A 113,853-nucleotide genomic window follows, 5' to 3' on the forward strand; every position below is an offset into this window, starting at 1 on the left:
CGGGTAGCGCTGGCGCAGCGTCTGGGCGCCTGCTGCCTGGCTTGTGGGTAGGCGCTGATAATGGTGCTGGAAGTCGCGTTGAAGTTGCTCGGGTCCGAGCTGCGCTGTGGATTGCGCGAGACGTTGGTACAGCTCGAAGCGGGCAAAGGTATCGTCCAGCTGGCCAGGTAGTCGCTGGTTGTCGCAAAGCACCTTGCGCAGCACATCCTCATCGATATTGCTTACCCGTAGGATGCGCCGTGCGGTGTTTTCGTCGAACCGCGCCTGACGGTTTCCTGAGCGGCGCAGCAGTTGGCTTTGCGGCCATAGCTCGGGTCTGTCCAGGGGGTGCAGCCAGATGTCGGCGCCGTTGTGACGCAATGGGGGCTGGTAGGCATTGGCCCGGGTCGGGTGTTCGATGTGGTAACCCTCGCCTTGCCCTGAACGGCCGACCGAGTAGCGCTGGCCGTCCAGTTCCAGCCAGGTCCTGCCTTGGTGGTGAAGCAGCCCCCGGTTGTCTGGCGCGAGGGTGTCGGGGATATCGATGACCTGCGCGTAGGGCCTCAGGTCAGCTTGCCAGAGCCGGGTCTGGCCCTGCGCCAGTTCCACCTCGTCGAGCTCCTCGATGAAAGAGGGTGTTTCCACTGGCATTGGCCTGGATGGAGGCGTTTGATCGGACGAGCCACCGACAGCAGCACCCAGGCCGCCCTCGAACGCTTTCATGGCCACGGTGAACGCGGCCATCTCCGCCATGTTCTGCACCACGTCCAGCACATACTGGTAAGCCAGCTGCTGGTCGTCATGGGCCCAGCTTTCGATACCTTCGTAGACTTCGTAAGCCAGTTGCAGTGCACAGACACCCAGCATGACCTCGCCGACCGCAGGTATGAAGAAACCGGCGATATTGAGTGTGGTCAGTGCCTTTTGCAGCAAGTGTTCGCGGTAACGTACCGCCGTGATGGTATCGATGAGGGTTGTCGGTATCGCGTGGAAGGCGGCGTCTTCCTCATGGCGGAAGACGTTCTCCGTGACCAGCCCTTGCAACAGGGAACCACTGAGCTGCCGTGCCTGCAGGTGCACTTTGGCGTGGGGATCTGCGCGGCGTTCATGAGTGCCTTTCACCGTCAGCGTCAATGGCGTCAGCCGGTCGAGCAACTTGGCCTGAAGATGGGCCTTGTCGCGTTCTTTCATGCAGTGATCGAGGTAGCCGATGTCACCCAGCAAGCGATCACGAATCCATTGCTCGCATGCTGACTGCGATTCGAATTCCCTGAGCGGCGTCTCGGCGTCGCCGGGGAGGTAGAGCGCTACCGATGGTTTCCCGTCGCGTGGGCTGTAATCGAACAGGCGGATGCGGGTCAGTTGCACATCCCAGAGCGAAATGACGCTGAACGTCAGGGTCGGGGATTGCGCCGGGACATCCAGTGGCAGCGCGATGGCAGCCTCATAGAGGCGCTGGCTGATGTCGTGCTGCAGCCGGGCAAGGTGCAAGCTTTGCATGAAGGTGCAGCGTTCGAGCTCGGCGATGTGCGCGTAGGTCGTCTGGTTGCTGGTAGCGGTCTGGATGTCGCTGTAATGGATAGCCTGCAGTCTTGCCTGGTACTGGCCGCCAATATCCAGCTTGCGGCACATTTCGGCAAAACGTTCAGGGGCTATGTCCAGCGTATTGGGTATCGGTACGGTGCCCATGAAGCCTCGGTGGTCGAGGATGACCGATTTCTGCAGCAGGGCATTGGCGTTATCCATGCCACCAGGCTGGGCTGCGCTGGCGTCGAAGTTGCGCAGCGCGCTTTCGAGCAGTGAACGGGTGGCGAGCTTGTAGGCCGGCAGGTCCTGCCCGGGTTGCTGATCGAGGGGGCGCACGTCCAGCAGGTAAGTGCCGTTGACATCCACCTCCAAACCGAAAGTTGCCTTGATGGCGGCACCCAGCTGTTGCTTGGCGAAGGATTGCAGGTCCGGCAGCTGCTGATACAGGGCCCGTACCTGGGCCATGGCGGCCTGCAGGCGCGCATGCTCGGTTGCCAGCGCCCTGGCGATCGCAGGTTGGGCCTGGCATGCCTGCTGCAACTCAGCTGCTCGCACGTTCATCACCCGGTTCATCGAGGCATGGGTCGAGGGCGGTGCGTTTTTCATCCAGTCGGGGGTTTTTCCGGCGATCAGCGCATAGGCGATGCCGTTGTCTTGTTCCATGGTCATGGTGAGCCCTATGTAAAGTGAATGGCTCAGCGACTATGTCCATGCGCCCGGCTCGCAGGTGGTAGATATTTTCGTCCGGCAGTTCGGCGAACTTTGACGTTCCTCGGTAGGAGGACATGCTCAAAGCGCAATTCAGGTTTATGATGCCCAACGGCAGTCAATATCCTCACACGGAGTGCGCAATGCAGACCCTCTACCCGCAGATCAAACCCTACGCCCGGCACGATCTGGCCGTGGAAGCGCCGCATGTGCTGTATGTCGACGAGAGCGGTTCGCCCGAAGGTCTGCCGGTGGTGTTCATCCACGGTGGCCCAGGCGCGGGCTGTGATGCCCAGAGCCGTTGCTACTTCGACCCCAACCTGTACCGCATCATCACCTTCGACCAGCGCGGCTGTGGCCGCTCCACGCCCCATGCGAGCCTGGAGAACAACACCACCTGGCACCTGGTCGAGGACATGGAACGCATCCGCAAGCACCTGGGGATCGACAAGTGGGTGCTGTTCGGCGGCTCGTGGGGTTCGACCCTGGCCCTGGCCTACGCCCAGACCCACCCCGAGCGGGTGCATGGCCTGATCCTGCGCGGCATCTTCCTGTGCCGGCCGCAGGAGATTCAGTGGTTCTACCAGGAGGGCGCCAGCCGCCTGTTCCCCGACTACTGGCAAGACTACATCGCACCGATTCCGCCAGAAGAGCGCTGTGACCTGGTCAAGGCCTTCCACAAGCGCCTGACCGGCAACGACCAGATCGCCCAGATGCATGCCGCCAAAGCCTGGTCTACCTGGGAAGGCCGTACCGCCACCCTGCGTCCCAACCCGCTGGTGGTCGACCGCTTCTCCGAGCCGCAGCGGGCCTTGTCGATCGCGCGCATCGAATGCCACTACTTTATGAACGATGCCTTCCTCGAGCCGGACCAGTTGATCCGCGACATGCCCAAGATCGCCCACCTGCCGGCGGTGATCGTGCATGGCCGCTACGACGTGATCTGCCCGCTGGAAAACGCCTGGGCGTTGCACCAGGCCTGGCCGAACAGCGAACTGAAGGTGATCCGTGACGCCGGGCACGCGGCCTCCGAGCCGGGTATCACCGATGCCCTGGTACGCGCCGCCGACCAGATGGCCCGGCGCTTGCTCGACCTGCCCCTGGAAGAAGCATGAAGGGGCTGTTGCAGCGCGTGCGCGGCGCGCGGGTAGAGGTGGCGGGGGACATCGTCGGCGCCATCGACCAGGGCCTGCTGGTGCTGGTGGCAGTCGAGCCTGAAGATACGCGCGAGCATGCCGATAAGCTGTTGCACAAGTTGCTCAACTATCGTGTGTTCAGTGACGAGCAGGGCAAGATGAACCTGTCGCTCAAGGAGGTCGGCGGCGGCTTGCTGCTGGTGTCCCAGTTCACCCTGGCTGCCGATACCCGCAGCGGCATGCGCCCGGGCTTCTCGACAGCCGCGCCGCCGGCACTGGGCGCCGAGCTTTTCGACTATCTGTTGCAGCAAGCCCAGGGCCAGCACCCCGCTGTGGCAAGCGGGCAATTCGGTGCGGACATGCAGGTGCACCTGGTCAATGATGGCCCGGTGACATTCCTGTTACAAATATGAGGTAAAAAAACCCCTTGTTTATAGGAAAACAAGGGGTTTTGTACGATAAATAGTTGGTGCTGCCTGATGCGTTGTAACGCGACGTGCTGGATAATCGCGCGCTGCATGAACCTGCGTTCGCAGGTTCGTTTCACTCTGACTCGAGCATTGTCTGGATCCGTTTGGGGAATCATTACGCCCTCACGGGGTCCGAACAGTGCTCGCCAACCCGGCATTTGTCGCTGGCCGTTGGTTTCATGATCTGTTTTCGGCGAGGGTTGCTCGTGATTGTAAGTCCCCAAAAAGCATCAAGTATCCCCGGCACTCGGCTGCGCAAGGCCCTGATGGCCAGTGTCGCACTGGTTGGCCTGATGAGCGCGGGCCAGCTGTGGGCATTCAATCTTGACGATGTTGCAGCCAAGGCAAAGGATCTGGCCGGCCAGAAGTACGAAGCACCGAAAAGCAATCTGCCGGCAGTCTTCCGCGACATGAAGTTCGCCGACTACCAGAAGATTCACTTCCTGCAGGAAAAGGCCGAGTGGGCGAAGGACAAGACCCCGTTCAAGCTGTCCTTCTACCATCAGGGCATGCACTTCGACACGCCGGTGAAGATCAACGAAGTCACTGCCTCCACGGTCGAGGAAATCAAGTACGACCCGAGCCGCTTCGAGTTCGGTGACGTGCCGCACGACCCGGAAACCACCAAGAACCTGGGTTACGCCGGTTTCCGCGTGCTCTACCCGATCAACAAGGCCGACAAGCAGGACGAGATCATGACCCTGCTGGGGGCCAGCTACTTCCGCGTGGTCGGCAAGGGCCACGTGTACGGCCTGTCGGCCCGTGGCCTGGCGATCGACACCGCACTGCCGTCCGGCGAGGAATTCCCACGCTTCACCGAATTCTGGGTAGAGAAGCCCAAGCCTGCCGACAAGCACCTGGTGATCTACGCCCTGCTGGACTCGCCACGCTCCACCGGCGCCTACAAGCTGATCCTGCGTCCGGGCAGCGACACCGTGGTCGACGTGCAGTCCCGCGTGTTCCTGCGTGACCACGTCAGCCGCCTGGGCATCGCCCCGCTGACCAGCATGTACCTGTTTGGCCCGAACCAACCGTCGAAAGTCCTGAACTACCGTCCGGCCCTGCACGATTCCGAAGGCCTGTCGATCCACGCCGCCAACGGCGAGTGGCTGTGGCGCCCGCTGAACAACCCGAAACACCTGGCCGTGAGCAACTTCAGCGTCGAGAACCCGCGTGGTTTCGGCCTGATGCAGCGTCAGCGCGCCTTCAGCGACTACGAAGACCTCGACGACAACTACCAGAAACGCCCGAGCGCCTGGATCGAGCCTAAGGGCGATTGGGGCAAAGGCACCGTCGACCTGGTCGAGATCCCGACCGCCGACGAGACCAACGACAACATCGTTGCCTTCTGGAGCCCGGAAACACTGCCGGAGCCAGGCAAGCCGGTGGAGTACGCCTACCGCCTGCACTGGACCCTCGACGAGCCGAAGTTCCAGGCACCGGACCTGGGCTGGGTCAAGCAGACCCTGCGTTCCACCGGTGACGTCAAGCAGTCCAACCTGATCCGCCAGCCAGACGGCAGCGTTGCCTTCCTGGTCGACTTCGCAGGCCCGGCATTGGCCGCACTGCCGGAAGACACCGCCGTGCGCAGCCAGGTCAGCGTGGGTGACAACGCCGAGGTGGTCGAGAACAATCTGCGCTATAACCCGGAGACCAAAGGCTGGCGCTTGACCCTGCGATTGAAGGTCAAGGAAGCCAACAAGGCCACCGAGATGCGCGCCGCGCTGGTACGTGACGTACCGGTCGAGCCGGCCAAGCCTGCCCAGGACAGCAAGCAGGACAAGGCCGCTGCCAAGCACGCCAAGCACGAGAAAACTGCCAAGGCGCAGGAGCCAGCCAAGGCCGAACAACCAGCCGCCGATGCGGCGTCCACCAACGGGACACCGGCCACCACGGAAAAAGTGCTGACCGAGACCTGGAGCTATCAGTTGCCTGCCGATGAGTAACTCAAGCGCAAGGCCGGAATCGCTTGGCGAGTACCTGGCCCACCTCCCACTGAGCGACGAGCAGCGTGCGGAACTCGCCAGCTGCACGTCCTTCGGTGAGCTGCACCAACGCCTGGCGGCCAAACCGGCCGCCGATTCCACCGAGGCCGTACAGGCCTCGGTGGGCTCGCGCCTGACCGTTGGCAGCGCCGCCGAACTGGAAGATGCCGAAATGCTCGGCGTCGACGGCAGCGGCCGCCTGTGCCTGAAGATCGCCCCGCCGATCAAGCGTACCAAGGTCGTTCCCGAGCCGTGGCGCACCAACGTGCTGATCCGCATGTGGCGGCGCATGACAGGCCGCCCCAACGCCCCGCAGCCGGCCCAGCGCGAGCTGCCCAAGGCGCGCTGGCGCACGGTCGGCTCGATCCGCCGCTATATCCTGCTGGCCCTGATGATCGGTCAGACCATCGTCGCCGGCTGGTACATGAAGGGCATCCTGCCATACCAGGGCTGGTCGTTCGTCGACCTCGCCGAGGTGGTCAACCAGCCGCTCTGGGACACCGTGGTGCAGGTCTGGCCGTATGCCTTGCAGACGTCCATCCTGATCCTCTTCGGTATCCTCTTCTGCTGGGTGTCGGCGGGCTTCTGGACCGCGCTGATGGGCTTCCTGGAGCTGCTCACCGGGCGTGACAAGTACAAGATTTCGGGCAGCAGCGCTGGCAACGAGCCGATTGCCCCCGAGGCGCGCACCGCGCTGGTGATGCCGATCTGCAACGAAGACGTGCCGCGGGTGTTCGCAGGTTTGCGTGCCACCTTCGAGTCGGTGGCCGCCAGCGGCAACCTCGACCGCTTCGACTTCTTCGTGCTCAGCGACACCAACGACACCGACATCGCCGTGGCCGAGCAACAGGCCTGGCTGGACGTGTGCCGCGAGACCAAGGGCTTCGGCCGCATCTTCTACCGCCGCCGCCGCCGCCGCGTGAAGCGCAAGAGCGGCAACCTCGACGACTTCTGCCGTCGCTGGGGGGGCGAGTACAAGTACATGGTCGTGCTCGACGCCGACAGCGTGATGAGTGGCGAGTGCCTGAGCAGCCTGGTGCGCCTGATGGAGGCCAACCCGGACGCCGGCATTATCCAGACCGGGCCGAAGGCCTCGGGCATGGACACCCTGTATGCGCGCATGCAGCAGTTCGCTACCCGCGTGTACGGCCCGCTGTTCACCGCCGGCCTGCACTTCTGGCAGCTGGGCGAGTCGCATTACTGGGGCCACAACGCGATCATTCGCATGAAGCCGTTCATCGAGCACTGCGCCCTGGCGCCGTTGCCGGGCAAGGGCGCGTTCGCCGGGGCCATCCTCTCCCACGACTTCGTCGAAGCCGCGCTGATGCGCCGTGCTGGCTGGGGCGTGTGGATCGCCTACGACCTGCCGGGAAGCTACGAAGAGCTGCCGCCGAACCTGCTCGACGAGCTCAAGCGCGACCGCCGCTGGTGCCACGGCAACCTGATGAACTTCCGCCTGTTCCTGGTCAAGGGCATGCACCCGGTGCACCGTGCGGTGTTCCTCACCGGGGTCATGTCGTACCTGTCGGCGCCGCTGTGGTTCCTGTTCCTGGTGCTGTCGACCGCGCTGCTGGCGACCAACACGCTGATGGAGCCGCAGTACTTCATCGAGCCGTACCAGCTCTACCCGCTGTGGCCGCAGTGGCACCCGGAGAAGGCCGTGGCGCTGTTCTCCACCACCATCGTGCTGCTGTTCCTGCCCAAGCTGCTCAGTATCGTGCTGATCTGGGCCAAGGGCGCGGTCGAGTACGGCGGACGCATCAAGGTCACCTTGTCGATGCTGATGGAGATGCTGTTCTCCATGTTGCTGGCGCCGGTGCGGATGATTTTCCACACCCGCTTCGTGCTGGCTGCGTTCCTCGGCTGGGCCGCGACCTGGAATTCGCCGCAGCGTGACGACGACTCCACCCCGTGGAGCGAGGCGGTGCGTCGCCATGGCCCGCAGACCCTGCTGGGCTTTGCCTGGGCCGGGTTGGTCGCATGGCTGAACCCGAGCTTCCTGTGGTGGCTGGCGCCGATTGTCGGTTCGCTGGTGCTGTCGATCCCGGTTTCGGTGATTTCCAGCCGCACCCGCCTGGGTCTGGCGGCCAAGGACGAGAAGCTGTTCCTGATTCCCGAGGAATACGCCACGCCGCAGGAACTGCTGGCAACCGACCAGTACACCCATGAAAACCGTTGGCATGCCCTGCACGACGGCTTCGTGCGGGCCGTGGTCGACCCGCGGCAGAACGCCCTGGCTTGCGCCATGGCCACAGCTCGTCATGGTCAGGCAGCAGCGATCGAAGCGCTGCGCGCCGAGCGTGTGGCCAAGGCGCTGGAGGTTGGTCCCAAGGGGCTGGACCTCAATACCCGCCTGGCCCTGCTGAGCGATCCGGTGGCCCTGGCACGCCTGCACGAGCAGGTCTGGGCGGGGCACCATTCTGCCTGGATCGACGTGTGGCGCGCTTCGATCGACAACGACCCGCATTCGCCGTTGTTGCCGCTGCATCCGGAGAATGAAGGCCAACCGGCACTCGTCGGCGCCTGATCGATCGCATTCGCGGGACAAGCCCGCTCCCACAGGTTGAGCGTCACTCCTGTGGGAGCGGGCTTGTCCCGCGAAGCTTTTCAGGGGCCATACAGTCGATTTTTGGCCAACAAAGTCCCCCCCGGCTCTAGGTCCCAGGGCCGCCATGCGTTAGCATCCTTCTCCGATAAAACACGCCGGCCGGTACGGCCGTGCCAACGATAAGATTCGCTACTTTTCTTGCTAGGGGACTTGGTGATGATGAAGAAATACCTTTCGCGCCTGCTGGTGGGCGTCACCGCGCTGGTCGCGGTCGCTTCCGCCCAGGCCGGCGCCATCGACGACGCGGTCAAGCGTGGCACCCTGCGGGTGGGCATGGACCCCACCTACATGCCGTTCCAGATGACCAACAAGCGCGGCGAGATCATCGGCTTCGAGGTCGATATCCTCAAGGCCATGGCCAAGTCCATGGGCGTCAAGTTCGAGGCCGTTTCCACTGCCTACGACGGCATCATCCCGGCCCTGCTGACCGACAAGTTCGACATCATCGGCAGCGGCATGACCCTGACCCAGGAACGCAACCTGCGCCTGAACTTCAGCGAACCCTTCATCGTGGTCGGCCAGACCCTGCTGATCCGCAAGGAGCTGGCGGGCGAGATCAAGTCGTACAAAGACCTGAACAACGAGAAGTACCGCGTCACCTCCAAGCTCGGCACCACCGGCGAGATGGTTTCCAAGAAGCTGATCGCCAAGGCCCAGTACCACGGCTACGACAACGAGCAGGAAGCGGTGATGGACGTGGTCAACGGCAAGGCTGACGCCTTCGTCTACGACGCACCGTACAACGTGGTGGCAGTGGACAAGGCCGGCGCTGGCAAGCTGCTGTTCCTCGAAGAACCCTTCACCTACGAGCCGCTGGCCTTCGGCCTGAAGAAGGGCGACTACGACAGCATCAACTTCATCAACAACTTCCTGCACCAGATCAAGCATGACGGGACCTACGATCGTATCCACGACAAGTGGTTCAAGAACAAGGACTGGCTGAAGGACATGGAATAAGGCCCAGGCCACCAGCCCAGGCTTTGACCCCGACGCGCAGGCAAACCCTGCGCGTTCGCATTTACGGAAGTACCCACGTGATCAAACACAAGAAAGCCCAGTGGCCCTGGCACGCGCTGACCGCGCTGGTTCTGGTGGGCCTGGCATTCAGCCTGTACATGGCCACTTCGATGATTTCCTACGAGTGGCGCTGGAACCGCGTGCCGCAATACTTCGCCTACAAGGCCGAGGAAGCGCAGCGTGCGGCCGGTTACGGCACCGTGCAGGACATCGTCGTTTCCGGTGACAACGCGCGTGTCACGCTGAAGGACGAAAACGGCGATGAGCAAGTACTCGACGTTGCCAAGGACAGCCTGCAGCTGAGCCGCGGCGACGACGTCTCCGAAGGCGACCAGGTCGGCGTGACCCGCCACTGGGCTGCCGGGCCGCTGGCGTGGGGCCTGTGGACGACCTTGTGGATCTCGGTGGTTTCCGGGGCGCTGGGCCTGGTGATCGGGCTGTTCGCCGGGTTGTGCCGGCTGTCCAACAACCCGACACTGCGCGACCTGTCGACGGTGTATGTCGAGCTGGTGCGTGGCACGCCGTTGCTGGTGCAGATCTTCATCTTCTACTTCTTCATCGGCACCGTGCTCAACCTCTCCCGCGAGTTTGCCGGCGTGGCGGCGCTGGCGCTGTTCACCGGTGCCTACGTGGCGGAAATCGTGCGTGCCGGTGTGCAGTCGATTGCCAAGGGCCAGAACGAGGCTGCTCGTTCCCTGGGCCTGAATGCCGGTCAGTCGATGCGCCATGTGATCCTGCCCCAGGCGTTCAAGCGTGTGCTGCCGCCGCTGGCCGGGCAGTTCATCAGCCTGGTCAAGGACACTTCGCTGGTGTCGGTGATCGCCATTACCGAACTGACCAAGAGTGGCCGCGAGGCCATCACCACCTCGTTCTCGACCTTCGAGATCTGGTTCTGCGTGGCAGGCCTGTACCTGCTGATCAACCTGCCGCTGTCGCACATGGCCAGCCGGCTCGAGCGGAGGCTTGCGCAAAGTGATTGAAGTCCGTGACCTGCTGAAAGTCTTCGACACCCGTGGCCATGTGGTGCGCGCGGTGGATAACGTCACCACGCAGGTGGCCAAGGGCGAAGTGGTGGTGGTGCTCGGCCCGTCCGGTTCGGGCAAGTCGACCTTCCTGCGCTGCCTCAACGGTCTGGAGCATTTCGACGAGGGCCATGTGGCCATCGACGGCCTGCGCCTGGACGACCCGAAGACCGACATCAACGCCTACCGCCGTGAAGTCGGCATGGTGTTCCAGCACTTCAACCTGTTCCCGCACATGACCGTGCTGGAGAACCTGTGCCTGGCGCAGAAGGTCGTGCGCAAGCGCAGCAAGGCCGACCGCGAGGCCAAGGCCCGTGCGTTGCTGGAGAAGGTGGGTATTTCGCAGAAGGCCAATGAATACCCGTCGCGCCTGTCCGGCGGCCAGCAGCAGCGGGTGGCGATCGCCCGTGCCCTGGCCATGGACCCGAAGGTGATGCTGTTCGACGAGCCGACCTCGGCGCTCGACCCGGAGATGGTCGGCGAGGTGCTGGATGTGATGAAGACCCTGGCCCAGGAAGGCATGACCATGGTCTGCGTGACCCACGAAATGGGCTTTGCCCGGGAAGTGGCGGACCGTGTGCTGTTCTTCGATCACGGCAAGCTGCTGGAAGATTCGGCGCCGGTGGCGTTCTTCGATTCGCCTAGAGATCCGCGGGCCCAGGCTTTCCTGCGTCAGGTGCTGTAACCGCGCCAGCCTTGTCGCGGATGAATCCGCTCCTACATGAACCCTGTAGGAGCGGATTCATCCGCGATGGGCCGCAAAGCGGCCCCAAAATCTCAGAGCCTGAACCGCCCCACCAGCCCCTGCAAATGCGTCCCCAGCCGCGCCAGCTCGATGCTGGAGCTGGCCGTCTCCTCGCTCGCCGCCGACGTCTGGTCGGAGATATCCCGCACATTCATCACACTACGGTTGATCTCCTCAGCCGTGGCGCTCTGCTGCTCCGCCGCCGTGGCGATCTGCTGGTTCATCGCCTGGATCGACGACACCGTGCGGGTAATGGTATCCAGCGAAGTCCCTGCGCGGCGGGTCAGCTCGACGCTGCTGTCGGTGAGCTGGCGGCTGGCGTCCATCACGCTGGCCACGCGCTGGGTACCGCTCTGCAGGCCGGCAATCAGCTCCTCGATTTCTTCGGTGGACTGCTGGGTGCGCTGGGCCAGGCTGCGCACCTCATCGGCCACGACGGCGAAGCCGCGGCCTGCCTCGCCGGCACGGGCCGCCTCGATAGCGGCATTGAGGGCCAGCAGGTTGGTTTGCTGAGCCACCGACTTGATCACATCGAGCACACTGCCGATCTTGTCGCTCTCGGCCTTGAGCTGGTTCATCGCTTCGCTGGAGTTGACCACCTCGTTGGCCAGGCGCTCGATCTGCGCCACCGCCTCGCCGACCACGCGATCACCTTCACGGGCCTGCTGGTCGGCCATCAGCGCCGCCTCGGAGGCCTGTTCGGCGTTGCGCGCCACCTCATGCACGGTGGCGGCCATTTCGTTCATCGCCGTGGCCACCTGGTCGGTCTCGACCTTCTGGTTGTTGACCCCGGCACTGGTCTGCTCGGTGACCGCCGACAGTTCTTCGGCAGCGCTGGCGATCTGGGTGACGCCGTCGCCGATGCCGCCGATCAGCTCGCGCAGGCCCTGGGTCATGCGTTGCATGCTTGCCTGCAGCTGGCCCAGCTCGTCGCGGCGGGTGGTCGGCAGGTCCTGGCGCAGGTCGCCGTTGGCCACACGCTCGGCAGCGGCCAGGATCTGGCGCAGGGGAATGATGATCTGCCGGGTGATAGCCCAGGCCGCGAGCAGGCCGAGGAACATGGCCAGTGCCGTGGCGCCGGCGAGCATGGCCTTGGCCTGGCGGGCACCTTCGTCACGCACCTGGGTTTGCGAAGCGGTCATGGCCTGGCTGGTCTGCAGCAGCACGGTACCTTGCTCGGCCATACCCTGCAGCGCGGCTTCGATGCGGCCCTGCTTCAGCTCGCTGAAGGCTTGACGGTAGAGGCGCACGGCTTCGAGCTGCTGTTGCAGGCGTTGATGATCGGCGGGCTGCTCGATCTGGCCGAGCATCAGTTGCACTTGCCGTTCGAGGTTGCCCAGGACCTGCTCCAACTCGCTGATCGAGGCGGGGTCCTGCTTGCGCTCATAGTGCTGCCGGGCGATGCGCAGGTCCTGGGTGTATTGCTGGATGACCGAGATGTTGCCCAGCTTGTCACCGCGGTTGATGATGCTGTCCATGCCCATCCACCCGGTCAAGGTGATGGCCAGGGTCAGCAGTAGCACCAGGCCGAAACCCAGCCCCAGTTTGCGATTGACGCTCACATTACCCAGCGATTGGGATACCCATTGGTACATTGTCGACTCCCCGGCAACTTGGCAGCACGGAATTTTGCTGTGTTGCCAAGGCCATCGGCTCGGGCCGGGGAAACTTGATGGGGGAAAGTTGACCCGTCTGTCAGAAAATCCGCGAGAGCAACGCGGTGACTGCGGTTTCCACCCGCAGGATGCGATCGCCCAACTGCACAGGCGCAAGACCTGCCTTGCCCAGCAGCTCGACTTCGTAGGGGATCCAGCCGCCTTCAGGGCCGATGGCCAGCGTTACCGGGCCATCGACGGCACGCGGGCAGGCGGGGTAGGGGCCTGGGTGAGCGACCAGGCCGAGGCTGTCTTCGGCGATAGCCGGTAGGCGGTCTTCGACGAACGGTTTGAAGCGCTTCTCGATGATCACCTCGGGCAGCACCGTGTCACGGGCCTGTTCGAGGCCGAGGATGAGGTTTTCGCGAATCGCTTCCGGCTGCAGGAACGGGGTCTGCCAGAAGCTCTTCTCGACCTTGTAGCTGTTGACCAGGATCAGCCGTGGCACGCCCAGGGTGGCTACGGTCTGGAACAGCCGGCGCAACATCTTCGGGCGCGGCACGGCCAGCACCAGGGTCAGCGGCAGCTTGGCCGGTGGCTGTTGGTCGAAGGCGACTGCAAGCTCGGCTTCGTGCTGTTCCAGGCGCACCACGGTGGCGCTGCCCATCAGGCCATTGATGCGGCCCACCCGCAACGTGTCACCCACCGCCACGCGGTGGATTTCCTGCATGTGGGTAAAGCGCCGATCAGCGAGGACGACGCGGTCGGCCGACACGAAGTCGGCCTCTTCGAGGAGCAACAGGTTCACGGTTGGGTCGCAGGTGGCTGGTCGTTGTGGTCGTCGGTGGCTTCATCGGCGTCATGGCTGCGCTTGCGGATCAGGCCGCCACACAGCACGCCGACCTCGAACAGCAGCCACATGGGCACGGCGAGCAAGGTCTGGGAGAAGATGTCCGGCGGGGTAAGGATCATGCCGACCACGAAGCAGCCGATGATCACGTAGGGGCGCATCTTCCTCAGGTACTGCACATCGACCACGCCGATCCACACCAGCAGCACCACCGCCACCGGGATTTCGAAGGCGACGCCGAAGGCGAAGAACAGGGTCATGACGAAGTCGAGGTAGCTGGCGATGTCGGTCATCATCGACACGCCTTCCGGGGTGGCGGCGGCGAAGAAGCTGAACATCAGCGGGAACACCAGGAAATAGGCGAACGCCATGCCGGCGTAGAACAACAGGATGCTCGACACCAGCAGCGGGATGGCGATGCGCTTTTCGTGGCGGTACAGCCCCGGCGCGATGAAACCCCAGATCTGCTGCAGGATGAACGGGATGGCCAGGAACAGCGAAACGATCATGGTCAGCTTGAACGGCGTCAGGAACGGCGAGGCCACGTCGGTGGCGATCATCGTCGCGTTGGCCGGCAAGTGCGCGCGCAGGGGGGCCGAGACCAGGGTGTAGATCTGCTGGGCGAAGGAGAACAGCCCGGCGAAGATCAGGAAGATGGCAGCCACGCAGCGCAGCAGGCGGGTGCGCAGTTCGGTCAGGTGCGAGACCAGCGGCATGGGCTGGTCGTCTTGCGGAATTTCGCTCATGGGGCTCGCGGCGGTTGAGGCTGATCGGGCTGTTCAGGCGTCGCCGCAGGCGCTGCGGTTGCTGACGTGGGCGCGGTGGCAGGCGGCTGGGCAGGCGGCGTCAGCGGGTTGAGGATGCGCTTGGCTTCCTGCTCCATCTGCAGGATGTGCTCGTTGTGGAGCTGGCGGCGGATGTCGTCGGCGCCGATTTCGCGCTCGACCTCCGTCTTGATCGCATTGAAGCTGCGTTTCAACCGGCCGATCCACAGCCCCGCGGTACGCGCGGCGCCAGGCAGGCGCTCGGGGCCGAGCACCAGCAGGGCTACCAGGCCGACGAGCAGCAGTTCGCTGAAGCTGATGCCGAACATGGCTCAGTCTTTCCGCTGCGGCTCTTGGACCGGCTGGGCCTGGCCCTCGATGGTCTGGCCTTGCGCTTGCGGCGCTGCGGCTTGCTGCTGGGTGGTCTGTACCGGCGGAATCGGCTGCGCAGGCGGCGGGGTCTGCTCGGCCGGCTTGGTTTCTTCGTCGTTCATGGCCTTGCGGAAGCCCTTGATCGATTCGCCCAGGTCGCCGCCGAGGTTCTTCAGTTTCTTGGTGCCGAAGACCAGGACCACGACAACCAGCAGGACGATCCAGTGTTTCCAGTCAAAAATACCCATGGTGCTCTCCTAGAATGCTATTCGGTCAGGCCGACGGCTGACGGGCGGCCTTTTCATCATGCCCGGAGAGGCCGAAACGGCGCTCCAGTTCATCGAGTACGGCTTGTGGATGCTGGCCCAGCGCGCTGAGCATGACCAGGCTATGAAACCACAGGTCGGCGGTTTCGTAGATGACATCGCTGTAATCCTGGCTGACCGCGGCATCCTTGGCGGCGATGATGGTCTCGACCGACTCTTCGCCGAGCTTCTCGAGGATCTTGTTCAAGCCCTTGTGGTGCAGGCTGGCCACGTAGGAGCTGTCGGGCGCTGCGTGCTTGCGCGCTTCGAGTACTTCGGCCAGGCGGTTGAGGGTGTCGCTCATGTCAGTGTCCTGCGCTATAGATGGCATCCGGGTCTTTCAACACCGGGTCGACGGTTTTCCACTGGCCGTCTTCGAAGACGCGGTAGAAACAGCTTTCACGGCCGGTATGGCAGGCGATATGGCCGAGTTGCTCGACGCAGAGGATGATCACATCGGCATCGCAGTCCAGGCGCATTTCGTGCAGTTTCTGCACATGCCCCGATTCCTCGCCCTTGCGCCACAGCTTGCCACGCGAACGCGACCAGTAGATGGCGCGTTGCTCGGCGGCGGTCAACGCCAGCGACTCGCGGTTCATCCAGGCCATCATCAGTACGCGTCCGGTCTTGTGGTCCTGGGCGATCGCCGGCACCAGGCCGTCGCTGTTCCACTTGATCTCGTCCAGCCAGTCTTTCATCGTCGACTCCAAAACCGGGCCCGCTTCTGTGTCGGGCCCTTTGCGCTAGTGTGCCAGCCAGCAGCGCGGCTGGCTATTGGCGCACGATCAGGTACAGGCCGGCGGCCAGCATCAGCCACGCCGGCCAAGCGGCGGGGGCGGCCAGGCTGGCGGCTTCGGCGGCCCCCGCGGCCAGCACCGCACCGCCACCGAGCAGGCCGGCGCCGAGCAGGCGCAGCGCCCAACGGTCGCCCTGGTTGCGACGCCGCTCCGGCAGTGGCAGGTCTTGCAGGTGCGGTTGCGACAGGCGTTCGAGCAGGTCGCGGGTCATGCCGGCCAGGTGCGGCAACTGTTCGGCCTGGCTGTAGATGTTGCCGAGCACGGCCTTGGGGCTCATGCGATCGCGCATCCAGCGTTCCAGGAAGGGCTTGGCGGTGCTCCACAGGTCGAGGTCGGGGTACAGCTGACGGCCCAGGCCTTCGATGTTGAGCAGGGTCTTCTGCAGCAGCACCAACTGCGGCTGAACCTCCATGTTGAAGCGCCGAGCGGTCTGGAACAGGCGCATCAGCACCTGGCCGAAGGAGATGTCCTTCAACGGTTTTTCGAAGATCGGCTCGCACACGGTGCGGATCGCCGCTTCGAACTCGTTGACCTTGGTATGCGCCGGTACCCAGCCCGAGTCGATGTGCAACTGGGCGACGCGGCGGTAGTCACGTTTGAAGAAGGCAATCAGGTTGCGCGCCAGGTAGTCCTGGTCTTCGGCGGTGAGGCTGCCGACGATGCCGCAGTCGATGGCGATGTACTGCGGGCTCCACGGCTTGACGGTGCTGACGAAGATGTTGCCGGGGTGCATGTCGGCGTGGAAGAAGCTGTCGCGGAACACCTGGGTGAAGAACACTTCCACACCGCGCTCGGCCAGCAGCTTCATGTCGGTGCGCTGGTCGGCCAGGGTCGCCATGTCGGTGACCGGCACGCCGTAGATGCGCTCCATCACCAGCACCTTGGGACGGCAGTGGTCCCAGTACACTTGCGGCACGTACATCAGCTCCGAACCTTCGAAATTGCGTCGCAGCTGGCTGGCGTTGGCCGCCTCGCGGAGCAGGTCGAGTTCGTCGTAGATGGTCTTTTCGTAGTCGCCGACGATTTCCACCGGGTGCAGGCGGCGGGCATCGGCCGAGGCCCGTTCGGCGGCCTTGGCGATCAGGAACAACCAGGCCAGGTCCTGGGCGATCACCGGCTTCAAGCCCGGGCGCACCACCTTGACCACCACCTCTTCGCCGCTCTTGAGGCGCGCGGCATGCACCTGGGCCACCGAGGCCGAGGCCAGAGGCTCGACGTCGAAGCGGCTGAACACTTCGCCGACCTTGGCGCCAAGCTGCGACTCGATCAGCGCCACGGCCTTTTGCGGGTCGAACGGTGGCACGCGGTCCTGCAGCCGCATCAGCTCGTCGGCGATGTCGGTGGGCAGCAGGTCGCGGCGGGTCGACAGCAACTGGCCGAACTTGATGAAGATCGGCCCCAGATCCTGCAGGGCCAGGCGCAGGCGCTCACCCCGGCTGAGCTCGGAGGGCTTGCGCGGCAGCCAGCGCCAGGGCATGAGCAGGCGCAGGCTCATCAGCCACCAGGGCAGCGGCAGTTCGAATAGCAGGTCATCGAGACGGTAGCGGATCACCACGCGCTGGATGCGGAAAAGACGGCGGACGGCGAGCAGCTTCATGCGTTATCGCTGGTATCAAGGGATCGGGAGAGGCGCTGCAGGCGCGCCTCGAGGCGTTCTATATCGACCTTCAGGCTGTCGAGTTCGCTGAAGGCGGCTTCGGCTTCGCGCTTGCCCACCAGGGTGCGCGATTCTTCGGCCAGGTATTCGGACAGGTTCTGCTGAAAGCGCGCCAGGCCCTGGCGGGTCCAGCGTGCACGCAGGCGCACGTGGCCGGCGAGCAGCGCCGTGGCGACCGGGCCGAGCCAGCGCTGCAGCTCGTGCTCCCAATCCAGCTCCAGGTCCTGCAGCACGCCGAACAGGTCGAGCAGCACCGCGCTGTCGCCATGCAGCTCGACCTGCGGGGTGTGCAGTACACCGGTCTTGTCCTTGGCCACAGCCAGTTGCAGCAAGCTGCCGGCAGGGGCGCGCAGGCTGCAGTCGACTTCACCCTGCCAGTGGGCGGCGAGCATCAGGCCCTCTTCATCGGGCAGGATGAATACCTGCAGGGCCGGCTGGCGGCAATCGATCTCGATGACCTTGCCTTCCAGCGCAGCCAGACGCGGCAGCGCCGTGCTGTCCATGCGCAGGACGCGGTTCAGGCCATGTTCGACGCTGGCGAGCAGCCCTGCCAGCAGCATCAGGGCTTGATTCCCCGGTGCACGGCGACGATGCCGCTGGTCATGTTGTGGTAGGTGACGCGGTCGAAGCCGGCATCGACCATCATGGCCTTGAGGGTTTCCTGGTCAGGGTGCATGCGGATCGACTCGGCGAGGTAACGGTAGCTTTCCGAGTCGTTGGTGATCAGCTTGCCGGCCAGTGGCATGAAGGCGAACGAGTAGGCGTCGTAGGCCTTGGACATCAGCTTGTTGGTCGGCTTGGAGAACTCCAGCACCAGCAGGCGGCCGCCCGGCTTGAGCACGCGCAGCATCGAACGGATGGCTTCGTCCTTGTGGGTGACGTTGCGCAGGCCGAAGGCGATGGTCACGCAGTCGAAGTGGTTGTCGGGGAACGGCAGCTTCTCGGCATCGGCCTGGACGAACTCGATGTTGCCGGCCACGCCACGGTCGAGCAGGCGGTCACGGCCGACCTTGAGCATCGATTCGTTGATGTCGGCCAGCACCACTTGCCCGGTCGGGCCGACCAGGCGCGAGAACTTGGCGGCCAGGTCGCCTGTGCCGCCGGCGATGTCCAGTACCCGATTGCCGGCGCGCACGCCCGACAGCTCGATGGTGAAGCGCTTCCACAGGCGGTGCATGCCGCCGGAAAGCACGTCATTCATCAGGTCATACTTGGCGGCCACCGAGTGGAAGACTTCGGCGACTTTCTTCGCCTTCTGGCTCTCGGGTACGTCCTTGTAGCCAAAATGCGTGGTGGGTTCGGCGTGGTCGCCTTTGCGCTGGTCGTTCATATCGCTTCACCGGAAAAAATTACCGCCATTCTAGGGCGAACGGGCGGATTTGTCTTGGCGGGGTGTGCCGTAGGGCAGGGGCGGGCATAATGCCAATTATGTCTACATACCCAGGATTGCCCGCATGACCCAGATCAGCGTCGAACGCAAACACACCCTCGGCCGCGAAGCCGCCCGTGCCAAGGCCGAGGCGCTGGTGGACAAACTGACCCGCGAATACGACCTCAAGGCCACCTGGAGCGGTGACCGCGTCGACGTGACGCGCAGTGGCGCCAATGGCAGCGTGCAGATCTTCGATGACAGCATTCGCGTCGAACTGAAGCTGGGCATGATGCTGTCGATGATGAGCGGCACCATCAAGGGCGAAATCGAACGTGCCCTGGACAAAGCCCTGGCCTGAGCCGTCACCTTAGGGTGAAGATTCTAATTTGCCTCTCTACCTTATGCTCTAAGCCCAACCTCCATGGGCGGTCCCTCCCTCCACTCATGAGCATGAGGTACAGAGCATGGCCAAAGTGAATGTGAAGAAAAAGGATGATGCCCAGAGTACGTTGGGCGAAGTGCGCGGTTATGCGCGCAAGATCTGGCTGGCCGGTATTGGCGCGTATGCTCGCGTCGGCCACGAAGGCTCCGAGTATTTCCAGGAGCTGGTAAAAGCCGGTGAAGGTGTCGAGAAGCGCGGCAAGAAGCGCATCGAACAGGACCTCGATGCCGCCAACAACCAGATCGACGAAGCCACCGAGGAAGTCACCCAGGAAGTCAGCCGTGTACGTGGCAAGGTCGAGATCCAACTCGACAAGATCGAAAAGGCTTTCGACGCACGGGTCGGTCGCGCCTTGAATCGCCTCGGCATTCCGTCTAAACATGACGTTGAAGCGTTGTCCATCAAGCTTGAACAGCTGCATGAGCTGCTTGAGCGTGTCGCGCACAAACCATAAGGAGAGCAGGATGGCTGGCAAGAAGAATTCCGACAAAGAAAGCAGCTCCTGGATCGGCGGGATCGAGAAGTACTCGCGCAAGATCTGGCTGGCGGGGCTGGGTATCTATTCCAAGGTCGACCAGGACGGCCCGAAGCTGTTCGACTCGTTGGTGAAGGACGGCGAGAAGGCCGAGAAGCAAGCGAAGAAAACGGCTGAAGACGTGGCGGAAAATGCCAAGTCCTCGACCACTTCGCGTGTGTCCGGCGTGAAGGACCGTGCCCTGGGCAAGTGGAGCGAGCTCGAAGAAGCCTTCGACAAGCGCCTGAACAGCGCCATCTCGCGCCTTGGCGTGCCAAGCCGCAACGAGATCAAGGCCCTGCACCAGCAGGTCGACAGCCTGACCAAGCAGATCGAGAAGCTGACCGGCGCTTCGGTTACGCCGGTTTCTTCGCGCGCTGCCGCGGCCAAGCCTGCAGCCAGCAAAGCGGCAGCCAAGCCACTGGCCAAGGCAGCCGCCAAGCCTGCGGCTAAAACCGCTGCGGCGAAACCGGCAGCCAAGCCTGCCGCTGCCAAGCCTGCTGCAGCGAAGAAGCCTGCGGTGAAGAAAGCTCCGGCCAAGCCTGCTGCAGCCAAACCTGCAGCGGCCAAACCGGCAGCGCCTGCCGCCAGCGCCGCCCCGGCTGCTACCGCAGCACCGGCGCCAAGCGCGGCTCCGGTCAGCAGCGCACCTTCGGCACCGGTTACGGCCACGCTGATCTGATACCGCGTCGCGCCCATCGCCGCGGTTCGTCGCCACGACAAGCCGGCTCCCACAAGTACTGCGCTGGCTTCAATGTCAGCGCAGTACCTGTGGGAGCAACTGTCTTGCTCAATTTCTAAACGTTGACGCGATTCCTGTGGGAGCCGGCTTGCCGGCGATGGGGCCGGCCGCAGCCCCCCTGAAACTTGAATACCTAACCCTCCAGATACCGCTGCGCCAACGCCTGCGCCGCCTCCCTCGGCTTTTCCTGCAGATGCGGCGCCACCAGCATCATCACCTGATACACCACGACCCCCACATCGGCCTCACGCCCCAGCACGCGTTGATAGTCCAGCGAGAACATCAGCGTCAGGGTGATCTGTTCCACAAGCTGTCCCAATGCCTGCGTTTCGCTGACCACCTGCCCCTGGGCCTTGAGGCTGGCCAGCAACGCCGCCAAGGTACGCTTGAGCCCATTGATCAGGCTGCGCATGCCTCGGGCCAGCTTGGGCAAGCGCCCGGTGAGGTTCGACAAGTCCTGGAACAGGAAGCGGTACTGCGCCATGTGCTCGACGATCAGGTGCAGGAACAGCCAGTAATCTTCGGCACTCAGGCGCACCCCCAGGGGCGGGTCGAGCAATGGCATGAGCGATTCTTCGAAACGCTCGAACAGGCCGTTTACCAGCGGCTCCTTGCCGTGGAAGTGGTAGTAGAGGTTGCCAGGGCTGATCCCCAGTTCGTTGGCAATCTCAAGGGTCGAGACATTGGGTTCGCCCTGCTGGTTGAACAACTGCAGGGCACATTCAAGGATACGGTCGCGGGTTTTCATCCGGGCGTGGTGCTCATCGAGTCAGGACGTAGGTGCCTGGCGCGGGGCCCAGCGGTGGATAGGTTGCGTTGCCCAGCTCCAGGCGCGGCGCCTTGAGCGGGCCGGAGCGCGGCGTGATCCACTCCAGCCACAAGGGCCACCAGCTGCCGTCGCTGCGCTTGGCATCGTAGAACCAGGCACGGGGGTCGCCCGACAGCTTGGGGTTGTCCAGGTAATAGGACTTGGGGTTGCCGGGCGGGTTGATGATGCTCTGGATGTGGCCGCTGTTGGACAGCACGAAACGCCGCTCGCCGCCCAGCAGCAAGGCCGAGCGGTACACCGCATCCCACGGCGTGATGTGGTCGTTGCTGCCGGCCACGGTGAAGCTGTCCAGGTCGACCTGCTTGAGGTCGATGGGCGTGCCGCACACTTCCAGTCCGGTCGGGTGGGCCAGCGGGTTGTGCTTGAAGAAATCCAGCAGATCGCCATGCAGGGCGGCCGGCAGGCGTGTGCTGTCGGCATTCCAGTAGAGGATGTCGAACGCCGGTGGCGTCTTGCCCAGCAGGTAGTTGTTGACCCAGTAGTTCCAGATCAGGTCGTTGGGCCGCATCCAGGCGAAGATCCGCGCCACCTCGGCGCCATCGAGCACCCCGCGCTGATAGGAGCGGCGCTTGGCGGCTTCGATGGTCTGCTCGTCGGCGAACAGGCTGGCAGGGCTTTCGAACTGACTGTCGAGCAGGCTCACCAGGTAGGTGGCACTGCGCACCCGGCGCAGCTGGTGCTTGGCCTGCAGGTGTCCTTGCAGCGCGGCCATGGTCAGGCCGCCCGCACAGGCGCCCATCAGGTTGGGGTCGCGGTTGCCGCTGATGCTGCGGCAGGCGTTGAGTGCCTCTTCCAGGGCCTCCACATAGCTCGACAAACCCCATTCGCGGTGGCGTGGGTCCGGGTTGCGCCAGCTGACCATGAACACCTGCAAGCCGTTCTTGAGCATGTACTGGACGAAGCTGTTGGTCGGCTGCATGTCGAAGATATAGAACTTGTTGATTTGCGGCGGCACCACCAGCAAGGGCCGGGCGTGCTGCTTTTCGCTCATCGGCTTGTACTGGATCAGTTCCAGCAGCTCGTTGCGAAACACCACAGCGCCAGGGGTGGCTGCCAGATTGCCGCCAACCTCGAAGGCGCCTTCATCGACTTGACGCGGCAGGCCGTCGTTGTGTCGCAAATCGTCGAGCAGGTGGGCCACCCCACGCACCAGGCTCTGCCCTCCGGTGTTGAACAGCTCCTTGACTGCCAGCGGGTTGAGCAGCGAGTTGCTGGGCGCCAAGGCATCGTTGATCAGGTTGAACAGGAAGTGCGCGCGTGCCCGGTCGTCATCCTTCAGGTGGCTGTCCTCGATCCACAGGCGGGTCTGCTTCTGCCAGGCCATGTACGCCTGCAGGCTGCGCCGGTAGAACGGGTTCTGGCTCCACGTAGGGTCGTCGAAGCGGCTGTCACGTGGGTTCGGTTGATAGGGTGTGTCACCCAGCATCACGCGACCGAGCTGACCACTCAGGGCCAGCAGATGCCGCGCCGTGAGCAGCGGATTGCGCAGGCTCTGGCGGCCGACACTGCGCAGTGTCGATATCAGGTCGCGGCCGCGCAGGCCGAGAATGGCGTTCTGCACGTTCATGCTGGTGGCGGGAAGCGTTGTCGTTCCTCGGTCCGGTTTTTCTTTCATGGCAACACTCCCTCGTCTTACCAGATTCGCGGGCAGCGACTATCAACCGCCGGAGGCGGGGCGCGGATGCATGACCGCGCGCTGACGTTCTTCCTGGAGAAACTTCATGATGATCGGCGCGACGGCCTCGGCCCGGGTGATCAGGAACAGGTGGCCGTCGTCGATAATGTGTAGCTGGGCATTGGGAATTCGCCAGGCCAGCAGGCGCATGTTGATCAGCGGGATCAGCGGGTCGTCGTCGCCGGCCAGCACCAGCGTGGGCTGCTGGATCCTGTGCAGCCAGTGGATGCTGGTCCAGCCCAGGCCCGCGAACAGTTGCCAGTAGTAGCCCAGCTTGCCGCCGGAGCGCACCTTGGCCGCGTGGTGCATGGCAAGCTCCGGGTCGCGGCGAAAGCCACCGCCATAGATCAGCGGAGCGATGCGGATGACATGGGACGGCTGGATATAGCGCCTGGGGCTGGCCATCAGCCACAGCACCTTGGGCTTGCCCGGCACCATCACCGCGCCGGCCGCCGTGGCCGCCAGCACCAGCTTCTTGCAGCGCTCGGGGTAGTCATGGGCGAACTGCTGGGCCAGGGCGCCGCCCCAGGAAACACCGATGACGTTGACCTGGCCGTAGTCCAGGTAGTCGAGCATGCGCGCGGTCAGCTTGGCCAGACCGGGGAAGCGATAGGGGTGGCGCGGGGTCGAAGAGCCGCCCACGCCTGGTACATCGAAGGCAATCACTTCCAGGTCCGGGTCCAGCGCTTCGATGAACGGAAACACCAGCTCCAGGTTGGCGCCGATGCCGTTGAAGATCAGCAAGGGTGTCAGGTGCGGCTTGCCCGGCCGCACGGCGGTGCGGATGGATTGATCACCCAGCTCGACGGTCCTGAATTTGTAGGGTTGCGGCATGCGCGTGGCTCTGTGATGTCCATAAGCACCGTGGCGCGCCGTTGGGCGGCCACGGCGTTACAACTCAACGTTCGTGAACGTAGGTTCCCGGCGCGGCCTCGCCTGCGGCGTAGGCGCGGTTGCCCAGGCGGGTCGGCGCTTTTTTCAAGTCGCCAGCACGTTCGCCCAGCCAGTTTTGCCAGTGCAGCCACCAGGAATCGGCGTGCTTGTCGGCGTTTTCCTGCCAGGCGACGGGATCGCCCGGGCGGTCGGCACCGGTCATGTAACGTGCCTTGGGGTTGCCGGGTGGGTTGAGGATGCTCTGGATGTGGCCGCTGTTGGACAGCACGAATTCGATCTTGCCACCGAACAGGTGCGCCGAGCGGTAGCACGATTGCCAGGGGGTGATGTGGTCGGTGGTGCCGGCCACGCTGAAGATGTCGCACTTGACGTTCTGCAGGTCGATGGCGGTGCCGCACACTTCCAGGGCATTGGCGCGGGTCAGTGGGTTGTTCTTGAACAGCTCGATCAGGTCGCCGTGGAAGGCGGCTGGCAAGCGCGTGGTGTCGTTGTTCCAGAACAGGATATCGAACACCGGTGGCTCATTGCCAAGCAGGTAGTTGTTGACCCAGTAGTTCCAGATCAGGTCGTTGGGGCGCATCCAGGCGAATACCCTGGCCATGTCGCTGCCTTCGAGCACGCCGGCCTGGTAGGAGTGGCGCTTGGCCGACTCGAGGGTCTGCTCGTCGACGAACAGAGAGACATCGGTGTTCATGGTGGTGTCGAGCACGCTGACCAGCAGGGTCAGGGTGTTGACCTTGTTTTCGCCCAGGGCGGCGTAGTGGCCGGCCAGCGCTGTGCAGGTGATGCCGCCGGAGCAGGCGCCGAGGATGTTCAGGTCTTTGCTGCCGGTGATCGCCAGCACTGCGTCGACCGCTTCCTTGAGCGCATCGATGTAGGTCGACAGGCCCCATTCGCGCTGGGCCTTGGTCGGGTTGCGCCAGCTGATGATGAAAGTCTGCTGCTGCGAGCGCAGGGCGAAGCGCGCCAGGCTTTTCTCCGGGCTCAGGTCGAAGACGTAGAACTTGTTGATCTGGGGTGGAACCACCAGCAGCGGGCGGGCATGCACCTGTTCGGTGATGGGGCTGTACTGGATCAGTTCCAGCACATCGTTGCGGTACACCACGGCACCTTCCGTGGTGCCGAGGTTCTTGCCCACTTCGAAGGCTTCCATGTTGACCTGGCTGGGCATGCCGCCGTTGTTGACCAGGTCCTTGGCCAGGTTGGACAGGCCGTCGAGCAGGCTCTTGCCGCCGGTTTCGAAGAAGCGCTTGACCGCTGCCGGGTTGGACAGGGTGTTGGTCGGTGCCATGGCTTCGGTGAGCAGGTTGATGACGAACTGGCCGCGGCTGATGTCCTGTGGCGACAGGTCGCTGTTGCCGATCCAGTCCTGCAGCTCATGGCGCCAGGCCAGGTAGGTCTGCAGGTAGCGGCGGTAAAGCGGGTTCTTGCTCCAGGCTGGGTCGTTGAAGCGACGATCCTCGCTTGCGGGGGCCAGGGTGGATTTGCCCAGCAGCACGTTCTTCAGCTCCAGGCCGAAGTGCGCCACGTGCTTGGCACTGTGCAGCGGCTGGCGCATGGCCTGTCGCAGTACGGTCCGCGCTGAGCTCAGCAGGTCCTTGCGGCGAATGCCGATGACTGGGTTAAGCCCCAAGGTGTTATCCGAGGCTTGCCGCTGCAACTCATCGTTGTTCTTGCTACTCATCTACGACGCTCCGTTGTCCTGAGACGAGTACCGGTTTGCTGTGGCACATGCACAGTCGACAGCCCGGTACTGCTACTCGGGTGACCAGTGATAAGAAACAGCGGTGCTGCGGGCCGGATGCATTCGGCGATGAGCTGCGGGGGAATCTGCGTGTGAAGACTGCCTGCTTTCGCTCGCGACTTGTACAAACCGGCCATGCCCTGATTGCCTTGATAACGATGCAGGGAACTTGCCAGCACCATTGGTTACCCGACTTTCAAGTAATGCGCAAGACAGCCCATTTTCGAGCTGTCTATAGGGCATTCAAACAGATGAGATTAGAAAATGCGCTCTAAACGCTGAGAGGCCCGAGCTAGAGCATCAGCTTTACGACGGCTTCGGCGGGGTCGCGGGATTTGCCGGCCTTGTGCAGCTCGTCGAGATACTCGTCCCAGAGCTGTTGCTGTCGCAGGCACAGCTGTTCCAGGTACTCCCAGGTGAACAAACCACTGTCATGGCCGTCGTCGAAGATCAGTTTTAGTGCGTATTGGCCGGCAGGTTCCAGGCCGGCAAGGCCGACGTTGATCTTGCCGAATTGCAGGATGGGATTGCCGTGGCCCTGGACCTCGGCGGAGGGGGAGTGCACGCGGAGGAATTCGGCGGGCAGGTGGTAGACCTCGCCGGGGGCGTAGGTGAGGCTGAGGGTTTTAGAAGCTTTGTGCAAATTGATGGCGGTGGGCAGGCGGGCCATGGTCTGAATCTCTCGGGAGCTGATTGTGCAAGCTTCGAGCGATTCGGGTTAATGCGCAAGGGGCTGCTGCGCAGCCCAATCGCCGGCAAGCCGGCTCCCACAGGGTTCTGCAGCGCAGCAGCCAATGTGGGAGCCGGCTTGCCGGCGATTGGGCCGCAAAGCGGCCCCCTACGGTCTTACAGGATGTAACGCGACAGGTCTTCGTTCTGCGCCAGCTCACCGAGGTGGCCGTTCACATAAGCCGCATCGATCTGAATCGGCGTTTCATCATGGGCACTGGCCAGGTCACCGGCACTGAACGACACCTCTTCGAGCAGTCGCTCCAGCAGGGTGTGCAGGCGGCGGGCACCAATGTTCTCGGTCTTCTCGTTGACCTGGTAGGCGATTTCGGCCAGGCGCTTGATACCGTCGGCCTGGAACTCGATGTTCAGCCCTTCGGTCTTGAGCAGCTCGCGGTACTGTTCGGTCAGCGAAGCATGCGGCTCCTGCAGAATGCGCTCGAAGTCTTCCGGGGTCAGCGCCTTGAGTTCGACGCGGATCGGCAGACGGCCCTGCAGCTCAGGCACCAGGTCGCTTGGCTTGCTCAGGTGGAATGCACCGGAGGCGATGAACAGGATGTGGTCGGTCTTGACCATGCCCAGCTTGGTGTTGACGGTGCAGCCTTCGATCAGCGGCAGCAGGTCGCGCTGCACGCCTTCGCGGGACACATCGGCACCGCCAACGTTGCCACGCTTGGCCACCTTGTCGATTTCGTCGATGAACACGATGCCGTGTTGCTCGACAGCTTCCAGGGCCTTGGCCTTGAGCTCTTCCTCATTGACCAGACGGCTCGCTTCTTCGTCGCGAACCATCTTCAGCGCGTCCTTGACCTTGAGCTTGCGGGCCTTGCGCTTGCCCTTGCCCATGTTGGCGAACAGGCTCTGCAGCTGGTTGGTCATCTCTTCCATGCCGGGTGGCGCGGCGATTTCGACGCCCATGTTCTCGGCGACTTCGATCTCGATTTCCTTGTCATCCAGCTGGCCTTCACGCAGGCGCTTGCGGAACAGCTGGCGGGTGTTGGAGTCGCTGCTGGTCTGCGCGGCTTCCTCGCTGAAGCTGGTCACCCGCGCCTGCGGCAGCAGGGCGTCGAGAATACGGTCTTCGGCGGCATCTTCGGCGCGGTGGCGCACGCGGACGATTTCCTGCTCACGCAGCATCTTCATCGCGGCATCGGCCAGGTCGCGGATGATCGATTCGACATCGCGGCCGACATAGCCCACTTCGGTGAACTTGGTCGCTTCGACCTTGATGAACGGCGCATTGGCCAGCTTGGCCAGGCGACGGGCGATTTCGGTCTTGCCGACGCCGGTGGGGCCGATCATCAGAATGTTTTTCGGGGTTACCTCGACACGCAGCTCGGCAGGCAGCTGCATGCGCCGCCAGCGGTTGCGCAGGGCAATGGCCACGGCGCGCTTGGCGTCGTCCTGGCCGATGATGTGGCGGTTGAGTTCGTGGACGATCTCGCGGGGGGTCATGGACATGATCAAAAATGGTCCTTGGACGGAGTGGTGTCAGCGTGGAAAAGTCCCGCCGCGGGCGGGACGCCAAAACAGCTGGTCACTCGGCCAGGTCCTGCTCCTCGATGGTCAGGTTGTGGTTGGTGAACACGCAGATATCGCCCGCGATGTTCAGGGCAGTCTCGGCGATTTCACGCGCCGACAGATCAGTCTTGTTCAGCAGGGCGCGGGCTGCGGCCTGGGCGTAGGCACCACCGGAACCCATGGCGATCAGGCCGTCTTCTGGCTCGACCACATCGCCGTTGCCGGTGATGATCAAGGAGGCGTCCTTGTTGGCGACTGCCAGCATGGCTTCCAGGCGGCTCAGGGAACGGTCGGTACGCCACTCCTTGGCCAGCTCGACGGCGGCGCGCACCAGGTGGCCGGAGTGTTTCTGCAGTTGCGCTTCGAAGCGCTCGAACAGGGTGAACGCGTCGGCAGTGGCGCCGGCGAAACCGGCAATGACTTCACCGTTGTACAGGCGACGGACCTTCTTGGCGTTGCCTTTCATGACGGTGTTGCCGAGGGATACCTGGCCGTCGCCGCCCATGACGACTTTGCCGTGACGGCGGACAGAAACGATGGTGGTCAAGGGGAGAGTCTCCACGCAGCGGGGCGAAAATGCCTGATGCAGACTCATATGGGGGTGGGGGGAAGGATTTCAACCGGGAGGGATGAATGGTTGATTGTTACTTGAGGTCGAGCACAACCGTTGTAGGAGCGGCCTTGCGTCGCGAAAGGGCCGCAAAGCGGCCCCAGCAATCTGTGCGGGAGGCGCAGATCCCGGGGCCGCTTCGCAGCCCTTTCGCGACACAAGGCCGCTCCTACATAACGAGAAGCGTGTCTACTCAGCCCTCGTGGCAAACATGCCCATCGACCAAGGTATAACGCACCGCACCCGGCAGGCAGTGGCCGATGAACGGGCAGTTGTCGCCGCGCGACAACCACTGCTCGCCCGCCACCGTCGAGGCCTTGGCATCGAACAGCACCAGGTCAGCCGCGCCACCTACCTTCAGCTCACCCGCCGGCAGGCGCAGGGCCGCGGCCGGGCCACTGGTCAAACGAGCCAGCAGCGTCGGCAAGTCGAGCAGGCCATCATCGACCAGGGTCATGGCCAGCGGCAGCAGCAGCTCGACACTGCTGATGCCGGGTTCCGTGGCGCCGAACGGGGCCAGCTTGGCATCGCGCTCGTGGGGCTGGTGATGGCTGGAGATCGCCTGGATCACGCCCGACTTGACCGCCTCGCGCAGGCCGTCGCGGTCGGCGGCGGTACGCAGTGGCGGCTGCACGTGGTAGAGGCTCGAGAACTCTCGCAACGACTCGTCGGTGAGGATCAGCTGGTACAGGGCCACATCGGCGGTCACCGGCAGCCCCAGTTCCTGGGCCTGGGCAATCATCCGTGCGCCTCGGGCGCTGGTGATCTGGCTGAAGTGGGCGCGCACGCCGCTCTGTTCGACCAGCAGCAGGTTGCGCGCCAGGGCCACGGTTTCGGCGGTCTCGGGGATGCCAGGCAGGCCGAGGAAGCTGGCCATGGCTCCCTCGTGGGCCAGGCCGCCCTGGGACAGGTCGCGGTCCTGGGAGTGGAACACCACGGTCAGATCGAACGTGGCGGCGTATTCCAGGGCGCGTGCCAGGGTACGGTTGTTGGGAATTTCCTTCAGGCCATTGCCGAAGGCCACGCAGCCGGTATCGCGCAGGGCCACCAGTTCAGCCAGCTGCTCGCCTTCCAGGCCCTTGGTCAGGGCGCCGATCGGGTAGACCTTGCTGTTGCCGGCTTCACGGGCGCGGTCGAGGATCAGTTCGGCCACGGCCGAGGTGTCCAGCACCGGTTTGGTCTGCGGTGGGCAGCACAGGCTGGTGACGCCACCGGCCACGGCCGCACGGGTTTCGCTGGCAATGGTGCCCTTGCGGCTGTAGCCCGGCTCGCGCAGGGATACGCCAACGTCGACCAGGCCCGGCGCGGCGATCAGCCCGTCGGCCTGGATCGTGCGGTTGGCACTGAAACCCGCCGGGGCCGCGCCGATGGCGGCAATGCGACCGCCATCCAGGTGCAGGTCGGTAATCTGGTCCAGGCCGGTCTTGGGGTCGATGACCCGGGCGCCAAGAATGCTGAGGGTCACTGGGCGTTCTCCTGGTCGAATTGACGTTGCGCGTTCTGTCCGCTCATGGCCATGGACAGCACGGCCATGCGCACGGCGATGCCGTAGGTGACCTGGTTGAGGATCACCGAGTGTTTGCCGTCGGCCACGGCCGACTCGATCTCCACGCCGCGGTTGATCGGCCCAGGGTGCATGACGATGGCGTCGGGCTTGGCGCCGGCCAGGCGCGCGGTGGTCAGGCCGAACAGGCGGTAGAACTCGCCTTCGCTCGGCAGCAGGCCACCGGCCATGCGCTCACGCTGCAGGCGCAGCATGATCACAACGTCGACGTCCTTCAGGCCTTCGGCGAGGTCGGTGTAGACCTTCACGCCGTATTGCTCGATACCGATCGGAATCAGGGTTTTCGGGCCGATCACGCGGATGTCCGGGCAACCCAGCGCCTTGAGCGCCAGCATGTCGGAACGGGCCACGCGCGAATGCAGGATATCGCCGACGATCGCGACCGACAGGTTTTCGAAGCTGCCTTTGTGGCGGCGGATGGTCAGCATGTCCAGCATGCCTTGGGTCGGGTGCGCATGGCGGCCGTCACCGCCGTTGATCACCGCGACGTCCGGGCACACATGCTCGGCGATGAAGTGCGCAGCACCGGAGTCGGAGTGGCGCACGACGAACATGTCGGCGGCCATGGCTTCCAGGTTGCGCAGGGTGTCGAACAGGGTCTCGCCCTTGCTGGTCGAGGACGTCGACACGTTCAGGCTGATCACGTCGGCCGACAGGCGCTGGGCGGCCAGTTCGAAGGTGGTGCGGGTACGGGTCGAGTTCTCGAAGAACACGTTGCACACGGTCTTGCCGCGCAGCAACGGGACTTTCTTCACGGCCCGGGCGCCGACTTCGAGGAACGAGTCGGCGGTGTCGAGGATCTCGGTGAGCAGTTCGCGGGGCAAACCGTCGAGCGAGAGGAAATGGCGCAGCTGGCCCTGGTCATTGAGCTGCAGCGGGCGCTTGGCGTCGATTGGCGTCATCGCGAGGGGACTCTTAAAGGGCGGAAGCGGTGGCGAGGTCCTGGCGCTCGAGGGCGAGCGGTGCGGGTCCGGTCAATTTTACCCGTTCATGGGCGGCCAGCGACAGCGTGGCGCCCAGCACGTTGGGGCGGATCGGCAGTTCGCCGGCATCCAGGTCGAGCAGGCAGACCAGCGTTACGCTGGCCGGGCGCCCGTAGTCGAACAGTTCGTTGAGCGCGGCGCGGATGGTGCGACCGCTCATCAGCACGTCATCGATCAGCACCAGGTGCTGGCCTTCGACTTCGAATGGCAGCTCCGAGGGGCGTACTTGCGGGTGCAGGCCGTTCTGGCTGAAGTCGTCGCGGTAGAAGGAGACGTCAAGGGTGCCCAGCGGGCTGCTATCGGCCATTTCCGCCTGCAGGGCCTGGGCTACCCAGACACCGCCGGTGCGGATGCCGATGAAGCGTGGCTCGGTGATGCCGCGGCGGGCCAGATGGGCGCGAAGGTCGACAGCCATCTGCCGGATCAGGTCGGCGGGATTGGGTAGGCTCATTGCGTGTCTCCTGAGGGCGCCGGGTTGGCCCGACGGTGATGCGGAACGTTTAGGTGTTGGCCTCCAGCCAGCCTTGCAGCAGCAGGGCGGCGGCGATGGCATCGACCGGGTTGTCACGGTAGCTGCCGCGCTGGCCGCCACGGGCCAGGCGTTCGCCCTTGGCCTCGAAGGTGGTCAGGCGCTCGTCGTGGGTGTGCACCGGCAGGTTGAAGCGGCCATTGAGGCGGCGGGCGAACTTCTCGGCGCGGGCGCTCATCTCGCTGGGCGTGCCGTCCATGTTCAGGGGCAGGCCGACGACGATGGCATCGGGTTTCCATTCGGCGATCAGTTTTTCCACCTGGGCCCAGTCCGGTACACCGTTCTGTGCCTTCAGCGTACACAGCTCGCGAGCCTGGCCGGTGATCACCTGGCCGACGGCCACACCGATCTGTTTGCTGCCGTAGTCGAAGCCCAGCAGTAGGCGCAGCTCGGCCATCAGGCGTGGCCCGCCTGGCTGGTCAGCAGGCTGAGGTTGATACCCAGGCTGGCGGCCGCCGCTTCCAGGCGTTGATCGCTGGCCAGGCCAAAGATGATTTCCGGGTCGAACGGGCAGTTGAGCCAGGCGTTGTCGGCCAGCTCTGCTTCAAGTTGGCCCGCTTCCCAGCCGGCGTAGCCCAGGGTGATCAGGCTTTTCTGCGGGCCTGCGCCTTCGGCGATGGCGAACAGCACGTCCTGGGAGGTCGACAGCGACAGGCCCTGCAGCTCGACGGTGGCCTGGTAGCTGCATTCGCTGGTGTGCAGCACGAAGCCGCGGTCGGTCTGCACCGGGCCACCCAGATAGATCGGCACCTGCAGGGTGCTGGCGGGTGGTTCCTCGTCCGGGCGCAACTGCTCCAGAATGTCGGCCAGGTTCAGCTCCTGGGGCCGATTGACCACCAGGCCCATGGCGCCATTGGCGTTGTGCTCGACGATGTACGTGAGGGTCTGGGCGAAGTTCGGATCGGCCATGTGCGGCATGGCGATCAGGAACTGATGCTTGAGATAGCTCGGGGCGAGGATTTTCATGGGGGATAGTGTGGCGCCAGGTGGCGAGGCTGACAAGGTGCTGTGGGGGTAGTTTGGGGGCCGCTTCGCGCCCCATCGCCGGCAAGCCGGCTCCCACACCCAGCTCAAGGGCAGCGCCGTCCCTGTGGGAGCCGGCTTGCCGGCGATGGGCTGCAAAGCAGCCCCGTCAGTTACTGGACAACCGATCCCCACGCGCAAACCGCCAGGTACGAATGATCTCCAGCCGGTCGAACTCCGCCAGATCCCCGGTAAACGGCGCAAACGGCGCCGCCAGCCGCACGATGCGCTGCGCCGCCTGGTCGAGCACCGGCTGCCCGGACGATTCCAGCACCAGCACCTCGTACAGCGAGCCATCGCGGTTGATCGACACCATCATCCGCAAGTTGCCGTAGATCTGCTGGCGCCGCGCGTCATCGGGGTAGTTGAGGTTACCCACCCGCTCGACCTTCTTGCGCCACTCCTCCTTGTACCAGGCACCCTTGTCGCGCATGGTCGAGGCGGCATTGAGGCGGTGAATGCGCGGGCGCTTGGCGTACATCTGCTGTTCGTTGGACAGCTCGGCTTCAAGGCTGGCGATCTGGCTCGACAGCTGCGAGCTGTCGAAGTCCGGCGTGGCGGCCGCAGGCTTGGGCTGCGCCTTGCTTTCCTTGGGCTTGGGCTCGACCTTCTGCGGCTTGGGGGCCTTGGTGGCCACGGCGGACTTCGCCGGTGCCGGCGGCGGCACTACCTCGGGCTTGGCGGCCGGCGGCGGCGTGACCTTGTTGATCTTGCTGTCCTGGAAGGGCGCCACTTCGGTGGTCTTGGGCACCGCCTTCTTCTCCAGGGTACCGCTGCCCTGCTGGTTTTCCTGGGCCTGGAAGTCGGCCTTCTCGGGCGCTTTCTCGCTCTTGAAGGTGGCCAGGGTAATGTCCATGGTCTGGCGGATTTCAGCCGGTTTGACCACGGTAAAACCCACGCCAAGGATCAGCGCCAGGTGCACCAGGGCAGCCAGGAACAGGGTAAAGCCAAGCCGGTCCACCGGGCGAATGCGGGGTGGCTGAAAGTCGGCGGGGATGTCGGCGGGCAGCGTCATCAGGTATCCAGCAACCGCGGGGCGGGGCAGCAGCTCAGTCGAATAGGACCGGCATCATACCCCACTCCGCGTCATTGCTCCGCGTTGGCGGTCAGCGCGCCTTGAGCTGGCGATCAATGGCATCCATCAGCTTGCCACCGATATCGGTGTTGTAGGCCGCGTCGATCTCGCGGATGCAGGTGGGGCTGGTGACGTTGATTTCGGTGAGGTAGTCGCCGATCACATCCAGGCCCACGAACAGCAGGCCCTTTTCGCGCAAGGTCGGGCCGACCTGGGCGGCGATCCAGCGGTCGCGCTCGCTCAGTGGGCGGGCTTCGCCGCGGCCACCGGCGGCCAGGTTGCCGCGGGTCTCGCCGCTGGCCGGGATGCGTGCCAGGCAGTAATCCACCGGTTCGCCGTCGATCATCAGGATGCGCTTGTCGCCGTCCTTGATCGCCGGCAGGTACGCCTGCGCCATGATCTGCTGGGCACCCAGCGCGGTCAGGGTTTCCAGAATCACCGACAGGTTGGGGTCGCCCACCCGGTGACGGAAGATCGAGGTACCGCCCATGCCGTCCAGCGGCTTGAGGATCACGTCGCCGTGCTCGGCGGCGAACTGGCGAATGATGTCCGGGCGGCGGCTGACCAGGGTCGGCGGCGTGCACTGCGGGAACAGCGTGGCGAACAGTTTTTCGTTGCAGTCGCGCAGGCTCTGCGGGCGGTTGACCACCAGCACGCCTTCAGCCTCGGCCTGTTCCAGCAGGTAGGTGCTGTAGACGAACTCCATGTCGAACGGCGGGTCCTTGCGCATCAGGATCACGTCCAGTTCGGCCAGGGGGCTGTCCTGCTCCTCACCCAGCTCGAACCAACGCGCCGGGTCGGCGAACACGTTGAGCGGGCGCATGCGCGCGCGGGCCTTGCCTTGGGCCTGGTACAGGTCGCGCTGCTCCATGTAGAACAGGCTCCAGCCGCGGGCCTGGGCGGCCAGCAGCATGGCCAGCGAGCTGTCCTTCTTGTAGGAGATGGACGCGATGGGGTCCATGACAATGCCGAGGCGAACGCTCATGGGGGTGGTTCCTCTTGGCGGCCGGTGGCCGCGACGAATCGAAAGAAAAGTGGCTCAGGGTGGCGCCGCGAACGCCGCGGGTCAAGGGGGCGGCAGATGGAATGGGCTCCGGGAGTGTGCTAAAAATGCCTTCAGCTTCAAGCTCCAAGCCATCCGCGGCTTGCAGCCCACAATGTGCAGCGATGGTAGCAACTTATGGAACAACCCCTGAAGGTGATGGTGATCGACGATTCACGCACGATCCGCCGCACCGCGCAGATGTTGCTCGGCGAAGCGGGCTGTGAGGTGATCACCGCCAGTGACGGCTTCGATGCCCTGGCCAAGATCGTCGACCACCAGCCGCAGATCATTTTCGTCGATGTGCTGATGCCGCGCCTGGATGGCTACCAGACCTGCGCCGTGATCAAGCACAACAGTGCCTTCAAGGACATTCCGGTGATTCTCCTGTCGTCACGCGATGGCCTGTTCGACAAGGCCCGCGGCCGGGTGGTCGGCTCCGACCAGTTCCTGACCAAGCCCTTTGGCAAGGACGAACTGCTCGACGCGATCCGGGCCCATGTGCCCGGTTTCGCCGCGCAGGAACAACACGCACCCTGACCGTGCCCGAGGTGGCGCGGCCTCTCTATTTCCTGATGGGGAAACAGCATGGCCCGAGTTCTGATTGTCGACGACTCGCCGACTGAGATGTACAAACTGACCGCCTGGCTGGAAAAACACGGGCACCAGGTGCTCAAGGCCAACAACGGCGCCGACGCGGTGGCCCTGGCCCGCCAGGAGAAACCCGATGCGGTGCTGATGGATATCGTCATGCCCGGCATGAACGGTTTTCAGGCCACCCGCCAATTGAGCAAGGACCCGGAAACCAGCGCGATTCCAGTGCTGATCGTGACCACCAAGGACCAGGAAACCGACCGTATCTGGGCGCAGCGCCAAGGCGCGCGTGGTTTCGTCACCAAGCCGGTGGAAGAAGACGCCCTGATCGCCAAGCTCAACGAAGTGCTCGGCGCTTGACCACCCGCCCCCAGGGCGCGTCGCTGACCGCCTTCGAGCTGTTGCTGGACATCGACCGGCGCTGCCGCCTGCTGGTGGCCGACCAGCCCCCGCAGGACACCCGCCTGCAGCAATGGAGCGGCATCGGTTTTCGCATCGCCGGGCAGTGGTTCGTGGCACCCATGGGCGAAGTCGCCGAAGTGTTGCGCGAGCCGCGCAGCAGCCGCGTACCGGGCGTGCAGCCGTGGGTCTGCGGGGTGGCCAACCTGCGTGGCCGTTTGTTGCCGGTGATGGACCTGAGCCGTTTCTTCGGCCTCGGCCCGGCGGCCCCGGGCAAGCAGCGACGGGTGCTGGTGCTGGACCACGAGGACCTGTTCGTCGGCCTGCTGGTGGACGAAGTCCTGGGTCTGCAGCATTTCGCCTTGAGCAGCCTGGAACTGTCGCCGCCGCAGCCGCTGCTGCGCGCCGCCGCCCGTTTCGTGCAGGGGCACTTCCCGCGTGAACGCAACTGGGCGATCTTCAGCCCCTTCGCCCTGGCCCAGGCGCCGGGGTTTCTCGATGTGGCGCTATAGGACTTTCGAACGTGAACAAGCCGGCCACCAGCGTCGCCCCCAACAGCATGACCCCGCGCACGCGCAGCATCGTGCAGATCACCGTGCTGTTCGTGGTACTGATCCTGTCGATCATCCTGCTGTTCGCCAATTTCGCCTACCTCAACACCCAGTCCAACCACGACAAGCAGTACATCGGCCATGCCGGCGAGTTGCGCGTGCTGTCCCAGCGCATCGCCAAGAACGCCACCGAGGCGGCGGCGGGCAAGGCCCTGGCCTTCAAGCTGCTGTCGGATGCGCGCAACGATTTCGAGCGGCGCTGGAGCTACCTGCGCGAAGGTGACAAGTCCACCGGCCTGCCGGCGGCACCGGTCACCGTGCGCGATGAAATGGAGGCGGTGCGCCAGGATTGGGAAAACCTGCGCAAGAACACCGACACCATCCTCGCCAGCGAACAGACCGTGCTGTCGCTGCACCAGGTGGCGGCGACCCTCGCCGAAACCGTGCCGCAACTGCAGGTGGAGTACGAAAAAGTCGTCGAGATCCTGCTGCAGAGCGGCGCGCCGGCCAACCAGGTGGTGGTGGCCCAGCGCCAATTGCTGCTTGCCGAACGTATCCTCGGCTCGGTCAATACGGTGTTGGCCGGCGACGACACCGCCGCCCAGGCGGCCGATGCCTTCGGCCGCGATGCCAGCCGTTTCGGCCAGGTGCTTGAAGGCATGCTCGCGGGCAACCCGGCCATTCAGGTCACCCGTGTCGAGGACGCCGACGCCCGTGCACGGTTGGCGGAAATCGCCGAGCTGTTCCAGTTCGTCGCAGGCTCGGTGGATGAAATCCTCGAAACCTCGCCCGAGCTGTTCCGCGTGCGCGAGGCCGCGGGCAATATATTCAGCCTGTCGCAGACCCTGCTCGAAGAGGCCTCGCACCTGGCCAACGGCTTCGAGAACCTGGCCGGTGGCCGTACCCTGGATACGGTTGGCGGCTACGTCCTGGGCCTGCTGGCGCTGGCCTCGATCATCCTGATCGGCCTGGTGATGGTGCGTACCACTAACCGCCAGCTGCGCGAGACCGCCGAAAAGAACGAACGCAACCAGCAGGCGATCATGCGCCTGCTCGATGAAATCGAGGAACTGGCCGACGGCGACCTGACCGTCACCGTATCGGTTACCGAGGATTTCACCGGCGCCATCGCCGACTCGATCAACTATTCGGTCGACCAGCTGCGCGACCTGGTGGCGACCATCAACCACAGTGCCGAGCAGGTGGCAGCGGCCGTGCAGGACACGCAGAACACTGCCCGCCAGCTGGCCAAGGCCTCGGAGCACCAGGCCGACCAGATCAGCGAGGCGTCGGAGGCGGTGGGCGACATGGTCGAATCGATCGACCGGGTTTCGGCCCATGCCTACGAGTCGGCCAAGGTGGCTGAACGTTCGGTGGCCATCGCCAACAAGGGCAACGAAGTGGTGCACAACACCATCAACGGCATGGACAACATCCGCGAGCAGATCCAGGACACTGCCAAGCGCATCAAGCGTCTGGGCGAGTCTTCACAGGAGATCGGCGACATCGTCAACCTCATCGACGACATTGCCGACCAGACCAACATCCTGGCGCTCAACGCGGCGATCCAGGCATCCCTGGCCGGCGAGGCCGGCCGTGGCTTTGCCGTGGTGGCCGACGAAGTCCAGCGGCTGGCCGAGCGTTCGTCCTCGGCCACGCGGCAGATCGAGGCGCTGGTGCGGACCATTCAGGCCGACACCAACGAGGCGGTGATCTCCATGGAGCAGACCACCGCCGAAGTGGTACGTGGCGCGCGCCTGGCCCAGGACGCCGGGGTGGCGCTGGCGGAAATCGAAGGGGTGTCGCAGAACCTGGCCGAACTTATCCACAGCATCTCCGACGCCGCCCAATTGCAAACCTCCTCGGCGGGGCAGATTTCCCACACCATGGCGGTCATCCAGCAGATTACCGCGCAGACCTCCGCTGGCTCCGGCGCCACCGCCGACAGCATCCGGCACCTGGCGCGCATGGCCAGTGAGATGCGTCGTTCAGTGTCTGGCTTTACCTTGCCGACCCCGGCTGAACGGCGTTGAGGGACATACCCATGGCTTCTGCAGCAGTGAGCCCCGAGCGCCACGACACGGTCGCCCTGGCCTGGACCCGGGCGGCGATCCTCGACTGCCTGGGCCAGGCGCGCCAAGCCCTGGAACGCTTTGCCGGCGAGACTGACGACCGCTCCATCCTGGCCTTTGTGGTGGACAACCTGCACCAGGTGCATGGTTGCCTGCGCATGCTCGAACTGCGCGGCGCCACGCGCCTGGCCGAAGAGCTGGAGCTGCTGGCCAAGGCCTTGGCCGATGGCCAGGTGAGCCCGCGCGGCGACTGTCTGGGCCCGTTGTTTCGCGGGCTCGAGCAACTGCCCTCGTACCTGGAGCGACTGCGCGGGGCACGCCATGACCTGCCGTTGGTGATGCTGCCGCTGCTCAACCAGCTGCGTGCCTGCCGTGGCGTCGAGCCGTTGGCCCAGGGCAGCCTGATCAGTGGCGCGGCGCAACGCTTCGCAGGGTCCGATGACCTGGCCAACCTCGACCTGTCGCTGGGTAACTGGCGTGAGCAGGTGCAGGCCGGGTCAGGCCGTGATGCCTTGCGTTCGGTGGTGACGGCCCTGTGCGACGACCTGGTGCGGATCAAGGAGCGCCTGGACCAGTTCGTGCGGGGTGATCGCCAGCACATCGAACAGCTTGACGCTTTGCTGGCACCGTTGCGGCATGTTGCCGACACCTTGGCGGTGCTGGGTTTCCAGCAACCTCGGCGCGTCATCATCGACCAGGTCCTGGCGCTGCAGGCCCTGGCCCAGGGCGAGCGCGCCGTGGATGACCCGGTGCTGATGGATGTGGCGGGCGCCCTGCTGTACGTGGAGGCCAGCCTCAATGGCATGGTCGGCCCTCTGGAGGAGGGCGGGCAAAACGGGCTGCCGGGTTCGGACCTGGCAGAAATCCGCCAGCTGGTGCTGAACGAATCGCTGGCCGTGTTGCAGCAGGCCAAGGACCTGATAGGCGATTGCCTGGAGTCCGGCTGGCCGCGGCAACGCCTGCAGCCGTTGCCGGGCTTGTTGCAGCAGGTGCGCGGGGCGCTGGCGATGCTGATGCTGCCGGCCGCTGCGCAGGTGTTTGGCGCAAGCGCCGCGTATGTACAGGGCTGGTTGCAGCACCTGGACGTGGAGCCGCCAGCGGATGAGCTGGATCATCTGGCGCAGGCGCTCAGTGCCGGCGAGTGCTACCTGCAATGGCGCGTCGCCGACCCGCTGGCCGATGGCCAACCGTTCCTCGACATGGCCCGCGCCAGCCTGGCGGCGCTGGGCGTGCAGTGCAGCCATGGCGACGCGCAGCCAAGCCATGACGGCGACAGCGATGGCATCGATGACGAGTTGCGCGAGGTGTTTCTCGAAGAGGCCGGCGAGCTGCTGCCGGAAATCGAGCGGCACTGGTTGCGCTGGCGCGCCGACAACAGCCTGTACGAAGCCCTGGTGGCGCTGCGCCGCGATTTGCACACGCTCAAGGGCAGCGGTCGCATGGTGCATGCCCAGGCCGTCGCCGAGCTGGCCTGGGGGGGCGAACACCTGCTCAATCGCGTGCTCGAACGGCGTATCGCCCTTGCGCCAGAGGGGGCCGTGGCGCTGCAGCAGGTGGTTGTGCACCTGCCGGACCTGCTGGCTGACTTCGCCGCCGGGCAGATGCCACAAGTGACCGAGATCGAGCAGTTGGCCAGCCATCTGCATGCGCTTGCCGAGAGCGACACACCCGTCAGTGCCGAAATCGAGGGCCTCGATCCTCAGCTGCTGGACATCTTCCGCAATGAGGCTCAGGGCCATCTGGCCAGCCTGAGTGACTACCTGCAGGCGGCCAAGGGCCAGGACACCCCCGTTAGCGATGAACTGCAGCGCGCCCTGCACACGCTCAAGGGCAGTGCCGCCATGGCCGGCGTGATGCCGATCGCCGAACTGGCCACGGCTTTCGATCGCCTGGTTCGCGAATACCGCAGTCACCAATTGCCCTTGCAGAGCGCTGAAATCGCCTGGCTGGACGCGGCGCGTGCCTTGTTCCAGCAAGGCCTGGCGCAATTGGGCAGCACCCCGCTGGCCGCTATCGCGGGCGCGGCGCAGTTGATCGAACAGGTCGGCGAGGCGGTGGACGAGCGCCTGGCAACCCTGCATGACGAGCAGTCCCATGCGCGGCGCAACGCGCGCGACCCACAGCGCACCGCCAGCTTCCTGGCCCAGGCCATGGACATCCTGCTGGATGCCGAGTCGCTGCTGTCGCGCTGGCAAGAGCAACCGGGCCAGCGCCAGTCGCTGGACAGCCTGCTCGATGAATTGACCACGCTGTGCCATTCGGCCCACCTGGCCGACCTCTGGCAGATGGACGATGTCTGCGAAGCACTGCTGGACGTGTATGGCGCAGTGGAAGAGGGCAGCCTGGGGGCCGATGCGCACTTTTTCGCCCAGGCCCACCAGGCCCATGAAGCGCTCCTCGATATGCTTGACCAGGTCGCCGCCGGCCAGGAGCTGACGCCCCGCGCCGATTGCGTCGACAGCCTGCGTGGCTTGCTGGCCGGTGCCCTGGCGCCGGATGCCACGGGCCTGGTGGCGCCGGGGTCGGTGACGCCACTGCCGGCATCCGTGGAACTGACCGAGGAGGTCGACAGCCCGGGCGACAAGGAGCTGCTGGAAGTCTTCCTCGAAGAAAGCTCGGACATCGTCGAAAGCGCTGCTGCCGCGCTGGCACGCTGGCAGGCAGAGCCGCGCAACAGCGTCGAGGTGGATAACCTGCTGCGTGACCTGCATACCCTCAAGGGGGGGGCACGCATGGTCGAGATCGCCGCCATCGGCGATCTTGCCCACGAACTTGAGTTCCTTTACGAGTTGCTGGCTGCCGGGCGCTTGCCGCCCAGCGCGCCGCTGTTCGCACTCTTGCAGAACTGCCACGACCGCCTGGCGCACATGCTCGATGCCGCGCGCCTGGGTCAGCCGCTGCATGCGGCCACCGCACTGATCGACTACATCCGCAACTTCAGCAGCGCCGCACTGACCGACAGTGTCGCCGGGCAGGCCCCGGCCGAAGCGGCGCCCGCCGAGTTGCCCAGCGCTGCGCCGGAGCGCGCGGCTGGTGATATGGTCAAGGTCGACGCCGAGCTGCTCGACGACCTGGGCAACCTGGCCGGCGAGCATTCGGTCATCCGCGGGCGCATCGAGCAGCAGGTCAACGACGCCCAGTTCGCCCTGAACGAGATGGAAACCACACTGGAGCGCATGCGCGACCAGCTGTTGCGCCTGGACAACGAGACCCAGGGGCGTATGACCAGCCGGCAACCCTTCGAAGGCGATGCCTACGAAGACTTCGACCCGCTGGAGATGGACCGCCATTCCCAGTTGCAGCAGTTGTCGCGGGCCTTGTTCGAATCGGCCTCCGACTTGCTCGACCTGAAAGAGACACTGACCCAGCGCGCCCAGGAGGCCTACAGCCTGCTGCAGCAGCAGGCGCGGGTGAACAGCCAGTTGCAGGAAGGCCTGACGGCGACCTTGATGGTGCCGTTCGAGCGCCTGGTGCCGCGCCTGCAGCGGGTCGTACGGCAAGTGGCGAGCGAGCTGGGCAAGCAGGTCGAACTGGTGGTCGGCAACGCCGAAGGCGAGCTGGACCGCAGCGTACTCGAACGCATGGTCGCGCCGCTCGAACACATGCTGCGCAATGCCGTCGACCATGGCCTGGAGGCCCGCGAAGTGCGCCTGGCCGCCGGCAAGCCGGAGCAGGGTACGATCGCGTTGAACTTGCTGCATGAAGGCGCCGATATCGTCATCGAAATGACTGACGATGGCGCTGGCGTTCCACTGGACGCGGTGCGACGCAAAGCTATCAAGCGGGGCCTGCTGGACCCGCAGGCCAACTTGAACGATCACGAAATCCTTCAGTTCATCCTGCGCCCCGGTTTTTCCACAGCCGAGAAGATCACCCAGATTTCCGGGCGTGGCCTGGGCATGGACGTGGTGCACGAAGAGGTCAAGCAGCTTGGCGGCTCGATGACGATCGAATCGGCCCAGGGCAAGGGGGCGCGCTTCCTGATTCGCCTGCCGTTCACGGTGTCGATCAACCGCGCCCTGATGGTGCACATGGGCGAGGAGCAGTACGCCATCCCGCTCAACACCATCGAGGGCATCGTCCGCGTGCCACCGGCCGAGCTGGCTGCCTGCTACCAGCTGGAGGTGCCGCGCTACGTGTATGCCGGCCATGAATACGAGCTGCGTTACCTGGGCGAACTGCTGCAAGGGCTGCCACGGCCTGGCCTGTTGGGGCAGAGCGTGCCGCTGCCGGTGCTGCTGGTGCATTCCCAGGAGCAATCGTTCGCGATTCAGGTCGACACCCTGTCGCCGAGCCGCGAGATCGTGGTGAAGAGCCTCGGGCCACAGTTCGCCGCCGTGGCGGGGCTGTCGGGCGCAACCCTGCTGGGCGATGGTCGGGTGGTGCTGATTCTCGATCTGCTCGGCCAGCTGCGCGGCCAGCAACGCCGCCTGGCGCGCCTGCCGGGCGGCAGCGGGGTGCAGAGTACCCTGTTCGGGCCGGCACCGCGGCGCGCCTTGCTGGTGATGGTGGTGGACGACTCGGTGACGGTGCGCAAGGTCACCAGCCGCTTGCTCGAACGCCATGGCATGAGCGTGCTGACGGCCAAGGACGGGGTCGACGCCATGGCCCTGTTGGAAGAGCACCGCCCCGACGTGCTGCTGCTGGATATCGAGATGCCGCGCATGGATGGATTCGAAGTGGCCACCCGCATTCGCCGCGATGAGCGGCTCAAGGACCTGCCGATCATCATGATCACCTCACGCACCGGGCAGAAGCACCGCGACCGGGCCATGGCGATTGGCGTCAACGACTACCTGGGCAAGCCGTACCAGGAATCGGTGTTGCTGCAGAGCATCGCCCACTGGAGCCAGCACCATGCTTGAACTGATCGCCGGCCAGCGTAGCAGCCTGACGGGCCTGTTGTTGCCGTTGGGCGACCGAATCCTGGTGCTGCCGAATGTGGCCGTGGCCGAACTGATTGGCCAGCGCAACCTGTTCTGCCAGCCGGGCGAGCCCGCGTGGCACCTGGGCTGGATCGACTGGCGTCAGCAACACCTGCCGCTGATCGGTTTCGAGGCCGCCTGTGGGGGCGAGACGCCGTGTGGCGAGCGAGCGCGCATCGTGGTGCTCAATGCCCTGGGCGATACCGGCTTGCGTTATCTGGCGGTGCTGCTGCAGGACATTCCACGGTCGTGCAAGCTCGACAGCCAGCTCAACTATGTGGACGTGGCGCTGGGCAGCCTGGAGCTGGCGGCGGTGCAGGTGGGTGATCAGGTGGCGCGGGTGCCGGACCTGGGCGCGCTGGAAAGGCTGGTACGTGACGCGCAATTGCAACCTGGGGTTGGGTAGGATGTGAAGCTGATGGCCCTTTCGCGGGGCCGCAACTGAAGGAATGAGGAACCCAGCCCACCCAAGGAGGTCTGTGTTTGCATGTATTACGGTGAACGCTTCAACGCCTGGACCCACCTGGTCGGTGCCGTCCTGGCCTGTATCGGTGCCATCTGGCTGATCGTCGTCGCAGGCCTGCAGGGCGACCCCTGGAAGATCGTCAGTTTCTCCATCTACGGCGCCACGCTGCTGTTGCTCTACAGCATCTCGACCCTTTACCACAGCACCCGCGGCCGCGCGAAGGTGATCATGCGCAAGCTCGATCACCTGTCGATCTACCTGCTGATCGCTGGCAGCTACACACCATTTTGTCTGGTCAGCCTGCGCGGCCCCTGGGGCTGGAGCCTGTTCGGCGTGGTCTGGGGCCTGGCGGTGATCGGCATGCTGCAGGAAATAAAACCGCGCTCCGAAGCCCGGGTCCTGTCGATCGTCATCTACGCGGTGATGGGCTGGATCGTCCTGGTGGCGGTCAAGCCCTTGCTGAACAGCCTCGGCACCGCCGGCTTCACCTGGCTGGCGGCCGGCGGGGTGTTCTACACCGTGGGCATCCTCTTCTTCGCCTTCGACAGCCGTTTCCGCCACTGGCATGGCATCTGGCACCTGTTCGTGATTGCCGGCAGCCTCATGCACTTCGTCGCGGTGTCGTTCTACGTGCGGTAGTTACGAAAAATCGCCCCACAACTGCTGAGCCACCGCGAGTGCCACCACGGGCGCAGTCTCTGTGCGCAGCACGCGGGGGCCGAGGCGGGCGGCGTGGAAGCCAGCTGCCTTGGCCTGGTCGACTTCCGCCTCGCTCAAGCCGCCTTCGGGGCCGATGAGGAAGGCCAGGCGCGCTGGTTTTTCGTGGCTGGTCAGCGGTTCGGCGACCGGGTGCAGGACCAGTTTCAGGTCAGCTTCACTGCCCTTGATCCACTCGGCCAGGGTCACTGGCGGGTGGATCACCGGCAGGGTCGATCGGCCGCACTGCTCGCAGGCGCTGATGGCTACCTGGCGCCAGTGGGCCAGGCGTTTGTCGGCGCGCTCGTCTTTGAGGCGCACTTCACAGCGTTCGCTGACGATCGGAGTGATTTCATTGACGCCCAGCTCGGTGGCCTTCTGGATGGCCCAGTCCATGCGCTCGCCGCGGGACAGGCCCTGGCCCAGGTGGATATGCAACGGCGAATCGGCCTGGCCTGGCACAGCCTGGTCGAGGCTGACGCGCACGGTCTTCTTGCCCACTTCGAGCAACTGGCCGAGGTATTCCTGGCCGCTGCCGTCGAACAGCTGCACGGCATCGCCGGGGGCCATGCGCAGTACGCGGCCGATGTAGTGGGCCTGGGCTTCGGGCAGGTCGTGCTCGCCAAGGCTCAGGGGGGCGTCGATGAAGAAGCGGGACAGTCTCATGGTTCTGCTCAGGAAGAAGTTGGACATCGGTCCTTGTAGGAGCGGCCTTGTGTCGCGAAAGGGCTGCAGGGCAGCCCCAGGGTTTCAGCGGCGCTGCAACATGCCGGGGGCCGCTTTGCGGCCCTTTCGCGACACAAGGCCGCTCCTACAAGGCAGTGCAAGGGTTGTTCGGTCAGCCCGGATCGCGGAAGTCAGGGTGGAAGTTCGCCGGTACGGCGACGCTGACGCTTTCCCGCGTGGCGATATCGATGCCTTCACTGGCCACTTCGGCGAGGAAGTCGATCTGCTCCGGGGTAATGACATACGGTGGCAGGAAGTACACCACGCTACCCAGCGGCCGCAACAGGGCGCCACGGGACAGCGCGTGCTCGAACACCTTCAGGCCACGACGCTCCTGCCAGGGGTAGGCGACCTTGCCAGCCTTGTCTTGCACCATCTCGATCGCAAGGGCCATGCCGGTCTGGCGGATTTCGGCGACATGGGCGTGGTCGGCCAGGTGCGCGGTGGCGCTGGCCATGCGTGCCGACAACGCTTTGTTGGCTTCGATCACGTTGTCCTGCTCGAAGATATCCAGGGTCGCCAGGGCGGCGGCGCAGGCCAGCGGGTTGCCGGTGTAGCTGTGCGAGTGGAGGAAGGCGCGCAGGGTCGGGTAATCGTCGTAGAACGCCTGGTACACGGTGTCGGTGGTCAGGCAGGCAGCCAGCGGCAGGTAGCCGCCGGTCAAGGCCTTGGACAGGCACAGGAAGTCTGGGCGGATACCGGCCTGCTCGCAGGCGAACATCGTGCCGGTGCGGCCGAAGCCGACGGCGATCTCGTCGTGGATCAGGTGCACGCCATAGCGGTCGCAGGCCTCGCGCAGCAGCTTGAGGTAGACCGGGTGGTACATGCGCATGCCGCCGGCGCCCTGGATCAGCGGCTCGACGATGACTGCCGAAACGGTCTCGTGGTGTTCGGCCAGGGTCTGCTCCATGGCCGCGAACATGTTGCGAGAATGTTCTTCCCAGCTCATGCCCTCGGGGCGCAGGTAGCAGTCCGGGCTGGGCACCTTGAGGGTGTCGAGCAGCAATGCCTTGTAGGTTTCGGTGAACAGGGGCACGTCGCCGACCGACATGGCGGCAATGGTTTCGCCGTGGTAGCTGTTGGTCAGGGTGACGAAGCGTTTTTTCGCAGGTTTGCCGATGTTCTGCCAGTAGTGGAAGCTCATTTTCAGCGCCACTTCGATGCACGACGAGCCGTTGTCGGCATAGAACACACGGTCAAGCCCGGCCGGCGTCATGGCGACCAGCCGTTCGGACAGCTCGATGACCGGCTGGTGGCTGAAGCCGGCCAGAATCACGTGCTCCAGCTGATCGACCTGATCCTTGATGCGCTGGTTGATGCGCGGGTTGGCATGGCCGAACACATTGACCCACCAGCTGCTGACCGCATCCAGGTAGCGTTTGCCATCGAAGTCTTCGAGCCACACGCCTTCACCGCGCTTGATCGGGATCAGTGGCAGTTGCTCGTGGTCTTTCATCTGGGTGCAGGGGTGCCACAGGACCTTGAGGTCGCGTTGCATCCACTGATCGTTGAGGCCCATCGGCACTTCTCCTGGCATTGCGGCTTGGTTTGACCGCGTAAGCCTAAGCAATGCCAGGAGGCAGGACAACCGCTAAGGGTCAATGGCGACAGGTGCGGGTCCATTCGAGCTTGCGAATGTGCACGGTGCCGGCCTGCGAAGTGGAGATGGTCAGGCGTCGAAACGGCCCGTCGATGTCCTGATGGTAGGGCTGGGTGGCGATGGGGCCAGGCTTGAACTCGGTGTAGCCGCTGCCCGATAGCGTGAGCCAGTAGAAGTTGCGCGGGATCGGCGCGATCAGGTCGATGTCGTAGCCATCGGTATCCAGCAGCATTTGCACATTGTCGAACGACTGATCGCTGACCACGTAGTATTCGAGGCGAAGGTGCTCGACCTCCTGGTTGAAGGCGATTTCCACGTCGCTGTGCTCGCCGATCACCAGCTCAGTGCCGTCCTTGCCTTTGAAGGCTTCATGAAAACCGGTCCAGGAGGTGCCGTTGGAGCGGATGCTCAAGCCGGATGGGGTACGAAATGACTGCTTGTGTGACAGAAATTGCCTGTCGACGTGCGCGAAGTGCTCCTCATAGATCATGCCGCAGCTCCTTTTGTCGGTTTTCTAGCCACCTGCGAAAGCATCGCGTAGCGGCGCGAGGCTTGGCTACTGGCAAAAATGTCAGTAGCCAAGGGAACTTGATGTCGCTGTAGTGGCAGGGTATGCAGACCTGACGTATTCTTAACGCATCATCTCGGGGCATTCCTGCCTCTTCCCATTTCTGTAACGTTTGACTCGGAGTTCGCCATCATGGCTGCTGCTTGGGTGCGCCTGTGCGCGTTGGTATTGATCGGTGTGTCCAGCGGCGCCACGCTGGCCAAGGACAAGACACCTTCGGCGATCGTCGTGGGTGGTGGCCTGGCTGGCCTGACCGCGGCCTATGAGCTGCAGAACAAGGGCTGGCAGGTGACCTTGCTGGAAGCCAAGGCGGGCATGGGCGGTCGCTCGGGTCTGGCCAACAGCGAATGGATCGGCAACAGCAAGGCGCAGCCGGTACTCAACCAGTACCTGGATCGGTTCAAGCTGGAGACACTGCCGGCACCGGAGTTCGTGCGAACCCCTGGCTACCTGATCGATGGCGAGTACTTCAGCGCCACGGACCTGCCTACCAAGCAACCCGCAACCGCCGAGGCGATCAAGCGTTACGAGAAGACCCTCGACGATCTGGCCCGCTCGATCGACGACCCGCTCAACCCGCAGGCGACCAGCACGCTGTTCGCCCTCGACCAGATGAACGTGTCCACCTGGCTGGACAAGTTGCAGTTGCCGACCACCGCGCGGCAGCTGATCAACCAGCAGATCCGTACCCGATACGATGAGCCGTCGCGCCTTTCGCTGCTCTACTTCGCCCAGCAAAGCCGGGTGTACCGTGGTGTCAGCGACCGTGACCTGCGTGCCGCGCGTTTGCCAGGCGGCAGCCCGGTGCTGGCCCAGGCGTTCGTCAAGCAGCTGAAAACCATCAAGACCAACTCGCCGGTGTCCTCCATCGTCCAGGACAAGGACAGCGTCACGGTCAAGGCCGGCAGTGCCAGCTACCAGGCCGATTACGTGGTCATGGCCGTGCCCCTGCGGGCCCTGGCCAAGATCCAGATGACGCCGGTCCTGGATACCCAGCATGTGGCAGCGCTCAGGGGCACCAACTACGGTTGGCGCGACCAGCTGATGCTCAAGTTCAAGCAGCCGGTCTGGGAAAGCCGTTCGCGCATGACCGGCGAGATCTACAGCAACGTGGGCCTTGGCATGCTGTGGATCGAGCCTGCACTCAAGGGCGGCGCCAATGTGGTAATCAACCTGTCCGGCGACAATGCGCGCCTGCTGCAGGCCTTCGGTGACAAGCAGATGGTCGATCAGGTGCTGATCCGCCTGCATGCCTTCTATCCACAGGCCCGTGGCTCGTTCACCGGCTACGAGCTCAAGCGCTACAGCACCGACGCCGGTACGGGCGGTGCCTACCTGGCCTACGGTCCGGGACAGATCAGCAAGTATTGGCGCCTGTGGGAGCGCCCGGTGCAGCGCATTGCCTTCGCAGGTGAGCACACCGATGCCCTTTATCCAGGCACCCTCGAAGGCGCCCTGCGCAGTGGCCAGCGTGCGGCCAGCCAGGTACAGGACTTGCTCGCCGGTAAATCGTTCGACCCGGCCAAGGCGTTGCCGGTGGCGGCCGCTGCAACCGCAGGCGCGGTGGCGGCGAAGGACAAGGGCGGGTTCTTCTCGCGGCTGTTTGGCGGTGCTGACAAGCCTGAGGTGAAGGCTGTACCGGTTGCCAAGGCCGAGGAAGCGTCCCCAGCGCCGTCTGCTGCACCTGCTGCTGTGCCCGCGCCGATTGCCAAGGAAGAACCTGCCAAACCTGCCGGCATCAAGGCGGCACCGGCCAAGCAGGCGCCCGCGCACAAGCCTGCAGCAAAACAGGCGCATAAAGCCGAGCCGAAAAAAGCCACCGCCAAGACCGAGCCGGCCAAGAAAGCGGTGACCAACGCCCAGGCAAAAGCCAGCTAAGCTCCTGGCCCTACCGGCCTCTTAGCGGGCTTGTCCCGCGAAGAGGCCGGTGCTGACAACTTCAGATTCCCCGCTATCGTTAATGTTTCCTTAATAGCAATCTCACACACTACCTATCGGTTTTCTCGATAATCCAAAGCGATTTTTTCCGCTTTTCTTCGATACGTTTCGCGTTAGTCTGTGCTCAGCTTTCACGGGGAAACACTGCATCATGCAACTGCGCAACTCACCTTCTCGCTATGGCGTCGTCAGCATCGTCCTGCACTGGGGCGTGGCACTGGCAGTTTTTGGCCTGTTCGGCCTGGGTTTGTGGATGGTCGGCCTCGACTACTACAGCCCCTGGCGCAAATCTGCCCCCGACCTGCACAAGAGCATTGGCATGGTGCTGCTGGCAGTGATGCTGTTGCGTGTGCTCTGGCGCTTCATCAGCCCACCACCGCCGGCGCCGGCCAACCACGGGCCGCTCACTCGCGTGGCCGCCAAGTTGGGGCACCTGGCGTTGTATCTGGGGCTTTTCGCAGTGATGGCCGCCGGTTACCTGATTTCGACCGCCGATGGCGTTGGCATTCCGGTCTTCGAGTTGTTCGATGTGCCGGCCTTGATCAGCGATCTGCCCGATCAGGCTGACGTGGCGGGTGTCGTTCATCTCTGGTTGGCATGGGGCCTGGTGATATTTGCCGTGCTGCATGCCCTGGCAGCCTTGAAACACCATTTCATCGACCGTGACGCGACCCTGACTCGTATGCTGGGCCGCAAAGCTTGACTCTCAACCTCAATTGCAAGGGAAGGAAGTAAGGATGTTGAAAAAGACTTTTGCCGCTCTGGCGCTCGGTACCGCTCTGATCTCCGCTGGCCAGGCCATGGCTGCCGATTACAAGATCGACACGGAAGGTCAGCATGCGTTCGTCGACTGGAAAATCAGCCACTTGGGCTACAGCTTCATCCACGGCACCTTCAAGAAATTTGACGGCGACTTCACTTGGGATAGCGCCAAGCCTGAAGCGAGCAAGATCAACGTCAAGCTGGATACCGCCAGCCTGTGGTCGAACCACGCCGAGCGTGACAAGCACATCGCCAGCAAAGACTTCCTGGACGTGAAGAAATATCCTGAAGCGAAGTTTGTCTCCACCAGCGTCAAGTCCACTGGCGAAAAAACCGCCGATGTGACTGGTGATCTGACCATGCACGGTGTCACCAAGCCGGTGACCTTCAAGGCCACTTTCAACGGTGAAGGCAAGGACCCATGGGGCGGTGAGCGTGCTGGCTTCAACGCTACCACCACGCTGAACCTGAACGACTTCGGCATCAAGGGCCCGGGTGCGACCTCGCAGACCCTGGACCTGGATATCAGTGTCGAAGGTGTGAAGCAGAAGTAAGCTTTTGCCTTGGCAATAAAAAACGCCGCCCAATCGGGCGGCGTTTTCGTTTCTCTATTCGGGCCTCATCGCCGGCAAGCCGGCGATGAGGTCGGTACAGACTCAGCCTTTGCGGGTCAGCAGCGCAGGGCGCTCGCCACGCGGGCGGCTCGGCAGGTCATCCAGTTGCTCTGGCGTCGGGTAACGGTCGAGCTTGGACTCCTTGCGGATGATCACCGGCTGGTTCTGCGGCTCACGCGAGCTGCGCACTGCCGGTTCCTGGCGCAATGCATCGTCGCGACCAGCCGGGCGGTTGCGACCGCCGCCATCGCGACGGCCACCACCACCATTGTTGTTGCGCGGCGGGCGCTTTTCGCCGCTGGCGCTGCGGGGTTGCCCGCCATTGCGGCCTTGACCCTGACCCTGACCGCCACTACGTGGGGCATTGGCCTGACCTTGCTGACCTTGGCCGGCACCACCACCTGGGCGACGGTTGCGGCCTTGGTTCTTGGCATTCTGGTAGGGGCTGACGTAGTCGGCGCGGTTACCGAAGTTGTCGACGTCGTCGTCCAGGAACTCTTCCGGGTCACGGTTGGCGGTCGCCTTCGGTGCGCTGGCCTGGTTCGCTTGCTGCTCGCGCGGCTTCCTGTCACGCGGCTTGCGCGGCTGCTGCTTGTCGCCAGCCTTTTCCTTGTCGGCAGACTTTTCCGCCGCTTGCGGCTTGGCCTTGCCTTTGTCCTTGCCCTTGTCCTTGCGGCCACCGCTGCCGTCTTTGCCGCCGTCGCCACGGGCCTGCTGGTTGCGACCACCACGGCCACTGTTTTGCGGACGCTCGCGTACTTCAGGCTTCTCGGCTTCCACCTGGCTTGGGTCGAAGCCCATCAGGTCGCCGTCGGCGATCTTCTGCTTGGTGACGCGCTCGATACTCTTGAGCAGCTTCTCTTCATCCGGCGCGACCAGGGAAATGGCCTCGCCCGAACGCCCGGCACGGCCGGTGCGGCCGATACGGTGGACGTAGTCTTCCTCGACGTTCGGCAGCTCGAAGTTGACCACATGGGGCAGTTGGTCGATATCCAGGCCGCGTGCGGCGATGTCGGTGGCGACCAGCACGCGCACAGCGTTGGCCTTGAAGTCGGCCAGGGCCTTGGTGCGGGCGTTCTGGCTCTTGTTGCCGTGGATCGCGGCGGCGCTCAGGCCGTGCTTTTCCAGGTACTCGGCCAGACGGTTGGCGCCATGCTTGGTGCGGGTGAACACCAGCACCTGCTCCCAGGCGCCCAGGGTGATCAAGTGCGCAAGCAGGGCGCGCTTGTGGCTGGCGGGCAGGCGATAGACGCGCTGCTCGATACGTTCGACCGTGGTGTTCGGCGGGGTGACCTCGATACGCTCCGGGTTATGCAGGAGCTTGTCGGCCAGGTCGGTGATGTCCTTGGAGAAGGTCGCCGAGAACAGCAGGTTCTGGCGCTTGGCCGGCAGGCGGGCGAGGACCTTCTTGACGTCATGGATGAAGCCCATGTCGAGCATGCGGTCGGCTTCGTCCAGCACCAGGATTTCGACGTGGGCCAGGTCTACCTTGCCTTGCCCGGCCAGGTCGAGCAGGCGACCAGGGCAGGCGACGAGCACGTCGACGCCCTTGGCGATGGCCTGGACCTGGGGGTTCATGCCTACGCCGCCGAAGACGCAGGCGCTGACCAGTGGCAGGTCGCGGGCGTACACCTTGAAGCTGTCGTGCACCTGGGCTGCCAGCTCGCGAGTCGGCGTCAGCACCAGGACACGCGGTTGGCGCGGGCCATGGCGCTGGGATTTGTCGGGGTGACCGGCCGGGAACAGGCGCTCAAGGATCGGCAGGGCGAAGCCGCCGGTTTTACCAGTACCAGTCTGTGCGGCAACCATCAGGTCGCGGCCTTGCAACACGGCGGGAATGGCCCGCTGTTGCACCGGAGTCGGCTGGGTGTAGCCCGCAGCTTCGATAGCGCGGACAAGTGCCTCGGAGAGACCGAGGGAAGCAAAGGACATGGGCAATCCTGTTCTCGTGTGGGCTGGGCCCGTTGGGATATTCTGCCTGGCGCGACGGGCATCGGTGGGATGCGATCGCGTCCGGTCCAGCTGGGCTTTCACTGCGCATCCGGGAAGCGGGAGGTAGACGCCAAGGGGCGTCAATGCCGATCGGGATGCTTGTTGCGAGGCCGAGCGTCCGGGCGTGAGCCGGGCGGGAAGGCCCGAGTATAACAGAGCTATTGCAGCGTGCTGCTTTCCTGCTGCTCAACGGCGTCAGGAAGATGGCCGGAGTCGCCAATATAGCGTTCGATTATCGCGACATAGGCTGGCTCTTGCTTGAACCGTCGCAGTTCATTTGCAAAGGCCTGGGCCAGCTGTTCGCGCCCGGGCTTTCGTGCCAGCCCCAGGTATTGGGATTGGCGGCTGATCACCAGAGGCAGTTCTTCGACTTGTTGTTCCAGGCCAAGTTGCTGGCGCAGGTAGCGCCCCACCCTGCGGTCGGTCACCAGCAGGTCGATACGCCCGAGCATGAGTTTGCCGAAGTTGGCTTCATGGCTGGGGCCCGGTTCACGCCTGAAACCCGACGCTTGTTCGAATACCGGGCCATAGGCATAGCCCGGCGAGGTACCCACGGTCAGGTCGCGGAGGTCGCTGAGCTGGCTGATGACATGACGCCGGCGGCTGGCCTGGTACAGCACGAATTCGACATCCGACATGGGCTCCATGGGGTAGACCATGTAGGCCTTGCGCGCGTCGGTCTGGAAAATATCCATCACGCCGTCGGCCAGGCCTTGTTCGACCATCGCCAGGCAGCGCTTCCAGGGCAGGAACTGCCAGTCCACCTCGACCCCCAGCCGCCTGAACACCTCGCTGGTGACTTCGTAGTCGATGCCCTTGGGTTGGCCGGCATCCCGGTAGATGTACGGCGCCCAGTCGTCGCTGACCAGGCGCAACCGATCGCCCAGCGCCATCGGGCTCAGGCAGGCGAGCAGCAGGATACACAGCAGGCGGTTGATAGCAGGCATGGCGCGAGATTACGCGCTCGGCCAGGGCAAGGCCAGTCTGGCTCAGTGGGAAGCGTTTCTCAGCAGATGTGCCTCGATGTCCTTGCGTCGCTCGCCCAGCGACAAGCGCAAGCCCGGATGGCGCAGGCACTGGCGCAACTGTTCCGGCGCGATGCGGCCGTTGCGCTCGTTGAGATTTTCCAGCGCCTTGTCCCACCAGGCCGGGGCACAGGCGCGGTCGAATTCGTTGGGGTAGGGGTAGCAGCCATACAGCAACTCACGCGCGAACTGCCGCTCGCGGCTCGGCAGGGTGAGGCTCAAAGCCTTGTAGCCCAAGCGGTGCAGCGCGGGTGGCCGTGGCAACTGATCATTGACCAGCAACACATCGGCCAGCGCCGCCGCGCTCAGCGGATCGTCGCCATGCTTGCGCAACCAGGCCTGGATCTTGGCGCGGAACTGGGCCTTGCGGCTCCAGTAGTGATGGATGACATCGGTACATTCGGCCAGTTCGAGCTTGCGGTACGCAGCCACTGCCAGGCAGAACTCTTCCAGGGTGTAGGCCGAGCGGGCCAGCGGGTAGAGCTCGTCCATCAGGGCGATGGATTGGTCGAGCGTTGCAGCGTCTTCGGCGGTAAGCCCGATGACCCCGGAGTTCACCAGCGGCATCTGGCAGTCGGCCAGGCCGCGCTGCTTGAGGATACCCAGCAGGTTCTTGTACAGCAGGCACGCCTGGTTGGCGCCATAGCGCGCACCGACGAAGTTGCACAGCAGGTGGCCGGGGCGGACGCGTTCGAACAGCCGCAGGGGCGAGGTGCGGAAAAAGGTGTCGGTGTCGATCAGTACGGCCAGGGGATGCTGACCAAGGATCTGGCGCAGTAGCACGTGCTTGCTGCGAAAGTGATAGCCGTGCGGTGCGTTCCACGCCTTGCGGGTGGCTTCGTCGAGCAGGTGCACGGTGACCGGCAATTTGCCATAGGGCTGCGGGTTGTCGGTGTAGACCTGGATGTCCAGGGTCTCGCCTGCATGCACGTCCAGGTGCGCCAGGGCGCTGACGATACTGAAGGAGGCCTCCTGGTGATAGGTGGCCGGGCCAAAGGCCAGGTAGACCAGTTGTGGACGGGAAGGCGAGCGCGGCTGCATTTCAGGCAAGACCTGTTTGATCCAGAAATGAAATAAGGCCTCAGTCTACGACCAAAGTCTTAATCATTTCTGAATGAGATCTTGCCAAAAAGTTTCAGCGAGGCAGCTTCAGGTTGTTCCAGATCGCCAGGCTGGCGTCGGCCTGGTTCAGGGTATAGAAGTGCAGGCCCGGAGCGCCGCCTTGCAGCAGCTGCTCGCACATGCGAGTGATCACTTCTTCACCGAAAGCCTGGATGCTGGCGGTGTCGTCGCCGTAGGCTTCCAGCTGCTTGCGGATCCAGCGCGGGATCTCGGCGCCGCAGGCATCGGAGAAGCGTGCCAGCTTGCTGTAGTTGGTGATCGGCATGATGCCGGGCACCACCGGAATGTCCACGCCCAGCTTCTGCGCGCGCTCGACGAAGTAGAAGTAGCTGTCGGCGTTGAAGAAGTACTGGGTGATGGCGCTGTCTGCACCGGCCTTGACCTTGTGCACGAAATTGGCCAGGTCGACTTCGAAGTTGCGTGCTTGCGGGTGCATTTCCGGATAGGCGGCAACTTCCAGGTGGAAGTGGTCACCGCTTTCCTGGCGGATGAACTCGACCAGGTCGCTGGCATAGCGCAGTTCGCCACTGGCCATGCCCATGCCCGACGGCAGGTCACCACGCAGGGCGACGATGCGCTTGATACCGGCGGCCTTGTACTGAGCGAGCAGTGCGCGCAACTCGTCCTTGCTATCGCCGACACACGAAAGGTGTGGCGCAGCAGGTACCTTCGCCTCGCTTTCCAGCTGCAGCACGGTGTTCAGGGTACGGTCGCGGGTCGAGCCACCGGCACCGTAGGTGCAGGAGAAAAAGTCCGGGTTGCAGACGGCCAGCTGGCGGGCAACGCCCATCAGCTTTTCGTGACCGGCATCGGTCTTGGTCGGGAAGAATTCGAAACTGTAGCGGCGTTCTTGTGACATCTCTGTTTCCTGCAAGCTGCAAGTAAAAGCCAGGGCGGTGGGGGCCGGCCTGGCTTGGGCATCGATCAAGATTCAACGACTACAAGCGCCCGGCGGGATGCCGACGGGCGCTTGTCGCTTAGTAGCGGTAGGCGTGCGGCTTGAACGGGCCTTCGACAGCCACACCGATGTAGTCGGCCTGCTGCTTGGTCAGTTGGGTGACCACGCCGCCGAAGCCGCGGACCATTTCCAGGGCCACTTCTTCGTCGAGCTTCTTGGGCAGCACTTCAACGGTCAGACGTTCGGCTTTCTTCTCGGCCGACAGGTCGGCGTACTTCTGCTCGAACAGGAAGATCTGCGCCAGTACCTGGTTGGCGAACGAGCCATCCATGATGCGGCTTGGGTGGCCAGTGGCGTTACCCAGGTTCACCAGGCGGCCTTCGGCCAGCAGGATCAGGTAGTCGTCGTTCTGCGGGTCGAAGTCGCCAGCGCCGGTGCGGTGGATCTTGTGCACCTGCGGCTTGACCTCTTCCCATGCCCAGTTCTTGCGCATGAAGGCGGTGTCGATCTCGTTGTCGAAGTGGCCGATGTTGCAGACCACGGCACGCTTCTTCAGGGCCTTGAGCATGTTGGCATCGCAGACGTTGACGTTACCGGTGGTGGTGACGATCAGGTCGATCTTGCCCAGCAGGGCCTTGTCGATGCTGGCTTCGGTGCCGTCGTTGATACCGTCGATGAACGGCGAGACCAGCTCGAAACCGTCCATGCAGGCCTGCATGGCGCAGATCGGGTCAACTTCGGTGACCTTGACGATCATGCCTTCCTGACGCAGGGACTGGGCCGAGCCCTTGCCCACGTCACCGTAGCCGATCACCAGGGCTTGCTTGCCCGACAGCAGGTGGTCGGTACCGCGCTTGATGGCGTCGTTCAGGCTGTGACGGCAACCGTACTTGTTGTCGTTCTTGCTCTTGGTGACCGAGTCGTTGACGTTGATCGCCGGGACTTTCAGCTCGCCTTTGGCCAGCATGTCCAGCAGGCGGTGCACACCGGTGGTGGTCTCTTCGGTGACGCCGTGGACGCGGTCCAGCACGGCCGGGTATTTCTTGTGCAGCAGCTCGGTCAGGTCACCGCCGTCGTCGAGGATCATGTTGGCGTCCCATGGCTGGCCATCCTTGAGGATGGTCTGCTCCAGGCACCACTCGTACTCTTCCTCGGTTTCACCTTTCCAGGCGAAGACCGGGATACCGGCGGCAGCGATGGAAGCCGCCGCCTGGTCCTGGGTGGAGAAGATGTTGCAGGACGACCAACGCACTTCGGCACCCAGGGCAACCAGGGTTTCGATCAGCACGGCAGTCTGGATGGTCATGTGGATGCAGCCCAGGATCTTCGCACCCTTGAGCGGCTGCTCAGTCAGGTACTTGCGACGCAGGCCCATCAGGGCAGGCATTTCCGATTCGGCGATGATGGTTTCGCGACGGCCCCAGGCGGCCAGGGAGATGTCGGCGACTTTGAAATCGGTAAAACCTGCAGGCGTGTTTACAGCGCTCATTGAGAGCCTCCATTCGTAGTGTGCGAATGGGCGCCGTTGTGCGTTAAGCGTCCGCTTGAGCGGACAACGCCCCATCCGAGCCTGACAGGCCGAGCCTGCTGCAGCGCCCCTCGGACAGGTGGCGGGCATGGCACCGCTAATGGCTGCCATGTGAATCGGCAGGGATTATAGCCGTGGCTGTGTGACACACCCAAGGCTTTCTGTCGATTTATCGAGACGATAGTCGATGTTCAATGGAGCGCCCGGCGCCGCTCTGCCATCATTACTTCACGTTAGCCAAGCAGGTCAGGAGTACTGATGAACTTTCACACCCGCAAATGGGTAAAACCCGAAGACCTCAACCCCAACGGCACCTTGTTCGGCGGCAGCCTGCTGCGCTGGATCGACGAGGAGGCGGCGATCTACGCCATCGTCCAGCTGGGCAACCAGCGCGTGGTGACCAAGTACATGTCGGAAATCAACTTCGTGAGTGCCTCGCGCCAGGGCGACATCATCGAGCTGGGCATCACCGCCACCGAGTTTGGCCGCACCTCGATCACCCTGCGCTGCGAAGTGCGCAACAAGATCACCCGCAAGAGCATCCTCACGGTAGACCGCATGGTCTTCGTCAACCTGGGCGAAGATGGTATGCCGGCGGCCCACGGGCGGACCGAGATCAAGTACGTGCAGGACCAGTTCCCGGATTCGGCGGTCGAGTGATGGCTTTGGGGCCGCAAGGCGGCCCCAAAATGTCAGGGTTGCACGCTAACCTTGCGCACCACCCGCCCAATGCTCAACCCCTGCACCAGAATCGAAGACAGCACCACGATATAGGTGATCGACAGCAGCAAGTCACGCTCGCTCCCCTGCGGCAACGACAGTGCCAGCGCTACCGACACCCCGCCGCGCAAACCACCCCAGGTCAGCACCCGCACGGTGCCTTTGGGCACACTGCGCCAGCGGCGCAGCAGCACGATGGCCGGCGCCACCGTCAGCAACCGCGACAGCAATACCGCCACCGCCAGCACGCCACCCGCCGCCAGGTGCAGCCAGTTGAACGGCAACAGCAACAGCTCCAGGCCGATCAGGGCGAACAGCAGGGCGTTGAGCATGTCGTCGATCAGTTCCCAGAAACCGTCCATGTAACGACGGGTCATTTCGTTCATCGCCAGGTTGCGGCCCAGGTTGCCGATGATCAGGCCGGCCACCACCATCGCGATCGGCGCCGAAACGTGCAGTTCGTAGCACATCGCCGAGCCGCCGATGACCAGCGCCAGGGTCAGCATGACCTCGACCTGGTACTGCTCGACGCTCTTGATCATGCGGTAGGTGGCGTAGCCGATCAGCCCGCCGAACACCACGCCGCCGACGGCTTCGCGGGCGAACAGCAGCGCGGTGTCGGAGAAGCTCGGCGTTTCGCCCAGCTGGATGATGCCCAGCAGCACGGTGAACACCACCACTGCCGTGCCGTCGTTGAACAGCGATTCGCCGACGATGGTGGTCTTCAGCGGCTTGGAGGCGTTGGCGGTACGCAAGGCGCCCAGCACGGCGATCGGGTCGGTAGGGGAGATCAGCGCACCGAACAGCAGGCAGTAGATCAGCGGTACCTGCCAGCCGAACAGGGCGAATACCCAGTGCGACAGATAGCCGATCACCACGGTGGCGATCAGCACGCCGAAGGTGGCCAGCAGCCCGATCGGCCAGCGGTAGCTGCGCAGGTCCGTCAGGTTGACGTGCAGTGCACCGGCGAACAGCAGAAACGACAGCATCCAGTGCATCAGAAGGTCATTGAAATCGATCTGGCCCATCAGCCCTTCGACGCGCTCTTCCAGGCCTGGAAAGCCAATCAGGCTCAGGCCCTGCAGCATCAGGGAAAACAGCAGTGCCGTGACCATCACGCCGATGGCGGGTGGCAGTCCGATGAAACGGTAATTGACGTAGGTGAGGAGGGTGGTGAGGCAGATAAACGCGGCAACTAATTCAAGCATCCTGAGTCCTGTAGCAATGGCTTCCAAGGCGTACCCGAACGGCATCGGGCAGTGGTTTGATGACCTGGCGACGGCTTCGGGGCACAGGTTTGACCGGATTTGTTCTTTTCGTTCAATGGCACCCTGCAGGCTAGAAGCGTTGTATCGTTGCCTGCTCTGACTGCAAGGAGCGCCCCGCGTGTTGGCAACTTCCCTGGTTCTGATCGCCGCCCTGCTGCACGCGACCTGGAACACCCTGATCAAATTCAGCGGCGAACGCCTGCTGGTCATTGCCAGCATGGACACCGTGGCACTGGCTTTCGCTGTGTTTGCCGTGGCGTTCGTCGATTTTCCCCCCGCCGAAATCTGGCCCTGGCTGCTGGCCTCGGCGCTGGCCGAGCAGCTGTACCGCTTTCTGCTGATCCAGGCCTACCGGGTGGGCGATCTGGGCCTGGTCTATCCTCTGATGCGCGGGCTGTCGCCGCTGGTGGTGCTGGGGCTGACCCTGGCGTTCGCCGGCGAGTCGCTGAGCCAGCAGCAGATCATCGGCATTTTGCTGATTCCTTGCGGCATGGCCTGCTTGTTGTGGCAGGGCGGCGGCGGGGATCGGTTGCCCTGGTCGATGTTGCCGATAGTGGCGCTGATCGGCCTGTGCATTGGTTGTTACACCTGGTTCGACGGGCAGGCGGTGCGGTTATGGGGCAAGCCCTGGGACTACCTGGTATGGCTGACCTTGCTCAGTGCCTGGCCATTTCCGCTGCTGGCCAGCGTGGCGCGGCGGGCACCGTTCGTGCTGTTCTGGCGCACGCAATGGCGGTTGGGCGTGGCAGTGGGCGTGTGCGTGCTGCTCAGCTATGCGCTGGTGCTGTGGGCCATGCACCTGGGGTCGGTGGCCGAGGCGGCGGCGCTTCGGGAGCTGAGCGTGATCCTGGTGGTGCTGCTGGGCATGCGCTACCTCAAAGAACCTTTTGGCGGGCCAAGACTCCTAGCTTGCGGGCTGGTCCTGGCAGGCATGCTGGTGATGAAGCTCTAACCCACTTTCGAACAAGGAGTCATGAGCATGACCGTTGCCCTGTGGTGCATCCTGATCGCGTTGGTACTGCCACCGCTCTGTGCGCTGATCGCCAAAGTCAGTAGCGGCCGCTTTGGCCTGAAAGACAACCATGATCCGCGTGCCTTCCTCGACACACTGTCGGGGCTGCCGCGCCGTGCCCATGCCGCGCAGCAGAACGGTTACGAAGCGTTTCCGGCATTTGCGGCGGCGGTGCTGGTAGCGGATGTCGTCGGCAATGCCGAACAGGTGACGCAGGATGTGCTGGGCGTGATGTATGTCACCAGCCGCTTGCTGTACATCATCTGCTACCTGGCGGACTGGGCGGCGTTGCGCTCGCTGGTGTGGTTTGCCGGATTGGCGTTGATCGTTTCGTTCTTTGTGGTTTCCATCTGAGAGCGTGTCGCCTTCATCGCCGGCTTGCCGGCGATGAGGCCGGTACAGGTTCACGGAACCTTTGGCACCTCTGGCAATGGCTTGCCCTTGGGCCACAGCATCCAGATCTGCCCCTGCTGCTTCATGTTGCCAGCCAATTCCCCGGCCTGCGGGCCAGTCCCCCAGAACAGGTCTGCGCGCACCTCACCGGTGATCGCGCCGCCGGTATCCTGGGCCCCGACTGGGCGCACCACCGGCGTGCCATCCGGGCGCGTTGTGGACAACCACAGCAAGCTACCCAACGGAATCACCTTGCGATCGATGGCCACGCTGTAACCCGCGGTCAGCGGCACGTTCAGCGAGCCGCGTGGTCCTTCGTTGCTGTCCGGGCGCGTGCCGAAGAACACGTAGCTAGGGTTGCTGGCCAGCAGCTCCGGTACGCGCTGCGGGTTGGCCTGGGCCCAGGCATGGATGGCGCCCATGCTCACGTCTTCTTTCTTCAACTGACCCTGTTCGATCAGCCAGCGGCCAATCGGCCGGTAGGGGTGGCCGTTCTGGTCGGCGTAGCCCAGTCGCAGTTGGCGGCCATTATCCAGCTGCACACGCCCCGAACCTTGGATCTGCAGGAACTGCAGGTCCATCGGGTCGGTCAGCCACGCCAGCACCGGCGCCTTGGCGCCGTCGCGGTAGATTACCTCGGCGGTGTCGTAAGGCTTGAGCATGCGGCCTTCGAGACGACCGCGCAGGCGCTTGCCCTTGAGTTCGGGATAGACGCTGGCCAGGTCGACCACGATCATGTCCTCTGGCACCCCGTACACCGGAACCTGCGCGGTTTCGGTGCGTTTCAGGCTGCCAGGGTAGACCGGCTCGTAGTAGCCAGTGATCAGCCCATTGGCGTTGTTTTCGGCAGAGCGAAGGCCGTAGACCTGCAGTTGCTGCTGCAGAAAGGTGCGTACCTGGGCGGGATCCTGTTGAACGGATTGCGCGGCTTCACAGGTGGGAGCCCACGCGGGGTCGCGCTTGAGTTTCTCACAGCCAACCCGCCAGGCAGCGAAGCCTGCCAGCAGGTCACTGTCGCTGACACTGGGCAAGTCGTTCCAGGTGGCCGGCGCATAGGTGGCGATGGCATGTGGCTCGGGCTTGGCGGTTTCGCCGCCGTTACAGCCGGCCAGCAGGGCCAGGGCCGGGAGTGTCCAGGCCAGGTGGCGCAGGGCAGATTTCATCGGAGGGTTCCTGTCAGGGGCGAACATGAAGATTCACCCCTGTGTTTTATGTGGCTATTGGTCTTTGTCCGGTGGGCGGCGATACTGGCCGCCCATTTGCGAAGGCCCAAGTGACCGTGATGTTCAAGCGATTGACCGTAGTACTGCTCGCCGCCCTTGCCCTGACTGCCTGTGACCGGGTCGACCCGAACTCGCCACTGGGCAAGCGCAAGGCGATCTTCAAGGACATGCTCAAGACCAGCGAGGACCTGGGCGGCATGCTGCGCGGACGTTTGCCGTTCGACGGCGTGAAGTTCGCCGGCGGCGCGGCGACGCTTGACGCCTTGTCCCATGAGCCATGGCAGCATTTCCCCCAGGTCCGGGATGAAGGCGACAGCAGCGCACGGCCTGAAGTGTGGGAGCGGCAGGCGCGCTTTCATGACCTTGCACGGCAACTGGAAGACGTCACCGGCGAGTTGGTCGACGTGACGCGCAGCCAGCCGCTCGACGTTGCACAGCTCAAGGGACCGATGGACAAGGTCGAAGCCGCGTGCAAGGCCTGCCATACCGAGTTCCGCAATCATTGATCGCCTGTGAGGGCCTCATCGCCGGCTTGCCAGCGATAGGACCCTCGCGTCTTCAACGGTCGAGTTCGTCCACCGCTTCCTGCAGTTCCTTGCGCGATTCGGCCAGCTTGTCCTTGCGCTTGTTGATCTTTTCCGCGTCGCCTTTCTTCTCGGCCTTCTTCAGGTCTTTCTCGCGCTGCGCCACTTCGTGCCGGGCATCGAGGACCTTTTGCTCACGCTCTTTGCGCAGGCTCGCGTCGGTGCAGTTGTCGACGCCACGCAGCGCCTCTTCGAGGCCCGCGACCTGGTCGCTGTTACCGTGGTCACGGGCAATCTTGAGCTGATTCTCGATGGCGCTGCGTTTGGCCGCGCAGCCAGTCAGGCCGTCATCCGGTTGCGCAGCCTGGGCGACACCTGCGCTCAATCCGAGCGTTGCCAGCAGAACGAGAGTGGAAATACGTTTCATAAGGGCCTCCTTGACGGGGGGGCAGCAAAAAGTGGGACAAATGCTGCCTTGGTTTTGTTGATTAAGGAACCCTTGTTGGACTTTTCTAGAACAAACCAAGACGTTTCGTACCTGTTTTTTTGTGAAAACTCATTGCTCCTCGCTTGAACGAGGCAATTGGAATCCGTCTATATCGTAGTCACTCAATCGCTCGGCGATGCGCTGAACATCAGTTGTGGAAAAAAAGCTGGCCAACTGCCGCGCCCGCGTTTCGCCTATTCCGGGCAGGGCTTGCCAATCAGCCGTCGAGCGCTTGGCCAGCGTCGGCCAATCCCCCTGCAGCGACAGTGCGCGCGGTGCGGGTATGCCGAGCGCGCGAAGCCACTGCTCGAAGGGGCGAGAGCGGCCCACAGCGAAGCTGTACAGCAAGCGGTTGGCCGTGGCTTCGCTGACGCCGGGTACTGTGATCAATTGATCGGCATCGAGTGCCAGCCAATCGGTGATGGCAGCCACCCGCCCACTTTCTACCAACCGTCGCCAGGTGCCGGGGCCTGCACCGGGCATGGCCAGGCCATGCTTGCTGCCGAGCCAGGCAAGCCTGGCGATGAACTGCTCTTCGCAACCTGCGCTGGCCTGCCAGCAACTGTGGGCGTCGAAGCGGCCCGGCGCGGGCGGTGAAACGGGCTGGCGCTCGGTTGCGCGGTGCACGACCTGTTCAAAGCGTGGGATGGTCAGTCCGGCGAGGCTGATCGCCACCTGGTCCCCTGGGCGAACGTCGACGGCTTGCCAGCGGGCCAGTGAACCCAGGCTGACCTGGGAGATGCGTCGATCGTCCAGTTCGACCGGGTGAAGCTTCAGCAGCGGCGTGATCTTGCCGGTGCGTCCAACCCGGAAATGCACATCGCGGACCTCTGCCAGCGCCTGGGCAAACGGGTGCTTCCAGGCCGCGATCCAGTAAGGTGCATTGGCTTGCCAGCGCTCGGCAGGTGGGCGGCTGTCCTGGCGCAGGATCACGCCGTCGGTAGCGAAGGGCAGGGGTGAGCGATACCAGTGCAGCCGCCAGTGGGCGGCCTGCTCGGGGGTGTCGACGGCTTTGCTGTAGTGCTGGCTGTCCGGGAAACCCAGCGCGCTCAGTTGTGCCAGGCGTTCGGCCTGATGATTCGGGCCGTGCGGCCAGTCCCAGACGAAGAGACCGATGCGGGCACCGCGTTCACGGCCCAGTTGCTTGCGCGCCAGCAAGCCGGCCACCGTGCCACGGGCGTTGACGCTGCCTGCCTGGGACTGCACGTGAGCCTCCAGGTGCAGGTACAGCTCGCCCTGCAGTGTCAGGTCCACTGGCCGGGAGAGTTGCCGAGGGATCGCCTCGAGGTGCGGAATGTGACGACTCCAGTCGTGCCCCTGAAGGCCGTCGCCGCGGCTGAGCAGTTGCACCAGTTGGCCTTGCCGGTAGCTCAACGAGACCGCAACGCCATCGACCTTCGGCTGGATCCACACGCCTGGCTTGCCCGCCATCCAGCGCCCCACAGCCGCCTCGTCAGGCAGTTTGTCGACGCCGGTATGGGGAACCGGATGGGCTATCGGACCACGTGCGCCGGCCAGTGAGTTCAGTTCGCCCTCCAGTGCGAAACACCGCTGCAGCTGCAGCAGGCGCTGGCGACTCTGGTCGTACAGTTCGTCGGCCACCAGCGCCTTGCCGAGGCGGTGGTAGTGGTCGTCCCAGCGGCCCAGGGTGTCGTGCAAGGCAGCCACTTCGGCGGTTGCCCGCGCAGCGGACCATGCCGGGCATTCGCGGGCGTGGGAAGGGAAAGTGGGCAGTATCAGCAGCGTGAAGAACAGCATCCATGGCATGGCCAGCATCCTTGCGTGGTGGAGTGTAGCGCCTCAGCCTAGGCAGGTGCCCTTGACCCTGCACGGCACAGTTGTCAGGTGATATGTCACAAAAAAGCCCCTGCCGATCGCTCGGCAGGGGCTTTCGTTTACCGCTGTAGGAAACTTACAGGCCGGCAGCGTCACGCAGCTGCTGGGCGCGGTCGGTGCGCTCCCAGGTGAAGGTGGTGAAGGTGTCGTCGCCGACAGTCTTCTGCTGCGGGGTGCGGCCGAAGTGACCGTAGGCAGCGGTTTCCTGATACATCGGGTGCAGCAGGTCGAGCATGGTGGTGATGGCGTACGGACGCAGGTCGAAGCACTCGCGCACCAGCTGGACGATCTTGTCGTCGGAAACCTTGCCGGTACCGAAGGTGTTGATCGAGATCGAAGTCGGCAGGGCCACGCCAATGGCGTAGGACACCTGGATCTCGCAACGCTCGGCCAGGCCCGCGGCAACGATGTTCTTGGCCACGTAGCGACCGGCGTAGGCGGCGGAACGGTCGACCTTGGACGGGTCCTTGCCGGAGAACGCGCCACCACCGTGACGGGCCATGCCGCCGTAGGAGTCGACGATGATCTTGCGGCCGGTCAGGCCGCAGTCGCCCACCGGGCCACCGATGATGAAGTTGCCGGTCGGGTTGATGTGGTACTGGGTGTCCTTGTGCAGCAGTTCGGCAGGCAGGGTGTGCTTGACGATCAGCTCCATCACGGCTTCCTGCAGGTCTTTTTGCGAGACTTCAGGGTTGTGCTGGGTCGACAGGACGATGGCGTCGATGCCGACCACCTTGCCGTTTTCATAGCGGCAGGTGACCTGCGACTTGGCGTCCGGACGCAGCCATGGCAGCAAGCCGGACTTGCGCGCTTCGGCCTGGCGCTCGACCAGGCGGTGCGAGAAGCAGATCGGTGCCGGCATCAGCACGTCGGTTTCGTTGCTGGCGTAGCCGAACATCAGGCCCTGGTCGCCCGCGCCCTGATCTTCCGGCTTGGAGCGGTCGACGCCTTGAGCGATGTCCACCGACTGCTTGCCGATGATGTTCATCACGGCGCAGGTGGCGCCGTCAAAGCCGACGTCGGAGCTGTTATAGCCGATGTCGATGATGACTTTACGCACCAGTTCTTCCAGGTCTACCCAAGCCGAAGTGGTGACTTCACCGGCGATGATGGCGACACCGGTCTTGACCAGGGTTTCGCAGGCCACGCGGGCATACTTGTCCTGGGCGATGATGGCATCCAGGACCGCGTCCGAAATCTGGTCGGCGATCTTGTCCGGATGCCCTTCGGACACGGACTCGGAGGTGAAAAGGGAGTATTCGCTCATCTCGAAGGGTTCCTAAAAATTACCGATGGTGTGTGTCGCCAGTCGTCCGCTGGAAATGGCGGACCTGTATCTGGAAACCGTTACGCAAGCCTACGTAGAGGCTGTCCCCGGGGGCTAACCCGGCCGCATTGGCCCAACGGGCCAGGTCGTCCTGTTCGAAGCCAAGCCAGAGGTCGCCGCAGGCGTCCCGCGCCCACCCCTGGTCATGGCTGCACAGTTCGGTGACCAGCAGGCTGCCGCCCGCCTTCACCCGTTTGGCCAGCAGGCGCAGGGCCTGGGCCGGGTCGCTGAAATGGTGCAAGACCATGTTCAGCACAACGCAGTCGGCTTCCACATCCGTTGCACCCAGTGCATCGGCCAACTGCAGGTTCACATTGTTCAGGTCTTCGCGCTCGCAGACCTGGCGCGCCAGCTCGAGCATGGTCGGGCTGTTGTCCATGGCCGTGACCCGGGCGAAGCGCCGGGCCAGGTCGGGCAGGAAGCCACCGTCGCCGGGGCCTACCTCCAGCGCACTGGCGCTTGGTGCGAAATTCAACTTGTCGAGCAGGGCCAGCAGGCTTTCACGGTACTGCGGCAAGCCGGCGATCAAGTCTTGCTGGGCGCGGAATTTCTCTTCCACGCGCAGGAAGAAGTCCTGGCTGGTGGCCGCGCGACGCTGCTGGATCTGCGCGATGCGGGCCTGGACATCCTGCGCCAGCGCCAGTTCGTCGACCTCTTCGAGCAGCGCCGTGTGCAGGCGGCCGTGCGGCAGGGCTCGACGATAGAAAATGGCATTGCCTTCGCGGCGCGTGGCCACCAGCTCGGCCTGGGCCAGCACCTTGAGGTGGTGGCTCATGCCCGACTGGCCGATGTCGAAGATCTGCGCCAGCTCCAGCACGCCGAACGAGTCGCTGGCCAGCACCCGCAGAACGTTCAGGCGCAGCTCGTCGCCGCTGGCCTTGCACAGGGCTGCCAGGGTGTCGCTTTGCTGGGAAGGGATCGATTGCACGCGCTGATTCATGGGGCGGCAGTCTAGACAGGCAGCGTTGCCCTCGCAAGGTCAATATCAAAAAGTTTTGATATTGGGTGATGGGCGGGCGGTTGGGCGCTTGGCATTCCCGTTTTTCACCCGATTTGGCGCCCATTCACAGGAAAAATCCCCATCTGCGACCATACGTCATTGCCCCCGGGCCCGCCTGTGGGCGAAAATGGCCGCCTTTTTTCGTAACACCACCTATTCAAGCCCAGGAGATAAGCGATGCCCAGCCGTCGTGAACGTGCCAACGCCATTCGTGCCCTCAGCATGGATGCCGTGCAAAAGGCTAACAGCGGCCACCCAGGTGCCCCTATGGGCATGGCGGATATCGCTGAAGTACTTTGGCGCGACTATCTGAAGCACAACCCGAGCAACCCGAGTTTCGCCGACCGTGACCGCTTCGTGCTGTCCAACGGCCACGGCTCGATGCTGATCTACTCGCTGCTGCACCTGACCGGCTACGACGTCACCATCGATGACATCAAAGGCTTCCGCCAGCTGCACAGCCGTACCCCGGGCCACCCGGAATACGGCTACACCCCGGGCGTCGAGACCACCACCGGCCCGCTGGGCCAAGGCCTGGCCAACGCCGTGGGCTTTGCCCTGGCTGAAAAAGTACTGGGTGCCCAGTTCAACCGTGAAGGCCACAACATCGTCGACCACAACACCTATGTGTTCCTCGGCGATGGCTGCATGATGGAAGGTATCTCCCACGAAGTCGCCTCGCTGGCCGGCACCCTGGGCCTGAACAAGCTGGTCGCCTTCTACGACGACAACGGCATTTCCATCGACGGTGAAGTGCACGGCTGGTTCACCGACAACACCCCGGCACGCTTCGAAGCGTACAACTGGCAGGTGATCCGCAACGTCGACGGCCATGACGCCGAAGAAATCAAGATGGCCATCGAGACGGCGCGCAAGAGCGACCGTCCGACCCTGATCTGCTGCAAGACCATCATCGGCTTCGGTTCGCCGAACAAGCAGGGCAAGGAAGACTGCCACGGCGCACCGCTGGGCAACGACGAAATCGCCCTGGCCCGCCAGGAACTGAACTGGAACCAAGGTCCGTTCGAAATCCCTGCCGACATCTATGCCGAGTGGGACGCCAAAACTGCCGGTGCCGCGGCCGAGGCCGACTGGAACCAGCGCTTCGACGCCTACGCCAAGGCCTACCCGGAGCTGGCTGCCGAGTTCAAGCGCCGTGACAGCGGTGAGCTGCCGGCCGACTTCAGTGAGAAGGCCCAGGCCTACATCAATGAAGTGGCTGCCAAGGGCGAGACCATCGCCAGCCGCAAGGCCAGCCAGAATGCCCTGAACGCCTTCGGCCCGCTGCTGCCTGAGTTCCTCGGCGGTTCGGCGGACCTGGCAGGTTCCAACCTGACCCTGTGGAAAGGTTGCAAGGGTGTCGAAGCCAATGACGCCAGCGGCAACTACGTGTTCTACGGCGTGCGCGAATTCGGCATGACCGCGATCATGAACGGCGTCGCCCTGCACGGCGGCCTGGTGCCTTACGGCGCGACCTTCCTGATGTTCATGGAATACGCCCGTAACGCAGTGCGCATGTCGGCGCTGATGAAGCAGCGCGTGATCCACGTCTACACCCACGACTCCATCGGCCTGGGCGAAGACGGCCCGACCCACCAGCCGATCGAGCAACTGACCAGCCTGCGCAGCACGCCGAACCTGGACACCTGGCGCCCAGCCGACGCGGTCGAATCGGCCGTGTCCTGGAAGCACGCCCTGGAGCGCAAGGATGGCCCGTCGGCGCTGATCTTCTCGCGCCAGAACCTGCAGCACCAAGCGCGCGACGCTCAGCAGATCGCCGACATCAGCCGCGGCGGCTACGTCCTCAAGGACTGCGCAGGCGAGCCTGAGCTGATCCTGATCGCCACCGGTTCGGAAGTGGGCCTGGCTGTTCAGGCACATGCCAAGCTGACCGAGCAGGGCCGCAATGTGCGCGTGGTTTCCATGCCGTGCACCAGCGTGTTCGACGCCCAGGACGCTGGCTACAAGCAGTCCGTGCTGCCGGTGGAAGTGGGTGCGCGTATTGCCATCGAAGCTGCCCACGCCGACTTCTGGTACAAGTACGTCGGCCTGGAAGGTCGTATCATCGGCATGACCACTTACGGTGAGTCGGCTCCGGCCGCGGCACTGTTCGAGGAATTCGGCTTCACCCTGGAAAACATCCTGGGCACCGCCGAAGAGCTGCTGGAAGACTGATTCCGACTGTGCGAGGCGAGGGCGTTGCCCTCGTTTCGCGACACAAGGCCGCTCCTACAAGGTATGGCGTACACCGTACCCTGTAGGAGCGGCCTTGCGTCGCGATGGGCCGCCAAGCGGCCCTAACAGCCATCATGCGTTAGCGAGCCACCGAATGCCCCACCCGCGTCCCTACAAAGTTGCACTCAACGGTTACGGCCGCATCGGCCGCTGTGTCCTGCGCGCACTGTTCGAGCGTGGGGCAAAGGCTGGTTTCGAGATCGTTGCGCTGAACGACCTGGCCGACCAGGCCAGCGTGGAATACCTGACACGCTTCGACTCCACCCACGGGCGTTTCCCCGGCGAGGTCAGGGTCGACGGCGACTGTCTGCATATCAATGGCGACTGCGTGAAGGTCTTGCGCAGCGCCACCCCCGAGGGCGTCGACTGGGCGGCCCTGGATATCGACCTGGTGCTGGAATGCTCCGGCGCCTACCACACCCGCGCCGATGGCCAGCGATTCCTTGATGCTGGCGCACCGCGGGTGCTGTTTTCCCAGCCCATGGCCAGCGAGGCCGATGTGGATGCCACGGTGGTCTACGGTATCAACCAGGATTGCCTGACGGGCGCTGAGCGACTGGTGTCCAACGCCTCCTGCACCACCAACTGCGGTGTGCCGCTGCTGCGGGTGCTGGACCAGGCCTTCGGCATCGAGTACGTGCAGATCACCAACATCCACTCGGCCATGAACGACCAGCCGGTGATCGACGCCTACCACCATGAAGACCTGCGCCGCACGCGCTCGGCCTTCCAGTCGGTGATCCCGGTGTCCACCGGCCTGGCGCGTGGTATCGAGCGCCTGCTCCCGGAACTTGCCGGGCGAATCCAGGCCAAAGCGGTACGCGTGCCGACCGTCAACGTCTCGTGCCTGGACATCACCCTGCAGACCGCCCGCGACACCAGCGCGGCCGAAGTCAACCGGGTGCTGCGCGAGGCGGCGCTGGAAGGCCCGCTGAAAGGCCTGCTGGCCTACACCGAGCTGCCCCACGCCAGCTGTGATTTCAATCATGACCCGCATTCGGCGATCGTCGATGCCAGCCAGACCCGCGTCTCAGGCACCCGCCTGGTGAACCTGCTGGCCTGGTTCGACAACGAATGGGGGTTCGCCAACCGTATGCTCGACGTTGCCGAACACTATCTGCACGTCGTCCACCCAACCCGCAGCAAACAGCCCTGAAGGACTGCATTCATGACCGTGTTGAAGATGACCGACCTCGACCTGCAAGGTAAACGCGTACTGATCCGCGAAGACCTCAACGTGCCTGTGAAGGACGGTGTGGTAGCCAGCGACGCGCGTATCCTGGCAGCGCTGCCGACCATCAAGCTCGCCCTGGAAAAGGGCGCGGCGGTAATGGTCTGCTCGCACCTGGGTCGCCCGACCGAAGGCGAATTCTCGGCCGAGAACAGCCTCAAGCCGGTAGCCGATTACCTGAGCAAGGCCCTGGGCCGCGACGTGCCGCTGGTCGCCGACTACCTGGACGGTGTCGAGATCAAGGCCGGTGACCTGGTGCTGTTCGAGAACGTTCGCTTCAACAAAGGCGAGAAGAAGAACGCCGACGAGCTGGCGCAGAAGTACGCCGCCCTGTGCGATGTGTTCGTCATGGACGCTTTCGGCACCGCCCACCGCGCCGAAGGCTCCACCCATGGTGTTGCCAAGTTCGCCAAGGTCGCCGCTGCCGGCCCGCTGCTGGCTGCCGAACTGGATGCCCTGGGCAAGGCCCTGAAGGCCCCGGCCAAGCCGATGGCGGCCATCGTTGCCGGTTCCAAGGTGTCCACCAAACTGGACGTGCTGAACAGCCTCAGCAGCGTCTGCGACCAGCTGATCGTCGGTGGCGGCATTGCCAACACCTTCCTCGCCGCTGCCGGTCACCCGGTGGGCAAGTCGCTGTACGAGCCTGACCTGGTCGACACCGCCAAGGCCATCGCCGCCAAGGTCAGCGTGCCGCTGCCGGTCGACGTGGTGGTCGCCAAGGAATTCGCTGAAAGTGCCGAAGCTACCGTCAAGGCCATCGTCGACGTGGCGGCTGACGACATGATCCTGGACATCGGCCCACAAACCGCCGCCAACTTCGCCGAGCTGCTGAAGTCGTCGAAGACCATCCTGTGGAACGGCCCGGTCGGTGTGTTCGAGTTCGATCAGTTCGGCAACGGCACCCAGGTGCTGGCCAAGGCCATCGCCGACAGCGCCGCGTTCTCCATCGCCGGTGGTGGCGACACCCTGGCAGCCATCGATAAATATGGCGTCAGCAAAGATATCTCCTACATTTCTACCGGTGGCGGTGCATTCCTCGAGTTCGTCGAAGGCAAGGTACTGCCGGCCGTGGCGATCCTGGAAGAGCGGGCAAAAGCCTGACAATGGCGGCGCCTGGCAAAGGGAGCGACCTGATGGTCAAGCGATTGCCTGTGATGATCGTGGCAGGTTTGCTGGGCGCCTGCTCCAGCAGCCCGTCCCCGGACGGCGACCCGGCGCAAGCGCCCAAGGGCGGTTGCTACCAGTCCGAGTGGCAGGCCGAGACCGTGCCGGTGATCAGCAAGCGCGTGGGCCCGGAAGGCCTGGAAAAGTATGACGAAGACCACCAGCGCATGGCGCCGGGCTGCCCTTGATCGGGTGGCAGGCAACCTGAAGGCTGTTTTGTGGTCTTGAACAGGGGGGCGCACAGCGGCCCCTAGCGGAGTAATTTGATGAAAGCGCTCTTGGCCGTGACGGCCCTGGCGACACTGGCAGGATGCTCGCTGCTGCAGCCGGCGCAACCCGCCCCGGCAGACAACTGGACCCGCTGGGTCTGCGACACCCAGACCGAAGTGCTTTGGCGCTTCGCCGATGCGCAACAGGATTCGGTCGACGTCCGCCTCGGTGGCGGGGACCAGGTCTACCGGCTCAAGTCCGAGCCGAGTGCGTCGGGTGCGATGTACAGCGATGGCGTGCTGGCCTTCCACACCAAGGGCGAAGAAGGCCTGGTGTACTGGGTGGCAACCAACGATCTGATAGGGCGGGGCTGCAAGGCACCGTGACTGGCCGGGCCGCATAGGCGGCCCACACTACTTGAACAGCAACCGCCCCTGCGGCAGGCTTGCACGAAACAAACGACGCTTGTCGGGAGAGAGATACACAATGGCACTCATTAGCATGCGCCAGATGCTGGACCACGCCGCCGAGTTCGGTTACGGCGTTCCGGCTTTCAACGTCAACAACCTCGAGCAGATGCGCGCCATCATGGAAGCGGCCGACAAGACCGACTCTCCAGTTATCGTCCAGGCTTCGGCCGGCGCTCGCAAATACGCCGGTGCTCCGTTCCTGCGCCACCTGATCCTGGCAGCGATCGAAGAATTCCCGCACATCCCGGTGTGCATGCACCAGGACCACGGCACCAGCCCTGACGTCTGCCAGCGCTCGATCCAGCTGGGCTTCAGCTCGGTCATGATGGACGGCTCGCTGGGCGAAGACGGCAAGACGCCGACCGACTACGAGTACAACGTCCGTGTCACCCAGCAGACCGTTGCCATGGCGCACGCTTGCGGTGTTTCGGTAGAAGGCGAGCTGGGCTGCCTGGGTTCGCTGGAAACCGGCATGGCCGGTGAAGAAGACGGTATCGGCGCCGAAGGCGTGCTGGACCACAGCCAGATGCTGACTGACCCGGAAGAGGCCGCCGACTTCGTCAAGAAGACCCAGGTCGACGCCCTGGCCATCGCCATCGGCACCAGCCACGGTGCCTACAAGTTCACAAAGCCGCCTACCGGTGACGTGCTGGCGATCGATCGCATTAAGGAAATCCACAAGCGCATCCCTAACACCCACCTGGTGATGCACGGTTCTTCCTCGGTACCGCAAGAGTGGCTGGCGATCATCAACCAGTACGGCGGCGACATCAAAGAGACCTACGGCGTGCCGGTCGAAGAGATCGTCGAAGGCATCAAGCACGGCGTGCGCAAGGTCAACATCGACACCGACCTGCGCCTGGCTTCTACCGGTGCCATGCGTCGCCTGATGGCACAGAACCCGAGCGAGTTCGACCCGCGCAAGTTCTTCGGTGAAACCGTCAAAGCCATGCGTGACGTGTGCATCGCCCGTTACGAAGCCTTCGGCACCGCCGGTAATGCCTCCAAGATCAAACCGATCTCCCTGGAAGGCATGTTCCAGCGTTATCTGAAGGGTGAGCTGGCCGCCAAGGTCAACTGATCCTTTTGTGCTGACGAAAAACCCGCAGAAATGCGGGTTTTTTTCTGCCTGAATGAACGGCAAGTGACCGTTAGTCGACTACCCTTGGATTTATTCACTGATAGCGTTCTGATTGCATTGTTTGTTGTAACCTCATGTCTAGAGTATTAATCGGATCCAATCGTTCGTTGACGTCGGTCAGACAAGAGAAGCAGCATGGATGGCGCTTACCCTCAACCACTGGAGAGCAACTCCGTACTTCTGGTGGTAGACGATTACCCGGAAAATCTCATCAGTATGCGAGCGCTCCTGGCCCGCAAGGATTGGCTGGTGCTGACGGCAAGCTCAGGGACCGAAGCCCTGAGTGCCTTGCTCGAGCACGATGTCGACCTGGTGCTGCTGGACGTGCAGATGCCGGAAATGGACGGCTTCGAAGTCGCCCGGCTGATGCGTGGCAGCCAGCGTACCCGGCTCACCCCGATCATTTTCCTTACCGCCAACGAACAGTCCGATGCCGCCGTGCTCAAGGGCTATGCCAGTGGCGCGGTGGATTACCTGTTCAAACCGTTCGACCCGCAGATTCTCAAGCCCAAGGTACAGGCGCAGCTGGACCAGCAGCGCAACCGCCGCATGCTGCAGCGCCTGACCCGCGAACTGGAGGCCGCCCGGGCATTCAATGCATCGATCCTGGAGAATGCCGCCGAGGGCATTCTGGTGGTCGATGCCTCGGGCACCATCAGCTTCGCCAACCCGGCGATTTCGCATTTGCTGCAGGCGCCGGTGGAGCAGCTTCAGGGCGCGCACCTGCTGGACCTGGTGCAATTGGCCAACGCCACCCTGTGGCACGACTGCGACTTCCATCAAGCCTACCTGGCACGGCGCATTTTCCGCGTTCACGATGCCCATTTGCGCACGGTGGGCGGACACCTGGTGCCGGTGGCGCTGTCCTGTGCACCGCTGCCAGCCGATCAGCAGGCGATGGTGGTGACGGTGCTCGACATGTCGGTGGTGCGCAACCTGCACCAGCAGCTCGAACACCAGGCAGTCACCGATCCCCTCACCGGGCTGTTGAACCGCCGTGGCTTCTACCAGGCTGCCGAAGGCGTGCTGCTGCGCAATGACCGCCCCGACAAGGCCCGGGCCTTGATGTACATGGACCTGGATGGCTTCAAGCGGATCAACGATTCATTGGGGCACGAGGCCGGCGATCGGGTACTGCGTTGGGTCGCTGAGCAGTTCAAGGACTGCCTGGGCAGCGAGGCGCTGTTGGCGCGCATGGGGGGTGATGAGTTCACCGCGCTGTTCGATAGCCTGCCTTATCCCGAGCAGGCCGGGCGGTATGCCGAACAGCTGCTGGAACGCGTCTCCATCCAGCAGCAGTTGGAGGGCTTGGACGTGAGCCTGGGGGTGAGCATCGGTATCGCCACCTATCCGGACTGCGGGGCCACTGTCGAAGGCCTGCTGCGGTCGGCCGATGCTGCCATGTATGCGGCCAAACAGGCAGGGCGCCAGCAGTACCGCTTCTACGACCAGGAGCTCAATGGCCGGGCGCGTTCGCGGCTGATGCTTGAAAACAGTGTTCGCGCCGCTGTCGAGGCGCACGACTTCAGCCTGGTGTACCAGCCCCAGGTCAGTTTCACCGATGGCCATTTGCGCGGCTTCGAGGCCTTGCTCCGCTGGCAGCATCCCAGCGTCGGCGACGTGCCGCCGGGCCTGTTCATTCCATTGCTGGAAGAAGCCCGGCTGATCAACCGTCTGGCCAGCTGGATCTATCGCCAGGGCGCGGCCCAACGCCTGGCCTGGGACGAGCGCTTCGGCCCGGACCTGGTACTGGGTATCAGCCTGAGCCGGGCGCAGTTCGCGATGCCCAGCCTGGTCGATGAGCTGCAGCGGGTGATCCAGGAATACCGGCTGAACCCGGCGCAGTTGGAGGTGGAAATCGCCGAGACCTCGCTGATGTCCAACCTCGACACGGCGATCAAGCAGATACAGCGCGTACGCGAACTGGGTGTGCGGGTTGCACTGGACGACTTTGGTTCTGGCGACTGCTCGCTGCGCATGGTGCGTGATCTGCCGATAGATACCTTGAAACTCGACAGGCACCTGGTGGCACGCCTGCCGGGTTCGACCCAGGACGCGGCGCTGGTGCGCAGCGTCATCGGCCTGTGTGCGGATTACCGCATCACGGTCATCGCCGAGGGTGTGGAAACGCCGGCCCAGGCGGCCTGGCTCAAAGCCAATGGCTGTGCCTACGTGCAAGGTTTCCTGGTCGCCCACCCGATGGCGGCGGCCGATGCCAGCGGCTTCCCGTCAATTTTTTCCTGGCCACGGCATTGATTGGCTAGAATCGCCATTCGTTACGCCGAAAGCCGTGCCATGACCGTATTACGCTACTTGCAAGCCTACCCGCCGCACCTGCAGCAGCAGGTGCAGCAAATGATCGACAGCGACCGCCTGGGCGACTACTTGCTACGTCGTTACCCGGGACGCCATGACGTGCAAAGCGACAAGGCGCTGTACACCTATGCCCAGGAACTGCGCCAGCAGTACCTGCGTACCGCGCCAAGCCTGGACAAGGTGCTGTTCGACAACCGCCTGGACCTCACCCACCGCGCATTGGGCCTCAATACGGCGGTGTCGAGGGTGCAGGGCGGCAATCTCAAGGCCAAGAAGGAAATCCGCATCGCCTCGCTGTTCAAGGAAGCGGCGCCGGCGTTTCTGCGCATGATCGTGGTGCATGAGTTGGCGCACCTGCGCGAGCGCGACCACAGCAAGGCGTTCTACCAGCTGTGCCAGCACATGGAACCGGACTACCACCAACTGGAATTCGACCTGCGCGTCTACCTGACCTACCGGGAACTGCCAGGCAACCTGTAAGGACCACGCAGCATGGAAGTGAGCAAGACCAAGAGCAGCTTCTATCGTCGCCTGTACGTGGCCTGGCTCATCGACAGCCAGACCGCCACCAGCGTACCGGCCTTGATGGAGGCCACCGGCATGCCGCGGCGCACGGCGCAGGACACCATCGCCGCGCTGGCCGACCTGGATATCGTCTGCGAGTTCGAGCAGCAGGAAGGCGCGCGCAATCATGCCGGGCATTACCGCATTCATGACTGGGGGGCGATCGACAAGCAGTGGATCATCCAGCACCTGCGGCAGATGCGAGAGGTGCTTGGTTACCCGTGAGCCGCGGGGCGTATGCTCAGACCTTGCGCATGCCGATGTGGGGGATGTCGTCTTCCAGGTATTGCTCGCCCACCACTTCGAAGCCGTGCTGGCCATAGAAACCTTGCAGGTGCGCCTGCGCCGACAGGTACACCGGCATCCCCGGCCAGCAGTGCGCAGCCGCTTCCAGGCCCTTGAGCAGTAGCGGGTGACCCAGTTTCAGCCCGCGCGCCTGCGGTGCAGTCACCACACGGCCAATGACCACATCGCCACCCTGTGATTGCGGATCGAGCACACGCAGGTAGGCCATCAGCTTGTCTTCCTGCCAGCCCATCAGGTGCAGGGTGTCGCCCGCCAGGTCTTGGCCATCGACGTCCTGGTAGGCGCAGCGCTGCTCGACCACGAACACTTCGGTGCGCAATTGCAGGATGGCGTAGAGCTGATCCTTGGTCAGATCAGAGTGATGCTTGCAGATCCAGTCGATGGACATGGCGGGAAACTCCTGAAAAAGATCGTCGATCATCGCAAATCTGCCGGTAGGTGACGAGTGGCGGCGATAGGGCCAGTACAGGCACAACCCACTCAGGCCGCCGATCCCTCTTTGATCAGGTGTGCCGCCAACGTTCTCAGCGGCCCCAGCTGCCGGCAGATCAAGGCCAGCTGCGTCTGCACCAGGCGTTGATGCTCATCCACTTCATCCGGCATCTGCTCAAGCGCATTGGCCAAGGCTTCCTCGGCATCGCTGTGTATCGCCACCGGCAACCGTGCCGCCAGGCCATTGGCGATCTCGTCCAGGCTGTTGGCCAGGCTCTGCCCGGCCCCCTCGATCAAGTGTTCCTGAACCTCGGCCGGCAAGGCACTGTCACGGTGCGCGCCCAGCCCGGAGAGGTAGCTGAGCAACGTATGCGACAGCACCAGGAAGCGAAAGCCCACATCGGCCTCCTTACGGAAATGCCCCGGCTCCATGAGCATGTTGGCCAGCGTGGTGGACAGCGCGGCGTCCGCGTTGTGGGCGTTGCGCCGGGCCAGGCGGTAGGCGAGGTCGTCGCGCTTGCCGTGGGCGTACTGCTGCATGATCTGGCGCAGGTACACGCTGGCGCAGGTCAGGGTGTTGGCCAGTGCCTTGTTCAGGCGTCGGCCCTGCCAGTCGGGGAGGAACAGGAACACCGCAAGAATGGCGATCAGGCTCCCCACCAGGGTATCGAACAGCCGCGGCAGGAACAGGCCATAGCCATCGCCGATCTGGTTGAAGCAGAACAGCACCATCAGCGTGATCGCCGCCGTGGCCAGGGTGTAACGGGTTGTGCGGTTGACGAAGAACACCACCCCCGCGACCACGGCGAACAACGACTGGATGAGCGGATTGGGGAACAGGTCGAACAGTGCCCAGCCGACGGTCAGGCCGATCGCCGTGCCGAACACCCGCTGCACCAGCTTGCGCCGGGTGGCGCCATAGTTGGGCTGGCAGACGAACAGCGTGGTGAGGATGATCCAGTAGCCTTGGGTCGGGTGAATCAGATGCACCATGCCATAGCCGATCGACAGTGCCAGCGGCAGGCGCAAGGCGTGGCGGAACAGCAGAGACGTCGGTGTCAGTTGGGTGCGCAGGCGGCTCCACACGTCCTTGAGGTTGTGCGGCGAGCGGTCGAGCAGGCTGCTGTCGCTGGCATCGGCCAGGCTGTCCGGGTTGCTGGCGGCGCCCAGCAGGCGGTCGAGCGTGGCCAGGTTGGCAGCCAGTGCGCGCAGCGAGCGCAGCAGGCCGCGCCAGGCGGGGTTGTTCTGGTTGCGCAGGTGTTCCAGAGAGGCGTTGAGGTCTTCCAGGGTGTCGGCGAACCGGCTGTCCAGCACGAACGGCTGGCGCAGGCGGATCGAACGCGCCAGGTCCTGGCAGGCCGAGCCTTGATGGCGCAGCAGGCGCTGGCAGCGGAACATCACGTCGCTGTGGAAGAACGCTTCCGCCAGGGCGTTGTAGGGGTAGTGCGAGGCACTGACGCGCTCATGGATGTCCTGGGCCAGGAAATACAGTTTCAGGTAACGGCTGACCTTGGAGTTGGGCTGGCTGTTGCCGACCCGGTGCAGGATGATTTCCTTGGCCGCGTTCAGTGCGGCGACCACCTTTCCGTTCTGCTGGGCCAGCTCCAGGCGCCGGGCTTCCAGGTCATGGTTGCGGATGGGTTCGAAGAGGTTGGCCTTGAGTTTGAGGTAGCGGCCCAGTTCGAAGAACAGCTTGGCCAGGCTCTGTTGCACCGGCTGGTTGGAGAACAGCGCCTGCCAAAGCACCGACAACAGGCCATACCACGCCGCGCCAGCCACCAGCAGCATCGGTTCGTGCCAGAAGTCGGTCACCTGGCCGCCGCGCTGGTCGACACCGATCATGGTGTACACCGCCGTGATCAGCGTTGCCGAGGCGATCGCCCCATAACGTTCGCCCAAGGCGCCGAGCATGGTCAGGCCGAAAGCCGCCAGGGCCAGCGCAATGGCGAAGACCCAGGGGTAGGGGAACAGCAGCTCGACGGCCAGCGCGGCAATGGCAAAGCACACCAGCGTCACGGCCAGGGCGCTGAGGCGGCCCTGCCAGCTGTCGTCGGTCTCGGCCAGGGCGCTGGCGATGATGCCCAGGAACAGCGGAATCAACAGGCCCATCTCGTTCTGGTACCAGCACAAGGCCAGACTGCCGGTGAGGGCAATCGTGACCCGGATGCTGTAGCTGAACTTGTCTTGGCCCCACAGGCGACGCAGTGACTGACGGAACGAGCTCGATGACATGATGGCCTTGGGCAGTGATCGAATGAATGCACCCGCACGGACCAGCAAGAAGCGTTCCGTGCTGAATGGATTCTACTCTACACGAACTGCGCCGCGGCGTTGGCCGATGCCCAGGCCCACTGGAAATTGAAGCCGCCCAGGTGGCCGGTGACGTCCAGCACTTCGCCGATGAAGTACAGCCCAGGGGTCTTCAGCGATTCCATGGTCTTGGAGGACACTTCGCGGGTATCGACGCCGCCCAGTGTCACTTCGGCGGTGCGATAGCCCTCGGTGCCGGCCGGCACCACCTGCCAGGCCGCCAGCTTGTCGGCGATCTGCGCCAGTTCCGCCGGGGTGTACTGCTTCATCGGCTTGGACTCGAACCACTGCTCGGCCAACAGGTTGGCCAGCTTGCGGGTGAAGACCTCGCCCAACACGGTCTTGAGCTCGGCATTGGCGCGCTCGGTCTGTTGCTGTTGCAGCCAGGTCAGCGCGTCACGGTCGGGCAGCAGGTTGATCTCGACAGTGTCGCCAGCCTCCCAGAACGACGAGATCTGCAGGATCGCCGGGCCGCTCAGCCCCCGGTGGGTGAACAGCAGGTTTTCGCGGAAGCTGGTGCCGTTGCAGCTGGCCGTGCAATCGAGCGAAGTGCCCGACAGCTCGGTGCACAGTGCCTTGAGTTGGGGCTCGGTGATGGTGAACGGCACCAGGCCGGCGCGGGTCGGCAGCAGGGTATGGCCGAACTGGCGCGCCACCTGGTAGCCGAAACCGGTCGCGCCCAGGGTCGGAATCGACAGGCCGCCGGTGGCAATCACCAGCGACTGGCAGGCGAACTGGCCGGCGCTGGTCTGCAGCAGGTAGCCGTTTTCGGTCTTCTCGATGTGCTGGATGCTGGTTTCCATGCGCAGGTCGGCACCGGCGTCGTCGCATTCGGCCAACAGCATGTTGAGGATGTCACTGGCCTTGTTGTCGCAGAACAGCTGGCCGAGTTTCTTCTCGTGGTAAGGCACGCCGTGCTTGGCCACCAGTTCGATGAAGTCCCACTGGGTGTAGCGGGCCAGGGCCGATTTGCAGAAGTGTGCGTTCTGCGACAGGAAGTTGGCCGGCTCGGTGTACATGTTGGTGAAGTTGCAGCGACCGCCGCCAGACATGAGGATCTTCTTGCCTGGCTTGTTGGCGTGGTCGAGCAGCAGCACCCGGCGGCCACGGCGGGCGCTGAGCTGGGCGCACATCAGGCCGGCGGCGCCGGCGCCGAGGATGATCACGTCGGTGGTGTGCACGGTGTTACCTCTTGAGAATTGCCGGGGCCGCTTTGCGGCCCTTTCGCGACGCAAGGCCGCTCCTACAGAGGATCGCATACCCCCTGTAGGAGCGGCCTTGCGTCGCGAAAGGGCTGCAAAGCAGCCCCAAAATAGATCAGACGATGCGGACCTTCAGGGCGCGGCCCTTGATCTTGCCGCTGTTGAGCCGCTGCATGGCCTGCTTGGCCAGCGCCCGCTCCACGGCCACAAAGGCCTGGAAGTCGAAGATGGCGATCTTGCCCACCTGCTTGCCAGGAATACCGGCATCACCGGTCAGCGCACCCAGAATGTCACCCGGACGCAGCTTGTCCTTGCGCCCAGCGGCAATGCACAGGGTGGTCATCACCGGCAGCAGCGGCTCGCCACCCTTGTTCTTCAGGCCGTCCAGCTGATCCCAGCGCAGCGGGCTCTTCTGCAGCGCTTCGATGGCCTGGGCGCGATGGCCTTCGGCCGGTGCCACCAGGCTGACAGCGATGCCTTTCTCGCCCGCACGACCGGTACGGCCGACACGATGCACGTGGATTTCCGCATCACGCGCCAGTTCGACGTTGATGACCATGTCCAGGCCATCGATGTCCAGGCCACGGGCGGCCACGTCAGTGGCCACCAGCACCGAGCTGCTGCGGTTGGCGAACATGGTCAGCACCTGGTCGCGGTCACGTTGCTCCAGGTCGCCATGCAGGGACTGGGCGACGATGCCTTTGGCAGTCAGGTGGGCAACCACATCCTCGCACTGCTGCTTGGTGAAGCAGAACGCCACACAGGACTGCGGGCGGTAGTGGCCGAGCACGCGGGTGACAGCTTCCAGGCGCTGCTGTGGGTCGATCTCGATGAAGCGCTGCTCGATCTGGTTGTCAGTGTGCAGGCTTTCGACCTTGACCTGCTGCGGCTTGCGCATGAAGTCGGCGGCCAGCTGCTCGATACCGGCCGGGTAGGTGGCCGAGAACAGCAGGGTCTGGCGGCGCGACGGGGTCTTGCCGATGATGCTGGCGATGGCGTCGAAGAAGCCCATGTCGAGCATGCGGTCCGCTTCGTCCAGCACCAGGGTGTTGAGCCCGTCGAGCACCAGGGTGCCCTTGTCCAGGTGTTGCTGGATGCGGCCCGGGGTGCCGACGATGATGTGCGCACCGTGTTCCAGCGAGGCGATCTGCGGGCCCAGCGACACGCCACCGCAGAGGGTCAGGATCTTGATGTTGTCCTCGGCGCGGGCCAGGCGGCGCAGCTCCTTGGCCACCTGGTCGGCGAGCTCGCGGGTCGGGCACAGCACCAGCGCCTGGCAACCGAAGTAGCGCGGGTTGATCGGGTTGAGCAGGCCGATGCCGAAGGCGGCGGTCTTGCCGCTGCCAGTCTTGGCCTGGGCGATCAGGTCCTGGCCTCTGAGGATGACCGGCAGGCTCTGGGCTTGGATCGGCGTCATCGAGGCATAGCCGAGGGCGTCCAGGTTGGCCAGCATGGCGGCGGACAGCGGCAAGGTAGCAAAGGCGGTGGAATCGGTGGTCACGAGGCGGGCCTGCGGTGCGAAGCGAAAAATGCCGCACAGTCTACCAGCCCCGTGGCCATTCGCCCTACGATTCCACGTGCTGTTCCGGACGACGGGCACGCCTTCCGTCCGTCGGCGCCAGTTGCAGGAAGATCGCGGCGGCCAGCATGGCCATGATGCCGATGGTCACGAAGGTCAGTTGGAAGGCTTCCAGTGTTGTTTCCACGCCTTCAGCACTGCCTGCCGCGGTGAAGCCGCCGAGCAACGCACCGGCGCAGGCTACACCCAGGCTCAGCGACAGTTGCGCGACCACCGACAGCAAGCTGTTGCCGCTGCTGGCGGCGGCATCGTCGAGGTCGATCAGGGTCACCGTGTTCATGGCCGTGAACTGCATCGAGTTGACCGCACCGAGCAGGCCCAGCTGGACCAGCAGCAGGACATACGGCGTCTGTTCGTCGACCAGCCCGAGGCTGGCCAGCAGCAGGCCCAGCAACAGGGTGTTGCCGGTGAGCACGATGCGGTAGCCAAGGCGTTCGATCAGCGGCCTGGCGACGGACTTTGCGAGCATCGCCGCCGCCGCCAGCGGGATCATGCTCATGCCGGCCTGAGCCGGTGAGTAGCCCAGGGCCACCTGCAGCAGCAACGGCACCAGGAAGGGCAGGGCGCCACTGCCCAGGCGCGCGAACAGGTTGCCGAGAATACCGATGGCGAAGGTGCGCACGCGGAACAGGCTGGGCGAGAACAGCGGCTCCGGGTCGCGCCCGGCGCGTAGCCAGTAGGCGGCCAGGCAGGCCATGCCGGCGAACAGCAAGAGCATCACGCGCAAGTGCGGCAGGTGCAGTTCACCCAGGCCTTCCATGGCGATGGTGATCAGCACCATGGCTGCGCCGAACAGGATGAAGCCCGGGCCGTCGAAGGTGGTGCGTTCGGCGCCGCGCAGGTCGGGAATGAACTTCCACACCGCATAGCAACCCACGGCGCCCACTGGCAGGTTGAGCAGGAAGATCCAGTGCCAGCTGAGGATCTCCACCAGCCAGCCGCCCAGGGTCGGGCCGAGCAGCGGGCCGAGCAGGCCGGGAATGGTGATGAAGCTCATGATCCGCACCAGCTCGGTACGCGGATAGGCGCGCAGCACCACCAGCCGCCCGACCGGCAGCATCAGTGCGCCGCCCAGGCCTTGTACCACGCGGGCGAAGATCAGGAAGCCGAGGCTGTTGGCCATGGCGCACAGCAGCGAGCCGAAGCTGAACAACAGGATGGCGCTGAAGAAGATGCGCTTGGTGCCGAAGCGGTCGGCGATCCAGCCCGAGGCGGGAATCAACAGGGCCACGGTGAGCATGTAGGCGATGATCACGCCCTGCATGCGCAGCGGGTCTTCTTCCAGGGAGCGGGCCATGGCCGGCAGGGCGGTGTTGAGGATGGTGCCGTCCAGGGACTGCATGAAGAATGCGATCGCCACGACCCAGGGGATCCAGCGGGCGGTGGTGGGGTCCAGCGGGGTGCGTTCTGGCATGGCTTCCTCTTCCGTCTGTCCGGGCCTCATCGCCGGCAAGCCGGCTCCCACAAGTTCCGCTTCGCCGCGGACACTGTGGGAGCCGGCTTGCCGGCGATGAGGCCCGAATGGCCAATCACAAAGTCAGGGTCAGCCCTTTGACCAGCGCCCCCGGCAAATGACTCGACCCGGTGCTGCGCTGCCCATAGGTACTGGTCGACAAGATCATCTCGCGCTCGCGCGTCAGGCCTTCCAGCTGGTCACCCAGCAGGCTGTACAAGCTGTCATCGAAGCGCATGGTGCTGACCGGCCCCTGAATCTCCCCGTTCTCCACCCAGAAGGTGGCAAAGCGGGTAAGCCCGGTCATGCGCGCCGCTGGCAGGTCCGAATAGTTCAAGTACCACAGGTTGCTGATGTACAGCCCAGTGCCAAGCCGTTCGAGAATCTGCTCGCTGGCCAGCTCACCCGGGGCCAGGCTCAGCGCGCAGGGTGACTCGTAGCTGTCGGCGCCATTGGCCAGCAGCTCGAACTCCACCGCACTGCGCGCGCTGACCAACTTGTCCACGGCTTGCCCCTGGCGGATCAAGGGCACATCCAGGCGCGGTGAGCCCTCATCGGAAAACGCCGGGCTCAACGAGCCGCTGACCTGCTCGCTGAAACTGACCTGCGGGCTCAGCTGCGCATCGCCGCTGTACAGGCGCTGCAAGGCGCTGTTGCCGGTGGCCAGGGCCTGGGCGGAGAACCCACCCCAGCACAGCATGCCGGCGATTTCGTCCATGGCGGCTGGTGCCAGGTAAGCGCGGTAGCTCCCAGGCTTGAGGGTGATCGCCGGGCGGCCGAGGAAGCCCAGTTGTTCACGGGCCAGACGCAGGCGCGCGATGAAATCGTCGTTGCTCCACACCTGGCCGGCATAGTTGGCCTTCACGGCCTGGCCATTGTCGTGGAACAGGCTCCAGTCGAAGTTGAAACTGTTGGCCTGATGCCAGCCAAAGGCGCCAAAGGAGCTGGCGAACCCTCGGCTGATCGGGCCGGCGGCATAGATACCGACCAGGTCCAGGTCGCCGGCTTCTCGGTCGAGCAGTGCCAGGACGTCGCTTAGCGCCGGCAGCGCTTGCGCTTGCAGGCTGTGGCTGTGCCAGGCGTTTTCGTCCAGGCGCAGGTAGGGGTCCTTGGCCAGCAATGGCAGGATCTGGCGCAGTTGCGCCAAGGCATCGCTCAGGCGCTGATGGTCCAGTTGCGCATCGTCGCTCAAGGTCACCTGATGTTCTGCCTGGCGTCCGTCGCGGATCAGCCGCAGGTGTGCGCTGGCCTGGCTGACAGCGCCGGCCTGGCGCACCTTGGCGTGGTTGAAGCGCACGAATTGCGACTGTTCGGCGCTGTAGCCGAGGGTGAACTGTTCGCCGGGTTGCAGGGCATCACGCAGGGCGCTGACCAGGCTTTCGAAGCGTTGCTGTGGTGTGGCGCTCATCAGGCGTCTCCCCCGAATACGTCGATCTGGCGGAACACGCAGGCCGGCGAGGCGTGGCCGACCCGTACCACCTGGTTGGGTTCGCCCTTGCCGCAGTTGGGTGTGCCCAGTACCTGGAAGGTGCTGCGGTCGCCAACCGCCGTCAGGTTGCCCCAGAACTGCGCGGAGATGCCGCGGTAGTTGGGGTTCTTGACGATGCCCTTGAGCTCGCCGTTTTCGATCAGCTGGCCCCATTCACAGCCGAACTGGAACTTGTTGCGCGCATCGTCGATGGACCAGGAGCGGTTGGTGCGCATCAGGATGCCGTGCTCGATCCCTTCGATCAGTTGCTGCAGCGACTGATCGCCCGGCTCGATGTTGAGGTTGGCCATGCGGTCGATCGGCGCACGGTTCCAGCCACAGGCGCGGCTGTTGGCCACGCCGTCGAGGCCGGAGCGGAACTGCGACAGCGCGCCGCCCAGCGGGCGCAGCAACAGGCCGTCGCGGATCAGGAACTGCTTGCTGGCCTGGCTGCCGTCGTCGTCATGGCTGTAGCTGGCCAGTTCTTCGCCAATGGTCGGGTCGAAGGTGACGTTGAGCAGTTTCGAGCCGTACTGCAGGTGACCGAAATCACTGGTTTTGACGAAGCTGGTGCCGGCGTAGTTGCGCTCGTCGCCGAGAATGCGGTCCATCTCCAGCGGGTGGCCGATGGACTCGTGGATCTGCAGCATCATCTGGTCGGGCATCAGCAACAGGTCGCGCGGGCCGCTCGGGGTGTTGGGTGCCTGCAGCAGTTGCAGGGCTTCGTCGGCAACGCGGCTGGCGGCGCCGAGCAGGCCGCAGCGCTCGACGATCTCGAAGCCACCCTGCTGGCCGAAATTGTCCCGGCCCAGGCTGCGGCTCTGGCTGTCCTGACCGTCGCTGGCAGTCACGCCCAGGCCCGGGAACAGGAAACGCTGGGCATGGCGCAGCTCGGCGCCGGCGGAGTTCAGGTAGGTCTGCTCGACCAGGCTCATGCTCAGGCTGGCCTGCCAATCCACCAGGCGGCTGTCCTTGGGCACGCTGGCCGATTCGGCGGCGAGCAGGCCCAGGCAGTCGGCGAGGCTCGGCAGCGGCTGGTCGAAGTTGGGCGAGACATGGTCATGGCGCGCACTGGGCACCGGTTGCTCGCGCAGGTCGAGCAGGCTCTGCCGGGCGATTTGCCGGGCGAGTGATTCGGCCTGTTCCAAGGCGCGCTGCAGGCCCTGCTGGGACAGGTCGGCGGTGGCGGCATAGGCCTCCACGCCATTGACCCGCACGGTCAGCATGGCGCCTTCGTCCTGGCTGAAGTAAGGCGGCTCGGCGACGTTGCGCCGTACCGAAAGCGACTGGTGCGACTGTTTTACATGACGCAGGGAAAACAACTCGGCCGTGCTGCGCAGCGCGGCAAAGCGCTGGCGCAGCAGGGCGCTGGAATCGAACATGTGGAAGCCTCCGTTTACACGGTGGCTCCCCCTAGAACCACCCCTCTTGCATGGCGAGGCAAGTGTCGTCGCGTGCCTCGAGCAATGCCAGTTCATTATGGCAGCCAGGTACTTCCCAGGTCAGGAAATAACGGGCGGCCTGCAATTTGCCCAGGTAGAAGTCGCGGTCCGCGGCATTGCCCTTGAGCAGGCCGAGTTCGGCGTGGATCGCCTGTTCCAGCCAACGCCAGCCGACGACGCAGTGGCCGAAGGCCTTGAGGTACAGGGCGGAGTTGGCCAGGGTGCCGGCGATTCTGCCTTGGGCCAGGTCGCCAAGCAGAGCCAAGGTTACGCCTTGCAGGCGATTGACCAGTTGCTCCAGGGGCTGGCGCAGGGGGTCGAGGTTCGGATGGTGGCTGGCGCGCTCGCCGGTGCTGGCGATCAGCCGGATCAGCTGCTTGAGGCCAGCACCGTTGTTCTGCGCCAGTTTGCGACCGAGCAGGTCGAGCGACTGGATGCCTTCGGTGCCCTCGTGGATCGGGTTCAGGCGGTTGTCGCGGTAGTACTGCTCGACTGGGTATTCGCGGGTGTAGCCGTGGCCGCCGAGGATCTGGATGGCCAGTTCGTTGGCCTTGAGGCAGAACGTCGAGGGCCAGGACTTGACGATCGGGGTCAGCAGGTCGAGCAACTCTTTGGCCTGTTTGCGTGCGCTTTCGTCGACGGCTGTGTGGGTGTCGTCGAACAGGCGCGCGGCATACAGGCCCAGGTCGAACGCACCTTCGACGTAGGCCTTTTGCGCCAGCAGCATGCGCTTCACGTCGGTGTGGTTGATGATCGGCACGGCAGGGCTGAGGGGGTCCTTGCTGTCCGGAAGGCGGCCCTGCGGGCGTTGCCGGGCATATTCCAGCGAATACAGGTAGCCGGCGTAACCCAGCATCACCGCACCCATGCCAACGCCGATGCGTGCCTCGTTCATCATCTGGAACATGCAGGCCAGGCCTTGGTGCGGCTGGCCCACGAGGTAGCCGACACACTCGCCGTGGTCACCGAAGTTCAGCGCGGTGGAGGTGGTGCCGCGCCAGCCCATCTTGTGGAACAGGCCGGCCAGCAGCACATCGTTGCGCGGGCCACGGCTGCCGTCCTGGTTGACCAGGTACTTGGGCACGATGAACAGCGAAATGCCTTTTACCCCGGCAGGGGCGTCCGGCAGCTTGGCCAGGACCATGTGCACGATGTTTTCCGACAGTTCGTGGTCGCCGCCGGAAATGAAGATCTTGTTGCCCTTGAGTCGGTAGCTGCCGTCGCCGGCGGGTTCGGCGCGGGTGCGGATATCGGCCAACGACGAGCCTGCGTGGGGTTCGGTCAGGGCCATGGTGCCGTAGTAGCGGCCTTCGATCATCGGCTGCAGGAACAGGCGTTTCTGTTCTTCGCTGCCGAAGCTTTCGATCAGGTTGGCTGCGCCCATGGTGAGGAACGGGTAGGCCGTGGTGCCGGCGTTGGCGGCTTGGAAGTGGGCGAAGCAGGCTTGCGACACCAGGCTGGGCAACTGCATGCCGCCGACTTCGAAGTCGCGGTTGGCGTTGAGAAAACCGGCTTCGAGGAAGGCGTCGACAGCAGGTTTGACCTCGGGGATCAGCTCGGCGCGGCCGTCGACGTAGCGCGGCTCGTTCTCGTCGGCCTTGCGGTTGTGCGGGGCGAAGTACTTCTCGGCGATGGTGCGGGCAGTGGTCAGCGCGGCGTCGAATGTTTCGCGGCTGTGCTCGGCGAAGCGCGGGCGCTCAGTCAGGGCTTCGGCGTCGAGGACTTCGTAGAGTTCGAAGGCGAGGTTGCGGGGGCTGAGCAGAGTCTCGGGCATGGGGGCGGTCCTTTGCGGGGTTGGACCGAGTCTAGGGTTTGAACGGGGAGGGAAGAAGGTTAATTGGTGTGGGTGATATGGGTTTAGAAGGTGGGGTGGCGGGGAGGGGGTTGGCGAAAGCGTAAGTTGTTGCGATTTGTATGTAAATTGTAGGAATTTCCCGCTTTCTTGTATTCAATTTCCCAAACATAATCTTAACCCTTCCAAGCCATTGCGATGTTCTGGGTGGCGCTCTAGTCTCGGGCAGTCGTTGCGCATCAGCGACCGGCTTTGACAGGCCGTCCAGAAAATTCTCTTGGCTTAGCCTTTATGGCGGCTGTGTGTGGGGCACTTCGTGTGCGCCGGGTTTTTTGGATTTTTCTACCGGTCTGTCAACCCATACACAGCTGCCACCTTTTTGTTTGACAGCAGATGGTGGCGGCCCTCATCGAGAAAAATACCAATGCTCAAGATCGTCCCCAGTGCGCACATACCGTGGTGCATCAGGCTTTTTTGCAGCAGCCCAAATCTCCTGCGTCGATCCTGATGATGGCCTCCATCCATGAACTCGAAACGCTGCGGGTGTTGCTAGAGACGGCGTTGATCCAGGCGCAGTTGTCTGGTCTGGCCCTTTCGCGGGGCAAGCCCGCTCCCACAGGTTCCCCGCCCTGCCTGAGGGCGGCGGAGATCTTGTGGGAGCGGGCTTGCCCCGCGAAAGGGCCAGACCAGGCAATGAAAACTCAGGGAGATCAAGCAATGAGCACAGACGACACAAAAACCTGCACAACGGTGGGCAAGACCCAGTTCTTCCAAGGTGAAGGCATGACCCAGCCATTGTTTTGCATTGCACCCGGCATCCCCTGCCAAGCAGCTCGTGAACAGGCTTCTGAACTGATGGGCTATGTGCGGGACATGACCCTGACTGGGCTGATGGAAGGTGACCAGAAATTGATCTGGGCTTCCCACTACCTGAGTGGCTTGGCCAAGGCCCTGCTGGATGATGCTGAGCTGGGGATGAAGCACTGAGTCTTCGCGACGCTTTTTTTGAGCGACTACATGAAGTTTCGGGGTCGCTTTGCGGCCCTTTTTGATCCAGTTCTGCCCGAGCCTGAGATTTCAAAGATGAAAAAGGAAATTCCTACTTCCAAATAGGAAATTTCGATGGTGCGCTAGTGATCCGTTTTGGTTAGACATTGCTCTTTATACTATGGAGTAGCGCTATGGAAAGGCTGTCTCGCTGGAGCGGTATTTGGAAGGAGGAGTTGGATAGAGTTGAAGATCCATTCTTCGCCACTTCTTATGTTTTCGACAACCTTCAAGGCAGGTGCGACCTTTGCGGGTTGAGAGAGCTTCTGAAAGACTGCGGTTTTTTTTCAAGCTGAAAAACTCACGCGAGATCAAATAATGATGGTGCTACGGCCTGTAGAGAGGGGTGAGTGGCTTCTGTTAAAAGATAAGCCTTATCGGCCTATTGATCCTGAGCGTTACAGTGGCTCAAGGTTTTGCAAGTCTAAGGTAGAACTGCAACAGTTCGCTGCGTCAGGCGTATGCGGTGAAGGGGCTGGCAAATGGAAGATTGTCAATATTGAACTCAACAAGGTGACATCTGGAGCGGCTTTTCTTGCTAACTTCTTGACCTCTCGCGGAGATGAAGGTCGAGTGTTTTTGTCCTCTGGGAAAGACTTTGCAAACACAACAAGAACCGTCACTCAGCGATGGGTTCCTCTAGCGGACGGCGAGCGCGAGTTTTCGCGATCTTCTGCAGTTCATCAATACGGAACGGAACGAAAGACTCAGCAGCATTATGTGGAGGCTGACGATCACTGGGACATTTCCGGTGTGTCCTGGCATTGGCGTCCGGTGCTGGCCAATGAGGTCTACGAATTTAAGAAAGGATAATTTCATAAATGCCGGTATTTAACGCAAGGCGTCCCACGCTGTTGTTCTGGAGTGCTATGGATGCTTTCTATATTTTCTTTGTATTGTTTAGCAGCCTGCGCCGAGGTGCGATACCGCTTTGGACCGACCTGAATGACGCGCTCACCAACATGAAGAATTGGGGAGGCGGTCTAGAGGTGATGATAGGGCTAGGACTTGCCGTACAGCTTTCTGTGGTTGTTAGCTGTGTGCTGCTTTATAGGGGTGGCAGGTCAGCTATCTACTTTGCAGCCGTACAAATTCCATTTCGAGCGTTATTTATTGTTCCGTCCGTATCCATTTTCTTGATGGTGCCGACTTTGATTGCGGGCCTGAGTAACTGGGTGTGGGCTTGCCTGTTAGTGGCTTCAGAGTTAGCCAAGGCATTGAGCTTGTGGTGGTTGCGTCGTGGTGGGATGAAGCACTGACTGCTCGCCACGACTTTTGTGGTGGTCATGAGATCGAGCGCCGCCCGCGCGGCGCTCGATCTCAAGGGCGCTGCAATACCCAAGACAGGCACCCTCAATCCACGCAAAAAAAGGAGAGCCTAAGCTCTCCTTCTTCTTCAACAACCCTCAGCCTCAGCCAATGGTCATCAGGCTGGCGTTCCCCCCCGCCGCAGCGGTATTCACGCTCACCGCCCGCTCGATTACCAACCGCTCCAGGGCAATCTGGTGATCGCCGCTGGACAGCCCATGCACGCCAACAATCGCACCGGCTCGCTTGGCCACCTGCTGGCACACGCCGCGCAGCTGGTCCGAGTCGCCATGGTGGATCACGGCGTCGAACGCCACTTCATCCTTGTTCCAGTCCGCCACCAGCTTGACCTTGGCCTGCAGCTCCTTCGGCAGGCGGCTACGCAGGGCTTTGCCTGGCTCGCCATCGACCCACACAGCCGAGCTGCCGACTGCCAATACAGCGGCGAACTGCGCGAGCAGGTCGGCCTCGTTGTCGGCCAGGCACAGCACGTGTTCGCGCGGCAGGATGGTGTAGCTGTTGCGCTCACCGGTAGGGCCCGGCAGCAAGCGGGCGATGCCGCTCTGCGACTGGCCGGCGAACTGGCTGCACAGGGCGGCCAGGTCGGCTTGCTGGTTGCTCTCGGCCCAGGCCTTGAGGCTATGCAGCGGCTTGACCAGTTGCTCGTGCAGGGTGCGGTCTGGCTTGCCTTCGCCATCCTGATGCTGGAAGTGGCGGCCAATCGCGTCGGCCGGGCGGGTCGACAGCAGGCGGTACAGGTACAGCGGGCCACCGGCTTTCGGGCCAGTGCCGGACAGGCCTTCACCACCGAACGGCTGCACGCCCACCACTGCACCGACGATGTTGCGGTTGACGTACATGTTGCCGGCGTTGGCGGTTTCCACGACCTTGGCGATGGTCTCGTCGATGCGGGTGTGCACGCCGAGGGTCAGGCCATAGCCGGAATTGTTGATCTGCTCGATCAGCTGGTCGAGGTTGCGGCGGTTGTAGCGCACCACGTGCAGCACCGGGCCGAAGATCTCGCGCTTGAGCTCGTCGAAGCTTTCCAGCTCGATCAGGGTCGGCATGACGAAGGTGCCGCGCTTGACCTCGGCAGCATCAGCGATGGCCACCTGGTAGACCGAGCGGCCTTTCTCGCGCATGCCCTGGATGTGCTTCTCGATGCCGGCCTTGGCCTCGGCGTCGATCACCGGGCCGATGTCTACGGCCAGGCGGTCCGGGTTGCCCAGGCGGCTTTCGGCCATGGCACCCTTGAGCATCTCGATCACGCGGTCGGCGGAGTCTTCCTGCAGGCACAGCACGCGCAGGGCAGAGCAGCGCTGGCCGGCACTGTCGAAGGCCGAGGACACTACGTCGATTACCACTTGTTCGGTCAGTGCCGAGGAGTCGACGATCATCGCGTTCTGGCCGCCGGTTTCGGCGATCAGCGGGATCGGGCGGCCCTGGTTGTCCAGACGGCCGGCGACATTGCGCTGCAGCAGGCGAGCCACTTCGGTGGACCCGGTGAACATCACGCCTTTGACGCGCTCGTCACCGACCAGGCCGGCACCGACGGTTTCGCCGCGCCCTGGCAGCAGTTGCAGCACGCCTTGCGGAATGCCGGCTTCGAGCAGCAGGCGCACGGCCTGGGCCGCGATCAGCGGCGTCTGTTCAGCAGGCTTGGCCAGTACCGGGTTGCCGGCGGCCAGCGCAGCGGCCACTTGGCCTGTGAAGATCGCCAGCGGGAAGTTCCACGGGCTGATGCACACCACGGGGCCCAGCGGGCGGTGGGCGTCGTTGCTGAAGTCGTTGCGTGCCTGCACCGCGTAGTAGCGCAGGAAGTCCACCGCTTCGCGCACTTCGGCGATGGCGTTGGCGAAGGTTTTGCCGGCCTCGCGGATGAGCAGGCCCATCAGCGGCTGGATCTCGGCTTCCATCAGATCGGCGGTGCGCTCCAGAATCGCGGCGCGCTCGGCGGGCGGGGTGGCCTGCCAGATCGGGGCCGCGTTCAGCGCGCACTGGATGGCGTTGTCGACGTCGGCGACCGTGGCTTCCTGGACGTGACCCACCACGTCGCGAAGGTCGGCCGGGTTCAGCACCGGTGCGGCAGCGGCTTCGCTGGCGGCGCAGGCCAGCAGCGGGGCGGCTTTCCAGTCGTTGTGAGCGGTGGCCAGCATGGCGCAGGACAGCGACGCCAGGCGGTGTTCGTTGGCCATGTCGATGCCGGCCGAGTTGGCCCGCTCGCTGCCGTAGAGGTCACGCGGCAGCGGAATGCGTGGGTGCGGCAGGCCGATGCTGCCTTCCTGGGTGCCCATGCGCTCGATGCTGGCGACCGGGTCGGCGACCAGTTCCTGAATGGAGATCGAGTGGTCGGCGATGCGGTTGACGAACGAGGTGTTGGCGCCGTTTTCCAGCAGGCGACGGACCAGGTAGGCCAACAGGGTTTCGTGGGTGCCGACCGGCGCGTACACGCGGCACGGGCGGTTCAGCTTGCCTTCGGACACCTTGCCCACGACTTGCTCGTACAGCGGCTCGCCCATGCCGTGCAGGCACTGGAACTCGTACTGGCCGGGGTAATAGTTCTGGCCGGCGATGTGGTAGATGGCCGACAGGGTGTGGGCGTTGTGCGTGGCGAACTGCGGGTAGATGGCTTCCGGTACTGCCAGCAGTTTGCGGGCACAGGCGACGTAGGAAACGTCGGTGTACACCTTGCGGGTATACACCGGGTAGCCTTCCAGGCCTTCGACCTGGGCGCGCTTGATCTCGCTGTCCCAGTACGCGCCCTTCACCAGGCGAATCATCAGGCGGTGGCGGCTGCGCTTGGCCAGGTCGATCACGTAGTCGATCACATACGGGCAGCGCTTCTGGTAGGCCTGGATGACGAAGCCGATACCGTTCCAGCCGGCCAGCGACGGCTCGAAGCACAGGCGCTCGAGCAGGTCGAGGGACAGCTCCAGGCGGTCAGCCTCTTCGGCGTCGATGTTCAGGCCGATGTCGTATTGCTTAGCCAGCAGGGTCAGCGACAGCAGGCGCGGGTACAGCTCTTCCATCACACGCTCGTACTGGGCGCGGCTGTAACGCGGGTGCAGGGCCGACAGCTTGATCGAGATGCCCGGGCCTTCATAGATGCCACGGCCGTGAGAGGCCTTGCCGATCGAGTGGATCGCCTGCTCGTAGGAGGCCAGGTATTTCTGTGCGTCGTGCTCGGTCAGTGCCGCTTCGCCGAGCATGTCGTAGGAATAGCGGAAGCCCTTGGCCTCGAAGCGGCTTGCGTTGGCCAGGGCTTCGGCGATGGTTTCGCCGGTAACGAACTGCTCGCCCATCAGGCGCATGGCCATGTCGACGCCCTTGCGGATCATCGGTTCGCCGCTCTTGCCGATGATGCGGGTGAGCGAGGAGGTGAGGCCGGATTCGTTGTGGGTGGAGACCAGCTTGCCGGTCAGCAGCAGGCCCCAGGTGGCGGCGTTGACGAACAGCGAGGGGCTGTTGCCCAGGTGCGGCTGCCAGTTGCCGGTGCTGATCTTGTCGCGGATCAGTGCATCGCGAGTGCCTTTGTCCGGGATGCGCAGCAGCGCCTCGGCCAGGCACATCAGGGCAACGCCTTCCTGGGACGACAGCGAGAATTCCTGCAGCAGGCCCTGAACGATGCCGGCCCGGCCGCCGGCGCTCTTCTGGTTGCGCAGTTTTTCGGCGATGCCCGCGGCCAACTTGTTGGTCGCTTCAGCCAGCGGCGCGCTCAGGCGCGCCTGTTCCAGCAGCATCGGCACGACTTCCTGCTCAGGGCGGCGGTAGGCGGCGGTAATGGCGGAGCGCAGTACTGACTGGGGCAGAATGCTCTCGGCAAACTCCAGGAAGCACTGGTGAGCGTGATCCGCTTGTACTTCGCCAGCGTCGTCGGCCACGCTGCTGGCATGACCGTTGAGTTCGGTCAGGGTGGCACCACCCTCGAGCTTCTCCAGGTAATTGAAGATCGCTTGCTTGATCAACCAGTGCGGCGTGCGGTCGATGGACTGCGCAGCGGCCTTGAGTCGCTCACGGGTCGGGTCGTCAAGTTTGACCCCAAGGGTGGTCGTCGCCATTTCTTATCCTCGTTATTGCCACGGGCGTGGCCTAAGCTAGTGTCAAGAGTATCTGTAGGACAATTCGGGTGCAACCAGGTGCAACCCTAATTTTGTCTGTAAAAGGTGCAACTCGTCTGGCGAGATTTCCCACAGGGTAAATGCATACTTGTTCGGTGCTTTTTCTTATGAAAAACGCCGTTTTTGCTCCAAAAGGGAGCAAAAAAGGTATGAGTTCTGAAATTGCACGGCCGGGTGCAACTTGCAAATGAAAAATGGTTGCACCTGCTTCGGGTTGTTGCATAGGATTCGCCGCCTGGGTGCAACCGTCTCGCTACGGTTGCGCATGAGATAAAAACAAACGCCAGGGCACACGCATGGGCAATCCACTAACGATCACTTTCGTGATCTACATCGCGGCAATGGTGCTGATCGGCTTTGCCGCCTATCGCGCCACCAACAACCTTTCCGATTACATCCTCGGCGGCCGCAGCCTGGGCAGTGTGGTTACCGCGCTCTCCGCCGGTGCTTCCGACATGAGCGGCTGGTTGCTGATGGGCCTGCCAGGCGCCATCTATTTCTCCGGCCTCTCCGAAGCCTGGATCGCCATCGGCCTGACCGTCGGCGCCTACCTGAACTGGCTGTTCGTTGCTGGCCGTCTGCGGGTGCAGACCGAGCACAACGGTGACGCGCTGACCCTGCCGGACTACTTCGCCAGTCGCTTCGAAGACAACAGCGGCATGCTGCGGATCATCTCGGCCATCGTCATCCTGGTGTTCTTCACCATCTACTGCGCATCCGGCATCGTCGCCGGTGCCCGCCTGTTCGAAAGCACCTTCGGCATGTCCTACGAGACTGCGCTGTGGGCTGGCGCCGCAGCCACCATTGCCTACACCTTCGTCGGTGGTTTCCTGGCGGTGAGCTGGACCGACACGGTGCAAGCCACGCTGATGATCTTCGCGCTCATCCTTACCCCGGTGATCGTGCTGATCTCCACGGGTGGCTTCGATCAGACCTTCGCCGCCATCGAAGCGGTGAACCCTGCCAACTTCGACATGTTCAAGGGCGCTACCTTCATCGGCATCATCTCGTTGATGGGCTGGGGTCTGGGCTATTTCGGCCAGCCGCACATCCTGGCGCGCTTCATGGCCGCCGATTCGGTGAAGTCGATCGCCAAGGCCCGCCGCATTTCCATGACCTGGATGATCCTGTGCCTGGCCGGCACCTGTGCGGTGGGCTTCTTCGGTATCGCCTACTTCTCCGCGCACCCTGAGCTGGCGGGCCCTGTCACCGAGAACCGCGAGCGCGTGTTCATCGAGCTGGCGAAGATCCTGTTCAACCCGTGGATCGCCGGTGTGCTGCTGTCGGCCATCCTGGCGGCGGTAATGAGCACCCTGAGCTGCCAGTTGCTGGTGTGTTCCAGTGCCTTGACCGAAGACTTCTACAAGGCATTCCTGCGCAAGAATGCTTCCCAGGGTGAGCTGGTCTGGGTCGGTCGTCTGATGGTGCTGGCCGTGGCTCTGATCGCCATCGCCATGGCTGCAAACCCGGAGAACCGCGTGCTGGGCCTGGTGGCCTACGCCTGGGCTGGCTTCGGTGCCGCCTTCGGTCCGGTGGTGCTGATTTCGGTGCTGTGGAAGGGCATGACCCGTAACGGCGCACTGGCCGGAATCGTGGTCGGTGCACTGACCGTGATCCTGTGGAAGCAGATCGATACCTGGGGCCTGTATGAAATCATCCCGGGCTTCCTGTTCGCCAGTATCGCCATCGTGCTGGTGAGCAAGCTGGGCAGCCCGTCCAAGGGCATGGTTCAGCGTTTTGAAACGGCTGATGCGGCGTATCACGCCGACAAGTAACCGCTGAAGACGTTTCGGCCTGCCGCGCGAGCCCTCTAGGGGTCGCGCGGCAGGCCGTGCTGTTACAGCGAGAAGTTCAGGCGGGTGGCTTCGAACGCACCGGCTTCCCTTGGGCGGATCACGGCTTCGTAGTTCCCGGGTACGCAGTTGTTCAAGGTGATCTCCCACGCTTCGCTGCCCGTGCTGGAAACCACGATGTTATCGGTGCTGCCGTCTGGCCTGGTCAGTTCGACCACGGCCGTGTAGGGCGCGTTGATGACGCCGAGCGTGCCGTTGAGGCGAGGGACGGAAGCGCTAGTGTCGAGCTTGATGGAAGCTTTCATTGCAGGTACTCCTGAGTGGGTGGAGGCGGGAGTGTCGCCAGTGCGAATGAATGAAGGGATCTGGAATTACCCCCTGCTTTTTGCGCTGCCAATCGGCTGGTGCACCTGACTCCGCTTCTGTGACAAGGTAAACTTGCCGCCCCCGCAGGAGTTTCCATGAACTATCGTCACGCCTTCCACGCCGGCAACCACGCCGACGTCCTCAAGCACATCGTGCTGACCCGCCTCATCGCCCTGATGTCGCGCAAGGAGCAGCCGTTCGCCTACATCGATACCCACGCAGGCCTCGGTCTGTACGACCTGCAAGGTGATCAGGCGACCCGTACCGGGGAATACCTGGAAGGTGTCGCGCGCCTGTGGAACCGTGATGACCTGCCAGCGATGGCTGCCGATTATCTGCGCATCATCAAGCGCCTCAATGCCGATGGAGAGCTGCGCTACTACCCGGGCTCGCCTGAGCTGGCTCGCCGCCTGATGCGTCAGCAAGATCGCGCGTTGCTGAACGAAAAGCACCCTGAAGACGGGCCGCTGCTCAAGGAAAACATGAAGAAGGACCCACGCGTAGTGGTCCATCTGGGCGAGGGCTGGCACGTGCCGAGGGCGCTGCTGCCGGTGCCGGAGAAGCGCGCGATCATGCTTATCGACCCGCCGTTCGAGCAGGCCGATGAACTCAAGCGCTGCACCACGTCGATGAAAGAGGCGATCGGCCGCATGCGCCAGACTGTCGCGGCCATCTGGTACCCGATCAAGGATCAGCGTTCGCTGACCCGCTTCTATCAGGACCTGACCAGCACTGGCGCGCCCAAGCTGTTGCGGGTTGAGCTCTATGTGCATCACCAGGACAGCCCGCAGGGCCTCAATGGCTCGGGCCTGGCCATCGCCAACCCGCCATGGGGGCTGGAGGAGGAGCTCAAGGAGCTGCTGCCCTGGCTGGCCAAGGAGCTGGCGCAGACTGCAGGCAGTTTCCGGATGGACTGGTTGATCGCTGAATAAGCGGTTGCCCCTGCTGGCCCTATCGCCGGCAAGCCGGCTCCCACAGGTACGGCGCTGCCCCTTGGAGCAGCACCCTACCTGTGGGAGCCGGCTTGCCGGCGATAGGGCCAGTTGGAATTCTTTGCGTTATAATCTCGCCCTTTAGCCGCCACCCGCCTACGAGGCCGCTGGCGCATCTCTACCGAATGAAGAGGCTAAACCCTTGGCATTGACGATTCTTGGCCTGTCCGGCGCCCTTAGCCATGACCCTTCCGCGGCCCTGTACATCGACGGCAAACTGATTGCCGCCGCCGAAGAAGAGCGCTTCGTGCGTGACAAGCATGCGAAGAACCGCATGCCCTACGAGTCGGCGAAGTTCTGCCTGGAGCAGGCAGGTATCAAACCGTCCGATGTCGACGTGGTCGCCATCCCGTTCGCGCCCATCAGCCTGTTCGGCAAAGCTCGCTGGCACTATGCCAAGCGTTACTGGTACGCCCCGGACCGCGCGCTCGACGCCATTTTGATGGGCAACCGCCGCTACAAGCGCTACCGCAAGAAGATCGTCTGGTGTCTGGAGCAACTCGGTTTCGACCCGAAAAAGGTCAAGATCGAGCCGGTCGAGCACCACCTGGCCCACGCATCCAGTGCTTACCACTGCTCGGGCTTCAAGGAAAAAACCGCGATCCTCGGCATCGATGGCAAGGGCGAGTACGCCACGACCTTCTTCGGCTACGGCGAAAACGGCAAGATCCACAAGATCAAAGAGTTCTTCGACCCGGATTCGCTGGGCGGCCTGTATGGCGCGATCACCGAATTCCTCGGCTTCGAAATGCTCGACGGCGAGTTCAAGGTCATGGGCATGGCGCCTTACGGCGATGCCAGCAAATATGACTTCTCGCGTCTGGCCAGCTTCGAGAACGGCGAACTGGTGATCAACACCGATTACGCCAACGTGATTGGCCTGCGCCGCTATAAAGAGAAGGGCAAGGGCTTCTACTTCTCGCCGAAGCTGATCGAATGGCTGGGCCCCAAGCGCGAAGGCGATATCGCCGACGAGCCGTACATTCACTATGCGGCGAGCATGCAGGCGCTGTTCGAGAAGCTCGCCCTGCAGATGATCGACCACTACCTGGGCGATACCCTGCGTGAAACCGGCAAGCTGGCCTTCGCTGGCGGCTGCGCGCTGAACGTCAAGCTCAACCAGAAGATCATCGCCCGTTCCGACGTCAAGGAACTGTTCGTCCAGCCGGCCTCCGGCGACGCCGGTACCGCGGTCGGTGCTGCGGCCTACGTGTCCCACGCCCGTGGCGTGCCGGTCGAGAAGATGGAACACGTCTACCTCGGCCCGTCGTACTCCAACGAGGACGTGATCGCGGCCTGCGCCCGTCACCCGAACCAGCCCAAATGGCGCAAGCTCGACAACATGCCGCAGCAGATCGCCAAGATCATGGTCGACGGCAACCCGGTGGCCTGGTTCCAGGGCCGCATGGAGTTCGGCCCGCGTGCGCTGGGCGGTCGTTCGATCATCGGCTGCCCGAGCGTTGAGGGCGTAGCCGACCGCATCAACCACCAGATCAAGTTCCGCGAGCGCTGGAGACCTTTCTGCCCGTCGATGCTCGACACCGTCGCCCCGCAGATGATCAAGGTCGATCACCCGGCGCCGTTCATGACCTTCACCTTCGAAGTGGCTGAAGAGTGGAAGACCCGTGTGCCCGAAGTGGTCCACGAAGACGGCACCTCGCGTGCCCAGGTGCTCAAGCGCGAGTACAACCCGCGCTACTACGACATGATGAAGGCGCTGGAAGACCTGACCGGCAACGGCGTGTCGCTGAACACCTCGCTCAACCGCCGTGGCGAGCCGATGATCTGCTCGCCCACCGATGCCTTGAACATGTTCTTCGGCTCGGACCTTCAGTACCTGATCATGGAAGACATCCTGGTCGTGAAGGACGGCGCTGCCGCGTATGACCAGCCGCTCTGAACAGCGTGTCCTGCAGTTCTGCCATGGCTATGACGGGCCGTTCCTCGACTGTGCCCGTCAGTACGCCAGCCTGTTTCAGGGTAGTGGCTACAAGGTCACCACGGTCTTTCTCACCGGCGCCAGCGACCCGCAGGTCGCGGCTGGCTGCGCGTCGGACGAGGTGCTGTTCCTGGAGTTCAGCTCCAAGGCCGTGCGCGGCCTGAAGCTGGGTGCCATCCGCGCGCTGCGTCGGATCGCGGCCGAGCGCCATTTCAGTTTCTGCATCGCTCACCGGTTCAAGCCGATCTATGTGGCCTTGCTGGGTACCAACCTGCCGGTCATTGGTGTGCACCATGCCTTTGGTGACTACCAGCGCAAGGGGCGGCGGCTGTTCGCCAATCTGTTCAGCAAGCGGTTGAGCCTGCTTGGCGTGTCCGATGCGGTGCGTGATGACATGCGCCGTTGCTTGCCGCAGTGGCCCGCCGAGCGTATCCAGACCCTGTACAACCGCATCGACATCGAGGCGCTGCAAGCAGCGTTGGTGCCTCGTGCCGAAGCGCGTCAGGCCCTGGGGCTGGATGCACAGGCCTGGGTCGTCGGCAACGTCGGACGCCTGCATCCAGACAAGGACCAGGCTACCTTGCTGCGTGGCTTTGCCCAGGCACTGCCAACGCTTCCTGCCGGCGCACGCCTGGCGATCCTTGGCAAAGGGCGTCTGGAAGACAAGCTCAAGGCGCAGGCCGCAGAGCTGGGCATCGCCGGGCAGGTCGACTTCCTTGGCCAGGTGCCCGATGCCCGGCGCTACTTCCAGGCGTTCGACGTGTTTGCCCTGAGCTCCGACCATGAGCCGTTCGGCATGGTCCTGCTCGAAGCCATGGTCGCTGGCGTGCCGCTGCTGGCCACTGCCTGCGGCGGTGCGCGCGAAGTGGTCGAGGGTGTCGGCATGCTGTTCCCGCTCGGTGATGCCGGGCAGCTGGCGCAGGGCCTTGAACACATGGGCGAGCTGGATGCGCAGCAGCGCGAGGCGTGTGCCACGCACATGCTGCAGCGCCTGCACCAGCGTTTTTCCGACCAGGCAGTACGCGAGGCCTTCTGGCAGCTGCCACAAGTTCGCGCGTTGGTGGCGCAGGCGTGATGCTCAATTCTATTCAGGCCTTCCGCGAGCGCGGTTGGCAGGTCATCGATGCAGCCGCCTATGCCGAGGCCTGGGCGCGCTTTGGTGGCAGTGTCGCGACGCATCCATTGGTGATCGAGCAACTGGCCGATCTTGCACAGATTCCCGTGCGCTACCTGGGCTGGCATCAGTCGGGTGAACTGAAGGCTGCCGTTCCTGCCTGGGGGCGTCATCTGGCGCTGTCCAAGGAGGTGCTCAAGCGCGCCGGCAAGAAAGGGCTGTTCGATCTGGGCAATGCCGAGCTCATTCTGCCGGCCGCCGCCGATGCGGCTGCTCCCTTGCGCCATGCCGGGCGCTACCTGTCCGAACTGAACCAGGGGCGTTTCACCGGCCTCAAGGTGCAGAAAGAACAGTTGGCCATGGCCAGGGCGCACGAAGACTTGTCGAAAAAATTCCGCTACAACCAGCGCCGCGAATTGCGCCTGCTCGAAGAGGCGGGCGGCGTGGTGCGCCCGATCAGCGACTTCAGCACCCGCGAAATCGCAGCGATGTACCTCGATCTGTTCCAGCGCCGTTGGGGGTTCCCCGCTACCGGTGCGCAGCGTATGGCCGATGTGCTCGAGCGCCTGCGTGAGCTGTTGATCGGCTCGGTGCTGCTGCTTGACGACAAACCCATCGCCATTCAGTTGGTGTATCGGGTCGAAGCGCCAGAGTGGATCAGCGTCGAATACGTCAACGGCGGCGTCGACCCTGAAACCAAAGCCTTCAGTCCCGGCAGCGTGCTGAGCTTCCTCAATACCCAGGCTGCCTGGGAGGACGCCCGCGCGCGCAACAAGCCACTGCGGTTCTCGTTCGGTCGTGCCGATCGCGAGTACAAGGACCGTTGGTGCAACCCTGTGCCGGTGTTCCAGGCGTGAGTCGCAAGCAGCAGTTGCTCAAGCGCCACCGGCGCAACAAGCGCCTGGGCCTGCTTGCTGGCTTGGTCGCATTGGTCTGCCTCGGGGTATTTGCCTGGTGGTGGCTGCCGCTATTGCTGCTGCCGTTGCTCTGGGCTGCGCACGAGGCCTGGTTCGCCGATCACCTGTTCTATGCGCCGAATGAAGACTATGCCTATCGGTTTGGCGAGCAGACCCGTGAAGGCGCGGTCAGCTGGCGTGACGGGCAGTTCAAGGCCGAGACCCTGCTGCAAGGGAATGAAACACTGATTCTCGAAGTGCGGGTGAAAAGCGGGTGGCTGGGGCGTTTCCTGGACCCTTGTGTGCAGTTGCTGGCCGACTCGCTCAGCGATCGCCAGACGTTCGAGCGTGGCGTCGACGGGGTGCGCTTTCTCAACCTGACCGGCCTGGCCGCGCCGCTGCAGGCAGGTACGTTGCGTGTGCGTGGACGCCATTGCCGGTTGTTGGGTGAGCCGCGTCTGTGGATCACGCCCAGCGTCGAGTTGCGGCGTCGCCGCGTGATGGTCATCGCCCCCCATGCCGATGATGCCGAACTGGCTGCCTACGGCTTGTACAGCCAGGCTGACGAGACTTGGGTGGTGACCCTGACCGCTGGCGAAATCGAGGCCGAGCACTATCAGCAGATGGGGCTGGGCAAGGCCGAGGCTGCACGGCTGAAAGGCCGCCTGCGCGCCTGGGACAGCATCGCCGTACCGCGCTGGGCCGGCGTGCCGGAGGCGCGTTGCCTGCAGTTGGGCTATTTCTGTCTGCAACTGCCGGCCATGCAGGCCGCGCCGGATGTACCTGCGGCCTCCCGCGAAGCCGACATGGCCGATATCCGCCCATTCCGTCAGTTCAATCCGTTCACGCTGCCGGGCGATAGCGATGGTGCGCCGACCTGGCACAACCTGCTGGCCGACCTCCGTGCGCTGCTGACATTGGCCAAGCCAGAGGTGCTGGTCATGCCGCACCCGCAACTCGACCCACACCCTGACCATATCTGCGCCCAGGCAGCCGTGCTCGAGGCCTTGCAGGGCCTGGAATGGCAGCCGCAAACGCTGCTGTGCTACGCCAACCACTTGCATGACAACGACCGCTGGCCGATGGGTGACAGCGGTGATGGCGTGGCCCTGCCGCCGCAGATGACGGCCGACCAGGCCTGGGCGCCATGCGCGCTGGTGCTGGACCTGCCAACCCAGCGCGACAAGGCCATGGCCTTGGGCATGATGCACGACCTGCAGCCTCCGGCACCGTTCAAGCGCCGTTTGCGTCGCCTGCTGCAGCGCTGGCTGGCCGGGCGGCGGCCGTCGCCTTACGGGGAGAACGAGTTCTTCCGCAAGGCCGTGCGCCGCCATGAACTGTTCTGGCGCCGTGAGCTGTAACAATGCCCATGGTTGACCGCGATGGCGCAGAGCGCCCAAGGAAAGCAATGAAAGTCCTATTTCTGGTGCAGAAGGAACAGCGGGCGATCCTCGATCGCCTGTACGACGGCGTCGCGGCCAACTGCGAATGCGACTTGCGCTGGTTGACCAGCGAAGACCAACGCAACCTGCGCCGCTACTTCAAGCGCGAAGTGCAGGTCGAGCGCTATGACCGCATCGTCTTCTTCCTGCGCTTCAAGCAGGAAATTCGTCAGGTCGCATTCATCCGCACGGTGCCGAACCTGGTCATCCTCGAGCACGACGCGTACCAGAACTACATCCCCTGCAAATACACCGGCAAGTTCAGCGCCCACTACCGCAAGCTGCCGTGGGCGCGGGTCATCAGCTCCGGCTACATGGTCAGCGAGCGCTTGCGTCAGGAAGGCTTCGACGCAGTATTCGTGCCCAAGGGCTACGATGAACAACTGCTCACCGACCAAGGCCGCGAGCGTGATATCGAGTTGGCCTTCGTCGGCAGTACCAACAGTGTCGCCTATAGCGGGCGCAAGGCGCTGCTGGACGAACTGGGGCGGGTGGAGGACCTGGTGGTTACCCGCACCAAGTCGGGTGAGGACTACTGCAATACTCTCAACCGCATTCGATTTTTCGTCAGTGCCGATGTCGGCATGGGCGAGTACATGATCAAGAACTTCGAAGCCATGGCCTGTGGCTGTGTGCTGCTGGCGTTCGATCAGGGCGAAGCGGAAAATCGCGCCCTGGGCCTGCAGGACATGCACAACGTGGTGTTCTACGACAGCATTCCTGCACTGCAGGCGAAGCTGAAAACCTTGCGCGGCGATCCTGCGCTGGCGCGGCAAATTGCTGAAAACGGGCGCCATTTGGCAATTTCTCGTTTCAGTTTTGCCGAAGTTGGCCGTAGCATCGTCGACCACATGCGCCCGGCACTGAGGCCGCATCCACCCCTGTCTGCATGGCAGCGGTTGCGGTTGAAGTTGGGTTTTTAACCAACAGAACTTTCGTGCTCACGGACCGGGAACGGGAAGTCGATTGTCGCAACGCGGAGGGAGTCCGGTGCGCTTTTCTGAAGAAAGTGATGTCACGCTTGTCGTGACCAGCTGCGGTCGATTCGATCTGCTCAAGCAAACCCTTGAGAGTTTCGATCGCTTTAACACCGCGCCGATACGTGAAGTGTTCATTACCGAAGACTCGGGTGACGATGCCGTGCACGGTGCCGTGCCCGAGCATTGGAAACCGTATTGCACGGTATTCGTCAACCGCCCCAAGCTCGGGCAGTTGGCGTCCATCGACCTGGCCTACAGCCGGGTCAAGACGCCCTATATCTTTCATTGCGAAGATGACTGGCAATTCTACCGCCAGGCATTCGTGGAGGACTCCCGGGCGGTCCTGCAGGAGCGGCCCGAACTGCTGCAAGTCTGGCTGCGTAGCTACGCCCACGACTTGGCCATCCACAGTCCCTACATTCACTTGGGCGAGCGCCAGGTGGTCGCGGGGGTGCCATGCTACCCACTGCTGTCGGAGAAAGCCGAGTGGCAGGCGTTTTCGCTCAACCCAGGCTTGCGTCGCCTCAGTGATTATCAGCGCTGTGCACCTTTTGCCGCCTATGCTGGTGAAAAGGCGCTTTCCCGTCGCTATGCTGAGTTAAATCTTACAGCGGTGACGCTGGAAGGTGATGCAGTGTTGCACACGGGGTTTGGCAGCCACGTAACCTTGCCTGAAGAGGTTCAGCGCAAGGCCAAACGGCGCCAAAGGGATCGGGTAAAGCTGGCATTGACGCTGCTTATGGGTGCCTTGGTAGGCATGGGAATATCACTATTTGTTCACTGAATTCGCTGTCCCACCTGGCTTGAGCGGGAGAGGGGCACTATCCCCATGAACATCGTCAACATGATGTGGGCTGGCGGTTCGCCATATATGTCCATCCATCAGGTTCACCGGCAGGTGCTGTCGCACGCTGGCGCAGATGCTCGCATCAGTAACTGGCTGTTGCTGGGCAGTGGCTTGTGCTGTGGGTTGGGCTCCACGCGCGAATGGCACATGCCGCAGCGGGCGCTGAAAGGACGGCACCTGTGGCGCCTGTTGCGGCCGTGGTTGCGCATGCGTCTGCGCAAGGCGCTGGCCGAGGCCGAGGTCGATGTGCTGCTGCTGGACGGTGTCGGTGTTGCCCGCCTGGTACTGCCATTGCTGCAGCAGATTCCTGACGTGCGGGCCAAGGTGCTGTTCCATGGCCGGACGCGTTTGAACGCCAGTGACATTCGCCTGTTGCGCGAACTGCCCGCCGAACGCCTGAGCATTGCAGCGGTTTCGCAGACGCTCGCTCAGGCGCTGGAGCAGGATCTTGGTCGGCCGGTCCAGACGCTGCGTATCGCCCTTGAGCCAGAAGCTTTCCGTCAATCCTTGATGAGCCGCGAACAGGCGCGACAGGCCCTGGCCTTGCCGCAAACCAACGGCCAGGTGCTTGGCGCCGTAGGTCGGTTGGTGGAGAGCAAAGGTTTCGAGATCTTGATCGACGCGTTCGCCAAAGGCGCTGCCCGGCACCCGCACATGCACCTGGCGATCATCGGTGACGGTCCGTTGCGCGCGGATCTGCAGGCGCGTGTCTATGCACTGGGACTGAGTGATCGGGTGCACTTGTGCGGCCACCGCGATGACCTGCGGCAGCTGTACTGTGCATTCGACTGGTTGCTGGTGCCATCGCGTGCCGAGGGCCTGGGCCTGGTGGTTCAGGAGGCGGTGATGGCCGATGTGCCGGTCATCTGCAGTGACTTGCCGGTGTTTCACGAGCAGCTCGAAGGGGCTGGTTGCTACCTGCCGGTTGGCGACATGGATGCCTGGGCCGAAGCGATAGCGCGCTGCGATGCACTCGGCGCGGCGACCCTGGCCGCCCGGCAGCGTCAGGCGCTGGCGCCGGAAGCGGCCTGGCGGGCCTTCCAGAATGGCTCGGCGAGCCTGCTGCGCGGCTGAGGTTCAGCGCGCCAGCAGGGCCGCCTCAAAGTCGGCGAGAGGGAAGCGGTCACCCAGTTTCTCGCGCTCGATGTAACGCACCATGTGCTGCACATTACGCCGGATCATGCGCGCGGAAAGGGGCGGGCGCAGGAAACGCATGTCCGCCACGTCGATCAGGCCAAGGCGCTCATCAGGTGTTACCACCACATTGCCCAGGTGCAGCGAGCGGAAGTAGATGCCGCTGCGGTGCAATTGGCGGATCAGTTCGATCAGGCGGGGCAGGTAGGTGGCCCAGCTGAAGTCGGCATCGCGAGACATCTGCAACAGCGTGCGCCCGGGAAGCGGGCGGTACAGCACCGCAGTTCGGCCTGGCAGGTCGAGCTTGTGCTGGCTGATCACCTGCAGCGTGGGAATGCCCATTTGCGCGAGGCGCGCAGCATTGTCGACGAAACGTTGGGAGTAGGGGCGAAGCAGCGCAGATGAAATCAAACGTTTACGACGAAAAACCTTGAGGAAATTGCCGTCCTCGAGCAGGTAGACTTTGGCACCATAGCTGTCTGCCTCTAGAACCTGGGCGCCACGTGTCAGCTGATCGAAGTCGACCTGGTTGAGCGGGGAGCATTGCATGAATTGAGCCTTGTCGTCTGGCGATCAAAATGACGGCAATAATGCCGAAAATAATGCGGTAGCACCATGACGGTGTCTTTGATTGACCGGGGGAATGAATGTTGTACGAAAAAAGCTGGGCACGGGCCTGGTTGGGTTTTGGTCTGGTCTGGTTCATTGCTGCAATTGCATTGGCGCCTAGCAACAAGCTCTATCAACAGGGTTTGGTCGTGTTCTTGTGGTTGCCGACGCTGGTCTTGGCCTGGTCTGCCCGCGGAGTGTTCATGGAGGCCTGGCGGCGCCAGCCGGCGCTATGGGGAGCATTGCTGGCGTTGATGCTGTGGGCAGGGCTCAGCTTGTCCTGGTCATCAGGCGAGGAGCCCGGGCGGGAGGTCAAGCGCCTGGTGTACATCCTGGTGTTCCTGATGGCGTTTCCTTTGCTGGCCCAGGCCGGCCTTGTGCGGATCCGCCACTTGCTGCAGCTCGGTGGCGGCTTGCTGGCTGTCGCCGCGTTGATCTCCATCATCAACTTCTATGTCGTACTGGGTATCCCGTTGATCGGGCGGCTGGAAGGCATTGGCGAAATTTCCCACCCGATTCTCGGCGCCTACGTGGTGGGGGCCGCGATACTGATTCTGCTTTATCAGGTACCTCGCAAGCGCGGTGCGCAGTTTGCCTGGTTCCTGACGTTGGCGTGCCTGGGGGCGTTTATCCTGCTCAGCCAGAGCCGTGGTGCAGCGCTGGCGCTGGTGCTCACCGCCGTGCTCGCGCCGCTGTGGTTCCGTGACCGCCACAGCCGGCTGATTGCAATGGCGGCGATGCTCGTCTCTGGCTTGGCCTTCTACATGCTCTACAACGTCCTCACCGCTCGGGCCACCTCGTTCCGCCCGGAAATTTTCGGGTCGGTGCTGCAGATGATTGGCGAGCACCCTTGGACCGGGTTGGGCTTGGGCGCAGAGTACAAGGTGAGTGCTGCGGGCATGTTGTTCGATCACTCGCACAACATGTTCACCCATGTCGCGATGGAGCTCGGCCTGCCGGGCATGCTGCTGTGGATCGCGGTGTGGTTGTTCACGTTGGGCGAAATCGTTCGCGCCCGGGGTACCGTGCTCGGCAAGATCCTGCTCGCGTTGTGGGTTTACTCCACCATGGCCATGCAGTTCGATGCCGCCAGCCTGACCGGGACGCCGCGCGCCGAGTGGTTCGTCAGCTGGCTGACGGTCGGCCTGGCCATGTTGTTACCCTGGGGGCGTGCCGAAAATGGCGCCTGTGGTAAAATTTCCGGTTCAACCTGAACAGCGAGCTCGATGATGGCCGAAACACCGCTACCGGCGGAGCACACCTCCAGCCTGAAGATCTACTTCCGGCTGCTGAGCTACGTGAAACCCTATGTCGGCATTTTCCTGCTGAGCATCATCGGTTTCGTGATCTTTGCCTCGACCCAGCCCATGCTGGCCGGGATTCTCAAGTACTTCGTCGATGGCCTGAGCAACCCCGAAGCGGTGTTGTTCCCCAACGTGCCGTACTTGCGCGACCTGCAGCTGCTGCAGGCGGTGCCGCTGCTGATCATCCTGATCGCCGCCTGGCAGGGGCTGGGCTCTTTCCTGGGTAACTACTTTCTGGCCAAGGTCTCCTTGTGCCTGGTGCATGATCTGCGCGTCGAATTGTTCAACAAGCTGCTGGTACTGCCCAACCGCTACTTCGACAACCACAACTCCGGGCACCTGATCTCGCGCATCACCTTCAACGTGACCATGGTCACCGGCGCCGCTACCGACGCCATCAAGGTGGTCATCCGCGAAGGCCTGACCGTGGTGTTCCTGTTTGCCTACCTGCTGTGGATGAACTGGCACCTGACCCTGGTGATGGTGGCCATCCTGCCGGTGATCGCGGTGATGGTCAGCGTCGCCAGCAAGAAATTCCGCAAGCAGAGCAAGAAGATCCAGGTGGCCATGGGTGATGTCACCCACGTCGCTTCCGAGACTATCCAGGGTTACCGGGTGGTTCGCAGCTTCGGCGGCGAGGCTTACGAACAGCAGCGCTTCGGTCGCGCCAGCCAGAGCAACACCGACAAGCAACTGCGCATGACCAAGACCGGTTCGCTGTATACGCCGATGCTGCAGCTGGTGATCTACAGCGCCATGGCGGCGCTGATGTTCCTGGTGCTGTTCCTGCGCGGTGAGTCCACCGCCGGCGACCTGGTGGCCTACATCACCGCTGCGGGCCTGCTGCCCAAGCCGATCCGCCAGCTTTCGGAAGTCAGCTCGACCATCCAGAAAGGCCTGGCCGGTGCCGAGAGCATCTTCGAGCAGCTGGACGAAGAGCCCGAGATCGATACCGGCACGGTCGAGAAGGAGCGGGTGCAGGGGCGCCTCGAAGTGCGCAACCTGAGCTTCACCTACCCTGGCACCGAGCGCGAAGTGCTGCGCGATATCAACTTCGTTGCCGAACCTGGGCAGATGATCGCCCTGGTGGGGCGCTCGGGCAGCGGCAAGTCGACCCTGGCGGCGTTGATCCCACGCTTCTACCACCACAACGAAGGGCAGATCTTGCTCGATGGTGTGGAAATCGAGGACTACCGCCTGCGCAACCTGCGCAAGCACGTGTCGCAGGTGACCCAGCATGTCACCCTGTTCAACGACACCGTGGCCAACAACATCGCCTATGGTGACCTGGCCGGCGCGCCGCGCGCGGACATCGAAGCGGCGGCAGCCGATGCCTATGCCAAGGAGTTCGTCGACCAGTTGCCCAAAGGCTTCGATACCGAGGTTGGCGAGAACGGTGTGCTGCTTTCCGGCGGCCAGCGCCAGCGCCTGGCGATTGCCCGGGCCTTGCTGAAGAACGCACCGTTGCTGATCCTCGACGAGGCGACCTCGGCCCTGGACACCGAATCCGAGCGGCACATCCAGGCCGCCCTGGACCACGTGATGCAAGGCCGTACCACGCTGGTGATCGCTCACCGCCTGTCGACCATCGAGAAGGCCGATCTGATTCTGGTCATGGACCAGGGTCGCCTGGTGGAGCGTGGTACCCATGCCGAGCTGCTGGCTGCCAATGGCCATTATGCCCGCCTGCATGCCATGGGCCTGGATGAGCCGGCCAAGGCCGATATCACCTGAGTCCTCTGTGATCGGGGCCTGCGGCCCCGATTGTCACCGGAATTTTCCAGGGTCGATCTGGCCATAAAGCCGTCGTCTACCCTGTGCTAATATCCTGCCCCTGTTCATTATTTTCATATGGGTTGCCCATGAAGTTATCCATGCCGCGTTTCGATCAAGCCCCGGTATTGGTGGTCGGCGATGTCATGCTCGACCGCTACTGGCATGGTGGTACTTCGCGTATCTCGCCGGAAGCGCCAGTGCCGGTGGTCAAGGTCGATCAGATCGAAGATCGCCCAGGCGGCGCGGCCAACGTTGCCTTGAACATTGCCGCGCTGGGTGCACCGGCTTCGCTGATCGGCGTTACCGGTCAGGACGAGGCCGCCGACAGCCTGGCCAACAGCCTGCAGGCCGCCGGCGTGCGTTCGGTGTTCCAGCGCATCGCCCACCAGCCGACCATCGTCAAGTTGCGGGTCATGAGTCGCCACCAGCAACTGCTGCGCATCGATTTCGAAGAGCCGTTCGCCACTGACCCGCTGTCGCTTGGCACGGAAGTCGACAGCCTGCTCGAAGGCGTCAAGGTGCTGGTCTTGTCCGACTACGGCAAGGGCGCGCTGAAAAATCACCAGAGCCTGATCCAGGCCGCGCGTGCCAAGGGCATCCCGGTGCTGGCCGATCCCAAGGGCAAGGATTTTTCGATCTACCGTGGCGCTAGCCTGATTACCCCGAACCTCAGCGAGTTCGAAACCATCGTCGGCCGCTGCGCCGATGAAGCGGAGTTGGTCACCAAGGGCCTGCAACTGCTGCAGGACCTTGACCTGGGTGCGCTGCTGGTGACCCGTGGCGAGCATGGCATGACCCTGCTGCGCGTCGGCCAGCCAGCGCTGCACCTGCCGGCCCGTGCCCGCGAAGTGTTCGATGTGACCGGTGCCGGTGATACCGTCATCTCCACCTTGGCGGCTGCCATCGCGGCCGGTGAAGACCTGCCTCATGCGGTGGCCCTGGCCAACCTGGCGGCGGGTATCGTGGTCGGCAAGCTGGGTACTGCGGCCATCAGTGCACCTGAGCTGCGCCGTGCGATACAGCGCGAAGAAGGTTCCGAGCGTGGTGTGCTGGGGCTGGAGCAACTGCTGCTGGCCATCGACGACGCGCGTGCGCACAACGAGAAGATCGTGTTCACCAACGGTTGCTTCGACATCCTGCATGCCGGGCATGTGACCTACCTGGAGCAGGCCCGTGCCCAAGGTGATCGGTTGATCGTTGCGGTCAACGACGACGCTTCGGTCAGCCGTCTGAAAGGGCCGGGTCGGCCGATCAACAGTGTCGACCGGCGCATGGCTGTGCTGGCGGGGCTGGGGGCGGTGGACTGGGTAATCAGCTTCCCGGAAGGTACCCCGGAAAACCTGCTGAGCCAGGTCAAGCCGGACGTGCTGGTCAAGGGCGGTGACTATGGCATCGACCAGGTGGTCGGCGCCGATATCGTCCGCGCCTACGGCGGTACGGTGAAGGTGCTGGGGCTGGTCGAGAACAGCTCGACCACGGCGATTGTCGAGAAAATTCGCAAGAACTGAGGTAGCTGGGGCTGCAAAGCAGCCCCCGTTTCACTTGTGCAGCGAAGTACGCGCCCGCTCCAACAGCGCCCGCGCCTTGTCGCCAAAACGCTGCAGATGTGAAGCCGGCATAGCCTTGCGCTCCACCAGGCCCTGCTGCTTCACCCAGTCCTTCCAGCGAATGCGCTCTTCCGTGACCACCCAGCCGTTCTGCCGGGCAAAGCTCTCGGCCAGGTACAGCCCGCGGGTGCTCGCCGGCACCAATTCGTCCTTCTTCAGCGTATACAGCTCGGCCACTGGCTGGCCGTCCTGCAGTGGCATCAGGTACAGGTCTGGCCGCTTGCGGTTGAGGCGGGCCACCAACTGACCGCCTTCGAGGCGTTCGTCGACGTGGAACAGGCTCAGCTTCTTCGCCTCCCGGGGCACTTGCAGCCGCATGTCGTAGATCAACTGCAACGATGCGGTAGGCAGGTGCACATAGGCTCGCGGGCGCTCCAGCAGCATCAGGTTGCCGCAATGCACGGGCCGGGCAGCGCCTGACTGCGGCGTCAGCACGAACGGCAATGCCTCGCGGTAATGCAGGGCTGCGGCGTAGGGGGCCGGCAGCCAGGTATCGTTGAAGCGCCCGCCCAGCCAGCCTTCGGGCGTTTCCAGCAAGCATTCCTCCGCCACTTCCTGCACGGCGGTATGCAGCGGCAGGTTGAGCTCCTGGGCGGGGACATAGCCAGAAATCAGCTTCAGCACCACATCGCCGCGGTCCTGGCGGCGTTGCCGTACCAGCACCCAGTAGTCACGCTGCTGCCAGTGCAAGGTCAAGCGCACCGAGACACCCAGGTTGGCCAGTTCCACCACGAAACGCTGGTTGTCTGGCAGCTGGATGGCCCGGCGCCGCTGCTGGGTCTGGACAAAGTTCAGCGGCATCCCGATGCTTTGGTAGACCAGGCCTTCGGCGGTGGCTTCGACATGCAGCGGCAGTGTCTTGAAGTTGCTCGGGTTCTTGCGAATCAGAGTACGCGGCACGAGGCTCCTCCTTGCGTCGGGTCAGTCTCCAGGCCCTAGGACTGGCGACAACTCAATGCTGGCCCAGGATACGGGCGACGGTGGCCACGTTGTGGGCCAGGTGCAGCGGATTGATGGTGCCGACGATAGCACTGCTCACGCCAGGGTGTGAGAACAGCAGCTCGAAGCTGGCCTGTACCGGATCGACGCCTGGTGCAAGGCAGATATGCCCGCTGGCCAAGGCCTTCTTCACCAGAATGGCCTTGCCGTGTTCGGCAGCGTAGTCCAGCACCGGGCGTTCCGCCTGCTCATTGAGGTTGTAGGTGACCATGGCGCAGTCGCCCTGTTCCAGCGCCTTCAGTCCGCCGGCCACGGTCTTGCCGGAGAGCCCATAACCCAGGATCTTGCCTTCCTGCTTGAGCTCAGCGAGGGTCTGGTAGACCTCTTGCTGTTCCAGGATCGCTAGGTCGTTGCCATCGGAATGCACCAGCACCAGTTCGATGCGATCGGTTTCCAGTCGTTGCAAGCTGCGCTCGACCGAGCGACGGGTGTGGGCGGCGCTGAAATCGAAGCGCGACTGGCCATCCTCGAATTCTTCACCGACCTTGCTGACGATCACCCATTCATCGCGCTGGCCTCGCAGCAGCGGGCCCAGGCGTTCTTCACTGCGGCCATAGGCTGGCGCGGTGTCGATCAGGTTGATGCCCAGTTCGCGGGCCTGGGCCAGCAGCAGGCGGGCTTCGTCGTCACCGGGGATGGTAAAGCCGGTGGGGTATTTCACGCCTTGATCGCGGCCGAGCTTGACCGTGCCAAGGCCCAGGGGCGACACCCTGAGGCCGGTGCTGCCCAGGGGGCGGTGGAAGTCATGCAGGGTCGGCAGGCTCATGGCAGCAGTTGCTCCCAGGCCGGCACGGCCAGCGGTGGGCGTGGCAGGTCGGACAGGTCGGCCTGCGCCTGCGGGCGGATGCCGTCCCGTTCCAGGTGGTTGATGACCCGGTCGCTGAAGTCGGGTGCCAGCGCCAGCTTGGTTGGCCAGCCCACCAGCAAGCGCTGCTGATCGGCGAGGAAGGCGTTGTCCGGGCGTACCAGGCCGGATTGTGCAGGCTCGGCGCGGTCGACGCGCAACGTGGCCCAGCTAACCTGGCTCTGGTCGACCCATGGCAGCAACTGAGCGATTTCCTTTTGTGCCGCGGCAATCTGCGCCGCAGGCTCGCGGGCGACCCCGTCGGCTTCGGCAAGGTCGCCACCCAGGTACCACACCCATTGCCCATCCGCGGCCGGGTGAGTGGTGACCGT

101 protein-coding genes and 1 riboswitch (2 of these 102 running past the window's edge) are annotated in these 113,853 nt (G+C 63.7%); of the genes, 48 read left to right on the plus strand and 53 right to left on the minus strand.

The features are described 5' to 3' along the window. On the minus strand, positions 1-2,175 hold the beginning of the coding sequence (locus tag ACIPZG_RS16350) for a dermonecrotic toxin domain-containing protein (protein WP_400715416.1). 3,339 nt of this gene lie to the left of the window's left edge; the window shows 2,175 of its 5,514 coding nt (coding positions 1-2,175); it begins with the start codon at positions 2,173-2,175; its stop codon lies off the left edge, out of view. Between the two features lie 182 nt (positions 2,176-2,357). Here ACIPZG_RS16350 and pip point away from each other — a divergent pair, with 182 nt between their 5' ends. The 7 genes from pip to ACIPZG_RS16385 all read left to right on the plus strand — a co-directional run bounded on the left by pip (position 2,358) and on the right by ACIPZG_RS16385 (position 11,137). Next, positions 2,358-3,329 carry a prolyl aminopeptidase gene (pip, locus tag ACIPZG_RS16355; protein ID WP_400640239.1) on the plus strand — a complete coding sequence of 324 codons (972 nt, stop codon included), beginning with the start codon at positions 2,358-2,360 and terminating at the stop codon, positions 3,327-3,329. Next, positions 3,326-3,763 (plus strand): D-aminoacyl-tRNA deacylase, encoded by a 438-nt coding sequence (gene dtd, locus ACIPZG_RS16360; protein WP_400715418.1) that lies wholly within the window; start codon positions 3,326-3,328, stop codon positions 3,761-3,763. The genes pip and dtd overlap by 4 nt, the downstream gene beginning before the upstream one ends. Positions 3,764-4,026: 263 nt before the next feature. Next, positions 4,027-5,766: a glucan biosynthesis protein G gene (locus ACIPZG_RS16365; RefSeq protein WP_400715420.1), complete on the plus strand. Its 1,740-nt coding sequence runs from the start codon at positions 4,027-4,029 to the stop codon at positions 5,764-5,766. Beyond that, positions 5,759-8,332 carry a glucans biosynthesis glucosyltransferase MdoH gene (mdoH, locus tag ACIPZG_RS16370; RefSeq protein ID WP_400715422.1) on the plus strand — a complete coding sequence of 858 codons (2,574 nt, stop codon included), beginning with the start codon at positions 5,759-5,761 and terminating at the stop codon, positions 8,330-8,332. Before ACIPZG_RS16365 ends, mdoH begins: the two co-directional genes overlap by 8 nt. A gap of 240 nt (positions 8,333-8,572) precedes the next feature. Beyond that, complete coding sequence (locus tag ACIPZG_RS16375) at positions 8,573-9,370, plus strand: transporter substrate-binding domain-containing protein (protein WP_400715720.1); 798 nt, start codon at positions 8,573-8,575, stop codon at positions 9,368-9,370. Positions 9,371-9,447: 77 nt separating this feature from the next. Further along, entirely contained in the window at positions 9,448-10,410 is a 963-nt protein-coding gene (locus ACIPZG_RS16380) for an amino acid ABC transporter permease (protein ID WP_008096139.1), read from the plus strand. Beyond that, the gene (locus tag ACIPZG_RS16385) at positions 10,403-11,137 is read left to right on the plus strand and encodes an amino acid ABC transporter ATP-binding protein (protein ID WP_400640421.1); all 735 of its coding nucleotides are present in this window, start codon (positions 10,403-10,405) and stop codon (positions 11,135-11,137) included. The genes ACIPZG_RS16380 and ACIPZG_RS16385 overlap by 8 nt, the downstream gene beginning before the upstream one ends. A 92-nt stretch (positions 11,138-11,229) precedes the next feature. On the opposite strand, the gene ACIPZG_RS16390 is transcribed toward ACIPZG_RS16385, so the two are convergent. The 10 genes from ACIPZG_RS16390 to ubiE form a co-directional block, all read right to left on the minus strand. Further along, positions 11,230-12,792, minus strand: a complete 1,563-nt coding sequence (locus ACIPZG_RS16390; protein WP_400715424.1) for a methyl-accepting chemotaxis protein — start codon at positions 12,790-12,792, stop codon at positions 11,230-11,232. A gap of 100 nt (positions 12,793-12,892) precedes the next feature. Beyond that, positions 12,893-13,600, minus strand: a complete 708-nt coding sequence (locus tag ACIPZG_RS16395; protein ID WP_400715426.1) for a 16S rRNA (uracil(1498)-N(3))-methyltransferase — start codon at positions 13,598-13,600, stop codon at positions 12,893-12,895. After that, positions 13,597-14,388, minus strand: coding sequence for a twin-arginine translocase subunit TatC (tatC, locus tag ACIPZG_RS16400; RefSeq protein ID WP_008096135.1), 792 nt, complete (start codon positions 14,386-14,388; stop codon positions 13,597-13,599). Before tatC ends, ACIPZG_RS16395 begins: the two co-directional genes overlap by 4 nt. Then, complete coding sequence (gene tatB, locus ACIPZG_RS16405; RefSeq protein WP_008096133.1) at positions 14,385-14,735, minus strand: Sec-independent protein translocase protein TatB; 351 nt, start codon at positions 14,733-14,735, stop codon at positions 14,385-14,387. The genes tatC and tatB overlap by 4 nt, the downstream gene beginning before the upstream one ends. A 3-nt stretch (positions 14,736-14,738) precedes the next feature. Further along, the gene (locus ACIPZG_RS16410; RefSeq protein WP_400715428.1) at positions 14,739-15,026 is read right to left on the minus strand and encodes a twin-arginine translocase TatA/TatE family subunit; all 288 of its coding nucleotides are present in this window, start codon (positions 15,024-15,026) and stop codon (positions 14,739-14,741) included. Positions 15,027-15,051: 25 nt separating this feature from the next. Next, positions 15,052-15,387, minus strand: a complete 336-nt coding sequence (locus ACIPZG_RS16415; protein ID WP_008096129.1) for a phosphoribosyl-ATP diphosphatase — start codon at positions 15,385-15,387, stop codon at positions 15,052-15,054. 1 nt (position 15,388) lies between these two features. Next, positions 15,389-15,781: a phosphoribosyl-AMP cyclohydrolase gene (gene hisI / locus ACIPZG_RS16420; RefSeq protein WP_008096127.1), complete on the minus strand. Its 393-nt coding sequence runs from the start codon at positions 15,779-15,781 to the stop codon at positions 15,389-15,391. 73 nt (positions 15,782-15,854) lie between these two features. Then, positions 15,855-17,477, minus strand: a complete 1,623-nt coding sequence (gene ubiB / locus ACIPZG_RS16425) for a ubiquinone biosynthesis regulatory protein kinase UbiB (protein WP_400640247.1) — start codon at positions 17,475-17,477, stop codon at positions 15,855-15,857. Next, positions 17,474-18,097 carry an SCP2 domain-containing protein gene (locus tag ACIPZG_RS16430; protein WP_008096123.1) on the minus strand — a complete coding sequence of 208 codons (624 nt, stop codon included), beginning with the start codon at positions 18,095-18,097 and terminating at the stop codon, positions 17,474-17,476. The genes ubiB and ACIPZG_RS16430 overlap by 4 nt, the downstream gene beginning before the upstream one ends. Further along, complete coding sequence (ubiE, locus tag ACIPZG_RS16435; RefSeq protein ID WP_008096122.1) at positions 18,097-18,867, minus strand: bifunctional demethylmenaquinone methyltransferase/2-methoxy-6-polyprenyl-1,4-benzoquinol methylase UbiE; 771 nt, start codon at positions 18,865-18,867, stop codon at positions 18,097-18,099. The genes ACIPZG_RS16430 and ubiE overlap by 1 nt, the downstream gene beginning before the upstream one ends. A gap of 124 nt (positions 18,868-18,991) precedes the next feature. Between ubiE and ACIPZG_RS16440 the strand changes: the two genes are divergently transcribed. The 3 genes from ACIPZG_RS16440 to ACIPZG_RS16450 all read left to right on the plus strand — a co-directional run bounded on the left by ACIPZG_RS16440 (position 18,992) and on the right by ACIPZG_RS16450 (position 20,547). After that, entirely contained in the window at positions 18,992-19,267 is a 276-nt protein-coding gene (locus ACIPZG_RS16440) for a polyhydroxyalkanoic acid system family protein (protein WP_008096120.1), read from the plus strand. Positions 19,268-19,373: 106 nt separating this feature from the next. Further along, positions 19,374-19,805: a phasin family protein gene (locus ACIPZG_RS16445; RefSeq protein ID WP_400640248.1), complete on the plus strand. Its 432-nt coding sequence runs from the start codon at positions 19,374-19,376 to the stop codon at positions 19,803-19,805. 10 nt (positions 19,806-19,815) lie between these two features. Continuing rightward, positions 19,816-20,547, plus strand: a complete 732-nt coding sequence (locus ACIPZG_RS16450; RefSeq protein WP_400715430.1) for a phasin family protein — start codon at positions 19,816-19,818, stop codon at positions 20,545-20,547. Positions 20,548-20,740: 193 nt separating this feature from the next. Here ACIPZG_RS16450 and ACIPZG_RS16455 read toward each other — a convergent pair whose 3' ends face one another. The 14 genes from ACIPZG_RS16455 to gshB all read right to left on the minus strand — a co-directional run bounded on the left by ACIPZG_RS16455 (position 20,741) and on the right by gshB (position 34,768). Next, the gene (locus tag ACIPZG_RS16455; RefSeq protein WP_008099970.1) at positions 20,741-21,355 is read right to left on the minus strand and encodes a TetR/AcrR family transcriptional regulator; all 615 of its coding nucleotides are present in this window, start codon (positions 21,353-21,355) and stop codon (positions 20,741-20,743) included. 13 nt (positions 21,356-21,368) lie between these two features. Next, positions 21,369-23,051 carry a class II poly(R)-hydroxyalkanoic acid synthase gene (phaC, locus tag ACIPZG_RS16460; protein WP_400715432.1) on the minus strand — a complete coding sequence of 561 codons (1,683 nt, stop codon included), beginning with the start codon at positions 23,049-23,051 and terminating at the stop codon, positions 21,369-21,371. A gap of 42 nt (positions 23,052-23,093) precedes the next feature. Continuing rightward, a complete protein-coding gene (gene phaZ, locus ACIPZG_RS16465) occupies positions 23,094-23,945 on the minus strand; it encodes a poly(3-hydroxyalkanoate) depolymerase (protein WP_008099974.1) in 852 nt (283 codons plus the stop codon). Between the two features lie 64 nt (positions 23,946-24,009). Beyond that, a complete protein-coding gene (phaC, locus tag ACIPZG_RS16470) occupies positions 24,010-25,689 on the minus strand; it encodes a class II poly(R)-hydroxyalkanoic acid synthase (RefSeq protein ID WP_400715434.1) in 1,680 nt (559 codons plus the stop codon). 352 nt (positions 25,690-26,041) lie between these two features. Continuing rightward, entirely contained in the window at positions 26,042-26,419 is a 378-nt protein-coding gene (locus ACIPZG_RS16475) for a gamma-butyrobetaine hydroxylase-like domain-containing protein (protein WP_400715436.1), read from the minus strand. Positions 26,420-26,595: 176 nt separating this feature from the next. Then, a complete protein-coding gene (hslU, locus tag ACIPZG_RS16480; protein WP_008099980.1) occupies positions 26,596-27,939 on the minus strand; it encodes an ATP-dependent protease ATPase subunit HslU in 1,344 nt (447 codons plus the stop codon). 76 nt (positions 27,940-28,015) lie between these two features. Further along, positions 28,016-28,546 carry an ATP-dependent protease subunit HslV gene (hslV, locus tag ACIPZG_RS16485; RefSeq protein WP_012312406.1) on the minus strand — a complete coding sequence of 177 codons (531 nt, stop codon included), beginning with the start codon at positions 28,544-28,546 and terminating at the stop codon, positions 28,016-28,018. 256 nt (positions 28,547-28,802) lie between these two features. After that, positions 28,803-30,074 carry a dihydroorotase gene (locus ACIPZG_RS16490; protein ID WP_400715438.1) on the minus strand — a complete coding sequence of 424 codons (1,272 nt, stop codon included), beginning with the start codon at positions 30,072-30,074 and terminating at the stop codon, positions 28,803-28,805. Continuing rightward, complete coding sequence (locus ACIPZG_RS16495; protein ID WP_008099987.1) at positions 30,071-31,075, minus strand: aspartate carbamoyltransferase catalytic subunit; 1,005 nt, start codon at positions 31,073-31,075, stop codon at positions 30,071-30,073. Before ACIPZG_RS16495 ends, ACIPZG_RS16490 begins: the two co-directional genes overlap by 4 nt. Before the next feature lie 13 nt (positions 31,076-31,088). After that, complete coding sequence (pyrR, locus tag ACIPZG_RS16500) at positions 31,089-31,607, minus strand: bifunctional pyr operon transcriptional regulator/uracil phosphoribosyltransferase PyrR (protein WP_008099989.1); 519 nt, start codon at positions 31,605-31,607, stop codon at positions 31,089-31,091. A 49-nt stretch (positions 31,608-31,656) separates the two neighbouring features. Further along, entirely contained in the window at positions 31,657-32,082 is a 426-nt protein-coding gene (ruvX, locus tag ACIPZG_RS16505; RefSeq protein WP_008099990.1) for a Holliday junction resolvase RuvX, read from the minus strand. After that, a complete protein-coding gene (locus ACIPZG_RS16510; protein WP_400715440.1) occupies positions 32,082-32,651 on the minus strand; it encodes a YqgE/AlgH family protein in 570 nt (189 codons plus the stop codon). The genes ruvX and ACIPZG_RS16510 overlap by 1 nt, the downstream gene beginning before the upstream one ends. Before the next feature lie 166 nt (positions 32,652-32,817). Beyond that, on the minus strand, positions 32,818-33,723 hold the full coding sequence (locus tag ACIPZG_RS16515) for an energy transducer TonB (RefSeq protein WP_400715442.1): 906 nt from the start codon (positions 33,721-33,723) through the stop codon (positions 32,818-32,820). 91 nt (positions 33,724-33,814) lie between these two features. Further along, the gene (gshB, locus tag ACIPZG_RS16520) at positions 33,815-34,768 is read right to left on the minus strand and encodes a glutathione synthase (RefSeq protein WP_008094831.1); all 954 of its coding nucleotides are present in this window, start codon (positions 34,766-34,768) and stop codon (positions 33,815-33,817) included. A gap of 195 nt (positions 34,769-34,963) precedes the next feature. Here gshB and ACIPZG_RS16525 point away from each other — a divergent pair, with 195 nt between their 5' ends. The 7 genes from ACIPZG_RS16525 (at position 34,964) to ACIPZG_RS16555 (ending at position 44,471) form a co-directional block, all read left to right on the plus strand. Further along, complete coding sequence (locus tag ACIPZG_RS16525) at positions 34,964-35,365, plus strand: PleD family two-component system response regulator (protein WP_008094833.1); 402 nt, start codon at positions 34,964-34,966, stop codon at positions 35,363-35,365. Between the two features lie 48 nt (positions 35,366-35,413). Next, positions 35,414-35,779: a twitching motility response regulator PilH gene (gene pilH / locus ACIPZG_RS16530; protein WP_008094835.1), complete on the plus strand. Its 366-nt coding sequence runs from the start codon at positions 35,414-35,416 to the stop codon at positions 35,777-35,779. Then, positions 35,776-36,330, plus strand: a complete 555-nt coding sequence (locus ACIPZG_RS16535) for a chemotaxis protein CheW (protein WP_400715445.1) — start codon at positions 35,776-35,778, stop codon at positions 36,328-36,330. The genes pilH and ACIPZG_RS16535 overlap by 4 nt, the downstream gene beginning before the upstream one ends. Positions 36,331-36,377: 47 nt before the next feature. Continuing rightward, on the plus strand, positions 36,378-38,402 hold the full coding sequence (locus ACIPZG_RS16540) for a methyl-accepting chemotaxis protein (RefSeq protein ID WP_400715722.1): 2,025 nt from the start codon (positions 36,378-36,380) through the stop codon (positions 38,400-38,402). Between the two features lie 11 nt (positions 38,403-38,413). Beyond that, positions 38,414-43,306: an Hpt domain-containing protein gene (locus ACIPZG_RS16545; RefSeq protein ID WP_400715447.1), complete on the plus strand. Its 4,893-nt coding sequence runs from the start codon at positions 38,414-38,416 to the stop codon at positions 43,304-43,306. Beyond that, positions 43,299-43,772: a chemotaxis protein CheW gene (locus ACIPZG_RS16550; RefSeq protein ID WP_400715449.1), complete on the plus strand. Its 474-nt coding sequence runs from the start codon at positions 43,299-43,301 to the stop codon at positions 43,770-43,772. The genes ACIPZG_RS16545 and ACIPZG_RS16550 overlap by 8 nt, the downstream gene beginning before the upstream one ends. An 81-nt stretch (positions 43,773-43,853) precedes the next feature. After that, positions 43,854-44,471, plus strand: a complete 618-nt coding sequence (locus ACIPZG_RS16555; RefSeq protein ID WP_400715451.1) for a hemolysin III family protein — start codon at positions 43,854-43,856, stop codon at positions 44,469-44,471. On the opposite strand, the gene ACIPZG_RS16560 is transcribed toward ACIPZG_RS16555, so the two are convergent. The 3 genes from ACIPZG_RS16560 to ACIPZG_RS16570 all read right to left on the minus strand — a co-directional run bounded on the left by ACIPZG_RS16560 (position 44,472) and on the right by ACIPZG_RS16570 (position 47,344). Beyond that, on the minus strand, positions 44,472-45,194 hold the full coding sequence (locus tag ACIPZG_RS16560) for a 16S rRNA (uracil(1498)-N(3))-methyltransferase (protein WP_400715453.1): 723 nt from the start codon (positions 45,192-45,194) through the stop codon (positions 44,472-44,474). It abuts the gene before it with no gap. A 172-nt stretch (positions 45,195-45,366) separates the two neighbouring features. Continuing rightward, positions 45,367-46,773, minus strand: coding sequence for an adenosylmethionine--8-amino-7-oxononanoate transaminase (locus ACIPZG_RS16565; RefSeq protein ID WP_400640260.1), 1,407 nt, complete (start codon positions 46,771-46,773; stop codon positions 45,367-45,369). 79 nt (positions 46,774-46,852) lie between these two features. Next, positions 46,853-47,344 (minus strand): hypothetical protein, encoded by a 492-nt coding sequence (locus tag ACIPZG_RS16570; protein ID WP_400715455.1) that lies wholly within the window; start codon positions 47,342-47,344, stop codon positions 46,853-46,855. Positions 47,345-47,554: 210 nt separating this feature from the next. Between ACIPZG_RS16570 and ACIPZG_RS16575 the strand changes: the two genes are divergently transcribed. The 3 genes from ACIPZG_RS16575 (at position 47,555) to ACIPZG_RS16585 (ending at position 50,676) form a co-directional block, all read left to right on the plus strand. Then, positions 47,555-49,300, plus strand: a complete 1,746-nt coding sequence (locus ACIPZG_RS16575; protein ID WP_400715457.1) for a flavin monoamine oxidase family protein — start codon at positions 47,555-47,557, stop codon at positions 49,298-49,300. Between the two features lie 211 nt (positions 49,301-49,511). Next, positions 49,512-50,063, plus strand: coding sequence for a cytochrome b (locus tag ACIPZG_RS16580; RefSeq protein WP_400715459.1), 552 nt, complete (start codon positions 49,512-49,514; stop codon positions 50,061-50,063). 34 nt (positions 50,064-50,097) lie between these two features. Continuing rightward, the gene (locus ACIPZG_RS16585; RefSeq protein WP_008090346.1) at positions 50,098-50,676 is read left to right on the plus strand and encodes a YceI family protein; all 579 of its coding nucleotides are present in this window, start codon (positions 50,098-50,100) and stop codon (positions 50,674-50,676) included. A gap of 102 nt (positions 50,677-50,778) precedes the next feature. On the opposite strand, the gene ACIPZG_RS16590 is transcribed toward ACIPZG_RS16585, so the two are convergent. The 5 genes from ACIPZG_RS16590 to ahcY all read right to left on the minus strand — a co-directional run bounded on the left by ACIPZG_RS16590 (position 50,779) and on the right by ahcY (position 57,262). Continuing rightward, complete coding sequence (locus ACIPZG_RS16590) at positions 50,779-52,668, minus strand: DEAD/DEAH box helicase (protein WP_400715461.1); 1,890 nt, start codon at positions 52,666-52,668, stop codon at positions 50,779-50,781. 218 nt (positions 52,669-52,886) lie between these two features. Continuing rightward, the gene (locus ACIPZG_RS16595; RefSeq protein WP_400715463.1) at positions 52,887-53,675 is read right to left on the minus strand and encodes a substrate-binding periplasmic protein; all 789 of its coding nucleotides are present in this window, start codon (positions 53,673-53,675) and stop codon (positions 52,887-52,889) included. Positions 53,676-53,717: 42 nt separating this feature from the next. Then, positions 53,718-54,794: a hypothetical protein gene (locus ACIPZG_RS16600; protein WP_400715724.1), complete on the minus strand. Its 1,077-nt coding sequence runs from the start codon at positions 54,792-54,794 to the stop codon at positions 53,718-53,720. Between the two features lie 94 nt (positions 54,795-54,888). After that, the gene (metF, locus tag ACIPZG_RS16605; protein WP_400715465.1) at positions 54,889-55,734 is read right to left on the minus strand and encodes a methylenetetrahydrofolate reductase [NAD(P)H]; all 846 of its coding nucleotides are present in this window, start codon (positions 55,732-55,734) and stop codon (positions 54,889-54,891) included. A 118-nt stretch (positions 55,735-55,852) separates the two neighbouring features. Continuing rightward, positions 55,853-57,262 (minus strand): adenosylhomocysteinase, encoded by a 1,410-nt coding sequence (ahcY, locus tag ACIPZG_RS16610; protein WP_400715467.1) that lies wholly within the window; start codon positions 57,260-57,262, stop codon positions 55,853-55,855. 21 nt (positions 57,263-57,283) lie between these two features. After that, positions 57,284-57,380, minus strand: a riboswitch (S-adenosyl-L-homocysteine riboswitch). Between the two features lie 179 nt (positions 57,381-57,559). Here ahcY and ACIPZG_RS16615 point away from each other — a divergent pair. After that, complete coding sequence (locus ACIPZG_RS16615; protein ID WP_008100811.1) at positions 57,560-57,961, plus strand: acyl-CoA thioesterase; 402 nt, start codon at positions 57,560-57,562, stop codon at positions 57,959-57,961. 32 nt (positions 57,962-57,993) lie between these two features. On the opposite strand, the gene ACIPZG_RS16620 is transcribed toward ACIPZG_RS16615, so the two are convergent. Next, on the minus strand, positions 57,994-59,229 hold the full coding sequence (locus ACIPZG_RS16620; RefSeq protein WP_400715469.1) for a cation:proton antiporter: 1,236 nt from the start codon (positions 59,227-59,229) through the stop codon (positions 57,994-57,996). Between the two features lie 178 nt (positions 59,230-59,407). Here ACIPZG_RS16620 and ACIPZG_RS16625 point away from each other — a divergent pair, with 178 nt between their 5' ends. Both ACIPZG_RS16625 and ACIPZG_RS16630 read left to right on the plus strand, forming a co-directional pair. Continuing rightward, entirely contained in the window at positions 59,408-60,241 is an 834-nt protein-coding gene (locus tag ACIPZG_RS16625; RefSeq protein WP_400715471.1) for an EamA family transporter, read from the plus strand. 27 nt (positions 60,242-60,268) lie between these two features. Then, positions 60,269-60,655 (plus strand): MAPEG family protein, encoded by a 387-nt coding sequence (locus ACIPZG_RS16630; RefSeq protein WP_008100806.1) that lies wholly within the window; start codon positions 60,269-60,271, stop codon positions 60,653-60,655. Positions 60,656-60,705: 50 nt separating this feature from the next. On the opposite strand, the gene ACIPZG_RS16635 is transcribed toward ACIPZG_RS16630, so the two are convergent. Continuing rightward, the gene (locus ACIPZG_RS16635; protein WP_008096972.1) at positions 60,706-61,857 is read right to left on the minus strand and encodes a murein transglycosylase A; all 1,152 of its coding nucleotides are present in this window, start codon (positions 61,855-61,857) and stop codon (positions 60,706-60,708) included. Positions 61,858-61,976: 119 nt separating this feature from the next. On the opposite strand from ACIPZG_RS16635, the gene ACIPZG_RS16640 reads away from it, so the two are divergent. Then, positions 61,977-62,423, plus strand: coding sequence for a c-type cytochrome (locus ACIPZG_RS16640; protein ID WP_400715473.1), 447 nt, complete (start codon positions 61,977-61,979; stop codon positions 62,421-62,423). A 52-nt stretch (positions 62,424-62,475) separates the two neighbouring features. Here ACIPZG_RS16640 and ACIPZG_RS16645 read toward each other — a convergent pair whose 3' ends face one another. From ACIPZG_RS16645 to ACIPZG_RS16660, 4 genes are all read right to left on the minus strand, one after another. After that, positions 62,476-62,868 carry a DUF1090 domain-containing protein gene (locus ACIPZG_RS16645; RefSeq protein ID WP_400640272.1) on the minus strand — a complete coding sequence of 131 codons (393 nt, stop codon included), beginning with the start codon at positions 62,866-62,868 and terminating at the stop codon, positions 62,476-62,478. A gap of 129 nt (positions 62,869-62,997) precedes the next feature. Beyond that, positions 62,998-64,695, minus strand: coding sequence for an NAD-dependent DNA ligase LigB (gene ligB, locus ACIPZG_RS16650; protein WP_400715475.1), 1,698 nt, complete (start codon positions 64,693-64,695; stop codon positions 62,998-63,000). A 145-nt stretch (positions 64,696-64,840) separates the two neighbouring features. Then, entirely contained in the window at positions 64,841-66,031 is a 1,191-nt protein-coding gene (gene metK / locus ACIPZG_RS16655) for a methionine adenosyltransferase (protein ID WP_008096967.1), read from the minus strand. A gap of 19 nt (positions 66,032-66,050) precedes the next feature. Then, entirely contained in the window at positions 66,051-67,031 is a 981-nt protein-coding gene (locus tag ACIPZG_RS16660) for an ArsR/SmtB family transcription factor (RefSeq protein ID WP_400715477.1), read from the minus strand. A 237-nt stretch (positions 67,032-67,268) separates the two neighbouring features. On the opposite strand from ACIPZG_RS16660, the gene tkt reads away from it, so the two are divergent. From tkt to ACIPZG_RS16705, 9 genes are all read left to right on the plus strand, one after another. Continuing rightward, complete coding sequence (tkt, locus tag ACIPZG_RS16665) at positions 67,269-69,266, plus strand: transketolase (protein WP_400715479.1); 1,998 nt, start codon at positions 67,269-67,271, stop codon at positions 69,264-69,266. Between the two features lie 154 nt (positions 69,267-69,420). Then, complete coding sequence (epd, locus tag ACIPZG_RS16670; RefSeq protein ID WP_400715481.1) at positions 69,421-70,482, plus strand: erythrose-4-phosphate dehydrogenase; 1,062 nt, start codon at positions 69,421-69,423, stop codon at positions 70,480-70,482. A gap of 12 nt (positions 70,483-70,494) precedes the next feature. Continuing rightward, a complete protein-coding gene (locus ACIPZG_RS16675; RefSeq protein ID WP_400715483.1) occupies positions 70,495-71,658 on the plus strand; it encodes a phosphoglycerate kinase in 1,164 nt (387 codons plus the stop codon). A 32-nt stretch (positions 71,659-71,690) separates the two neighbouring features. Continuing rightward, positions 71,691-71,909, plus strand: a complete 219-nt coding sequence (locus ACIPZG_RS16680) for a hypothetical protein (protein WP_400715485.1) — start codon at positions 71,691-71,693, stop codon at positions 71,907-71,909. A gap of 78 nt (positions 71,910-71,987) precedes the next feature. Continuing rightward, positions 71,988-72,317, plus strand: coding sequence for an MliC family protein (locus tag ACIPZG_RS16685; RefSeq protein WP_400640278.1), 330 nt, complete (start codon positions 71,988-71,990; stop codon positions 72,315-72,317). 100 nt (positions 72,318-72,417) lie between these two features. Continuing rightward, positions 72,418-73,482, plus strand: coding sequence for a class II fructose-bisphosphate aldolase (gene fba / locus ACIPZG_RS16690; protein WP_008093958.1), 1,065 nt, complete (start codon positions 72,418-72,420; stop codon positions 73,480-73,482). A 195-nt stretch (positions 73,483-73,677) separates the two neighbouring features. Further along, a complete protein-coding gene (locus ACIPZG_RS16695) occupies positions 73,678-75,798 on the plus strand; it encodes a putative bifunctional diguanylate cyclase/phosphodiesterase (protein ID WP_400715486.1) in 2,121 nt (706 codons plus the stop codon). Between the two features lie 39 nt (positions 75,799-75,837). Beyond that, positions 75,838-76,338, plus strand: a complete 501-nt coding sequence (locus tag ACIPZG_RS16700; protein WP_400715488.1) for a M48 family metallopeptidase — start codon at positions 75,838-75,840, stop codon at positions 76,336-76,338. Between the two features lie 12 nt (positions 76,339-76,350). Further along, the gene (locus tag ACIPZG_RS16705; RefSeq protein ID WP_400640281.1) at positions 76,351-76,647 is read left to right on the plus strand and encodes a helix-turn-helix domain-containing protein; all 297 of its coding nucleotides are present in this window, start codon (positions 76,351-76,353) and stop codon (positions 76,645-76,647) included. Between the two features lie 16 nt (positions 76,648-76,663). Here the strand turns inward: ACIPZG_RS16705 and ACIPZG_RS16710 are convergent, their stop codons facing one another. The 8 genes from ACIPZG_RS16710 to ACIPZG_RS16745 all read right to left on the minus strand — a co-directional run bounded on the left by ACIPZG_RS16710 (position 76,664) and on the right by ACIPZG_RS16745 (position 88,388). Continuing rightward, a complete protein-coding gene (locus ACIPZG_RS16710; RefSeq protein ID WP_400715490.1) occupies positions 76,664-77,116 on the minus strand; it encodes a GNAT family N-acetyltransferase in 453 nt (150 codons plus the stop codon). 92 nt (positions 77,117-77,208) lie between these two features. Further along, positions 77,209-79,392 (minus strand): YccS family putative transporter, encoded by a 2,184-nt coding sequence (gene yccS, locus ACIPZG_RS16715; RefSeq protein ID WP_400640283.1) that lies wholly within the window; start codon positions 79,390-79,392, stop codon positions 77,209-77,211. Between the two features lie 77 nt (positions 79,393-79,469). Next, positions 79,470-80,651: an NAD(P)/FAD-dependent oxidoreductase gene (locus ACIPZG_RS16720; protein WP_400715492.1), complete on the minus strand. Its 1,182-nt coding sequence runs from the start codon at positions 80,649-80,651 to the stop codon at positions 79,470-79,472. 136 nt (positions 80,652-80,787) lie between these two features. Beyond that, positions 80,788-82,125 carry an ATP-dependent RNA helicase DbpA gene (gene dbpA, locus ACIPZG_RS16725; protein ID WP_400715726.1) on the minus strand — a complete coding sequence of 446 codons (1,338 nt, stop codon included), beginning with the start codon at positions 82,123-82,125 and terminating at the stop codon, positions 80,788-80,790. A 112-nt stretch (positions 82,126-82,237) separates the two neighbouring features. Further along, positions 82,238-83,665: a multidrug transporter subunit MdtD gene (mdtD, locus tag ACIPZG_RS16730; RefSeq protein WP_400640285.1), complete on the minus strand. Its 1,428-nt coding sequence runs from the start codon at positions 83,663-83,665 to the stop codon at positions 82,238-82,240. 115 nt (positions 83,666-83,780) lie between these two features. Beyond that, on the minus strand, positions 83,781-85,112 hold the full coding sequence (locus tag ACIPZG_RS16735; RefSeq protein ID WP_400715494.1) for a TldD/PmbA family protein: 1,332 nt from the start codon (positions 85,110-85,112) through the stop codon (positions 83,781-83,783). Next, on the minus strand, positions 85,112-86,554 hold the full coding sequence (locus tag ACIPZG_RS16740) for a TldD/PmbA family protein (protein ID WP_400715496.1): 1,443 nt from the start codon (positions 86,552-86,554) through the stop codon (positions 85,112-85,114). Before ACIPZG_RS16740 ends, ACIPZG_RS16735 begins: the two co-directional genes overlap by 1 nt. A 31-nt stretch (positions 86,555-86,585) precedes the next feature. Further along, a complete protein-coding gene (locus tag ACIPZG_RS16745) occupies positions 86,586-88,388 on the minus strand; it encodes an acyl-CoA dehydrogenase (protein ID WP_400715498.1) in 1,803 nt (600 codons plus the stop codon). A 735-nt stretch (positions 88,389-89,123) separates the two neighbouring features. On the opposite strand from ACIPZG_RS16745, the gene ACIPZG_RS16750 reads away from it, so the two are divergent. The 3 genes from ACIPZG_RS16750 (at position 89,124) to ACIPZG_RS16760 (ending at position 90,712) form a co-directional block, all read left to right on the plus strand. After that, positions 89,124-89,393: a DUF3077 domain-containing protein gene (locus ACIPZG_RS16750; protein WP_400715728.1), complete on the plus strand. Its 270-nt coding sequence runs from the start codon at positions 89,124-89,126 to the stop codon at positions 89,391-89,393. Positions 89,394-89,771: 378 nt separating this feature from the next. Further along, complete coding sequence (locus tag ACIPZG_RS16755) at positions 89,772-90,266, plus strand: hypothetical protein (RefSeq protein ID WP_400715500.1); 495 nt, start codon at positions 89,772-89,774, stop codon at positions 90,264-90,266. 8 nt (positions 90,267-90,274) lie between these two features. Continuing rightward, entirely contained in the window at positions 90,275-90,712 is a 438-nt protein-coding gene (locus tag ACIPZG_RS16760; RefSeq protein ID WP_400715502.1) for a hypothetical protein, read from the plus strand. A 153-nt stretch (positions 90,713-90,865) separates the two neighbouring features. Here the strand turns inward: ACIPZG_RS16760 and putA are convergent, their stop codons facing one another. Then, complete coding sequence (putA, locus tag ACIPZG_RS16765; protein ID WP_400715504.1) at positions 90,866-94,819, minus strand: trifunctional transcriptional regulator/proline dehydrogenase/L-glutamate gamma-semialdehyde dehydrogenase; 3,954 nt, start codon at positions 94,817-94,819, stop codon at positions 90,866-90,868. Between the two features lie 356 nt (positions 94,820-95,175). On the opposite strand from putA, the gene putP reads away from it, so the two are divergent. Further along, on the plus strand, positions 95,176-96,654 hold the full coding sequence (gene putP, locus ACIPZG_RS16770) for a sodium/proline symporter PutP (protein ID WP_400715506.1): 1,479 nt from the start codon (positions 95,176-95,178) through the stop codon (positions 96,652-96,654). A gap of 62 nt (positions 96,655-96,716) precedes the next feature. Here the strand turns inward: putP and ACIPZG_RS16775 are convergent, their stop codons facing one another. Continuing rightward, entirely contained in the window at positions 96,717-96,977 is a 261-nt protein-coding gene (locus tag ACIPZG_RS16775; RefSeq protein WP_400715508.1) for a hypothetical protein, read from the minus strand. 156 nt (positions 96,978-97,133) lie between these two features. Here ACIPZG_RS16775 and ACIPZG_RS16780 point away from each other — a divergent pair, with 156 nt between their 5' ends. From ACIPZG_RS16780 to ACIPZG_RS16815, 8 genes are all read left to right on the plus strand, one after another. Continuing rightward, the gene (locus ACIPZG_RS16780; RefSeq protein WP_400715510.1) at positions 97,134-97,970 is read left to right on the plus strand and encodes a 23S rRNA (adenine(2030)-N(6))-methyltransferase RlmJ; all 837 of its coding nucleotides are present in this window, start codon (positions 97,134-97,136) and stop codon (positions 97,968-97,970) included. A 202-nt stretch (positions 97,971-98,172) separates the two neighbouring features. Next, positions 98,173-99,930 (plus strand): carbamoyltransferase, encoded by a 1,758-nt coding sequence (locus tag ACIPZG_RS16785; protein WP_400715512.1) that lies wholly within the window; start codon positions 98,173-98,175, stop codon positions 99,928-99,930. Then, positions 99,914-101,044 carry a glycosyltransferase gene (locus ACIPZG_RS16790; protein ID WP_400715514.1) on the plus strand — a complete coding sequence of 377 codons (1,131 nt, stop codon included), beginning with the start codon at positions 99,914-99,916 and terminating at the stop codon, positions 101,042-101,044. Before ACIPZG_RS16785 ends, ACIPZG_RS16790 begins: the two co-directional genes overlap by 17 nt. Continuing rightward, positions 101,044-101,940, plus strand: a complete 897-nt coding sequence (locus ACIPZG_RS16795; protein ID WP_400715516.1) for an antimicrobial resistance protein Mig-14 — start codon at positions 101,044-101,046, stop codon at positions 101,938-101,940. Before ACIPZG_RS16790 ends, ACIPZG_RS16795 begins: the two co-directional genes overlap by 1 nt. Continuing rightward, entirely contained in the window at positions 101,937-103,340 is a 1,404-nt protein-coding gene (locus tag ACIPZG_RS16800; RefSeq protein ID WP_400715518.1) for a PIG-L deacetylase family protein, read from the plus strand. Before ACIPZG_RS16795 ends, ACIPZG_RS16800 begins: the two co-directional genes overlap by 4 nt. Before the next feature lie 47 nt (positions 103,341-103,387). Then, positions 103,388-104,344 carry a glycosyltransferase gene (locus ACIPZG_RS16805; RefSeq protein ID WP_400715520.1) on the plus strand — a complete coding sequence of 319 codons (957 nt, stop codon included), beginning with the start codon at positions 103,388-103,390 and terminating at the stop codon, positions 104,342-104,344. A gap of 67 nt (positions 104,345-104,411) precedes the next feature. Beyond that, a complete protein-coding gene (locus tag ACIPZG_RS16810) occupies positions 104,412-105,185 on the plus strand; it encodes a glycosyltransferase family 2 protein (RefSeq protein WP_400715522.1) in 774 nt (257 codons plus the stop codon). A 45-nt stretch (positions 105,186-105,230) separates the two neighbouring features. Further along, on the plus strand, positions 105,231-106,322 hold the full coding sequence (locus ACIPZG_RS16815; RefSeq protein WP_400715524.1) for a glycosyltransferase: 1,092 nt from the start codon (positions 105,231-105,233) through the stop codon (positions 106,320-106,322). Positions 106,323-106,325: 3 nt separating this feature from the next. On the opposite strand, the gene ACIPZG_RS16820 is transcribed toward ACIPZG_RS16815, so the two are convergent. Further along, positions 106,326-106,931: a hypothetical protein gene (locus ACIPZG_RS16820; RefSeq protein ID WP_008095067.1), complete on the minus strand. Its 606-nt coding sequence runs from the start codon at positions 106,929-106,931 to the stop codon at positions 106,326-106,328. Positions 106,932-107,029: 98 nt separating this feature from the next. Between ACIPZG_RS16820 and ACIPZG_RS16825 the strand changes: the two genes are divergently transcribed. The 3 genes from ACIPZG_RS16825 to hldE all read left to right on the plus strand — a co-directional run bounded on the left by ACIPZG_RS16825 (position 107,030) and on the right by hldE (position 111,579). Beyond that, on the plus strand, positions 107,030-108,205 hold the full coding sequence (locus ACIPZG_RS16825; RefSeq protein ID WP_400715526.1) for an O-antigen ligase family protein: 1,176 nt from the start codon (positions 107,030-107,032) through the stop codon (positions 108,203-108,205). A 15-nt stretch (positions 108,206-108,220) separates the two neighbouring features. Then, positions 108,221-110,029, plus strand: a complete 1,809-nt coding sequence (msbA, locus tag ACIPZG_RS16830; RefSeq protein ID WP_008095063.1) for a lipid A export permease/ATP-binding protein MsbA — start codon at positions 108,221-108,223, stop codon at positions 110,027-110,029. Between the two features lie 128 nt (positions 110,030-110,157). Next, the gene (hldE, locus tag ACIPZG_RS16835) at positions 110,158-111,579 is read left to right on the plus strand and encodes a bifunctional D-glycero-beta-D-manno-heptose-7-phosphate kinase/D-glycero-beta-D-manno-heptose 1-phosphate adenylyltransferase HldE (protein WP_008095061.1); all 1,422 of its coding nucleotides are present in this window, start codon (positions 110,158-110,160) and stop codon (positions 111,577-111,579) included. A gap of 30 nt (positions 111,580-111,609) precedes the next feature. Here hldE and ACIPZG_RS16840 read toward each other — a convergent pair whose 3' ends face one another. The 3 genes in view from ACIPZG_RS16840 to ACIPZG_RS16850 are tightly spaced (at most 52 nt apart) and all read right to left on the minus strand, a layout consistent with a single transcriptional unit that may run on beyond the window. Then, entirely contained in the window at positions 111,610-112,578 is a 969-nt protein-coding gene (locus ACIPZG_RS16840) for a metal ABC transporter ATPase (RefSeq protein WP_400715528.1), read from the minus strand. Between the two features lie 52 nt (positions 112,579-112,630). Continuing rightward, positions 112,631-113,443: an aldo/keto reductase gene (locus ACIPZG_RS16845; RefSeq protein ID WP_400715530.1), complete on the minus strand. Its 813-nt coding sequence runs from the start codon at positions 113,441-113,443 to the stop codon at positions 112,631-112,633. After that, positions 113,440-113,853, minus strand: partial view of an NAD(P)/FAD-dependent oxidoreductase gene (locus ACIPZG_RS16850; RefSeq protein ID WP_400715532.1) — the end only. It continues 762 nt past the right edge of the window; only the last 414 of its 1,176 coding nucleotides appear in the window; its start codon lies off the right edge, out of view; it ends in the stop codon at positions 113,440-113,442. The genes ACIPZG_RS16845 and ACIPZG_RS16850 overlap by 4 nt, the downstream gene beginning before the upstream one ends.

It is taken from the genome of Pseudomonas sp. NPDC089395, from assembly GCF_044749525.1.
Taxonomy (GTDB): domain Bacteria; phylum Pseudomonadota; class Gammaproteobacteria; order Pseudomonadales; family Pseudomonadaceae; genus Aquipseudomonas.

Bases quoted from the DNA above. Each gene is read 5' to 3' on its own strand.
- pip (WP_400640239.1), top strand. From the start codon at position 2,358: ATGCAGACCCTCTACCCGCAGATCAAACCCTACGCCCGGCACGATCTG.
- dtd (WP_400715418.1), top strand. From the start codon at position 3,326: ATGAAGGGGCTGTTGCAGCGCGTGCGCGGCGCGCGGGTAGAGGTGGCG.
- mdoH (WP_400715422.1), top strand. From the start codon at position 5,759: ATGAGTAACTCAAGCGCAAGGCCGGAATCGCTTGGCGAGTACCTGGCC.
- ACIPZG_RS16375 (WP_400715720.1), top strand. From the start codon at position 8,573: ATGAAGAAATACCTTTCGCGCCTGCTGGTGGGCGTCACCGCGCTGGTC.
- ACIPZG_RS16390 (WP_400715424.1), bottom strand. From the start codon at position 12,792: ATGTACCAATGGGTATCCCAATCGCTGGGTAATGTGAGCGTCAATCGC.
- tatC (WP_008096135.1), bottom strand. From the start codon at position 14,388: ATGAGCGAAATTCCGCAAGACGACCAGCCCATGCCGCTGGTCTCGCAC.
- tatB (WP_008096133.1), bottom strand. From the start codon at position 14,735: ATGTTCGGCATCAGCTTCAGCGAACTGCTGCTCGTCGGCCTGGTAGCC.
- ACIPZG_RS16410 (WP_400715428.1), bottom strand. From the start codon at position 15,026: ATGGGTATTTTTGACTGGAAACACTGGATCGTCCTGCTGGTTGTCGTG.
- ACIPZG_RS16415 (WP_008096129.1), bottom strand. From the start codon at position 15,387: ATGAGCGACACCCTCAACCGCCTGGCCGAAGTACTCGAAGCGCGCAAG.
- hisI (WP_008096127.1), bottom strand. From the start codon at position 15,781: ATGAAAGACTGGCTGGACGAGATCAAGTGGAACAGCGACGGCCTGGTG.
- ubiB (WP_400640247.1), bottom strand. From the start codon at position 17,477: ATGAAGCTGCTCGCCGTCCGCCGTCTTTTCCGCATCCAGCGCGTGGTG.
- ACIPZG_RS16430 (WP_008096123.1), bottom strand. From the start codon at position 18,097: ATGCTGCTGGCAGGGCTGCTCGCCAGCGTCGAACATGGCCTGAACCGC.
- ubiE (WP_008096122.1), bottom strand. From the start codon at position 18,867: ATGAACGACCAGCGCAAAGGCGACCACGCCGAACCCACCACGCATTTT.
- ACIPZG_RS16440 (WP_008096120.1), top strand. From the start codon at position 18,992: ATGACCCAGATCAGCGTCGAACGCAAACACACCCTCGGCCGCGAAGCC.
- ACIPZG_RS16445 (WP_400640248.1), top strand. From the start codon at position 19,374: ATGGCCAAAGTGAATGTGAAGAAAAAGGATGATGCCCAGAGTACGTTG.
- ACIPZG_RS16450 (WP_400715430.1), top strand. From the start codon at position 19,816: ATGGCTGGCAAGAAGAATTCCGACAAAGAAAGCAGCTCCTGGATCGGC.
- ACIPZG_RS16455 (WP_008099970.1), bottom strand. From the start codon at position 21,355: ATGAAAACCCGCGACCGTATCCTTGAATGTGCCCTGCAGTTGTTCAAC.
- phaC (WP_400715432.1), bottom strand. From the start codon at position 23,051: ATGAAAGAAAAACCGGACCGAGGAACGACAACGCTTCCCGCCACCAGC.
- phaZ (WP_008099974.1), bottom strand. From the start codon at position 23,945: ATGCCGCAACCCTACAAATTCAGGACCGTCGAGCTGGGTGATCAATCC.
- phaC (WP_400715434.1), bottom strand. From the start codon at position 25,689: ATGAGTAGCAAGAACAACGATGAGTTGCAGCGGCAAGCCTCGGATAAC.
- ACIPZG_RS16475 (WP_400715436.1), bottom strand. From the start codon at position 26,419: ATGGCCCGCCTGCCCACCGCCATCAATTTGCACAAAGCTTCTAAAACC.
- hslU (WP_008099980.1), bottom strand. From the start codon at position 27,939: ATGTCCATGACCCCCCGCGAGATCGTCCACGAACTCAACCGCCACATC.
- ACIPZG_RS16495 (WP_008099987.1), bottom strand. From the start codon at position 31,075: ATGACGCCAATCGACGCCAAGCGCCCGCTGCAGCTCAATGACCAGGGC.
- pyrR (WP_008099989.1), bottom strand. From the start codon at position 31,607: ATGAGCCTACCCAATCCCGCCGACCTGATCCGGCAGATGGCTGTCGAC.
- ruvX (WP_008099990.1), bottom strand. From the start codon at position 32,082: ATGGCCGAGCTGCGCCTACTGCTGGGCTTCGACTACGGCAGCAAACAG.
- ACIPZG_RS16510 (WP_400715440.1), bottom strand. From the start codon at position 32,651: ATGAAAATCCTCGCCCCGAGCTATCTCAAGCATCAGTTCCTGATCGCC.
- ACIPZG_RS16515 (WP_400715442.1), bottom strand. From the start codon at position 33,723: ATGACGCTGCCCGCCGACATCCCCGCCGACTTTCAGCCACCCCGCATT.
- gshB (WP_008094831.1), bottom strand. From the start codon at position 34,768: ATGAGCGTTCGCCTCGGCATTGTCATGGACCCCATCGCGTCCATCTCC.
- ACIPZG_RS16525 (WP_008094833.1), top strand. From the start codon at position 34,964: ATGGAACAACCCCTGAAGGTGATGGTGATCGACGATTCACGCACGATC.
- pilH (WP_008094835.1), top strand. From the start codon at position 35,414: ATGGCCCGAGTTCTGATTGTCGACGACTCGCCGACTGAGATGTACAAA.
- ACIPZG_RS16540 (WP_400715722.1), top strand. From the start codon at position 36,378: ATGACCCCGCGCACGCGCAGCATCGTGCAGATCACCGTGCTGTTCGTG.
- ACIPZG_RS16545 (WP_400715447.1), top strand. From the start codon at position 38,414: ATGGCTTCTGCAGCAGTGAGCCCCGAGCGCCACGACACGGTCGCCCTG.
- ACIPZG_RS16550 (WP_400715449.1), top strand. From the start codon at position 43,299: ATGCTTGAACTGATCGCCGGCCAGCGTAGCAGCCTGACGGGCCTGTTG.
- ACIPZG_RS16555 (WP_400715451.1), top strand. From the start codon at position 43,854: ATGTATTACGGTGAACGCTTCAACGCCTGGACCCACCTGGTCGGTGCC.
- ACIPZG_RS16560 (WP_400715453.1), bottom strand. From the start codon at position 45,194: ATGAGACTGTCCCGCTTCTTCATCGACGCCCCCCTGAGCCTTGGCGAG.
- ACIPZG_RS16565 (WP_400640260.1), bottom strand. From the start codon at position 46,773: ATGGGCCTCAACGATCAGTGGATGCAACGCGACCTCAAGGTCCTGTGG.
- ACIPZG_RS16570 (WP_400715455.1), bottom strand. From the start codon at position 47,344: ATGATCTATGAGGAGCACTTCGCGCACGTCGACAGGCAATTTCTGTCA.
- ACIPZG_RS16575 (WP_400715457.1), top strand. From the start codon at position 47,555: ATGGCTGCTGCTTGGGTGCGCCTGTGCGCGTTGGTATTGATCGGTGTG.
- ACIPZG_RS16580 (WP_400715459.1), top strand. From the start codon at position 49,512: ATGCAACTGCGCAACTCACCTTCTCGCTATGGCGTCGTCAGCATCGTC.
- ACIPZG_RS16585 (WP_008090346.1), top strand. From the start codon at position 50,098: ATGTTGAAAAAGACTTTTGCCGCTCTGGCGCTCGGTACCGCTCTGATC.
- ACIPZG_RS16590 (WP_400715461.1), bottom strand. From the start codon at position 52,668: ATGTCCTTTGCTTCCCTCGGTCTCTCCGAGGCACTTGTCCGCGCTATC.
- ACIPZG_RS16595 (WP_400715463.1), bottom strand. From the start codon at position 53,675: ATGCCTGCTATCAACCGCCTGCTGTGTATCCTGCTGCTCGCCTGCCTG.
- ACIPZG_RS16600 (WP_400715724.1), bottom strand. From the start codon at position 54,794: ATGCAGCCGCGCTCGCCTTCCCGTCCACAACTGGTCTACCTGGCCTTT.
- metF (WP_400715465.1), bottom strand. From the start codon at position 55,734: ATGTCACAAGAACGCCGCTACAGTTTCGAATTCTTCCCGACCAAGACC.
- ahcY (WP_400715467.1), bottom strand. From the start codon at position 57,262: ATGAGCGCTGTAAACACGCCTGCAGGTTTTACCGATTTCAAAGTCGCC.
- ACIPZG_RS16615 (WP_008100811.1), top strand. From the start codon at position 57,560: ATGAACTTTCACACCCGCAAATGGGTAAAACCCGAAGACCTCAACCCC.
- ACIPZG_RS16620 (WP_400715469.1), bottom strand. From the start codon at position 59,229: ATGCTTGAATTAGTTGCCGCGTTTATCTGCCTCACCACCCTCCTCACC.
- ACIPZG_RS16630 (WP_008100806.1), top strand. From the start codon at position 60,269: ATGACCGTTGCCCTGTGGTGCATCCTGATCGCGTTGGTACTGCCACCG.
- ACIPZG_RS16635 (WP_008096972.1), bottom strand. From the start codon at position 61,857: ATGAAATCTGCCCTGCGCCACCTGGCCTGGACACTCCCGGCCCTGGCC.
- ACIPZG_RS16640 (WP_400715473.1), top strand. From the start codon at position 61,977: ATGTTCAAGCGATTGACCGTAGTACTGCTCGCCGCCCTTGCCCTGACT.
- ACIPZG_RS16645 (WP_400640272.1), bottom strand. From the start codon at position 62,868: ATGAAACGTATTTCCACTCTCGTTCTGCTGGCAACGCTCGGATTGAGC.
- ligB (WP_400715475.1), bottom strand. From the start codon at position 64,695: ATGCCATGGATGCTGTTCTTCACGCTGCTGATACTGCCCACTTTCCCT.
- metK (WP_008096967.1), bottom strand. From the start codon at position 66,031: ATGAGCGAATACTCCCTTTTCACCTCCGAGTCCGTGTCCGAAGGGCAT.
- ACIPZG_RS16660 (WP_400715477.1), bottom strand. From the start codon at position 67,031: ATGAATCAGCGCGTGCAATCGATCCCTTCCCAGCAAAGCGACACCCTG.
- tkt (WP_400715479.1), top strand. From the start codon at position 67,269: ATGCCCAGCCGTCGTGAACGTGCCAACGCCATTCGTGCCCTCAGCATG.
- epd (WP_400715481.1), top strand. From the start codon at position 69,421: ATGCCCCACCCGCGTCCCTACAAAGTTGCACTCAACGGTTACGGCCGC.
- ACIPZG_RS16675 (WP_400715483.1), top strand. From the start codon at position 70,495: ATGACCGTGTTGAAGATGACCGACCTCGACCTGCAAGGTAAACGCGTA.
- ACIPZG_RS16680 (WP_400715485.1), top strand. From the start codon at position 71,691: ATGGTCAAGCGATTGCCTGTGATGATCGTGGCAGGTTTGCTGGGCGCC.
- ACIPZG_RS16685 (WP_400640278.1), top strand. From the start codon at position 71,988: ATGAAAGCGCTCTTGGCCGTGACGGCCCTGGCGACACTGGCAGGATGC.
- fba (WP_008093958.1), top strand. From the start codon at position 72,418: ATGGCACTCATTAGCATGCGCCAGATGCTGGACCACGCCGCCGAGTTC.
- ACIPZG_RS16695 (WP_400715486.1), top strand. From the start codon at position 73,678: ATGGATGGCGCTTACCCTCAACCACTGGAGAGCAACTCCGTACTTCTG.
- ACIPZG_RS16700 (WP_400715488.1), top strand. From the start codon at position 75,838: ATGACCGTATTACGCTACTTGCAAGCCTACCCGCCGCACCTGCAGCAG.
- ACIPZG_RS16705 (WP_400640281.1), top strand. From the start codon at position 76,351: ATGGAAGTGAGCAAGACCAAGAGCAGCTTCTATCGTCGCCTGTACGTG.
- ACIPZG_RS16710 (WP_400715490.1), bottom strand. From the start codon at position 77,116: ATGTCCATCGACTGGATCTGCAAGCATCACTCTGATCTGACCAAGGAT.
- yccS (WP_400640283.1), bottom strand. From the start codon at position 79,392: ATGTCATCGAGCTCGTTCCGTCAGTCACTGCGTCGCCTGTGGGGCCAA.
- dbpA (WP_400715726.1), bottom strand. From the start codon at position 82,125: ATGCTGGCCAACCTGGACGCCCTCGGCTATGCCTCGATGACGCCGATC.
- mdtD (WP_400640285.1), bottom strand. From the start codon at position 83,665: ATGCCAGAACGCACCCCGCTGGACCCCACCACCGCCCGCTGGATCCCC.
- ACIPZG_RS16735 (WP_400715494.1), bottom strand. From the start codon at position 85,112: ATGAGCGCCACACCACAGCAACGCTTCGAAAGCCTGGTCAGCGCCCTG.
- ACIPZG_RS16740 (WP_400715496.1), bottom strand. From the start codon at position 86,554: ATGTTCGATTCCAGCGCCCTGCTGCGCCAGCGCTTTGCCGCGCTGCGC.
- ACIPZG_RS16745 (WP_400715498.1), bottom strand. From the start codon at position 88,388: ATGCCCGAGACTCTGCTCAGCCCCCGCAACCTCGCCTTCGAACTCTAC.
- ACIPZG_RS16750 (WP_400715728.1), top strand. From the start codon at position 89,124: ATGAGCACAGACGACACAAAAACCTGCACAACGGTGGGCAAGACCCAG.
- ACIPZG_RS16755 (WP_400715500.1), top strand. From the start codon at position 89,772: ATGATGGTGCTACGGCCTGTAGAGAGGGGTGAGTGGCTTCTGTTAAAA.
- ACIPZG_RS16760 (WP_400715502.1), top strand. From the start codon at position 90,275: ATGCCGGTATTTAACGCAAGGCGTCCCACGCTGTTGTTCTGGAGTGCT.
- putA (WP_400715504.1), bottom strand. From the start codon at position 94,819: ATGGCGACGACCACCCTTGGGGTCAAACTTGACGACCCGACCCGTGAG.
- putP (WP_400715506.1), top strand. From the start codon at position 95,176: ATGGGCAATCCACTAACGATCACTTTCGTGATCTACATCGCGGCAATG.
- ACIPZG_RS16775 (WP_400715508.1), bottom strand. From the start codon at position 96,977: ATGAAAGCTTCCATCAAGCTCGACACTAGCGCTTCCGTCCCTCGCCTC.
- ACIPZG_RS16780 (WP_400715510.1), top strand. From the start codon at position 97,134: ATGAACTATCGTCACGCCTTCCACGCCGGCAACCACGCCGACGTCCTC.
- ACIPZG_RS16790 (WP_400715514.1), top strand. From the start codon at position 99,914: ATGACCAGCCGCTCTGAACAGCGTGTCCTGCAGTTCTGCCATGGCTAT.
- ACIPZG_RS16795 (WP_400715516.1), top strand. From the start codon at position 101,044: ATGCTCAATTCTATTCAGGCCTTCCGCGAGCGCGGTTGGCAGGTCATC.
- ACIPZG_RS16805 (WP_400715520.1), top strand. From the start codon at position 103,388: ATGAAAGTCCTATTTCTGGTGCAGAAGGAACAGCGGGCGATCCTCGAT.
- ACIPZG_RS16815 (WP_400715524.1), top strand. From the start codon at position 105,231: ATGAACATCGTCAACATGATGTGGGCTGGCGGTTCGCCATATATGTCC.
- ACIPZG_RS16820 (WP_008095067.1), bottom strand. From the start codon at position 106,931: ATGCAATGCTCCCCGCTCAACCAGGTCGACTTCGATCAGCTGACACGT.
- ACIPZG_RS16825 (WP_400715526.1), top strand. From the start codon at position 107,030: ATGTTGTACGAAAAAAGCTGGGCACGGGCCTGGTTGGGTTTTGGTCTG.
- msbA (WP_008095063.1), top strand. From the start codon at position 108,221: ATGGCCGAAACACCGCTACCGGCGGAGCACACCTCCAGCCTGAAGATC.
- hldE (WP_008095061.1), top strand. From the start codon at position 110,158: ATGAAGTTATCCATGCCGCGTTTCGATCAAGCCCCGGTATTGGTGGTC.
- ACIPZG_RS16845 (WP_400715530.1), bottom strand. From the start codon at position 113,443: ATGAGCCTGCCGACCCTGCATGACTTCCACCGCCCCCTGGGCAGCACC.